Source organism: Streptomyces sp. NPDC002076, from assembly GCF_053593835.1.
In genome coordinates, this window is sequence record NZ_JBSFDI010000012.1 from 1 (window position 1) to 112,251 (window position 112,251).

At 71.1% G+C, this 112,251-nt stretch carries 103 protein-coding genes, 2 tRNA genes and 5 pseudogenes (1 of these 110 only partly in view); 56 read left to right on the forward strand and 54 right to left on the reverse strand.

All coding sequences use genetic code 11. From position 1 onward, the window contains the following. Positions 1-78: 78 nt before the first annotated feature. Complete coding sequence (locus ACWCQS_RS24695; protein WP_451006468.1) at positions 79-342, reverse strand: hypothetical protein; 264 nt, start codon at positions 340-342, stop codon at positions 79-81. A gap of 54 nt (positions 343-396) precedes the next feature. Here ACWCQS_RS24695 and ACWCQS_RS24700 point away from each other — a divergent pair. From ACWCQS_RS24700 to ACWCQS_RS24720, 5 genes and pseudogenes are all read left to right on the forward strand, one after another. Continuing rightward, positions 397-579: pseudogene (locus ACWCQS_RS24700) on the forward strand (tyrosine-type recombinase/integrase); the annotation flags it as partial. A gap of 457 nt (positions 580-1,036) precedes the next feature. Further along, positions 1,037-2,185 carry a PP2C family protein-serine/threonine phosphatase gene (locus ACWCQS_RS24705; RefSeq protein WP_451006469.1) on the forward strand — a complete coding sequence of 383 codons (1,149 nt, stop codon included), beginning with the start codon at positions 1,037-1,039 and terminating at the stop codon, positions 2,183-2,185. 260 nt (positions 2,186-2,445) lie between these two features. Further along, complete coding sequence (locus ACWCQS_RS24710) at positions 2,446-2,928, forward strand: DUF6328 family protein (protein WP_451006673.1); 483 nt, start codon at positions 2,446-2,448, stop codon at positions 2,926-2,928. A gap of 99 nt (positions 2,929-3,027) precedes the next feature. Next, positions 3,028-3,702, forward strand: a complete 675-nt coding sequence (phoU, locus tag ACWCQS_RS24715) for a phosphate signaling complex protein PhoU (protein ID WP_451006470.1) — start codon at positions 3,028-3,030, stop codon at positions 3,700-3,702. Between the two features lie 228 nt (positions 3,703-3,930). After that, positions 3,931-4,525: pseudogene (locus ACWCQS_RS24720) on the forward strand (IS5 family transposase); the annotation flags it as partial. A gap of 15 nt (positions 4,526-4,540) precedes the next feature. Here ACWCQS_RS24720 and ACWCQS_RS24725 read toward each other — a convergent pair. The 8 genes from ACWCQS_RS24725 to ACWCQS_RS24760 all read right to left on the reverse strand — a co-directional run bounded on the left by ACWCQS_RS24725 (position 4,541) and on the right by ACWCQS_RS24760 (position 11,734). Continuing rightward, positions 4,541-5,128: a histidine phosphatase family protein gene (locus ACWCQS_RS24725; RefSeq protein WP_451006471.1), complete on the reverse strand. Its 588-nt coding sequence runs from the start codon at positions 5,126-5,128 to the stop codon at positions 4,541-4,543. Between the two features lie 279 nt (positions 5,129-5,407). Further along, a complete protein-coding gene (locus tag ACWCQS_RS24730; protein WP_451006472.1) occupies positions 5,408-6,451 on the reverse strand; it encodes a serine hydrolase domain-containing protein in 1,044 nt (347 codons plus the stop codon). A 98-nt stretch (positions 6,452-6,549) separates the two neighbouring features. After that, on the reverse strand, positions 6,550-7,665 hold the full coding sequence (locus ACWCQS_RS24735) for a glycosyltransferase family 4 protein (RefSeq protein WP_451006473.1): 1,116 nt from the start codon (positions 7,663-7,665) through the stop codon (positions 6,550-6,552). Then, positions 7,662-8,201 carry a dCTP deaminase gene (locus ACWCQS_RS24740; protein ID WP_451006474.1) on the reverse strand — a complete coding sequence of 180 codons (540 nt, stop codon included), beginning with the start codon at positions 8,199-8,201 and terminating at the stop codon, positions 7,662-7,664. The genes ACWCQS_RS24735 and ACWCQS_RS24740 overlap by 4 nt, the downstream gene beginning before the upstream one ends. Next, positions 8,198-8,737, reverse strand: coding sequence for a dCTP deaminase (gene dcd / locus ACWCQS_RS24745; protein ID WP_451006475.1), 540 nt, complete (start codon positions 8,735-8,737; stop codon positions 8,198-8,200). The genes ACWCQS_RS24740 and dcd overlap by 4 nt, the downstream gene beginning before the upstream one ends. Continuing rightward, on the reverse strand, positions 8,737-9,978 hold the full coding sequence (locus ACWCQS_RS24750) for a metallophosphoesterase (RefSeq protein WP_451006476.1): 1,242 nt from the start codon (positions 9,976-9,978) through the stop codon (positions 8,737-8,739). The genes dcd and ACWCQS_RS24750 overlap by 1 nt, the downstream gene beginning before the upstream one ends. Next, on the reverse strand, positions 9,975-11,294 hold the full coding sequence (locus ACWCQS_RS24755) for a UDP-N-acetylglucosamine 1-carboxyvinyltransferase (RefSeq protein ID WP_451006674.1): 1,320 nt from the start codon (positions 11,292-11,294) through the stop codon (positions 9,975-9,977). Before ACWCQS_RS24755 ends, ACWCQS_RS24750 begins: the two co-directional genes overlap by 4 nt. 2 nt (positions 11,295-11,296) lie before the next feature. After that, the gene (locus ACWCQS_RS24760) at positions 11,297-11,734 is read right to left on the reverse strand and encodes an ATP-binding protein (protein ID WP_451006477.1); all 438 of its coding nucleotides are present in this window, start codon (positions 11,732-11,734) and stop codon (positions 11,297-11,299) included. 175 nt (positions 11,735-11,909) lie between these two features. On the opposite strand from ACWCQS_RS24760, the gene ACWCQS_RS24765 reads away from it, so the two are divergent. Then, the gene (locus tag ACWCQS_RS24765) at positions 11,910-13,181 is read left to right on the forward strand and encodes a helix-turn-helix domain-containing protein (RefSeq protein WP_451006478.1); all 1,272 of its coding nucleotides are present in this window, start codon (positions 11,910-11,912) and stop codon (positions 13,179-13,181) included. Further along, positions 13,178-13,732, forward strand: a complete 555-nt coding sequence (locus ACWCQS_RS24770) for a flavoprotein (protein WP_451006479.1) — start codon at positions 13,178-13,180, stop codon at positions 13,730-13,732. The genes ACWCQS_RS24765 and ACWCQS_RS24770 overlap by 4 nt, the downstream gene beginning before the upstream one ends. A gap of 132 nt (positions 13,733-13,864) precedes the next feature. Here the strand turns inward: ACWCQS_RS24770 and ACWCQS_RS24775 are convergent, their stop codons facing one another. Genes ACWCQS_RS24775 through ACWCQS_RS24790 form a run of 4 tightly spaced genes read right to left on the reverse strand, consistent with a single transcriptional unit; the run spans position 13,865 to position 15,940 of the window. Then, on the reverse strand, positions 13,865-14,338 hold the full coding sequence (locus tag ACWCQS_RS24775; RefSeq protein WP_451006675.1) for an N-acetyltransferase family protein: 474 nt from the start codon (positions 14,336-14,338) through the stop codon (positions 13,865-13,867). Positions 14,339-14,370: 32 nt separating this feature from the next. Beyond that, positions 14,371-14,790, reverse strand: coding sequence for an arsenate reductase ArsC (locus tag ACWCQS_RS24780; RefSeq protein ID WP_451006480.1), 420 nt, complete (start codon positions 14,788-14,790; stop codon positions 14,371-14,373). After that, entirely contained in the window at positions 14,790-15,563 is a 774-nt protein-coding gene (locus ACWCQS_RS24785) for an aquaporin (RefSeq protein ID WP_451006481.1), read from the reverse strand. The genes ACWCQS_RS24780 and ACWCQS_RS24785 overlap by 1 nt, the downstream gene beginning before the upstream one ends. Continuing rightward, positions 15,560-15,940, reverse strand: coding sequence for an ArsR/SmtB family transcription factor (locus ACWCQS_RS24790; RefSeq protein ID WP_451006482.1), 381 nt, complete (start codon positions 15,938-15,940; stop codon positions 15,560-15,562). Before ACWCQS_RS24790 ends, ACWCQS_RS24785 begins: the two co-directional genes overlap by 4 nt. 88 nt (positions 15,941-16,028) lie before the next feature. On the opposite strand from ACWCQS_RS24790, the gene ACWCQS_RS24795 reads away from it, so the two are divergent. Next, positions 16,029-16,535, forward strand: a complete 507-nt coding sequence (locus ACWCQS_RS24795; protein WP_451006483.1) for an ArsI/CadI family heavy metal resistance metalloenzyme — start codon at positions 16,029-16,031, stop codon at positions 16,533-16,535. A 12-nt stretch (positions 16,536-16,547) separates the two neighbouring features. Here the strand turns inward: ACWCQS_RS24795 and ACWCQS_RS24800 are convergent. From ACWCQS_RS24800 to ACWCQS_RS24835, 8 genes and pseudogenes are all read right to left on the reverse strand, one after another. Then, positions 16,548-16,748, reverse strand: a pseudogene (locus ACWCQS_RS24800) (Tn3 family transposase); the annotation flags it as partial. Between the two features lie 562 nt (positions 16,749-17,310). Next, on the reverse strand, positions 17,311-18,255 hold the full coding sequence (locus ACWCQS_RS24805; protein WP_451006676.1) for a PP2C family protein-serine/threonine phosphatase: 945 nt from the start codon (positions 18,253-18,255) through the stop codon (positions 17,311-17,313). Beyond that, positions 18,159-18,605 carry a hypothetical protein gene (locus ACWCQS_RS24810; protein ID WP_451006484.1) on the reverse strand — a complete coding sequence of 149 codons (447 nt, stop codon included), beginning with the start codon at positions 18,603-18,605 and terminating at the stop codon, positions 18,159-18,161. The genes ACWCQS_RS24805 and ACWCQS_RS24810 overlap by 97 nt, the downstream gene beginning before the upstream one ends. Before the next feature lie 349 nt (positions 18,606-18,954). Next, a complete protein-coding gene (locus ACWCQS_RS24815; RefSeq protein WP_451006485.1) occupies positions 18,955-20,664 on the reverse strand; it encodes a relaxase/mobilization nuclease domain-containing protein in 1,710 nt (569 codons plus the stop codon). Beyond that, complete coding sequence (locus ACWCQS_RS24820; RefSeq protein WP_451006486.1) at positions 20,661-21,311, reverse strand: MobC family plasmid mobilization relaxosome protein; 651 nt, start codon at positions 21,309-21,311, stop codon at positions 20,661-20,663. The genes ACWCQS_RS24815 and ACWCQS_RS24820 overlap by 4 nt, the downstream gene beginning before the upstream one ends. Positions 21,312-21,454: 143 nt before the next feature. After that, positions 21,455-22,338 (reverse strand): annotated as a pseudogene (locus ACWCQS_RS24825) (DUF2637 domain-containing protein). A gap of 192 nt (positions 22,339-22,530) precedes the next feature. Then, positions 22,531-23,790, reverse strand: a complete 1,260-nt coding sequence (locus ACWCQS_RS24830; protein WP_451006487.1) for a DUF3631 domain-containing protein — start codon at positions 23,788-23,790, stop codon at positions 22,531-22,533. A gap of 137 nt (positions 23,791-23,927) precedes the next feature. After that, positions 23,928-24,170, reverse strand: coding sequence for a helix-turn-helix transcriptional regulator (locus ACWCQS_RS24835; protein ID WP_451006488.1), 243 nt, complete (start codon positions 24,168-24,170; stop codon positions 23,928-23,930). 467 nt (positions 24,171-24,637) lie between these two features. Between ACWCQS_RS24835 and ACWCQS_RS24840 the strand changes: the two genes are divergently transcribed. Beyond that, positions 24,638-24,919 carry a helix-turn-helix domain-containing protein gene (locus ACWCQS_RS24840; protein WP_451006489.1) on the forward strand — a complete coding sequence of 94 codons (282 nt, stop codon included), beginning with the start codon at positions 24,638-24,640 and terminating at the stop codon, positions 24,917-24,919. Beyond that, positions 24,920-26,158, forward strand: coding sequence for a tyrosine-type recombinase/integrase (locus ACWCQS_RS24845; RefSeq protein WP_451006490.1), 1,239 nt, complete (start codon positions 24,920-24,922; stop codon positions 26,156-26,158). It abuts the gene before it with no gap. Between the two features lie 93 nt (positions 26,159-26,251). Here ACWCQS_RS24845 and ACWCQS_RS24850 read toward each other — a convergent pair whose 3' ends face one another. The 4 genes from ACWCQS_RS24850 to ACWCQS_RS24865 all read right to left on the reverse strand — a co-directional run bounded on the left by ACWCQS_RS24850 (position 26,252) and on the right by ACWCQS_RS24865 (position 29,787). Then, positions 26,252-26,593 carry a hypothetical protein gene (locus ACWCQS_RS24850; RefSeq protein ID WP_451006491.1) on the reverse strand — a complete coding sequence of 114 codons (342 nt, stop codon included), beginning with the start codon at positions 26,591-26,593 and terminating at the stop codon, positions 26,252-26,254. A gap of 113 nt (positions 26,594-26,706) precedes the next feature. Further along, positions 26,707-26,779, reverse strand: a tRNA-Arg gene (locus ACWCQS_RS24855). 90 nt (positions 26,780-26,869) lie between these two features. Next, on the reverse strand, positions 26,870-28,480 hold the full coding sequence (locus ACWCQS_RS24860; RefSeq protein WP_451006492.1) for an IclR family transcriptional regulator domain-containing protein: 1,611 nt from the start codon (positions 28,478-28,480) through the stop codon (positions 26,870-26,872). Between the two features lie 83 nt (positions 28,481-28,563). Then, positions 28,564-29,787, reverse strand: coding sequence for a M6 family metalloprotease domain-containing protein (locus ACWCQS_RS24865; protein ID WP_451006493.1), 1,224 nt, complete (start codon positions 29,785-29,787; stop codon positions 28,564-28,566). Between the two features lie 433 nt (positions 29,788-30,220). Here ACWCQS_RS24865 and ACWCQS_RS24870 point away from each other — a divergent pair, with 433 nt between their 5' ends. Both ACWCQS_RS24870 and ACWCQS_RS24875 read left to right on the forward strand, forming a co-directional pair. Next, on the forward strand, positions 30,221-30,868 hold the full coding sequence (locus tag ACWCQS_RS24870) for a TetR/AcrR family transcriptional regulator (protein ID WP_451006494.1): 648 nt from the start codon (positions 30,221-30,223) through the stop codon (positions 30,866-30,868). Positions 30,869-31,049: 181 nt separating this feature from the next. After that, a complete protein-coding gene (locus ACWCQS_RS24875) occupies positions 31,050-32,606 on the forward strand; it encodes an MFS transporter (RefSeq protein ID WP_451006495.1) in 1,557 nt (518 codons plus the stop codon). A gap of 31 nt (positions 32,607-32,637) precedes the next feature. On the opposite strand, the gene ACWCQS_RS24880 is transcribed toward ACWCQS_RS24875, so the two are convergent. Further along, the gene (locus ACWCQS_RS24880) at positions 32,638-33,147 is read right to left on the reverse strand and encodes a MarR family winged helix-turn-helix transcriptional regulator (RefSeq protein ID WP_451006496.1); all 510 of its coding nucleotides are present in this window, start codon (positions 33,145-33,147) and stop codon (positions 32,638-32,640) included. Positions 33,148-33,254: 107 nt separating this feature from the next. Between ACWCQS_RS24880 and ACWCQS_RS24885 the strand changes: the two genes are divergently transcribed. Then, a complete protein-coding gene (locus ACWCQS_RS24885; protein WP_451006497.1) occupies positions 33,255-34,046 on the forward strand; it encodes a dioxygenase family protein in 792 nt (263 codons plus the stop codon). Between the two features lie 37 nt (positions 34,047-34,083). On the opposite strand, the gene ACWCQS_RS24890 is transcribed toward ACWCQS_RS24885, so the two are convergent. Beyond that, positions 34,084-34,602, reverse strand: a complete 519-nt coding sequence (locus ACWCQS_RS24890; protein WP_451006498.1) for an N-acetyltransferase family protein — start codon at positions 34,600-34,602, stop codon at positions 34,084-34,086. A gap of 192 nt (positions 34,603-34,794) precedes the next feature. On the opposite strand from ACWCQS_RS24890, the gene ACWCQS_RS24895 reads away from it, so the two are divergent. Next, positions 34,795-35,793: a sigma-70 family RNA polymerase sigma factor gene (locus ACWCQS_RS24895; RefSeq protein ID WP_388632299.1), complete on the forward strand. Its 999-nt coding sequence runs from the start codon at positions 34,795-34,797 to the stop codon at positions 35,791-35,793. 478 nt (positions 35,794-36,271) lie between these two features. On the opposite strand, the gene ACWCQS_RS24900 is transcribed toward ACWCQS_RS24895, so the two are convergent. Both ACWCQS_RS24900 and ACWCQS_RS24905 read right to left on the reverse strand, forming a co-directional pair. After that, positions 36,272-37,291, reverse strand: coding sequence for a MerR family transcriptional regulator (locus tag ACWCQS_RS24900; RefSeq protein WP_451006499.1), 1,020 nt, complete (start codon positions 37,289-37,291; stop codon positions 36,272-36,274). Between the two features lie 299 nt (positions 37,292-37,590). Next, positions 37,591-37,740 carry a hypothetical protein gene (locus ACWCQS_RS24905; RefSeq protein WP_451006500.1) on the reverse strand — a complete coding sequence of 50 codons (150 nt, stop codon included), beginning with the start codon at positions 37,738-37,740 and terminating at the stop codon, positions 37,591-37,593. Between ACWCQS_RS24905 and ACWCQS_RS24910 the strand changes: the two are divergent. Then, a pseudogene (locus tag ACWCQS_RS24910) lies at positions 37,697-38,342 on the forward strand (TetR/AcrR family transcriptional regulator). The gene ACWCQS_RS24905 and the pseudogene ACWCQS_RS24910 overlap by 44 nt on opposite strands. A gap of 4 nt (positions 38,343-38,346) precedes the next feature. Here ACWCQS_RS24910 and ACWCQS_RS24915 read toward each other — a convergent pair. Then, the gene (locus tag ACWCQS_RS24915; RefSeq protein WP_451006501.1) at positions 38,347-39,336 is read right to left on the reverse strand and encodes a helix-turn-helix transcriptional regulator; all 990 of its coding nucleotides are present in this window, start codon (positions 39,334-39,336) and stop codon (positions 38,347-38,349) included. Between the two features lie 62 nt (positions 39,337-39,398). On the opposite strand from ACWCQS_RS24915, the gene ACWCQS_RS24920 reads away from it, so the two are divergent. The 5 genes from ACWCQS_RS24920 (at position 39,399) to ACWCQS_RS24940 (ending at position 45,761) form a co-directional block, all read left to right on the forward strand. Continuing rightward, entirely contained in the window at positions 39,399-40,979 is a 1,581-nt protein-coding gene (locus ACWCQS_RS24920; protein WP_451006502.1) for an MFS transporter, read from the forward strand. A 210-nt stretch (positions 40,980-41,189) separates the two neighbouring features. Beyond that, the gene (locus ACWCQS_RS24925; RefSeq protein WP_451006503.1) at positions 41,190-41,951 is read left to right on the forward strand and encodes a DeoR/GlpR family DNA-binding transcription regulator; all 762 of its coding nucleotides are present in this window, start codon (positions 41,190-41,192) and stop codon (positions 41,949-41,951) included. Then, positions 41,948-42,895, forward strand: a complete 948-nt coding sequence (gene pfkB / locus ACWCQS_RS24930) for a 1-phosphofructokinase (RefSeq protein ID WP_451006504.1) — start codon at positions 41,948-41,950, stop codon at positions 42,893-42,895. The genes ACWCQS_RS24925 and pfkB overlap by 4 nt, the downstream gene beginning before the upstream one ends. A 283-nt stretch (positions 42,896-43,178) precedes the next feature. Continuing rightward, on the forward strand, positions 43,179-45,386 hold the full coding sequence (locus tag ACWCQS_RS24935) for a PTS fructose transporter subunit IIABC (protein WP_451006505.1): 2,208 nt from the start codon (positions 43,179-43,181) through the stop codon (positions 45,384-45,386). 120 nt (positions 45,387-45,506) lie between these two features. Next, entirely contained in the window at positions 45,507-45,761 is a 255-nt protein-coding gene (locus tag ACWCQS_RS24940; RefSeq protein WP_451006506.1) for a hypothetical protein, read from the forward strand. A 36-nt stretch (positions 45,762-45,797) separates the two neighbouring features. Here ACWCQS_RS24940 and ACWCQS_RS24945 read toward each other — a convergent pair whose 3' ends face one another. The 4 genes from ACWCQS_RS24945 to ACWCQS_RS24960 form a co-directional block, all read right to left on the reverse strand. Next, entirely contained in the window at positions 45,798-46,544 is a 747-nt protein-coding gene (locus tag ACWCQS_RS24945) for a DUF6227 family protein (RefSeq protein ID WP_451006507.1), read from the reverse strand. Positions 46,545-46,701: 157 nt separating this feature from the next. Next, positions 46,702-47,931, reverse strand: coding sequence for an Ig-like domain-containing protein (locus tag ACWCQS_RS24950; protein WP_451006508.1), 1,230 nt, complete (start codon positions 47,929-47,931; stop codon positions 46,702-46,704). A 183-nt stretch (positions 47,932-48,114) separates the two neighbouring features. Further along, complete coding sequence (locus ACWCQS_RS24955; protein WP_451006509.1) at positions 48,115-49,140, reverse strand: P1 family peptidase; 1,026 nt, start codon at positions 49,138-49,140, stop codon at positions 48,115-48,117. Between the two features lie 37 nt (positions 49,141-49,177). Further along, positions 49,178-50,416: a low temperature requirement protein A gene (locus ACWCQS_RS24960; protein ID WP_451006510.1), complete on the reverse strand. Its 1,239-nt coding sequence runs from the start codon at positions 50,414-50,416 to the stop codon at positions 49,178-49,180. 134 nt (positions 50,417-50,550) lie between these two features. Between ACWCQS_RS24960 and ACWCQS_RS24965 the strand changes: the two genes are divergently transcribed. Then, complete coding sequence (locus ACWCQS_RS24965) at positions 50,551-50,727, forward strand: hypothetical protein (RefSeq protein WP_451006511.1); 177 nt, start codon at positions 50,551-50,553, stop codon at positions 50,725-50,727. Positions 50,728-50,746: 19 nt separating this feature from the next. Here the strand turns inward: ACWCQS_RS24965 and mscL are convergent, their stop codons facing one another. From mscL to ACWCQS_RS24995, 6 genes are all read right to left on the reverse strand, one after another. Continuing rightward, complete coding sequence (gene mscL / locus ACWCQS_RS24970) at positions 50,747-51,223, reverse strand: large conductance mechanosensitive channel protein MscL (RefSeq protein WP_450987461.1); 477 nt, start codon at positions 51,221-51,223, stop codon at positions 50,747-50,749. A gap of 138 nt (positions 51,224-51,361) precedes the next feature. Next, positions 51,362-51,967 (reverse strand): hypothetical protein, encoded by a 606-nt coding sequence (locus ACWCQS_RS24975; protein WP_451006512.1) that lies wholly within the window; start codon positions 51,965-51,967, stop codon positions 51,362-51,364. Between the two features lie 163 nt (positions 51,968-52,130). Beyond that, complete coding sequence (locus ACWCQS_RS24980) at positions 52,131-52,964, reverse strand: S-methyl-5'-thioadenosine phosphorylase (protein WP_450987459.1); 834 nt, start codon at positions 52,962-52,964, stop codon at positions 52,131-52,133. Between the two features lie 99 nt (positions 52,965-53,063). Continuing rightward, positions 53,064-53,363: an FmdB family zinc ribbon protein gene (locus tag ACWCQS_RS24985; RefSeq protein ID WP_450987458.1), complete on the reverse strand. Its 300-nt coding sequence runs from the start codon at positions 53,361-53,363 to the stop codon at positions 53,064-53,066. A gap of 68 nt (positions 53,364-53,431) precedes the next feature. Further along, positions 53,432-54,730 carry an MFS transporter gene (locus ACWCQS_RS24990; RefSeq protein WP_451006513.1) on the reverse strand — a complete coding sequence of 433 codons (1,299 nt, stop codon included), beginning with the start codon at positions 54,728-54,730 and terminating at the stop codon, positions 53,432-53,434. Between the two features lie 284 nt (positions 54,731-55,014). Continuing rightward, entirely contained in the window at positions 55,015-56,571 is a 1,557-nt protein-coding gene (locus tag ACWCQS_RS24995) for a potassium/proton antiporter (RefSeq protein WP_451006514.1), read from the reverse strand. Between the two features lie 217 nt (positions 56,572-56,788). Between ACWCQS_RS24995 and ACWCQS_RS25000 the strand changes: the two genes are divergently transcribed. After that, a complete protein-coding gene (locus ACWCQS_RS25000; RefSeq protein ID WP_451006515.1) occupies positions 56,789-59,623 on the forward strand; it encodes a penicillin acylase family protein in 2,835 nt (944 codons plus the stop codon). A 73-nt stretch (positions 59,624-59,696) separates the two neighbouring features. Here ACWCQS_RS25000 and ACWCQS_RS25005 read toward each other — a convergent pair whose 3' ends face one another. Further along, complete coding sequence (locus ACWCQS_RS25005) at positions 59,697-60,278, reverse strand: 5-formyltetrahydrofolate cyclo-ligase (RefSeq protein WP_451006516.1); 582 nt, start codon at positions 60,276-60,278, stop codon at positions 59,697-59,699. 133 nt (positions 60,279-60,411) lie between these two features. Here ACWCQS_RS25005 and galU point away from each other — a divergent pair, with 133 nt between their 5' ends. The 7 genes from galU to ACWCQS_RS25040 all read left to right on the forward strand — a co-directional run bounded on the left by galU (position 60,412) and on the right by ACWCQS_RS25040 (position 65,991). Next, positions 60,412-61,323, forward strand: coding sequence for a UTP--glucose-1-phosphate uridylyltransferase GalU (gene galU, locus ACWCQS_RS25010; RefSeq protein WP_451006517.1), 912 nt, complete (start codon positions 60,412-60,414; stop codon positions 61,321-61,323). Beyond that, positions 61,320-62,642, forward strand: coding sequence for a molybdotransferase-like divisome protein Glp (gene glp / locus ACWCQS_RS25015; RefSeq protein WP_451006518.1), 1,323 nt, complete (start codon positions 61,320-61,322; stop codon positions 62,640-62,642). Before galU ends, glp begins: the two co-directional genes overlap by 4 nt. 137 nt (positions 62,643-62,779) lie before the next feature. Beyond that, entirely contained in the window at positions 62,780-63,292 is a 513-nt protein-coding gene (gene moaC, locus ACWCQS_RS25020) for a cyclic pyranopterin monophosphate synthase MoaC (protein WP_388632245.1), read from the forward strand. After that, a complete protein-coding gene (locus ACWCQS_RS25025; protein ID WP_451006519.1) occupies positions 63,289-63,789 on the forward strand; it encodes a MogA/MoaB family molybdenum cofactor biosynthesis protein in 501 nt (166 codons plus the stop codon). The genes moaC and ACWCQS_RS25025 overlap by 4 nt, the downstream gene beginning before the upstream one ends. A 20-nt stretch (positions 63,790-63,809) precedes the next feature. Further along, positions 63,810-64,433, forward strand: a complete 624-nt coding sequence (locus ACWCQS_RS25030; RefSeq protein ID WP_451006520.1) for a GNAT family N-acetyltransferase — start codon at positions 63,810-63,812, stop codon at positions 64,431-64,433. A 172-nt stretch (positions 64,434-64,605) separates the two neighbouring features. Then, entirely contained in the window at positions 64,606-65,826 is a 1,221-nt protein-coding gene (gene sepX, locus ACWCQS_RS25035; protein WP_451006521.1) for a divisome protein SepX/GlpR, read from the forward strand. A gap of 91 nt (positions 65,827-65,917) precedes the next feature. Beyond that, a tRNA-Ala gene (locus tag ACWCQS_RS25040) sits at positions 65,918-65,991 on the forward strand. A gap of 49 nt (positions 65,992-66,040) precedes the next feature. Here ACWCQS_RS25040 and ACWCQS_RS25045 read toward each other — a convergent pair. Then, positions 66,041-66,517: a GNAT family N-acetyltransferase gene (locus ACWCQS_RS25045; RefSeq protein ID WP_451006522.1), complete on the reverse strand. Its 477-nt coding sequence runs from the start codon at positions 66,515-66,517 to the stop codon at positions 66,041-66,043. A gap of 78 nt (positions 66,518-66,595) precedes the next feature. Here ACWCQS_RS25045 and ACWCQS_RS25050 point away from each other — a divergent pair, with 78 nt between their 5' ends. The 7 genes from ACWCQS_RS25050 to ACWCQS_RS25080 all read left to right on the forward strand — a co-directional run bounded on the left by ACWCQS_RS25050 (position 66,596) and on the right by ACWCQS_RS25080 (position 76,797). Then, positions 66,596-67,399: an exodeoxyribonuclease III gene (locus ACWCQS_RS25050; RefSeq protein ID WP_451006523.1), complete on the forward strand. Its 804-nt coding sequence runs from the start codon at positions 66,596-66,598 to the stop codon at positions 67,397-67,399. Positions 67,400-67,646: 247 nt separating this feature from the next. Next, positions 67,647-68,522 (forward strand): hypothetical protein, encoded by an 876-nt coding sequence (locus ACWCQS_RS25055; protein WP_451006524.1) that lies wholly within the window; start codon positions 67,647-67,649, stop codon positions 68,520-68,522. Positions 68,523-68,662: 140 nt separating this feature from the next. After that, the gene (locus ACWCQS_RS25060) at positions 68,663-70,792 is read left to right on the forward strand and encodes a hypothetical protein (RefSeq protein ID WP_451006525.1); all 2,130 of its coding nucleotides are present in this window, start codon (positions 68,663-68,665) and stop codon (positions 70,790-70,792) included. Positions 70,793-70,794: 2 nt separating this feature from the next. Next, positions 70,795-72,528, forward strand: a complete 1,734-nt coding sequence (locus ACWCQS_RS25065) for a vWA domain-containing protein (RefSeq protein ID WP_451006526.1) — start codon at positions 70,795-70,797, stop codon at positions 72,526-72,528. A 21-nt stretch (positions 72,529-72,549) separates the two neighbouring features. Continuing rightward, positions 72,550-73,227, forward strand: a complete 678-nt coding sequence (locus tag ACWCQS_RS25070; protein ID WP_451006527.1) for a vWA domain-containing protein — start codon at positions 72,550-72,552, stop codon at positions 73,225-73,227. Positions 73,228-73,993: 766 nt separating this feature from the next. Beyond that, entirely contained in the window at positions 73,994-75,133 is a 1,140-nt protein-coding gene (locus tag ACWCQS_RS25075; RefSeq protein WP_451006528.1) for a protein phosphatase 2C domain-containing protein, read from the forward strand. Then, positions 75,130-76,797, forward strand: coding sequence for a hypothetical protein (locus ACWCQS_RS25080; protein WP_451006529.1), 1,668 nt, complete (start codon positions 75,130-75,132; stop codon positions 76,795-76,797). The genes ACWCQS_RS25075 and ACWCQS_RS25080 overlap by 4 nt, the downstream gene beginning before the upstream one ends. Before the next feature lie 12 nt (positions 76,798-76,809). On the opposite strand, the gene ACWCQS_RS25085 is transcribed toward ACWCQS_RS25080, so the two are convergent. The 3 genes from ACWCQS_RS25085 to ACWCQS_RS25095 all read right to left on the reverse strand — a co-directional run bounded on the left by ACWCQS_RS25085 (position 76,810) and on the right by ACWCQS_RS25095 (position 78,801). After that, entirely contained in the window at positions 76,810-77,541 is a 732-nt protein-coding gene (locus ACWCQS_RS25085) for a Crp/Fnr family transcriptional regulator (RefSeq protein ID WP_451006530.1), read from the reverse strand. A gap of 27 nt (positions 77,542-77,568) precedes the next feature. Continuing rightward, a complete protein-coding gene (locus ACWCQS_RS25090) occupies positions 77,569-78,087 on the reverse strand; it encodes a Pycsar system effector family protein (protein ID WP_451006531.1) in 519 nt (172 codons plus the stop codon). A gap of 87 nt (positions 78,088-78,174) precedes the next feature. Next, positions 78,175-78,801: a MerR family transcriptional regulator gene (locus tag ACWCQS_RS25095; RefSeq protein WP_451006677.1), complete on the reverse strand. Its 627-nt coding sequence runs from the start codon at positions 78,799-78,801 to the stop codon at positions 78,175-78,177. 177 nt (positions 78,802-78,978) lie between these two features. On the opposite strand from ACWCQS_RS25095, the gene ACWCQS_RS25100 reads away from it, so the two are divergent. The 4 genes from ACWCQS_RS25100 (at position 78,979) to ACWCQS_RS25115 (ending at position 82,641) form a co-directional block, all read left to right on the forward strand. Continuing rightward, entirely contained in the window at positions 78,979-80,505 is a 1,527-nt protein-coding gene (locus ACWCQS_RS25100) for a flavin-containing monooxygenase (RefSeq protein WP_451006532.1), read from the forward strand. Beyond that, positions 80,502-81,443 (forward strand): alpha/beta fold hydrolase, encoded by a 942-nt coding sequence (locus tag ACWCQS_RS25105; protein WP_451006533.1) that lies wholly within the window; start codon positions 80,502-80,504, stop codon positions 81,441-81,443. The genes ACWCQS_RS25100 and ACWCQS_RS25105 overlap by 4 nt, the downstream gene beginning before the upstream one ends. After that, on the forward strand, positions 81,440-82,324 hold the full coding sequence (locus ACWCQS_RS25110; protein WP_451006534.1) for an SDR family oxidoreductase: 885 nt from the start codon (positions 81,440-81,442) through the stop codon (positions 82,322-82,324). Before ACWCQS_RS25105 ends, ACWCQS_RS25110 begins: the two co-directional genes overlap by 4 nt. A gap of 92 nt (positions 82,325-82,416) precedes the next feature. Next, on the forward strand, positions 82,417-82,641 hold the full coding sequence (locus ACWCQS_RS25115) for a hypothetical protein (protein WP_388632218.1): 225 nt from the start codon (positions 82,417-82,419) through the stop codon (positions 82,639-82,641). A 156-nt stretch (positions 82,642-82,797) separates the two neighbouring features. Here the strand turns inward: ACWCQS_RS25115 and ACWCQS_RS25120 are convergent, their stop codons facing one another. Further along, positions 82,798-86,232, reverse strand: coding sequence for a S41 family peptidase (locus ACWCQS_RS25120; protein WP_451006678.1), 3,435 nt, complete (start codon positions 86,230-86,232; stop codon positions 82,798-82,800). A 195-nt stretch (positions 86,233-86,427) separates the two neighbouring features. Between ACWCQS_RS25120 and ACWCQS_RS25125 the strand changes: the two genes are divergently transcribed. The 3 genes from ACWCQS_RS25125 to ACWCQS_RS25135 all read left to right on the forward strand — a co-directional run bounded on the left by ACWCQS_RS25125 (position 86,428) and on the right by ACWCQS_RS25135 (position 90,013). Next, positions 86,428-87,033, forward strand: coding sequence for a TetR/AcrR family transcriptional regulator (locus ACWCQS_RS25125; protein ID WP_451006535.1), 606 nt, complete (start codon positions 86,428-86,430; stop codon positions 87,031-87,033). A gap of 109 nt (positions 87,034-87,142) precedes the next feature. After that, the gene (locus tag ACWCQS_RS25130) at positions 87,143-89,368 is read left to right on the forward strand and encodes an MMPL family transporter (RefSeq protein ID WP_451006536.1); all 2,226 of its coding nucleotides are present in this window, start codon (positions 87,143-87,145) and stop codon (positions 89,366-89,368) included. Positions 89,369-89,497: 129 nt separating this feature from the next. Then, positions 89,498-90,013, forward strand: a complete 516-nt coding sequence (locus ACWCQS_RS25135; RefSeq protein ID WP_451006537.1) for a YbaK/EbsC family protein — start codon at positions 89,498-89,500, stop codon at positions 90,011-90,013. Positions 90,014-90,047: 34 nt separating this feature from the next. On the opposite strand, the gene ACWCQS_RS25140 is transcribed toward ACWCQS_RS25135, so the two are convergent. Then, positions 90,048-90,731: a maleylpyruvate isomerase family mycothiol-dependent enzyme gene (locus ACWCQS_RS25140; protein ID WP_451006538.1), complete on the reverse strand. Its 684-nt coding sequence runs from the start codon at positions 90,729-90,731 to the stop codon at positions 90,048-90,050. Between the two features lie 64 nt (positions 90,732-90,795). Continuing rightward, positions 90,796-92,235 (reverse strand): arylsulfotransferase family protein, encoded by a 1,440-nt coding sequence (locus ACWCQS_RS25145; protein WP_451006539.1) that lies wholly within the window; start codon positions 92,233-92,235, stop codon positions 90,796-90,798. A gap of 572 nt (positions 92,236-92,807) precedes the next feature. On the opposite strand from ACWCQS_RS25145, the gene ACWCQS_RS25150 reads away from it, so the two are divergent. Next, positions 92,808-93,737, forward strand: a complete 930-nt coding sequence (locus ACWCQS_RS25150) for an NAD(P)-dependent oxidoreductase (RefSeq protein ID WP_451006540.1) — start codon at positions 92,808-92,810, stop codon at positions 93,735-93,737. 70 nt (positions 93,738-93,807) lie between these two features. After that, entirely contained in the window at positions 93,808-94,083 is a 276-nt protein-coding gene (locus tag ACWCQS_RS25155) for a DUF1876 domain-containing protein (RefSeq protein ID WP_388632194.1), read from the forward strand. Positions 94,084-94,092: 9 nt separating this feature from the next. Here ACWCQS_RS25155 and ACWCQS_RS25160 read toward each other — a convergent pair whose 3' ends face one another. From ACWCQS_RS25160 to ACWCQS_RS25170, 3 genes are all read right to left on the reverse strand, one after another. Continuing rightward, a complete protein-coding gene (locus tag ACWCQS_RS25160) occupies positions 94,093-95,250 on the reverse strand; it encodes a serine hydrolase domain-containing protein (protein ID WP_451006679.1) in 1,158 nt (385 codons plus the stop codon). Positions 95,251-95,333: 83 nt separating this feature from the next. Continuing rightward, positions 95,334-95,798 (reverse strand): organic hydroperoxide resistance protein, encoded by a 465-nt coding sequence (locus tag ACWCQS_RS25165; protein ID WP_451006541.1) that lies wholly within the window; start codon positions 95,796-95,798, stop codon positions 95,334-95,336. Positions 95,799-95,937: 139 nt separating this feature from the next. Continuing rightward, complete coding sequence (locus ACWCQS_RS25170) at positions 95,938-96,402, reverse strand: MarR family winged helix-turn-helix transcriptional regulator (RefSeq protein ID WP_451006542.1); 465 nt, start codon at positions 96,400-96,402, stop codon at positions 95,938-95,940. Positions 96,403-96,580: 178 nt separating this feature from the next. On the opposite strand from ACWCQS_RS25170, the gene ACWCQS_RS25175 reads away from it, so the two are divergent. Continuing rightward, on the forward strand, positions 96,581-96,919 hold the full coding sequence (locus ACWCQS_RS25175; RefSeq protein WP_451006543.1) for an SsgA family sporulation/cell division regulator: 339 nt from the start codon (positions 96,581-96,583) through the stop codon (positions 96,917-96,919). Between the two features lie 24 nt (positions 96,920-96,943). Here ACWCQS_RS25175 and ACWCQS_RS25180 read toward each other — a convergent pair whose 3' ends face one another. Together ACWCQS_RS25180 and ACWCQS_RS25185 are read right to left on the reverse strand one after the other, a co-directional pair. Then, complete coding sequence (locus ACWCQS_RS25180) at positions 96,944-98,611, reverse strand: penicillin-binding transpeptidase domain-containing protein (RefSeq protein ID WP_451006544.1); 1,668 nt, start codon at positions 98,609-98,611, stop codon at positions 96,944-96,946. 403 nt (positions 98,612-99,014) lie between these two features. Continuing rightward, positions 99,015-99,365, reverse strand: a complete 351-nt coding sequence (locus tag ACWCQS_RS25185) for a VOC family protein (RefSeq protein ID WP_451006545.1) — start codon at positions 99,363-99,365, stop codon at positions 99,015-99,017. A 166-nt stretch (positions 99,366-99,531) separates the two neighbouring features. Between ACWCQS_RS25185 and ACWCQS_RS25190 the strand changes: the two genes are divergently transcribed. Beyond that, positions 99,532-100,311 (forward strand): DUF4389 domain-containing protein, encoded by a 780-nt coding sequence (locus tag ACWCQS_RS25190; RefSeq protein ID WP_451006546.1) that lies wholly within the window; start codon positions 99,532-99,534, stop codon positions 100,309-100,311. Positions 100,312-100,390: 79 nt separating this feature from the next. Next, entirely contained in the window at positions 100,391-101,500 is a 1,110-nt protein-coding gene (locus tag ACWCQS_RS25195; protein WP_451006547.1) for a PP2C family protein-serine/threonine phosphatase, read from the forward strand. A gap of 158 nt (positions 101,501-101,658) precedes the next feature. On the opposite strand, the gene ACWCQS_RS25200 is transcribed toward ACWCQS_RS25195, so the two are convergent. Continuing rightward, positions 101,659-103,407, reverse strand: a complete 1,749-nt coding sequence (locus ACWCQS_RS25200; protein ID WP_451006548.1) for a dolichyl-phosphate-mannose--protein mannosyltransferase — start codon at positions 103,405-103,407, stop codon at positions 101,659-101,661. A gap of 125 nt (positions 103,408-103,532) precedes the next feature. Between ACWCQS_RS25200 and rsmI the strand changes: the two genes are divergently transcribed. The 8 genes from rsmI to ACWCQS_RS25240 form a co-directional block, all read left to right on the forward strand. Then, positions 103,533-104,381, forward strand: coding sequence for a 16S rRNA (cytidine(1402)-2'-O)-methyltransferase (gene rsmI, locus ACWCQS_RS25205; protein WP_451006549.1), 849 nt, complete (start codon positions 103,533-103,535; stop codon positions 104,379-104,381). Positions 104,382-104,643: 262 nt separating this feature from the next. Further along, a complete protein-coding gene (locus tag ACWCQS_RS25210) occupies positions 104,644-105,045 on the forward strand; it encodes a hypothetical protein (protein ID WP_451006550.1) in 402 nt (133 codons plus the stop codon). Between the two features lie 47 nt (positions 105,046-105,092). Then, positions 105,093-105,989, forward strand: coding sequence for a TatD family hydrolase (locus ACWCQS_RS25215; RefSeq protein ID WP_451006551.1), 897 nt, complete (start codon positions 105,093-105,095; stop codon positions 105,987-105,989). Between the two features lie 150 nt (positions 105,990-106,139). Further along, complete coding sequence (locus ACWCQS_RS25220) at positions 106,140-107,492, forward strand: ubiquitin-like domain-containing protein (protein WP_451006552.1); 1,353 nt, start codon at positions 106,140-106,142, stop codon at positions 107,490-107,492. A 101-nt stretch (positions 107,493-107,593) separates the two neighbouring features. Next, the gene (gene rsmA / locus ACWCQS_RS25225; protein ID WP_451006553.1) at positions 107,594-108,499 is read left to right on the forward strand and encodes a 16S rRNA (adenine(1518)-N(6)/adenine(1519)-N(6))-dimethyltransferase RsmA; all 906 of its coding nucleotides are present in this window, start codon (positions 107,594-107,596) and stop codon (positions 108,497-108,499) included. After that, complete coding sequence (locus ACWCQS_RS25230; protein ID WP_451006554.1) at positions 108,496-109,389, forward strand: 4-(cytidine 5'-diphospho)-2-C-methyl-D-erythritol kinase; 894 nt, start codon at positions 108,496-108,498, stop codon at positions 109,387-109,389. The genes rsmA and ACWCQS_RS25230 overlap by 4 nt, the downstream gene beginning before the upstream one ends. Before the next feature lie 190 nt (positions 109,390-109,579). Then, entirely contained in the window at positions 109,580-111,388 is a 1,809-nt protein-coding gene (locus ACWCQS_RS25235; RefSeq protein WP_451006555.1) for an ABC-F family ATP-binding cassette domain-containing protein, read from the forward strand. A 311-nt stretch (positions 111,389-111,699) separates the two neighbouring features. Next, a protein-coding gene (locus tag ACWCQS_RS25240; RefSeq protein ID WP_451006556.1) for an outer membrane protein assembly factor BamB family protein crosses the window boundary here: on the forward strand, positions 111,700-112,251 show its start. 1,269 nt of this gene lie beyond the right edge of the window; the window shows 552 of its 1,821 coding nt (coding positions 1-552); the start codon lies at positions 111,700-111,702; its stop codon lies off the right edge, out of view.

The following is a 112,251-nucleotide window of genomic DNA, read 5'->3' on the forward strand; positions in this document are numbered from 1 at the left end:
GCAAGTCCGGCGAACACAACCGCCGGAAGATCGTCTAGGACAGACGTCAAGCATCACCCGACGCCAACCCGTCAACCATCAACTGAGACTCGACAGGCTGGGGCGGGTGGATTGATCAGTTCCTGAGCTTCGAGCCTCTGCGATGTGGCGGCCGTGTTCGGCAGCTCGTAGCAGTGACTGGGCTACCCGTTCGGCGTCGTCGGGGTACAGGTAGATCTCCTGGGTCCACAGCACTGACAGTCGCACGGTGCCGTTCAGCAGGTTCGTTGCTACGTCTACCTCGACGCCGTTGCCGGTGGTGTCGCTGACGTTCAGGTCCAGATCGCTGCTGTAGGCGCTCATGCGATTGAGCATGCATGAGGCCCGGCTTCAGATGCGAGGCCGGGCCTTCGTCATCGCCACGGCACGGCCACGCTCCTCACGGCGGCCGGAGTCGCGCCCCGCGTCGTGATGGAGATCCTTGGCCACTCCCAGATCAGCATCACCATGGACGTCTACACCCACGTCGTCCAGGACACACAGCGCGAGGCCATGAGCCACATGGATCGGCTGCTGCGGAAGCGCCCCGGTCGTCAGTGACCGCCCGCGTTGATGTCAAAACTGGATGTCAAAGGCCCCGGACCAAGATCGGTCCGGGGCCTATCCCTGGTGCCCCCGGCAGGATTCGAACCTGCGACACCCGCTTTAGGAGTTTTATCTAGAGGGGGCTGTGACCTGCGGAAACGTCGACTGCAGCGTGTCTGGCCTGGGAAAACACCCCTCCGTAGTTCTCACGTGTTCACGGGGCTTCCCGGCCTCATGTGTGCTGCATGCGTTCTGCCCCGAGGCCCGCTGAGGCAGTCAGCGGCCCACCCGGTCCGGCCTCTGGCCAAGTCGCGCTTGCGATTCGGGGCGACGGCCGTCACGCAGACGAGGCTGGATCCTCTGATCAGGGAGCTCATGGCACCAGGAGTGCCGTCGCTGCTCCTGTCCCAGTCTTCGTTCGTCAGCTGCCTTGGGCGGTGGCAATCTGGACGGTGTGGAGGCCGGGCATGGCTTGGCTGGTGTGCGGCAGCTGTGGCAGTCGAGTCATGCGCTGCTTGTGATCCCGCTCGTGCTCATCGTGGTGATCACAGCGGTGGACCAGTTGGTCCCGGCGGACATCCATCTCGGCCCGCTCCTGGTCATCGCCCCTGCGATCACCGCCTCCTTCGCCGGCCCATGGCTGACGGGGCTGATCGGGTTCCTGGCTGTGACGGCACAGGCGTACATCGGCTGGCACTTCGGCGTGCTGTCCACTCGTAATGTTCTGGTGCAGATCCTCGCCCTGGCAGTGCTGTCAGCGATGATCGTGTTCTTCTGCGTGGTGCGGGAACGGTCCCGACGCCAGCTGGCCCAGGTGCGGTCGGTCGCTGAGGCCGCGCAGCACGTCCTGTTGTGGCCGCTGCCTGAGCGGATCGGTCCCCTGCGGATCGCCTGCCTGTACCTGGCCGCCGAGGACGAGGCGCAGATCGGAGGTGACCTCTACGCGGCCGCCCGCATCATCGGTGGTGTGCGCATCATGATCGGCGATGTGCGCGGCAAGGGGCTGTCCGCCATCGGCGAGGCCGCCCTCCTGCTCGGGGCCTTCCGCGAAGCCGCCCACCAGCACACCTCCCTGCCCGATCTGGCCGCTTCCCTGGAACGGAGCGTCACTCGCTACCTGGCCGACTTCGAGCCGGCCGAGGAGGCCGGCGAACGCTTCGCCACCGCCTTGCTTCTGGAACTCCCCGACGACGACCCCATCACCCGGATCGTCAGCTGCGGGCACCCCCCGCCCCTGGTGCTCAGCCCTAACAGTTCCCTCATCGTGCCCAGCCTGCACCCCGCGCCACCGCTGGGGATCGGGAAGCTGGGGACGGAGGAATACAAGATCGATGTACTCGCCTTCGAGCCCGGTGACACGCTCCTGCTCTATACCGATGGCGTCATCGAAGCTCGCGACGCCGACGGCGACTTCTACCCCTTCGAGACACGGGCCGCCCAGTGGAGGGAGACCGGCCCGGAATCGCTGTTGCACCACATCCGGCGCGACCTGCTTGCCTACACCCGTGGACGCCTTGACGACGACGTGGCTCTCGTCGCGCTCCGCCGCGAGCCCGACATCGACCGACACCGCCATCACGGGCGCGTCACCCACACGAGCAGGTTCGGCGCAAGCTCCTGAACTGCGCATGCCATCTGAGGCGGGACATCCGGGCGGCCGTTTGTGCGACGCCCGCAAACGGCGCGCTGCACCCCCCGGCAGCGGGCCGTGGGCGTTTCACACTCCCTGGGAAAAGAGCCCGTAGGCAGGAAGGACGGCTACGCGACGGCTGCCATGCAGGCCGGGGACATGTTCCGAGAAGCGGCGCAGGCAGTACCCGGGCCCGACACGTACTCCGCCGGTCGTGGCGTGACCCTGAAGCCGAGCGGACAGTGAAGGCCATGTCGAAAGAGTCAGGACAGCAGCCGCAGACGCCCCGCCACGAAACGCCCGAGGAGCGGGCCGACCGCAACCTTGCCGAGCTCCTTCAGGAACTGCGCGTCGTCCAGACCGGCGTGCAGATCCTCTTCGCCTTCCTCCTGGGACTGGCGTTCACCAGCCGTTTCCCGCAACTCGATGCCTTCCAGCGCGACACCTACGTGATGACACTGCTACTGACCGTTGTCACCTCCGCGGTCCTTGCCACCCCCGTCGCTTTGCACCGCGGCCTGTTCCACCGAGGGGTGAAGCCTCGCATCGTTGCCCTGTCTGCCCGGCACGCGCAGATCGGCCTGGCCCTTCTGGTGCTGGCGCTCAACGGCGCCGTTCTCCTGCTGATGGACGTCGTCCTGGGCGGTACGGCAGCCATCTTCATCACGACCGTGACCACAGCGATCTTCGTCAGCCTGTGGTTCCTGTTGCCCTGGGTCGTCCGACGTATGTGATCCAGCCGGGAACTCCCGGTGGCCGCCGCCTGCGCAACGATGTGTGTAAACCTGACAGACGGTGGAGGCTGACGGACACAACCGGATGGTGAGGACGCGATGCGAGAGGCTTATCACGAAGAGTTGGACGCGATCAGTGAGGGCCTGGTGGAGATGGCACACCTGGTCGGCTCCGCCATCGGCCGGGCCACCACCGCTCTCCTCGACGCTGACCTGAAGGTGGCCGAGGACGTGATCGCAGGGGACGCGAAGGTCGACGACCTCCAGCGTGACCTGGAAGACCGGGCGATCGCCCTGCTGGCCAGGCAGCAGCCGGTCGCGACCGACCTGCGGATCGTGGTCACCTCACTGCGGATGAGCGCCGACCTGGAACGGTCGGGAGACCTGGCCCAGCATGTGGCCAAGCTGGCCCGGCTGCGCTATCCCGAGCAGGCGGTTCCACGTGACCTGCGCCGTACGATCCTGGAGATGGGCCAGCTCGCGCAGCGCCTCATGGCGCAGGCCGCCGAGGTGCTCATCACCCATGACGTTGATGCGGCACTCCAGCTGGAGAAGGACGACGACCGCATGGACGAACTGCACCGCACGATCTTCCAGCACCTCATGGACGACCGTTGGCACCACGGCGTCGAGACGGCCGTGGACGCCACGCTCGTCGGCCGCTACTACGAACGCTTCGCCGACCATGCCGTGGCCGTGGCCCAACGCGTCGTCTACCTCGTCACCGGCGAGCATGCGGAAGACCTGCCCACCGACCCGCCCACGACCGCCTGACCGCACCTGCGGGCGTGACGCTCAGAGAGGAAGATCAGATGTGAGTGCGTGAGGCTTGCCGGATGTCGGAACTCGCCAAGTCCCCGGGAGTGAAGACGGCTGCAGCAATGTGGAGTTGGGGCGGCAGCGCTGACCACAGCTCGTCGAGGAGGTCGCTGTGGGTCTCTGCGGTGGTCCGGATCTCCGTGAAGGGGGCACCGGTGGCGATCTCCTGCCCGTTGCAGCGGTTTCTCCGAGTGGAGCAAGGCCCGGGTGTGGGCGAAGCTCCACCGCCTGGTCCTCGACGAGCTCGGCAGCCGTGGGCAGTTGGACTGGTCACCGTGCGCGATCGACTCGGTGAACATGCGGGCCTTGAAAAGGGGGAGCTGACAGGTCCGAATCCGGTGGACCGGGGTAAGTACGGCTCGAAGATCCACTTGATCACCGAGCGTACCGGTCTGCCCCTGTCGCTGGGCATCTCCGGTGCGAACCTGCACGACAGCCAGGCCCTCCAGCCGCTGGTGAAGGGCATCTCGCCGATCCACTCAAGGCGCGCCCCGCGCCGCAGACGCCCGGCCAAGCTGCACGCCGACAAGGGCTACGACTACGACTACCTGCGCCGCTGGCTGCGCAAGCGCGCATCCCCCACCGCATCGCCCGCAAGGGCATCGAGTCCTCCACCAGGCTGGGCCGCCACCGCTGGACCGTAGAGCGCACGGTGTCGTGGCTCGCCGGATGCCGTCGACTGCACCGTCGCTACGAGCGCAAAGCGGAGTACTTCCTGGGCTTCGCCGGCATCGCCGCTGCCCTCATCTGCTATCGGCGCCTCTCGCGGCAGACGTGAGACGGCGGGCTGCCGTTACGGGGCGTTCCAGGCGGAGATGACGGGCTCCCCATCTTCGGTGGCCAGGACGCTGAGAGTGCCTGGATGCGGGTGGCCGAGCAGTCGGCTGGCGGACGCGCCGAGGCCAACCCAGCGCACGGTGAGCACCCGCGCCAAATGGCCGTGAGCGACGACGGCGACGTCCCCGTCGCTCAACAGCGGCCGGATCCGCTCCAGCACCGCGTCCGTGCGCGCGGCGACCTGCTGGAGCCGCTCGCCAGGATGGTCGGCGTCGCCGGGAATGACGCCGTCTCGCCACAGATCCCAGCCTGGCCGAGTCTTACGGATCTGCGCGGCCGTCAGCCCCTCATAGCCGCCGTAGTCCCACTCCACCAGGTCGGGATCGGGCTTGACGCCGGTCAGGCCGGCCAGCTCGGCCGTCCGCATAGCGCGGCACAGCGGGCTGCTGAACACGGCGACCAGCCGGCGTGGGGCCAGCCTCGGAGCGAGCGCCTTGGCTGCGGCCTCACCCGCCTCGGTCAGCGGAATGTCGGTGCGTCCAGCATGCTGGCCCGACAGGCTCCACTCGGTCTGGCCGTGCCTGATCAATATCAGCTCACCCATGGCCATGCACGCTATCTGTACATGCGACACGGCGGGACAGATTCTCGCCTTCACCGCCATCGTGTGTCCCTCATCTGCTACCGCAGACCTACCAAACGAGATGACGTCTTACTCGTATGCCCAGGCCCGGCCTGTCTGCCGGTGGCTCTGTCCGCGAGACCGGTGAACAAAGCCACCGGCGCCGTGCTGGACGACGCCGAGGTCTCGCATGCGCTGGCTGGGCTGCCGGTCATTCACCTGAACTCCCTGGGGTGTGAGGATGCAGCGCCCCAGGCTTCCTTATCTGAAGGCGAGTTCTCGGAAGGCGTTGCGGACGTCGGTCAGTGGCGCGCGGTCGCGGGTGTAGTAGAGCTTGTTGGTCAGGAGTACCGCCCAGCGGCCTTTTGCGGGCGAGACCCACATGCCTGTGCCGGTGAACCCGTAGTGAACCCAGACGTCCTGTTCGGTGGTGGTGCCCGGAGCGGGATGCCAGAAGAGGCCACGCGAAGGCTGGAGTTCACCGGTCTGGATCGTCAGCGAGCAGGTGGTCCACTCTGAGCCGAAACCAGCGCGGAAGCGGGGTGTGGCAGCGGCGAGCATGTAGCGCAGGAGGGTGGCGAGGTCGTCGAGGACGGTGAAGACGCCGGCGATGCCGCAGACGCCGCCCAGGAGGCGGGCCGAGAAGTCGTGCGCGACTCCCTTGAGGTGGGTGTCGGTGTCCTGGTCGAGTTCGGTCGGTGCGCAACGGGCCGCGATGTCGGCGGGCAGTGGGCCGAAGCGGGTGAACTTCATGCCCAGTGGGTGCCAGGTGCGGACCGTGGCCAGTTGGTCCAAGGGCTGGCCGGAGAGATGTTCGGCAAGGTAGCCGAGGATGAGGGCGGCCCGGTCGGTGTACTCGACCGCTTCGCCGGGTGGCCGGTGGAGTTGCTCGTGCAGTACGCCGCGGCGGATGTCGGCCGGATCGGTGCCGTAGAGGTTCTTCAGCTGGGCTCGCAGTGGGACGCCGGCCGTGTGGGTCAGCAACTGTCGGGCGGTCACGGCGCCGAGCGGATGGCCGGTGACCTCGGGCCAGAAGGCGCCGAGCGGCTGGTCGAGGTCGAGGGCGCAGTCCTCCCACAGGGCGCCGATGGATGACCACACGGCGAGGATCTTGGTGAGGCTGGCGGCATCGAAGACGGTGTCGGAGCGCATTGGCACGTCCGGCTCGTCGGGATCGAGGACGCCGGTGGCGCCTTGGGAGTGGATGCCGGTGGCGTCGCCGACGGCCCACACGGCGCCGGGGTACACCTTGTCGCGGACGCCTTCGTCCAGCAGTGCTTCGATGCGGTCGCTGTCGTACGTCATGGTCTCCCTCTTCGCCGGGGCATCCCGCCGGTCAGCGTAGTGAGATTCGCGGGCCTGGCCGGGTAGTGACGTGTCGGACTGGTCGGACGGAATGCGGTTCAGGTGAGCTGGCGGCCGAGATCGGTGAGGGCTCGTGCGGTCGCCGAGAGGGGATAGCGCGCCGCGTTGGCGTACCCCGCCTGTTGTAAGGCGGCCAGGATGCTGGGGGAGGTGCGCAGACGGTCGAGGTCGCGGGCCAGAGCGGCGGAGCGAGTGAAGTCGGTGGCCATACCCGAGGCGGCGAGGGCTTCGCTGAGGCCGGGTACCGGTTGGTAGAGGACGGGCAGTCCGCAGGCTTGGGCCTCCAGGGCGACCAGGCCCATTGCCTCCAGGGTGGTGGACGGTACGACCAGCACGTCGTGCTCGGCGAAGGCTTTCCACAGCTGTGGGCGGCGGAGCCAGCCAAGGTATCGGACGCGCACGCCGGCTCGTTGCAGTAGTGGGGCCAGCGCCAGGAACTGGGAGCAGGGCGCGGCGATGCTCAGCTCGACGCCCTGCACGGGGGCGAGGCTCTTGATCAGTGCTTCGCCGCCTTTCTCAACGGTCAGGCGTCCTGCGTAGAGCAGACGCAGATGACTGGGCGCAGTGCGGCTCGGCCGTCGTGGTGGCGCGGTGAGCAGGTGGTCGGGAACGCCCCAGGGGATATGAGTGATCTTGCGGCGCTCGACCTGGGGGGCGAGTTTGATGAGGCGGTCGGCCATCGCGCCGGTGGGCACCACGATGGCGTCCGCTGTCCTGGCGGTTTCGCGCAGCACCTGGAGCTGGTCCCGGTGGGATTCGGCGAAGAGCAGGTCGGTGCCGTGAACCAGCGCGATGCGGGGAGGTAGGGGCAGTGCTCGAATCAGCGCTGGGGTGGCACCGAAGGTGAGGTGCTGTAGATGCAGGACGCCGACTTGCGCCGGGTCGACAGCGGCGGCGAGGGCCTTGCGCAGCGCTTGGACGTAGCGAGCGAATGCGATGCCTTCCAGGCACTTGCCGGCGACGGGCAGCAGACTGAGTCCGGCCGGGAGCCGGGGCCGGGTGCCAGGTGATGTCAGCATGAAGGCGCGGGCCGGGATGAGGGGTTGGTCTCCGGTGTAGAGATCGAGGAAGAGTTCGACGCTGCCGCCAGGGCTTCCCGCAGGGAGATCCAGGAAGGTGACAGCCAGAGGGCCGCCGGCCGAAGGGGAGTTCACCGGACTCCTCCACGGATCTCTTCGTAAAGGCGGGAGATGTCGATGCCATCTGTGGCCGCGTACTTGGCGGACTGCTGCTGGTAGCTGGCTGGGGCGCCGAATGGGGTGAGGAAGAGGAGCTTGCCGAAGGTCATGCCCGGATACACGCGCACCGGTCGGGCGGCGCGCATCTCCAGCGTCCAGCGGATCGCGTGACCTTGGTGACCGAGCGGGGCCGACACGTGGACCCAGACGCCCAGGGAGCCGGTGGTGCGGTCGCCGTTCAGCATTTGCGCGTACGTCTCCGAGCCGGTCCGCTCCAGCGTGATGCCCAGGTACAACAGGCCAGGGCGCAGCACCAGACCGGCGTCGGGGATGGGCTGCTCGGTGTACGCGGTGGGCGCTGCGGCGTCGAGGACGTCGCTGTCGCAGATGCGGATCGTGTCGCCGAGCCGCCAGTCGTAGGCGTTGGGAGAGAGACGGCTGGGCTCGTACGGGTCGATGGTGATCTCGCCGGCCTGGACCGCGGCGGCGATGGCGGGCCCGGTGAGGATCACGATGCCACCGCCCGAAGTCGGGCGATGTCACGCCAGTAGGCGGAGGGCTGTGGGCCCGTTGCGGCCTGGTACTTGCCCCGGTAGAGGTCGATGGCGCCGGTGGCGACGAAGAACATGATCTGCCCGATCTTCATGCCCGGGTACACCCGCAGTGGTCGGATCGGGTTGAGCATGAGCGTCCACTGACCGTGGAATCCGATGTCGCCGATGGGCGCGGTGATCTCGACGAACAGTCCGAGCCGGCCGACGGAGGAGCGGCCGAACAGCAGCGGGACGAAGGTGTCGGAGCCGACCTCCTCGAGGGTGTGGCCGAGGTAGAGCTCCTCAGGCTGGAGAACCTGCCCATCCGGCCCGAGGGCGATTTCGCGGGTCGGGTTGGGACGGTGGGCGTCCAGGACCATGCCGGTGTAGGTGATCAGGGTCGGCCCCAGACGCACGTTGTAGCTGTTGGGGTTGACCTGGTCGGCGGCGAACGGGGTGATGCGGAGGCGACCGTCGTGAGCGGCAGCGGTGATCTCGGGACCGGTGAGGATCATTAGTTGCCTCCATCCGCAGTGTCAGGGAACCGAGCGGTGAGGACGTGCTGGACGGCCTGGTCCAGACGCAGACCGGCCTCGTGCGTGCGCTCGCCGAGGTAGGTGTCGGCGAGGTAGTCCGTGGTCAGCACGGTGGTGATGGCGTCCGGCAGGGGATCGGGGGCCGTGACGAGCGGGCCGGTCTGGGCGGTCAGACGCGACAGGAGGCCACGGAGGTCGCTGCGGTCCGGCGCTGGCAGGTGGGCGTGCACCAGTTGGTTGGCGAACGGCTCGATGGAGAGCAGGTCGCCCTGGGTGAGGGTCTCGCCCAGTGGGGCGGAGCGCAACGCAGTCTCGTTGAGGATGACCGCGTCCGCGCCGAGCGCTGTGTGCAGGCGGGCGGTGAGGTCCAGGAGCAAGCCGCGCCGGTCGAGGGTCTGGTGACGGTAGCCCGGTCTGATCGTGCCGAGGACGCTGGTCAGCTGCTGCTTGATGTCCTCGATGTGGGAGTGAAGGCGCACAAGTTCTGTGGGAACGGCGCTCGGGGCCCGATCCGGGAAGCATGTGGTGCCCGCGCCCCATCCCGTGCCCACGGGCGTGGCGATCGCATAGCCGTGGGCGAGTTCGCGGCCCTTGACGACGAGGGTGTCGCCGACGCGGACCGGCCCGTACTGCTCGCTGTGGCAGTGCCCGGCGAAGATCACGTCGAGGAAGGGGCAGGCCGCCGCGAGTTTGCGGTCCTCCTCGAAGGAGGAGTGGCTGAGCAGGACCCAGCTGTCCACCTCGTGGTGGTGGGCGAGCCTCAGCTCGCGCAGGGCCTGGACGGGATCGGTGACGCAGTGGCCGGCTCGCTGGGCGACGGGGATCGAGTGGAAGGCTTGCCGGCCGATCACGGCGGTTACACCGACGCGCCGGTCACTGATGTCGGCGATGTAGAGGCGGCGGAAGAGCGCGTCGCCGGTGTCGGCATCGACGGCGTTGGCGCAGACAGTGCGTCGATGGAGGTCGGGTTCGAAGTGGTGGGACCAGCCGTGGTTTCCGGGAGCCAGTACGTCGTAGAGCTTGAGCAGGATCTCCCGCTCGATCGTGCCGTGAGCGAGTCGGTAGTAGCCGCTGCCTTCGAAGAAGTCGCCGCAGTCCACGATGAGCGAGGTGGGCCGGAGAGCGTGGAGGTGGGTCAGGAACGGTGCGGCGTCGTCGAAGGCGGAGTGGACGTCGGTCGTGGCAACGATCTGGCTCAGAAGTCGAACGCCGGCGCTCATGGCGTGACCTCACAGATGTCGGCGCCCAGGGTGCGCAGCTTGCCGGAAAGGTCGGCGTGGCCGCGGCGCAGCTGGTCGAGGCCGCCGATGGTGGTGATGCCTCGGGCGGTGAGGCCGGCGACCATGAGGGCGGAGCCTGTGCGGATGTCGGTGGCTTCCACACCAGCGCCCGTCAGCTGCTGGGGGCCGGTCAGGCGGCATTCGGTCGGGGAGATCTCGTCGATCTCGGCGCCCAGGCGGGCCAGCTGGGGCAGCAGGTTGCCGTGGCGGCCGGGGTTGATGGCGTCGGCGAACAGGTGGGTGCCAGGGAGCCCGAGGGCGAGCGCCATGAGCGGTGGTTCGAAGTCGGCGTCCAGGCCGGTTGGGCTGAGGGAGGCGATGGCCCTGAGAGGGTGACCGGTGGGGTGTGCCTCCTGGGCGTTCACGCAAAAAAAGTCCGGCTCCGCGTCGGCGGGGATACCGAGCCAGTGAAGGGCCGCCACGAACGGGCCTACGTCCTTGCCCTGCACGTCGGCGATGCGGGCGGTACCGCGTGTCGCGGCGATCGCGCAGGCCAGTGTGGCCGCCTCGATCTTGTCGCCGGGCACCGCCCAGACAGCGGCGTCAGTCGGCGGCAAGGACGGCGGCGAAAGGGTGAGTAGATGCTCGCTGGCGCGGGTCTCCCAGCCCACGGAGCTGAGGGCGTCGAGCACGCTCAGGACTTCCGGCGAAAGGTTGGGCTGGCCCAGCTGCAGGGGCCGGTTGGTTGTGAGGGCGCGCAGCGTCGCGGCCACGGTCGCACCGCGCGAGCGGAAGGGCAGCACGAGTGAGACGGTGCCGGTGTGAGGCGTGACGGCCTCCACGCGGTATCCGGAGCTGTCCTGCTCGCTCCGGTCGCCGAACGCCTCGTACACCTTGAAGTGCAGCTCCATTCCGCGGGCGCCGATACGGCAGCCGCCCGGCCAGGGCAGCCGCGCTTGGCCGTAACGCGCGAGCAGCGCGGGGACGAGGTAGTAGGAGGCGCGGATGCGGGCGGCCTGCGCCAGGTCGGGTAGTCCCCGGCGTACCTCCGTGGGCAGGATCACCGCGGTGGTGGGCTCGCCCAGAGGCTGCGCGACATGCCAGCCCCCCTGTTGCAGCAGAGCGAGCATGATCCGGACGTCCGTGCTGTCCGGGACGTTGCTCAGCCGAACAGAGCGGCCGAGAGCCGACGCGGCGGCCAGAAGCGGTAGAGCGGCGTTCTTGGAGCCGTCGACGCGTACGGTGCCGGCGAGCGGCGGTCCGGGGCGTACGGCGATCACCTCGGCGGCCACGCCAGGGGCGCGGGTGGTCGTCATCATCAACTCCTCTGCAGGGGAAAGGCGAAGGCGATTTCCTGGTTCGGTCTGGTGGTCAGGTCGATCTCGACCCAGCAGCGCTTGCCGCCCTCCGCAGGTTCGGCGCCGTACCGGTCGGCGAGAGCGGCGACGAGGAACAGACCCCGGCCGCCTTCGCTGTCCGCATCGGGCAGGCCGGGCTGCGGCAGCACCGGGCTCGCGTCGCAGACCTCGATCCGCAGGACGTCCTCGTCGAGACACACCGCGAGCGAGACCGATCCGGTGTCGGCGTACTGGACCGCGTTGGTGACGAGCTCGCTGATCACGAGTTCGGCCGTGTGCATCACCTCGGTGCCCAGCCCCGCGTCCCAGCCCGCTATGGCGTCCACGGCCTGGTGCCGGAGGGCGGTCGCTGCGGCGGGCATTGCGGGTACGGCGAGAGTGAGCTGGTGCACTTCCATGAGCGGCCTCCCGGAGTAGGTGCGGCCACTTCAAGCAACCAGTCCATCGCGGTGAGTGGTTAGCCCGGGTGCGGGCGCTGCATGAGTTATGCAGGAGCTGCATTACCGCCAACTACGGCTGATCTATGCTCGATTGAGCAGGCAGGATCAGCGACGGCGGAGGGAGCCGTGGCAGATGGCCGATGCGTATGGGGAAGCGAGACGGATCGGAGAACGGATCCGTCGGGCACGGGTGTTACAGCGGCGTTCACAGCACGACGTGGCCGCAGCGCTCGGGTATCACCAGTCCAAGGTGAGCCGTCTGGAGAGCGGTCGCGGCACGGAGGACATCCGCGTACTACGTGCCGTCGCGCAGGAACTGAACATCCCGCCAGATGAGTTGGGCCTAGCCTTCACTCAGGACGCCTCCGTCGCCGATCCAGAAGCTGATGACATGCACCGCCGCTCCTTCCTCGCCGCGAGCATCGCGGCGCTCGCGACCCCGGCCGGCTCTGCGGCCTCGCACACCGCCCTCGTTCAGGCCCTCCTGCCCGGTCCCGGCCCTGCAGGCGCTGGTGGCCCACAGGACACCACCGTGTTGTACGAACGAGTCGGGGCAGCGCTCAGGCTCTTCCACACCTGTCACTACACGGAGCTGGAGCGCACCCTCCCGGGCCTGATCACCGATCTGCGAATGGCCGCCGGTGATGCGACGGACAGGGATACCGCGTCCGGGCTGCTGGCCACGGCGTACCAGACCGCGACCAGCCTGCTCCTCAAGCAGCACGATCAGGGCAACGCGTGGCTCGCCGTCGGACGGGCGATGGCCGAAGCCGAACGCTCGGGGAATCCGGTGGTCCTCGCCTCCAGCGTTCGTGTCCAGGCCCATGTCCTGGTCCGCGAGAAGCACGCCACCGAAGCTGTCACCCTGGTCCGGCACACCGCCGACCAGCTCACCGGTTCCTACGACCGGCGTTCCCCGAAGTACCTCGCTGCCGTAGGACTGCTGCTCCTGCGCGGCGTGACCGCGGCCAGCAGCCGCGGTGATCGCGCCGCCACCAAGGAATTCCTCACCGAGGCGAAGGAAGTCTCCCGGTACGTCACTCTGGACAAGCCCGACGCCTGGGCCACCTTCAGTCCGACCAATGTCGCCCTGCACGAACTCAGTGCCCTGGTGGCCTTCGGCGATGCCGGCCTCGCGCTCCAGGCGGCCCGGCCCCTCATGCGCCGGCACATCCCGGTCCCCGAGCGCCGCGCCGCCCTGTGGGTGGAGGCGGCCCGCGCCTACAGCCAGCAAGGCCGCCTCGCCGACGGCTACCAGGCCCTGCGGATCGCCGAGACCTGCGCCGCCCAGGACATCCGCCGCCCCGACGTCCGCAACCTGGTAGCCGACATGGCCGCCCGGGACCGTCGACGTACCCTGCCGGAACTGCACCACTTCAGCCGCCAACTGGGAGTCCCCGCGTGACCGAGCCGACCGCCCCGGACAAGAAGCCCTTCCTGTACGTCGTCGTGTGCGCGGCAGGTGTTGCCCGTGACGTCGGCAAGCTCATCACCGCGGCCCAGGAGGCGAACTGGAACGTCGGCGTCATCGCCACACCACAGGGACTCGGCTTCATCGACGCCAAGGCGATCGAGGCACAGACCGGGTACCCGATCCGCTCCGCTTGGCGCTCGCCGGGGGACCCTCGCCCTCTGCCGCCCGCGGACGCCATCGCGGTCGCCCCGGCCACCTTCAACACGATCAATAAGTGGGCCGCCGGGATATCCGACACCCTGGCGCTGGGCATCCTGTGCGAGGCGTACGGCATGGGCCTCCCGACGGCGGCCCTGCCGTACCTGAACTCCGCCCAGGCCGCTCACCCCGCCTATCAGCAGAGCCTTGACCGGCTGCGTGGGATGGGTGTCCTGATCGGCTCGTGCGAGCCGCACCGGCCGAGGGCCGGCGGTGCGGCGGAGCGCTTCCGCTGGGAGGAAGCGCTGGAGTTGCTGGAGCCTCTGGTCAGCACGGTGCGGTGACACGGTCCTTCACCGGGGACGGGCCGCTGTGATCACCTCGCGACCTGGGGAAACGTGATCGGCTCCGGGCTTCTCGCAGAACTCTCGCAACCGGTCATTTATGAGAATCACCGTCCGCGATACCCGTGACGTTCAGTTCACGGTGGGGCTTCGACGTTCGACGAGGACGACGTCGCGCCATGTGCCGTGGTGGCGGCCGATGCGCTCGCGGGTGCCGATGACGCGGAACCCAGCCCGCTCGTGGAGGGCGAGGCTGGCGGTGTTCTCGGGGAAGATGCCGGACTGCACCGTCCAGATCCCGGCGGCGTCGGTGGAGGCGAGCAGGGCGGTCAGCAGGGCCAGGCCCACCCCGCGGCCGCGGGCGTCGGGGTGGACGTAGACGGAGTGCTCGGTGACGCCGGCGTACGCGCACCTGTCGGAGACCGGCACGACGGCGGCCCACCCCAGAACCTGGTCACCCTCGTCCAGGGCGACCAGGCGGTGGTCGGGCAGCTTGGCACCGTCGAACGCCTCCCAGGTCGGGGCGGTGGTCTCGAAGGTGGCGTCGCCCTCGTCGATGCCCAGCTGGTAGATCGCCAGGACCTGTGCGGCGTGCTCGGGCTGCATCGGCGTGATCCGCACACCGGTGGCGGGGGCTCTCACGCCGCCGCCTCGATGCCGAGTTCGGCGAGCAGACCGCGGATGCGCCGCTCGATCTCGTCGCGGATGGGGCGGACCGCCGCGACGCCCTGCCCGGCAGGGTCGTCCAGCTTCCAGTCCAGGTACCGCTTGCCGGGGAAGTACGGGCAGGCGTCGCCGCAGCCCATGGTGATCACCACGTCGGAGGACTGGACCGCTTCCACGGTGAGGACCTTGGGCGTCTCGGCGGAGATGTCGATACCGACCTCCTGCATGGCGTCCACCACGGCCGGGTTCACCGTGTCCGCCGGGGCGGACCCGGCCGAACGGACCTGCACGCGGTCGCCGCCGAGGTGGGTGAGGAAGGCGGCGCCCATCTGGGAACGGCCGGCGTTGTGCACGCAGACGAACAGCACGGAGGGAACGGCGGAGGTGCTCATCAGGTCAGGGCGCTTTCTTCGGTGGGACGGGGCAGACCAGCGGGCTGCTGCTCGCCATGGGGAACGGCGATGTCGTCCTCGTTCACGGTGGCCGGGCGGCCGAAGCAGATGGCGGCCAGGCCCAGACCGGCGGCGGCGCCGGCCAGCTGGGCGGCGAGGAACGGCACCACGGACGCGGGGGCGATACCGGCGAAGGTGTCGGTGAACGCCCGGCCGATCGTGACGGCCGGATTGGCGAAGGAGGTGGAGGAGGTGAACCAGTACGCCGCGCCGATGTAGGAGGCGACCGCGACCGGCGCCAAGTGCGCGCGGCCTGCGCGGGCCAGGCCGAAGATGAGCCAGACCAGCCCGGCGGTGGCCACCACCTCGCCCAGCCACAGGTGGCCGGCGGACCGGTCGTGGGTGGAGAAGTGCACCAGTGGCTTGCCGAACATGGCGTCGGCGAGCGCCGCTCCCGCAACCGCCCCCGCGATCTGGGCGGGCACATACGCTGCGACGTCCCGCAGGGCGGGAGCCTCGCCCGTCCGGCGACCGGTGAACCAGGCGGCGAGGGTGACCGCCGGGTTGAAGTGCGCCCCCGACACCGGGCCGAGCAGGGCGATCAGCACGCCGAGACCGAAGACGGTGGCCAGGGAGTTGGCCAGCAGCTGCACACCGACGTCGCGGGTCAGTTCGGTGGACTGGATGCCGGACCCGACGACCACCGCGACCAGAGCGGCCGTGCCGATCCCCTCGGCGGCCGCCCGCCTGGCCAGCGGCGCCGCCGCGCTCACGCCGACACCTTCGCGGACACGGCAGGGGTCTGGAGCAGAGCGGACAGCTTCGCCAGAGCCTCGGGCAGCACCCAGTAGTACACCCAGGTCGCGCGCCGCTCCGAGCCCACCAGCCCGGCTTCCCTCAGCACCTTCAGATGGTGGGAAATGGTGGGCTGGGAGACGTCGAACGGGCCGGTGAGGTCGCACACGCACGCCTCGCCACCCTCGTGCGAGGCGATCAGCGACAGCAGCCGCAGCCGGATGGGGTCCGACAGCGCCTTGAACATCCGCGACAACTCGGCCGCGGCTTCCTCACCCAACGGCTCGCGGACCATCGGCGCGCAGCACACCGCCTCGTCCTGGCCGAGCGCCGGCAGATCAGCGTGTTTCGACATTCTTCTATGTTGACAGGCATCTAATCCGATGGCAAGGTCAGCTGTATCGACAGACGTCGAAACAGCCGTTCTCGGATGGGAGACCGCCATGTCCCGCGTTCAGCTCGCCCTGCGCGTCGCCGACCTCGAAGGCTCGATCGCCTTCTACTCCAAGCTGTTCAACACCGAGCCCGCCAAGCGCCGCGAGGGCTACGCCAACTTCGCCATCACCGAGCCCCCGCTCAAGCTTGTCCTCATCGAAGGCGAGACCGGTGAGGACACCCGCCTGGACCACCTCGGCGTCGAGGTCGCCTCCACCGAGGACGTCAACGCCGCCACGACCCGGCTGAAGGAAGCAGGTCTGGCCACCTTCGAGGAGAACGACACCTCCTGCTGCTACGCGCTGCAGGACAAGGTGTGGGTGACCGGGCCGGGCAAGGAGCCGTGGGAGGTGTACGTGGTCAAGGCCGACGCCGACACCCTTCAGAAGGCCGACACCTCCCCGGACGCCTGCTGCGGCACCACCGCCTGCTGCACCCCCGACGAGCAGGCCGTCGACCCGGCACAGACCCCGGCCCAGGCCAAGGCCGCCGCCGGATGCGCCTGCGGCAGCTGACCGGCGCCCGGGTCAGCTCTCCATACCGTCCTCGTCCTCGTCGAACCCTGGCGCGTCCGGGTCGCGCAGCGGGCGCAGGCCCCCGCCGGCGGGGACGGAGGCGGTGAAGCTGTAACGGCCCAGCACGTTGAGGTTCTTGTGCTTGAGCGGGGACAGCCGCGCGACGTCCTCGTCCCGGATGTCGTGGCCCTCGGCTCGCAACTGGGCGACGGCGCCCGGAGCCTGGGCCCGCCGCACCGGCCGCCAGGCCCCCGCCGAACGCCGCGACGTCGCCCACGGCTACGTGACGCCCGAAGCTGCCTGACCTGGCGTCAACTCGCAGCGCAGGGAAAGCATCCGGCACCGCCATGGGCAGGTTCAGCACAATCCGCATCGGTGCCGGCCAAGCAGCCCAGAGCACTGCGGGCTTCCGCAGCCCTCCGGCGGTGATCGTCGGCGATCTGCACTGCCTGGGCCTCCGCCACGATGCCGCTGTCCAGGCCGCAGGCGCACTGCACCACTGCGCGCCCGGTCGGCTCGTGCTCGACCCACCCTCCCCGATGCGTTCTGTCCCGGGTGATGCCGTGCACGACTGTCGTGTGTTCCACCATGCGCCCATGCTGGCCACCGGGGACCGGCCTGCCAACGCCACGCCCGCCGAATGGCCGAACCGCCGTCGCACGGCAGCACGCCCTCGTGCAGGGTCGCGCTGACCTCGTCCGACTTCACATCGGCGGGCAGGAGGGTCTGGTACTCGAAACGACCAGTGCGGCACCTGGCCCGCGCGTCGGCCGGATCAGGTGCTGGCCAGCGGGGTGGGGCGCAGGGCAAGCAGGGCGATGTCGTCGGTGCTGTCGGCGCCAAGCCCCCTCAGCAGTTCGTCGCAGAAGACGTCCAGGGGTTCGCGGGCGAGGGCGGCGGTGTGCTGGCGCAGCCGGGTCAGCCCGTGGGAGAGGGATTCGCCGCGGCGTTCGATCAGTCCGTCGGTGTACAGCAGCACGGTGGAGTGGGCGGGCAGCTCGTCGATGGCGGTCGGCCGCCGGTGGTCGGGATCCATGCCGATCAGCAGTCCCGCGCCCGTCTCCAGATAGCGGGTGTCGCCCGCGGCGGTGGTCAGCAACGGCGGCAGGTGCCCGGCACAGGAATGGTGCAGGACCCAGGGGCCGCCCTCCTTGGAAGGGCCTTTGACCAGGCCGTAGATGCACGTCGCGGTCGTCTCCTGGATCAGCGTGTGGCTGGCGATGTCCAGGCGGCGCAGGACCTCACCGGGGGGCTCTTGGCGGTCCACGGCGATACCGCGCAGCATGTTGCGCAGGGCACTCATGGCGATGGCCGCCTGCAGGTCGTGGCCGGTGACGTCGCCGATGGCCAGGACCGTGTCGCCCTGTGGGAGGACGAAGGCGTCGTACCAGTCACCGCCGACCTGGGCGATGGCCCGCGCGGGGGTGTAGCGGGCGGTGATCTGAAGGGGTTCGACCTGCGGCAGCTCGGGCAGCAGGGCACGTTGGAAGCGCTCGGCGATGTGCCGGGTCTGCTGGTACAGCCGCGCGTTGTCGACCTGCAGCGCCAGACCGCGCACCAGGTCCTCGATCGGCGGGAGATCGTCTTCGGTGAAGGGATGGTCGGCATCGGTGCGGGCCACGGTCAGGGCGCCGAGGACCTCGCGGCGGGACCGCAGCGGGACGATGACAGCACTGCGCGCACCCAACTGCTCGAACAACTCCAGCTGCCGGGCGTGCAGCGGGTTCTCCGCCCGGCTGGGCGGAAGGATGTCGGCGAGCAGCAGGGGCCCCGCCCCCGCAGTACCTGCGGCAGCGGTCCACCGTCGCCCTCCGGTACCGGCGGCAGCGGCCCCTCGTAGCCGCCCGGACCCAGCGCCTCGGGGGTGCGGTGGACCACGACGGCCCGCTCCAGCCGGCCGCCCTCGTCCAGCAGGTCAACCGTGCACCAATCCCACAGCCGCCCGGTCAGCACCCGGCACGCCCGCCGCAGCCCCTCCAGCACGTCCAGCGTGCTGGCCAGCGCCGCCTGGGCATCCGCCAGCAGTGTCAGACGGTCCAGCAGCGCCTTGTCGCCTCGATCAACGCCCATGCCCTCCACCTTCCTCCCCACTGGCCTGCGACGACAGCACCGCCTCGCGCAGCTCGTGCGGCGGCCCGTACGCCAAGCCGTGGGGCCGCTGCACCAGCTGGCCACGGCCCGGCCGGTCAGTCCTCGGTGTCCTCGTCGTCGACGTCGGCCGACGTCCGGGTCGCGCGGGGGCCGCAGGCCCTGGGCGGGGCCGCTGGCGGCCGAAGCACTCCGCACGCGCGACGCGCCCGTCCTGGACCGGCCAGTGCCCGTTATGTGGTGTCAGCGGTGTGGGAAACCCGGGGGTGAACGGGACAGGTGCCTTCCTCCCGCTGACGGCCTCGCGCGAGCGAGGCCGTCAGTGCCGGAATTACCGGTGTCGAGAAGGTGCCGCAGGCCCAGGCTGCGAAGGGCTCGGTGGGGTCTGGCCACGCTGTGCCGTTCGTGCTGCAACGCTCGTGCGGGCTTGGGCGGCTCGTGCTCGGGCGCTGGGGGCCTGCCGGGCGGCGAGGCGTTGGATGCGCCAGGTGAGGGTCCCGGCGGTGGAGCGGGCGTCGTCCAGGGTGCGCTGGCGGGCAGCATGCTGGAGGAGCAGCTCGGGATCGTGGCCGGCGGTCTCCGCTTCGGTCAGGGCTGCGGCCAGTGCCGGCCAGCCGGGGTCGTCAAGGACCTGCTGAGCGTGTTCGGGCACGATCACGAGGATCCGCTGGGCGTGCCGTTCCATGGTGCGGGCCGGTGGTTGGCGCTGGGCCAGGGCGGCCAGCGGCTCGGCAGCAGCCTGTTGGTAGACGGCCTGCAGGTGGACCAGGGTCTGGTGGGCGGCGGCGACCTGCTGGTCGTGCTGGCGGGCCTGGTGCCAGCGGGCTGTGGCGACGATGACGAGCACGGCGATGTCGAGGAACATCGCCAGCCCGGACCCGTCACCGGTGACCGGCGCGGTGCGCAGCGCGCGGACGGCGCCCCGGAGGGCGCGTGCCTGGTCCTGCTGGGCGCGGATGCGGGAGCGGGTGGCGCGTTCGAACGCTGTGGCGGCCTGTTGCAGCTGTGGCCGCAGGTGGCTGGGGGCGAGCAGCGGCAGGACGTCGATGGCTTCGCCGAAGGCCGCGATGTGGGCCTGGGCTGCCGCGTCGTCACCGTGGTCGAGATGGTGGGGGATGCGCTCGGCCGCGGCGGTGGCCTGGTACCAGGGGTTGGGCCTGCGCCGGCTTCCCGGCTCCGCTGCGGGCGGAGCCTCGATGGCGGTGAGGCGTTCGCGGATCTTGGGGAAGGACAGGTCGGGGGCGAGTTTGGCGCCGGAGAACCAGATCGGCTCGCCAGCGGCGTTGGTGTCGCCTTCCACGGCGACCTTGTACCCGCGCACGTCGCCGGAGGGGAAGTACTGGACGTCGACGAGCACACCCTCGACGCCGTCGAGGAGGTTGAGGAACTCCTCGGTAGTGGTGGCGATGGACACCAGTTGGCGGACGGTGGTGCGCAGGCGCTCGCGCGAGGTCTTGGTCTTGCCAGCACGGCGAGCCTTCTCCGTCTCGGCGCGGGTGGGGCGCTTGGCGGCGGTGCGGTCGCCGCGCACGACCTGCTGGAGGCCGTATTCCTTTTCGATGGCGGCGAGTTCTTTGTCGGCGGTCAGGTAGTCGTTCCAGTGGCGGGCGGTGCGCAGGTCACCGCGGACCTTGGTGGCGGCGATGTGGATGTGGTCGTCGGCGTGGCGTACGGCGACCCACCGGCACCCGTCGGGGTCATCTTGTGGCGCGATGCCGGTGGCCGCCACAATGCGGCGCGCGATGTCGGCCCACTCGGCGTCGGTGAGGTGCCGGTCGCCGGGGGCGGCACGTACCGAGCAGTGCCACACGTGCCGCTCGGGCGCCCGGCCCAGTCGGCGGGCCTGTTTGACCCGCAGGTCGATGTCGGCCACGAGGCGCTTCTTTGTGGCGTCGAAGTCGTCGGCGCGGCCGGGGTCGGGTGCGAAGCCGTCCCAGGAGGCGATCAGGTGCGGGTCGGTGTGGTCCTTGGCTTTCTTCGTGTCGAACAGGTACCGGATCAGGCCGGCGGTGTCCTTGCCGCTGCTGATCTTGGCGATCACCGGGCCGCCTTCGCGGAGACGGCGTGGTTCATGGTCTGCGCGATGTCGCTGATGGCGGCGCGGACGGTGTCCAGGGTGCGCTCGCTCTGGGCGAGGACGGCGGTGTCCACAGGGTGTGGGTCGCCTCCGGCGTTGAGACGGTGGGCGATCTGGTTGACGTTGTTGCCGATGCGGGCGACCTCGGCCCGCAGGGCGTCGAGCTTGTCGAGGCAGTCGTCGAGTTGGGTGCGCTGTCCGGTCAGGCCCACGGTGAGGTCGCCGTCGAGGTAGGCCATGATTACGGCGCCGACGAGGTGGGCGCCGGCGATGCCCATTTCACGGGCGCAGGTAAGGATCCGGATCTTCTCGTCGACGCTGTAGCGGACGTCGACACGCTTTTTGCGCTGGACGTCCTCGCGGGCACGGCGGCGAGCGATGCGACGCAGGGTGACTTCGTCGCCGGAGGCGGCGGGCGACGCCTCGGCCGCCTCGGCGGGCGTCTCCGGCTCGGGCACCCCCTGGTGCCCGAGGTCCTCCGCCACCCCCGGGGCGGAGGTGTTCGCGTCGGACCGGCCCTTGGACGGTCCAACGTCATACCTTGCTGTGCTGCTGGCGGTGTTGGTCATCTGCTCCTGGCTGGTGGGTAGTTCGTTGTGCGGGTGGTCCATTGAGTAGTTCTCCGTGGGTGTTGGCGGGCGGTGATGCCGAACTGACTCGTGGTGCTTCGTGTCGGTCACTCGTCCTCGCGCCGGTCGGCACGGGGACGAGTGCGACGAGTCGAGTGCGAGAGGTGGTGGACGCTGCTGCGGGTTCAGGAGGCGCCAGCAGGTTCCTTGCCGGGCTCGGTCTGCCGCTGACTGACGGCCTGGTCGAGTTCGGCCTGCGCCCGGTCCTTGAGCTGGGTCAGGCGGTCCTTGCCGATGCGATACCCAGCGGCTCGAATGGCCGCCTCAATGTTGCGGCGTGAAGCGCGGCCTCCACGCCCCAGGGGAGCGGTGCGGGCGATGGTGAGGAGCTCGTACAAGGTGGGGTCGTTCTCGTGGCCCTTCAGCTTGGCGAGCGGCTCTTGGGCCTGAGGCACCTTGGCGGCTTCCCTCGCCACGTCTGGGCGCTCGGCCACATCGAGCACGCTCTGCGCCTGCTTCGACAGCGAGGTGTCGTCTTCGACAGAGGCGTGCTGCTGGGTGTTGACGGTGCCGTTGTGGCTGTGGCGGGGGACGTTGTGGCTCTTTGTGCCCGAGCTCTCCTGGGCGTGGGTGTGGGGTGGCGGCGGATGACGAGGTCGAGGTGGACGGCGCCGGCCAGGGCGAGTGGGGCGATGGCTGACAGTGCGCCGACGGTGACGTCGTCCAAGTGGAACCCGGCCGTGTGAGCCTGCTGGTTGAGACGGACGGCGTGCAGGGCGTTCGCCCAGATGCTGGTGATCGTGGCGAGGCCGACGAGTGCCCAGACGTACAGCCGAGACCGCCAAGGGGCGGTGCGCAGGATGAGCAGGGCGGCGACGCCGATGGCGATGAAACCGTCGATCACCAGGGGGAAGGCGTACGTGAGGATTCCGCGGACGTGGATGGCGACGGCCATCTGCCGCAGAGCGTCGTAGGAGAGGGCGAAGCCGATCGTGCCGACCAGGGCGACCCCAAGGCGGATCGTTGCGGTCAGTACCGGCACGGGGGCTTGGGCGGTGCGTGAAGGCAAGCGGGGTACTCCAGGCGGGGAGCGGGTGCCATGGGCACAGGGTGAGGCTGGTGGGAGGTGGTGCGGTCTCGTCGCACTCGTCGCGTGCCTGGTCAGAGCAGGTACGGAAGGTCGGCGTGATACGAGTGGACTCGTCACGGCGACGACACTCGTCGCGGGGATGACCTGCGACGCGACGAGTGCGACGAGTCTTTACGGGTGCAGGCCCGGACCGGGAGCGGTGCTCTCGTCGCCGCTGTCGGGCGTCGGCTCCTGGGGGCAGTAGCGGGCCCAAGCGTCGGCGAAGCGGAGGCGGGCGAAGCCCTTGGCCTGCCGACCACCTTCGAAGCGGTGGGTGGCGGCCTTGATGTCGAAGTCCTTGAGGAGGATGCCCAGGTGGCGTGGGCTCAGACCGGCGGTGCCGTACTCGGCCCACGGCGCCTCCTGATCCTTGAGGAGTTCGTCCAGCAGGTCCCGGGTGCGCATGATGTCGGGATCACCGCAGCGTGCGAAGGCGCGCTGAATGTCCTGCAGCAGGCGGGTCTTCAGGTTCGACTCGTCGTCCTTGCCTGCCTCGGCCGCGCACATGGCTGCACACGCGGCGCGGGCCTGCTCGGGCCAGGTGCCGCCTGCCAGCTCCGCGACGATGACGAGCGGTTCCCAGGTGTCTGCCGCCCGGTCCTGCACCGGCATCGGCGGTACCAGGTCCGCTGCGGTGTCCATCAGGGGGCGCAGCCAGGCGGTCAGCCGGTCGCGCAAGCCGTGCAGGGCTGGGATGTCGCGGCGGGAGCGGAACTGCTCCACCCGCTCACCGTCCTTGCGGCGCTGCATGCGGATCACCACCGCCCGGTCCATGACCGTGTCCGGTAGATCCCCGATGCCGGCGAGCACTGCCATGGCGAAGGTGGGGAACGCCTGCGGCTTGTGCTCCGGGCCGGAGATGCGCAGGGCGGGCCGGTTGCGCTGGTGGCCAGCGTTGAGCAGGCCGCGCAGCTCCTCGTTCTTCTCGGCGGCCTTGATGCTGCCGAAGATGGTGTCGGCCTCGTCCACCAGCAGGGTGGGCGGGTCATCGCCGATGGCGCGGAAGACGACCGCCGGGCTGGTGTTGACCGTGATCAGCGGCTCGCGCACGGTCTCCGTGATCACATCCAGCAGGCGGGACTTGCCACACCGTTTCGCCGGTCCGACCACCGCGAGGCGGGGCGCGTGCTGGAGGGCGGGCTGGATGTGCGTGGCCGCGACCCACAGCGTGACGGCGGTCAGTGCCTCGCTGCTGGGCAGGATCACGTACCGGGCGATGGCTTCCCGCAGCTCGTCCAGCAGGGCGGCGCCCTCTGGGACCTGGGGCGGCTCCTCATCCTCGGTGGGCGAGGGTTCGGGCAATGCGGGGGCTGCCTGGCCGGGGACGGTGACGGGCGGCCAGGTGGGCTTCGGGGATGCGGTGGGGGTGGTGGAGGACGTAGGTTCGTCCACAGGCGTTCCTCCCTGGTGGGCCGGACGGGCAAAGCCCGGCCCATCGGATCGGTCATTCAGGGGCGATGGGGCAGGGACTGTGCGGCTCTCGGCGGTGGCTCGCCGAGAGCCGTTTCGCTGTCCCTGAAAGGGTGGCGTCAGACCGCGAGGTCGTACGTGGCCTGGGTGTTCAGCCAGGCGTCCACCTCGTGCCAGCGGTAGCGCAGATGACGGCCGACCTTGTGCACGTTGGGGCCGATGCCCCGGTACTTCCACTGGTAGAGGGTCTTCACCGGCACCCCGAGGTAGGCGGCGACCTCCGCAGGGGTGGCCAGCGGGCCGCGCTGGGCAGCCGCGGCGGTGGCAGGGGCGTTGGTGTTACGGGGAGAGGTCTTCGGCACAGGGCTCCTTTTCGGTCTTGCACAACGGGCTTGGACAACACAGCCACACCGCCCAGGGAAAAGTCCAGAGTTAGTTCTGAAACTCTGTACTACTTCTCTCGGCGTGGCCGGGGAGACCAAACAGTAAGGGTGGATCCCCGGTTGCCGAAATCGCTCCCGCAGAGCCTGCAATTTTTCTGTGGCGCAACGGCTGGCAGAGGGGTCGGAATCCGGCACATCCGCAGCTCAGAGATGGCGCCCAGCAGTCATCAGTGGCGCGGTCAGCCCATCGGATAATGCGGCTGATAGGCGCTCAAATCACCCATCGCCGTGACGCAAAGGGAAGATAGCATGGCCTCCCCCATGAAATTGCTTGTGAGGTACCGGAATTCGACGAGACGAACACCACTTCGCCCCCGGGTGACCTTTGTAGAGTTTAAGAACCAACTCTTGCCATGGGGGCCGGATGCAAGTTACAGCTACCTGTCATGGCAACCCGACCTGTCGAAATAGGCCCCGCCGGCCTCCACACCGCCCGCGCCATCGAGCACCTACGCCTCGTGCGCGGCCTGACCCAGCACCAACTCGCCGCCCGCTGCACCGCGCTGGGCCGACCGATGTCCAACACCGCCCTCAGCCGCACCGAACGCGCCCACCGACGATGCGATATCGACGACCTCGTCGCCATCGCCACCGCGCTCGGTGTTCCTCCCACGACCCTGCTCCTGCCGCTCCCGTCGGTGTCCAGTGATGACCGGAGGGGGTGCTAGTTGGCGCGGGTCTGGATTGAGGACCGCATAGGGCACGCGGCGTACGCACGTGCCGTAGCTGATGCCAAGAGGGCGGGCCGTACGCCACCCGGGCGCTACCGAGTCCGCTGGTACGACCCCGACGGCAAGCCGAAGATGAAGACCTTCGCCCGCAAGGTCGACGCCGAGGCGGAGCGGACAAGGATGGAGTCCCGTCTCAACGACGGCTCCTATCGTGATCCGGCAGCCGCACGCGTGAAGTTCGCAGAGGTGGCGGAGTCCTGGCTGGCCGCGCAGATCCATCTCAAGCGTTCGACCCAGGGCCGCTATCGCGGCGTTCTAGACGTCCACGTGATCCCCAGGTGGGGCACCACTCCGCTGGACCGCATCCAGTTCGAGGACATCGCCGTGTGGCTCGCGGACCTGTTGTCCGGCGAGGCAACCGGCGGCAGGAAGCTCAGCCCTCGTTCGGTCCGCAAGGCGTACGTCGTCCTCAGCCGCGTTCTCGGCTACGCGGTCAAGGCCCGTCGTCTGGCGGTCAACCCGGCTGTCGGCGTGCCTCTGCCGAAGGCGGCGCCGGCCGACCATGTGTACCTCGACGACATGCAGGTCGACGCGCTGGCCAACGCGTCGGGCACCTACCGGGTTTTCATCCTGCTGCTGGCCTACACCGGCCTGCGCTGGGGCGAGGCGTCCGCGCTGAAGGTGGGCCGCGTGGACCTGGACGCCTGCCGAGCGCACATCGTCGAGGCGTACGCCGAGGACAACGGCAAGCTCTACCTCGACACCCCCAAGAACCACGAGCGCCGGTCGGTACCGATCCCGCGGTTCCTGGCAGAGGAGTTGAAGCCCCACGTCCAGGGCCGGGCAGATGAGGAGTTGCTCTTCACCGCCCCTCAGGGCGGCCCGCTGCGGGCCCGGAACTTCCGTCAGCGCTTCTTCGCGCCGGCGGTCGTGAAGGCTGGGCTGGGGCACCCCAAGGTCACCCCGCACAAGCTGCGGCACACGGCGGCCTCGCTCGCCATCGCAAGCGGCGCGGACGTCAACGTCGTACAGACGATGCTGGGCCACAAGTCCGCGACCCTGACGTTGGACACGTATGGCCACCTCTTCCCGGACCGCCTGGACGAGGTCTCGAAGAAGATGCACAAGCGCCGTGCCAAGCAGCTGGCCAAGGCGAAGGCCAAGCTGGAGAAGGCAGAGCGGAAGGCTCGCGAGGCAGCCCAGGCGGTGGCCGCCCTGGAGGACGATGCCGCGTGATGTGTGCCTGATCCGTGCCGGGGAGCCGTAACCGAAGAGGCCGCCCCACCACGCTGATGCGGTGGGGCGGCCCCTCTCGTCTCCCGGATCAGGTCAGCGCGGTCGCTGGCCCTCCTGCCGAGCTCGGTCGATCGCAGCGGCGGCCTCATCGCCGGCCAGCCGCTCGATCTCCTCAGGTACCTCCCGCTCGTCCAGCACGAAGAGCCGGTCACCGACGAGACGGGTGGTCGTCTTCCAGTCGAGACGACGCCCCGCTTCCCGAGCGGCACGCCGGACGTCCTTGAGGTCGCCCAGCTCCGCAAGATCGTCGCCGCTCAGGATCAGCTGCCCGTGGTAGCCCTTGAACTGCGGCTTCAGGGCCGCCCGCATCATTGATTCAAGCCGGTCGATCAGCTTCTCGTGCCGGCGCCGGGCCAGCTCATCCTTGACGGGCATCCTGCACAGCTCCCCACCATCCGCGCGCACGGCATGTGTGCCATATGTGTGCTGCAAGCGCAGGAGCCCTCCCGTCCGCTGGACGGAAGGGCTCCTGACCTGGTGTTTCTCTGTGCCCCCGGCAGGATTCGAACCTGCGACACCCGCTTTAGGAGAGCGGTGCTCTATCCCCTGAGCTACGAAGGCAAGAAGGCGTTGCTCGAGCGGTGGCGACGAGCCACCGAGCGACAGTGTAGCGGGTGGGTCGTCGCCGTACGGCGGGCCGGGGGCGTGGGGTCAGGATGCGGGGATGTGGGTGAAGCGGGAGGCGGTGTGGAGGTCCGACTCGATCTGGGCCGCGGTGGTGCGGAGGGCGGGGAGGATCTCCTGGACGCAGTCGTCCAGGGTGCGGCGGGCCGCGTGGGTGGCGACGTTCAGGGCGGCGACCGCCCGGCCGGCCCGGTCCCGCAGCGGTACCGCGATGGAGCGCAGGCCCGACTCCAGTTCCTCGTCGACCAGGGCGTAGCCCTGGGCGCGGACCTCGGCGAGGGGCGGGGGGAGGGGGGTTGTGGTGTCCGCCAGGAGGACGCGGCCGAGAGAGGTCTGCGCGGCGGGGAGGCGCGCGCCGACGGTGATGTGGACCGTGAGGACGCGGCTCGCGCCTGCTCCGGCCGTGTACTGGATCTCCGTGCCGTCGGGCGTCAGCACCGCCAGCGCCGTCGGCTCGTGCAGCCGCTCCGCGAGAAGGCGCAGGTGGGGCTCGGCCAGGCGGGGGAGCGTGGTGCGGGACAGGGGCGGGAAGCCGAGGTCGAGGACGCGGGGGGTCAGGGCGAAGGTGCGGTCGGGGTGCGCGCACACCAGGCCCAGCTGTTCGTGGGTGAGCAGCGCGCGGCGGGCCGTGGCCCGGGCCAGGCCGGTCGCCCGTGCCACCTCGCTCAGGGACAGCGCCGAGCGGCCCTCGCCGAAGGCGGCCGGCACGGTCAGCCCGCGCGCCAGGGACTCCACGAAGTCCCGGCCCAGCTGGTGCTTGGACGCCGTCGTCCAGGTCGCGAGGCCCGCGGGGGGCGGCCCCGGCTCGGGCGGCGGTGCCGTGCGCAGGGCGGACTCCATCGCCGTCACCGCCGTACGAAGGCGGGGGAGGAGAGTGGTGCGCAGGTCGGTCGCCGAGTGGCGGCTGGTGTGGCTGACCACGCTCGCCACGCAGGCCAGGCGGCCGGTGTCCGGGTGCCGTACGGGCACGGAGACCGCGACCAGGCCCGGTTCGATCAGCTGGTCGTCCACCGCCCAGCCGTCCCGGCGCGCCCGCTCCACCCGTGCCGGGAAGGTTGAATCGTCGGCGGGCGGTTGCCTCGGCGGTACGGCGGGGAACGTCGCGTCCGTCGGGTCCGCCGCGCGGCGGGCGCGCCAGCGGGTCCAGTCCGGCTCGGTCCACTCGGTCGCGAACAGCGGGCCCGGCGCGGTGCGTTCGGCCGGGAGCAGGTCGCCGATGCGGAAGCTCACGGACATCGCGCGGCGGCGGGTGGCCTGGTGGATGAAGCGGATGCCGTCGAGGTCGGCGACCGCGAGCGAGACGGACTCGTCCAGCTCGTCGGCGAGGGCGTCGGCGTGGGCGCCGAGCAGTGCGGGCAGGCGGAGGGCGGCCAGGTAGGCGTTGCCCAGTTCCATCGCGCGGGGGGCCAGGATCACGTCCCGGCCGTCCAGGCGGACGTAGTCCATGCGGGAGAGGGTCGCGGTGATGCGGTCGACCGTGGAGCGGGCGAGGCCGGTGGCCCGCTCCAGTGCGCTGGGACTCAGCGTGCCGCCCGCCTCGGTCAGCCGCCGCAACACCCCGACCCCGCGCAGCAACGGCCCGACGGCTTCCCCCGCTTCGACACGGGCGTCGGCATCCAGTGCGGTCTTCGCGGGCATCGGCTCTCCGGTACGGCGTTCGGGCACGCCTACGGTAAACCGCCGCTCGGCGCGCCGTTGCCCGAAGCGGGCCCCGAGCGCCCCTACTGACGTGTCACCCGCAGCCGGTACTCGCCGTCCTCGTCCCTGCTGATCACCTGGACGGTGATGCCATGGCGGCGGTCCTTGAAGGTCTCGCCGGGGGAGAAGGGGGCGTCGGAGAGTTCTGCCTGGACGTTGGGGCTGCGGGTGCAGCCGCCGCTGCCGGGGTGGCTGTCCTGGACCGTGACCGGTCCGCGTCCGGTGTCGATCGTGCCGTCGACCTTGTAGATCAGGACACCCGGACGGCACACCACCTCGTCGTTGCCGCCCTGCTCCCGTACCTCCAGGGCGTACGCACTCCGCGTGTCGAGGGGGACGAGGACCAGCTTTCCGCCGCCCGGCTTGTACAGCGGTGTCAGGTCGTACTCGACGGTGCCCCGTGCCGCCACGCAGCCCACCTGGGAGCCGTCCAGCCAGCCCAGCTTCCACTTGTGCCAGCCGAGCAGATCGTTGGAGGCACCCCAGTCCTCGCTCATGATGTCCCAGTGCCCGACCGCGCCTCCGCCCTCCTGTGTGTACAGGTCGGGCAGGCCGAAGGTGTGGCTGTTCTCGTGCGGCAGCACCCGGTAGCCGGTGCGGGAGTAGGAGCCGGAGCCGTCGTCCTGCCGGGAGTAGATGAAGGACGCGTTGGCGACGGGGACGCCGTCGGCGACCGGGGCGTCGCCGTTGCCGGCGAAGGTCACGGACAGGACCGTGTCCAGGGCGGTGGGGCCGGCGTTGGGGGTGATCAGGACGTTGAGGATGTCGTACGCGCGGAAGTCCACCTTGGGGTCGGCCGCGGCCACGAGGTCCTGCACCAGCTGCCGGTAGCCGGGGTCGAAGGGCGCGCCGCGCTCTATGCCGTACCCCTTGAAGGGCCTGGGCATCCGCAGCCAGGTGGTGATCGGTGTCTCCGGCCGGTAGTCGAGGCGGCCGTACGACGCGGTGCGGAACCACTCCTGGGTCTGCGGGAAGAACTCGTGGAAGCGGTCCATGGCCTTGCCCTGCCCGGGCGCGTCGGAGAAGTCGACCATCAGGGTCAGGGCGTGGAGCGTGCCCGTGGAGTGGGCGTAGCCGTGCGGGGTGGGCATGCCCTCGGTCATCTCCACGTCGGCCCCGCCCTGGACCGTGCAGGTGGAACGGGCCGTGCCGATGGGCCCGGCGGTGGTGGGCGCCATCAGGTGTCCGGTCCCGGCCGAGGTGCTGACGGTCAGGGTCAGCGCGGTCACCACGGCGAGAGCAGCCACCCGGCGCGGGCGTATGCGCCGGCGGACGCGCGGGCGCACTTCGCGGTCAAAGCCACCCCGGTGGGCCTCTGCGCCACCCCGGCTTGTCCCTGCGCCGGCCCGGGGGGCTCCCGCGGGGGCAAGGGATATGTGGCGGGGCGGCTGCGGCTGCATGCATGGACCCTTCGCTCCACGGCAGCCACCGGTCTCCGGCTGCACCCTTGCGCTCACCCTGTGTCGGTGGGGTGCGGGGGCGCGCGCTGGAGGAGACCGATCGTGGGAATGCCGGGCCGCACGAGGGTGAATCCCGGCGAGAGGTGAGTGTGTCTCAGGTCACAGCGGTTCTTTTCGTGCTCGGGAAATAACCGGGGAACGTCTCCCCGTTTAGTCCTGTGTCCGAGCGAAAACGGGGACTGCTTCCCCGGATCGCCTCCAACGCCCCGAGGAGTACGCCGTGCCGACCGCGACCACCCCCGAAGTGCGCAAGGTGCCCCGGCCCCGCGCCGACGCCGTGCGCAACCGGGAGCGGATCGTCACCGCGGCCCGGGAGATGTTCGTCGAGCACGGTCCGGACGTGCCGCTCGACGAGATCGCCCGCCGGGCCGGCGTCGGCAACGCCACGGTGTACCGCAACTTCCCCGACCGCGAGGCACTCGTCCGCGAGGTCGTCTGCTCCGTGATGGACCGTACGGCCGAGGCGGCCGAGGTGGCCCTCGCCGAGACCGGGGACGCCTTCGCCGCCCTGGAGCACTTCGTGCACGTCTCCGCCGACGAGCGGATCAGCGCGCTGTGCCCGATGATCGCCAGCAGCTTCGACAAGCACCACCCCGACCTGGAGGCCTCCCGCGAGCGCGTCGAGCGGCTCATCGAGGAGGTCATGGGCCGGGCCAAGGCGGCCGGACAGCTCCGGGCCGACGTCGGCGTCGGCGACCTGATGATCGTGGTGGCCCAGCTGAGCCGGCCCCCGGCCGGCACGGACTGCCTGCACGGCGACCGCTTCATCCACCGCCACCTCCAGCTGTTCCTCGACGGCCTGCGGGCGCCCGCCCGCTCCGCCCTGCCGGGCACGGCCGTGACCATCAAGGAGCTGCGCGCGTCCTGACCGATTAGTTCGGCTCCCGATCCCAGTCCACCCGTAGGCCGGCACACACCCGGCGCCCCGGCCGTCACCGTCGACGACCACACTCCGAGCTTCCGTTTTTTCGTCCTACCACCTCTTTTCTCGATCTTTCTCGCACGTTTTCCGTCACGTTCCGTCACGAAGTCCCGAAGTGGGTACCTCCATGTCCGAAACAGCCCGAAAGGCTCCCGGCGCCGCCGCGCCGACCGGCGTCGCCGCACGCGGCGGCGACGCCAACCGCTGGAAGGCGCTCGTCTTCATCGCGCTCGCCCAGCTGATGGTCGTCCTCGACGCCACCATCGTGAACATCGCCCTCCCCTCCGCCCAGAGCGACCTCGGCATATCCGACGGCAACCGGCAGTGGGTCGTCACGGCCTACGCCCTCGCCTTCGGCGGTCTGCTGCTCTTCGGCGGCCGGATCGCCGACAAGTGGGGCCGCAAGCGCGCCTTCGTCACCGGCCTGGCCGGCTTCGCCCTCGCCTCCGCGCTGGGCGGTGCCGCCACCACCGGCCCGATGATGTTCGGCGCCCGCGCCCTCCAGGGCGTCTTCGGCGCGCTGCTCGCCCCGGCCGCGCTGTCGCTGCTCGCCGTGATGTTCACCGACGCCCGCGAGCGCGCCAAGGCGTTCGGCATCTACGGCGCCATCGCGGGCGGCGGCGGTGCCGTCGGCCTGATCCTCGGCGGTTTCCTCACCGAGTACCTGAACTGGCGCTGGACCTTCTTCGTGAACGTCCCGTTCGCCATCGTCGCCGCGGCCGGCGCCTACTTCGTCATCCGTGAGCCCGAGGGCGGCCGCAACCGCTCCCCGCTCGACATCCCCGGCGTGATCCTGTCCACCCTGGGCCTGGTCGCGCTCGTGTACGGCTTCACGCGCGCCGAGTCCGACGGCTGGGGCGACTCCCTGACCGTCTCGATGTTCGTCGCCTCCGCGGTGCTGCTGCTCGCCTTCGTGGTCGTCGAGTCCCGGGTCAAGGCTCCGCTGCTGCCGCTGCGCGTGGTCAGCAACCGCAACCGCGGCGGCATCTACCTCTCCCTCGGTCTCGCCATCATCGGTATGTTCGGCCTGTTCCTCTTCCTGACCTACTACCTGCAGGTCGTGAAGGGCTACTCGCCGGTCAAGACCGGCTTCGCCTTCCTGCCGATGATCGCGGGCATGATCACGGGGTCCACCCAGATCGGCACCCGCCTGATGACCCGGGTCGCGCCCCGGCTGCTGATGGGCCCCGGCTTCCTGGTCGCCGGCGTCGGCATGCTGCTGCTGACCCAGCTGAAGATCGACTCCTCGTACGGCATGCTGCTGCTGCCCGCGATGCTGCTGCTCGGCCTCGGCATGGGTACGGCGTTCATGCCGGCGATGTCCCTGGCCACCCAGGGCGTCGAGCCCCGGGACGCCGGTGTCGCCTCCGCGATGGTCAACACCTCGCAGCAGGTGGGCGGCGCGATCGGCACCGCCCTGCTGAACACCATCGCCGCGTCGGCGAAGACGTCGTACATCAAGGACCACATCGCCGGTGCGGCCACCAAGCCGCAGCAGCAGCTGGTCGGCCTCCAGGGCATGGTGCACGGCTACACCTCGGCGATCTGGTTCGCCGTCGGCATCCTGGGGCTCGCCGCCCTGATCGCCTTCACCTTCGTCAACGCCGGACGGCCGGGCACCACCGAGGTGATCTCCGGCGAGGGCGTGGAGGACGAGGTGCCGGTGCCGGTGGTGGCCCACTGACCGGCCGTACGGCGCGTGGCCGTGCGCTGATCTAGCGGAGCCAGGGCAGGTCCGCACCCGCTTCATCGGGCTGGAGGCCCTCGGCGATGATCTCCATGATCTCGCCGAGGGCCTTCTGCTGTTCCGGGCTGAGCCGCTCGAACATCGCCTGCCGTACGGCGGCCACATGCCCCGGCGCGGTGCGCTTCAGCACCTCCGCGCCCTCGTCCGTGAGCACCGCGAACTGGCCGCGCTTGTCGGAGGGGCAGTCCTCACGGCGCACCCAGCCGTTCTTCTCCAGCCGTGCGATCGCGTGCGACAGCCGGGAACGGGTGATCTTCGCCTGCATGGCCAGCTCGGTCATCCGCAGCCGGCGGCGCGGTGCCTCGGCGAGGCCCACGAGCAGGCCGTAGTAGATGTGCGGCATGCCCGCGTCGCGCTGCAGCTGCCGGTCGAGGTGGTCCTCCAGCAGGGTGGTGGCGTGCAGATAGGCGCGCCAGACGCGCTGTTCCCCGTCGCTGAGCCAGCGGGGCTGTGCGGCCGAGTCGGATGCCGTGTTCATGCAGTCCACTGTACGAGGCATCTCCTTGAATCTTGAACAAGTCGGGCGTACGGTTGGGCTGGAACTTGAGACTTAAAGCAAACTGGTAGTCCCTGGGAGTCGCCGCCATGTCCACCAGCAGCCCGGAGCGCATGCCCGCCCTGTACCTCAGCCATGGCGCCCCGCCGCTCGCCGACGACCCCGTCTGGCCCGGCCAGCTCGCCGCCTGGTCCGCGGACCTGCCCCGCCCCAAGGCGATCCTCATGGTCTCCGCCCACTGGGAGGAGGCCCCGCTCGCGCTGGGCGCCGTGGAGACCGTCCCGCTCGTCTACGACTTCTGGGGCTTCCCCGAGCACTACTACCGGGTCCAGTACGCCGCCCCCGGCGCCCCCGAGCTCGCCGAGTCCGTCCGCAAGCTGCTGCGCGCCCCCGGCACCCCCGTCCAGGACATCCCCGACCGCGGCCTCGACCACGGCGCCTACGTCCCCCTCGTCGAGATGTTCCCGGCCGCCGACATCCCCGTCCTGCAGATCTCCATGCCCACACTCGACCCGGTGCGCCTGATGGACATCGGCCGCAGGCTCGCCCCGCTGCGTGACGAGGGGGTGCTGATCGTCGGCTCCGGCTTCTTCACCCACAACCTCGCCGCCCTGCGCTACGCGGGCAGCGGCGTGCCCAGTTGGTCCTCCGAGTTCGACGACTGGGGCCGCCGCGCCCTTCAGGCCCGTGACTGGGACGCCCTGCTGGACTTCCTGGACAAGGCCCCGGCCGGCCGGTACGCCCACCCGCGCACCGAACACTTCGCCCCGCTCTTCGTCACCATGGGCGCGGCGGAGGCGGGCGGCGAGCTGGACGCGCAGAAGTCGGTGATCGACGGGTTCTGGATGGGAATGGCGAAGCGGTCGGTGCAGTTCGGGTAAGGTGCCGGCCCTTGCCGGGGCGCGGGTGCCCGCCGGGCTACAGCTCCTTCTCGTACCAGGCCACGTCCCAGTAGCGGCCGAACTTGCGGCCGACCTCGCGGTACGTGCCGACATGGCGGAAGCCGAAGCGGGCGTGGAGCCGCTCGGAGGCCTGGTTGGGCTGGGCGATCCCGGCGTAGGCGCGGTGCACGTCCTCGTCGGCCAGCGCCTTGAACAGGGCCTCGTAGAGCAGCGTGCCGATGCCGCGCCGGCCGGTGCCCGGGGCGACGTACACCGAGGTCTCCACCGACGTGACGTACGCGGGTTTCGGCCGGTAAGGGCTGGATGTGGCGTACCCCAGAATCTCCTGAGAGTCCGGATTCGTGGCAACCATCAGCCGGTGCGGGCCGTCTTCCGGGTGGGAGAGCAGCCAAGGGCGGCGCTCTTCCGGAGTGAAGATCGCGGTATCGAAAGTGATGGCCGTCTCACGTACATAGTGGTTGTAGATCGCCGTGAGAGCGTCGAGATCTCCCTCGACTCCCGGCCTGACCTGCACCTCTGTGCGTTCCGTCGGCATCTCGCCTCCCTGAGTGGCGGACAGGGTACTGCATGATCAGAAAAATTGGGGGGCGGGTTGGGAATTCTGTCCGGATTCCAGTCGTTGTTTCCCACGGATGCAGGGCACTCGGAGAGAGTCGCCAAAGACACTCCCCCGATGCCGAGCGTTCAGCAGGACCACCCGCCAGCCCACCATCGCAAGGGAGCACGCATGGCAACCCGTGCCGTCGCCCGTCGTCAGTCCGCCACCGGCGAGACGGTCGACTCGGCAAGCAGTGTTCGCGCCCATGGCGGCGAGATCGCGGACCGCGACCTGGTCGGCATGTACCTCGACGAGATCGCGCGTACGCCGCTGCTCGACGCCGCCAAGGAGGTCGAGCTGTCCCAGACCATCGAGGCGGGGGTCTTCGCTCAGCAGGTCCTCGACGGTGAGGAGGAGTCCAGGACGGACGCCTCCCGCGAGGAACTGGAAGCGCTGGTCGCCGCCGGCGAGCGGGCCAAGGACGTCTTCATCCGCTCCAACCTCCGCCTGGTCGTGGCGGTCGCCCGGCGCTACCCGCGCAGTGGCCTGCCCCTGCTCGACCTGATCCAGGAGGGCAACGCCGGTCTGGTGCGCGCGGTGGAGAAGTTCGACTACCGCAAGGGCTTCAAGTTCTCGACGTACGCCACCTGGTGGATCCGTCAGGCCATCACCCGCTCCATCGCCGACCAGTCCCGCACCATCCGGCTCCCCGTCCACCTGGTGGAGGAACTGGGCCGCATCCGCCGTGTGCAGCGAGAGTTCAACCGTGAGCACGGCCGCGACCCGGAGCCCGCGGAGATCGCGACGGAGCTGGGCGCGACGCCCGAGCGCGTCATCGACGTCCTCGACTGGGCCCGCGACCCGGTGTCGCTGAACATGTCGGTGGACGACGAGGGCGAGACCCAGTTCGGCGACCTGCTGGAGGACACCTCGGCCGTCTCCCCCGAGCAGTCCGTCATGACCCTGCTGCGCAGTGAGGAACTGGACGATCTGATCGGCCGCCTGGACCAGCGCACGGCCTCCATCATCAAGATGCGGTACGGCATCGAGGACGGCCGCGAGCGCACCCTGACCGAGGTCGGCAAGGAGCACGGCCTGACCCGCGAGCGCATCCGCCAGATCGAGAAGCACGCTCTGCTCGAACTGAAGAAGCTGGCCCGCCAGACCGGCTTCGACGCGGCGGCGTAACGGGGTTACGACGTGCCGGTGCTGTGAGAGGGGTGCCCGTGGGGTGAGGCGAGGGCGCGGTGCCGGGGCCGTGGCGGTCGGCGACGCGTGGTGCCTGTGCGCGTACGGTGCCTGAGGGGGCGCACGCCGGTGGCGGAAGACGGCGCAAACATGGCGTGCTCCCATCGCTTCAACTCCCGGGCCCACGGGAACAACCCTTCCGGGCCCTACAGCAGCCAGGCCCGGGACCGCACTCCCGACGCACCAACCGCACCCATGGGCCGACCCCACGCGCCCACCGCACGACCCGACCCACACAGCCAGGTCCCGACGCACATCCCCCCCGGCGCCGGGACCTCCCCAGCCGGGCTTCGGCACCTATCCCCCCCGGGTGCCGAGGCCCGGCTTCTTCTTGTGCCCCTCATGCCGGCCAAGGGAGCCGTCCGGCAACTCGTCACTGTTGTCCGGACGTTCCCATGCTGCTGTCCGGACGTTCCCATCAAGCCACCGCTCGTGCGCGCAGTGCTGCGGCCGCCCAGTCGATCACCGCGGTCAACGGCTCCGGGGCCGGCCAGCCGTTGACGAGGGCCAGCAGGCGGAGATACGTGTCCCAGCGGGGTTCGCGCGCCGCTTCCAGACACTGGAGCAGCCACTGGTGCGGCGAGCTGTGGCCCGGGTGCCCGGAGAGGGGCGAGCACCGGGCGACGAGGGCCGCGACCACCGGATCCGCTTCCGGCGCTTCGGGCCTGGTGCCGGACGCCAGGGCGGTGGATACGACATCCCGCGCGACGGCGACGACGTCGGGCAGGGGCGGGGCGCCGACGCCGCCCGGCCGCCCGGGCCGGTTCACGGCATGCTCCTGGACCAGACGCCGTACGGCCGCACGGAACTCGTCGTCGAGCGACAACTCGGCCAGCTCCACCCACGCCGTCACCTGCTCCTCGGTCGGGTGGCCGGGCAACTCGGGGGTGAGGGAACGCCGGAGCCCGGCCTCGGCGGGGAGGGGCGGGTCGGCCGGGGGAGGGTGGGGTGCGTCGGTCAGGGCGGGCCGGGGTGCGTCGGTCGGGGAGGGCTGTGGTGGTGCCTCGAAGACGGCGTCCAGGAAACCGTCGATCAGGCGTCTCCGTTCCGCTTCGGACAGGGTCGCCAACCGGTGCATGAGTTCCATCTCCTCGAAGGTCGGCTCACGTCTGGCCGCCACGGCGGACAGCACCGCCCGGCGCAGACGCAGCACACTGATCTGCACGTCCAGCGCGGCAGCCTGCTCGGCCGCGACCCGGCCGAGGGAGAGCGGCCGGTCCACGATCCGCCGGATCACCTCCAGGCCGAGGCCGAGTTCGCGCAGCGTCCGCACCAGCGCCAGTCGGGCGACCGCCTCGGGACCGTAGCGGCGGTAACCGGCCGGGGTACGGCTCGCCGGCACCACGAGGCCCTGGTCCGAATAGAAGCGGATCGTCTTGACCGACAGCCCGGTACGCCGGGCCAGCTCACCGATCGAGTACAAGATGCCGGAGTGCATGAGCCCACCTTCCGGTCTCCCCTTGCGGGAGACTCAAGTCTGCACGGGCGGCGGGGTGGTGGGCGGCGTGGGGCGGTGGGCAGCGTGTGGGGTGGTGAGCATCATGGGACGACGGTCCACCCCGTACCTGAACCCCGGGGTGGACCGTCGGATGGCAGATTCTGCCACATGGGCATGAGCCTGCCCGGATGAGCGCCACCCCCGGCACCAACCCTGGCACCACCCCTGGCACCACCACCTGGCACCACCCCCGGCGCCAACCCTCGTACCGCCCCCGGCACCACCTCCAGCGCTGCCCATCAGCCGCTTTCCGCCTCCACCCCGGTCTCGCTGACCGAACGCCGGAAGGCCGAGACCCGGGCGGAGATCGCCCGGGCTGCGGCCGCCCCGTTCGTCCGCCAGGGACTGCGGGCGACCCGCGCCGAGGACATCGCACAGGCCGCGGGCATCGCAGCACGCACCTTCTACCGCTACTTCGCCACCAAGGAGGAAGCGGTCGCCCCCCTACGCGGCAGGCGCCCAGCGCTGGGCGGAAGCGGTCCGCTCGGCCCCGGCCCACCTCGGTGTCCCCGAGGCGCTGGAGCACGCCGTACAACACACCCTCACCCCCGGCGTCCGGGTGTCGGCCGCGTCCTGGGAATGGGTCCGCACCCTGATCCGTCTGGCCGACGCCAGCCCCGCCCTGCGCAAGGTCTGGGCGGAGGTGTGCCAGGCGTCGGAGCGGCCCCTGGCCGAGATCTTCGCGGACCGGATCTCAGCAACTGGCCGTGAACACAGTGGAGTTGGCGGTCACGGAACCGGTGAGGCCGACGCAACCGCAGGACGGCGCGACAATCGGCGCGACAACGTTGCCCCGGGGTCCGCACTCCCCGCGCCGGTCACCCCCGACCTCCGCCTCGCCGCGGCCGTCGCAGGCGTCGCCGTCCGGGTCGCCGTGGAGTCCTGGGCCGCCACCTCCTCCCCGCCCACCGGCCCGGAAGGTCCCGCGGCCCCGGCCCTGCGCAACCTCCGATCCCTGCGGGACTTCGAGTGGGGCGCCGGGGAGGTCTAGGCCGTCACCGACGGGACTCCGCCTCTTGGGTGTTCGCCCCTGCCCGACTCAGCCGCCCAGCCAACTCCCTTACGCGTTCCACCAGTTCACTCGGACCTCGCACGGTGAACTCGTACCCCGTCATCGCCAGCCGCACCGCCAGCCACTCCAGCGGCGCACCGAAGGTGCCCCGCAGCACACAACCGCCCTCGCCGTCGTCCTCCGGCACTCCGAGCCCCGCCGGCAAGCGCGCCGAGACCTGCTCCGCCGTCGCGGCGAACCGCACCGCGAACTCGTAGGTCTCCTGCCGTCGGTGGATGGACTGCCGCAGGTACTCCGCCGCGCTCCCGGTCGGCAACTCCCGTGGCGCGAAACGGACTCCGGTCGCGAACGGCTCGCTCACCCGGTCCACCCGGAAGGTCCGCCAGTCGGCGCGGTCGAGGTCGTAGGCCACGAGGTACCACCGGCGCCCGGTCGACACCAGCCGGTGCGGTTCGGTCAGCCGCCGTGACTCGCTGCCGTCCTTGTCGCGGTAGGCGAACCGCAGCCGCTCGTGCCCCGCCACCGTCGAGGCCATCACGGTCAGCGTCTCCGGCGCGATCGTCGGCCCGTCCCCGCTGGTCAGCGGTGTCGTCGCGACCTGGAGGGTGGACACCCGGTGGCGCAGCCGGGCCGGCAGCACCTGCTCCAGCTTGGCCAGGGCCCGTACGGATGCCTCGTCCACGCCCTCCACCGCATGTCCGGCACCGGCCCGCAGCCCCACCGCGATCGCCACCGCCTCCTCGTCGTCCAGCACCAGCGGCGGCAGCGCCTTGCCGGCGACCAGCCGGTATCCGCCGTCGGCCCCCTTGCTGGCCTGCACCGGATACCCCAGCTCGCGCAACCGGTCGATGTCCCGCCGCACGGTACGCCGGGACACCCCGAGCCGCTCGGCGAGCTCACCACCGGGCCACTCGCGCGGGGTCTGGAGCAGGGAGAGGAGCTGCAGCAGCCGGGCCGGTGTGTCCGTAGTCATACCGAAGAGAATGCCGCACAACTAGGACGGGATCTGACCTATTGCCGCCCTACCTTCACCTCATGACCCCGAACGACAGCAACACCGGCGAGGGGCGCGGGGAACTGCGCGACCAGCCCAGGACGACGGACGGCCGGCACACGACGGCAACTGCCACGGCACTCCCCGAACCCTCACCCGACCGAACCCGCTGGCTGGCCCTGGCCATCGTGATGACCGCGGCCTTCATGGACCTGGTGGACGTGACGATCGTCAACATCGCCATCCCGTCCATCCAGCGCAGCGCCCACGCCTCGGTCAGCCAGATCCAGTGGATCACCGCGGGCTACGCGCTCGCCTTCGCCGCAGCCCTCATCACCGGCGGACGTCTCGGTGACATCCATGGCCGCAAGCGGCTGTTCCTGACCGGTATCGGCGGCTTCACCCTCGCCTCCGCCCTGTGCGGCTTCGCCGCGAACCCGGAGATGCTGGTCGCCTCCCGCATCCTGCAGGGCGGTATGGCGGCGATGATGGTGCCGCAGGTGCTGTCGATCGTGCACGCCACGTTCCCGGCCCGGGAACGCGGCAAGGTGTTCGGTCTGTTCGGCGCGATCGTCGGCCTGGGCGCGGTCTCCGGACCGCTGCTCGGCGCGCTGCTGACGGAGTGGAACCTGTTCGGCCTCGAATGGCGGCCCATCTTCCTCATCAACCTCCCCGTCGGCGTCCTGGCCTGGATACTCGGACGCCGCTTCATCACCGAATCGAAGGCCCCCAAGGCGCTGAAACTGGACCTGGTCGGTGTCGCCCTGGTCTCGCTGGGCCTGCTGATGCTGCTCTACCCGCTCACCCGCGGCCGCGAGCTGGGCTGGCCGCTGTGGGGGTACCTCTGCATGGCCGGCGCGCTCGTCGTCTTCGCGGCGCTGGTGTCGTACGAGAAACGGAAGGCGGCCAGGGACGGTTCCCCGCTCATCGAACTGTCCCTCTTCCGAGTGAAGAGCTTTGCCGCGGGCATCGCCGTACAGACCGTCTTCGGGATCGCGCTCGGCATCTTCTTCCTGGTCTGGACGCTGTACATGCAGATCGGCCTGGGCTGGAGCCCGCTGCGGGCCGGGCTGACCGGCGTGCCGTTCTCCCTCGCGGTGTCGACGGCGGCCGGGATGTCGGTGCAGAAGCTGGTCCCGAGGTTCGGGCGGAAGGTGCTCCAGGCGGGCGCGCTGGTCATGGGCGCGGGCGTACTGCTCTATCTGTGGGAGGCGCACCGGTACGGCCTCGCCATCGCCTCCTGGCAGATGGCCCTCCCGCTGATCGTGATGGGCGCCGGGATGGGGCTGATCGTGGCCCCGCTGACCGACGCGGTGCTCTCCGAGGTGCCGCGTGAGCACGCGGGGTCCGCGTCCGGGCTGATCAACACGGTGCAGCAGATGGGCAACGCGCTCGGCCTCGGGCTCGTGTCGGTGGTGTTCTTCGGCGAGATCGGCGACCGGCTGGCCCCCGCCCAGGTCGGCCCGGCCTTCGTGCACGCCTTCCAGTACGCGCTGTGGTGGGTCGCCGGGATCATGTGCGCGATCTTCCTGCTGATGTCCGCCCTGCCGAAGCGGCCGGCCCAGCAGGCGGAGGCAGCCGAGGAGGAGGCACCGGCGCGGGAGCCGGAGCTGGTGCACTGAGCCGCGCCTGACAAGGGCCCGGCACCTGCGGGTGCCGGGCCCTTGTCAGGCTCCTCTGCAGCTCCGCTGCCCGAGGCGGAAGCCCGATCATGTCCGGTTGAAGCCCGAACCTGTTTACTTTCCGGAAATCCCGGCGTAGCCTCCCGACTGAAACCACACGTTCGGGCATCGGTCAGAAGTGAACGGACATCGAGTCGGAGGCGAGCGGACATGTACGCACCGGAACGGCAGCAGGAGATCCTCCGGCTCGCACGTGACGGCGGCCGGGTGGACGTGTTGTCGCTCGCGGAGGAGTTCCAGGTCACCGCGGAGACGATCCGCCGCGATCTGAAGGCCCTCGACCGCGCGGGCCTCGTCCGCCGCGTGCACGGCGGTGCCATCCCTGTCGGCCGCCTCGACTTCGAACCGGACCTCGCCGAGCGCGAGTCCACCGCCGCAGACGAGAAGGACCGCATCGCCAAGGCCGCCCTCGCCGAACTGCCGACCGAGGGCACGATGATCCTCGACGCCGGTACGACGGTCGCCCGGGTCGCCGCCGCGATCCCGCTGGAGGCCTCCCTGACCGTCGTCACGCACAGCCTGCCGATCGCCGCCCGCCTGGCCGACCACCCGGGCATCCAGCTCCACCTGGTCGGGGGGCGCGTACGGCACCGCACGCGCGCCGCCGTGGACGCCTGGGCGCTGCGCGCGTACGGCGAGATCCGCGCCGACGTGCTGTTCGTGGCGGCCAACGGCTTCTCCGTCGAGCACGGCCTGACCACCCCCGATCTTGCCGAGGCCGCCGTCAAGCGGGCCGCGGTCGCCGCCTCCCGGCGCGTCGTGCTGCTGGCCGACTCCTCCAAGCACGGCCAGGAGCACTTCGCCCGCTTCGGCGACCTGGGCGATGTGGACCTGCTGATCACGGACAACGGGCTGAGCCCCGAAGACGCCGCCGCCATCGAACGCGGCGGCACGGAAGTAGTGCGCGCATGATCCTCACCGTCACCCCCAACCCCTCCCTCGACCGCACCTACGAGATCCCCGCCCTGGAGCGCGGCGAGGTCGTCCGCGCCACCGGCGAGCGCATGGATCCGGGCGGCAAGGGCGTGAACGTCTCGCGCGCCGTCGCGGCCGCCGGCCGGCGCACGGTTGCCGTTCTGCCCCTGGGTGGTGCGCCGGGAGCGCTCATCGCCGATCTGCTCGACGCGCAGGGCATCGAGGTCGCGCCGGTGCTGATCGCCGGAGCCACCCGCTCGAACATCGCGCTCGCGGAGTCCGACGGGGTGCTCACGAAGATCAACGCGCCGGGACCGGAGCTGTCGGAGGCCGAACAGGAACGCCTCCTGGACACCGTGCGCGAACAGTCCCACGACGCCGACTGGATCGCGTGCTGCGGCAGCCTGCCCCGGGGCCTCGCCCCCTCGTGGTACGCCGACGCCGTCACGCGGGCGCACGCCGGGGGTGCACGCATCGCGCTCGACACCTCGGGACGCGCGCTGCTGGAGGCGCTGCGTGCGCGGCCCGACGTGGTGAAGCCCAACGCCGAGGAGCTCGCGGAAGCCGTCGGACGCCCCCTGGCGACCGTGGGCGACGCGCTGAAGGCGGCCGAGGAGGTGCGCGGCATGGGCGCGCGCGCCGTGCTCGCGAGCCTGGGCGCCGATGGGCAGCTCCTCGTCGAGGACACGGGCGCCTGGTTCGCCACCGCGCGCGTGGACACCGTCCGGAGCAACGTCGGCGCCGGCGACTCCTCCCTCGCCGGCTTCCTGATCGCCGGCGGCAGCGGCCCCGAGGCCCTCGCCTCCGCCGTCGCCCACGGCGCCGCCGCCGTCCAGCTCCCCGGCAGCGTCATGCCGACCCCCGCCGACCTGGACCCGTCGGCCGTGACCGTCACCGCCGAGATCCCGCTCGACCGCGAACTGACGGAGCCGGTGTCATGAACGCCCTCCTACTCCACCGCACCCGCCCCGGCACCCGCCGGCTGGGCGCTCGCCCCGCGTCCGCACCCCAGGACGCTCCCACCCGGCCCGGCTCGAAGCGGCGAGGTTCCCCGTTACTCGCCGCTGCCCCCGAGCGGCACGGCCGGCCCAGCCGCTGTGCCGCCCAGGGAATGCCGGGTCTCCCAGGCCCCGTCTCCCGAACGGCCTCATCCCCCCACCGCACCCCCGTCCCCCTTTCCGCCCACGCCTCCCCCCGGGCGATACGCGTGCATAGGAGCCCGCGATGAGCGACATGATCACCGCGGACCTGGTCGACCTCGACCTGTCCGCCGACAGCAAGGAAGCGGCGGCGCGCGCCCTCGCCGAGCGCATGGTGGCCCAGGGCCGGGTGACCGACCTGGAGGGCTTCCTCGCCGATGTGGCCGCCCGCGAGGCCCAGATGCCGACCGGCCTCGACGGCGGGATCGGCATCCCGCACTGCCGCAGCGCCCACGTCACCGAGCCGAGCCTCGCCTTCGGCCGCAGCGCCGCCGGCATCGACTTCGGCGCCCCGGACGGCCCGGCCGACCTGATCTTCCTGATCGCCGCCCCGGCCGGCGCCGACGACGCCCACCTCACGATCCTCTCCTCACTGGCCCGCCAGCTGATGAACACCGAGTTCACCTCGGCACTGCGCGCGGTGACCGACGCGGAGACGGCGGCGGCGCTGATCCGCGGCGACGCGACGCCTAGCACTGCGCAGGCGCCGGCGGAGCCTTCCGAGGAGGGCACGGGCGCGAGCGCCGGCGCGAAGGCCGCGGCGAGCGCAGCTCAGGGCGCCGCGGGCGCCGCGGGCGCAGGCGGCGCCTCTGAAGACTCCGCTGCGGCGTCGGTGGCGGCCTCCGCCGACGCCGCAGCGGGCACCACCGCGCAGGCGCCGGGCGCATCCACCCCGGCGCAGGCGACCCCGGCGGGCGTCGGCTCCGCCGCGGACTCCGGCGAGCGCCCCTTCCGTGTCGTCGCCGTCACCTCCTGCCCGACCGGCATCGCGCACACCTACATGGCGGCCGAGTCCCTGGAGAACGCGGGACGCGAGGCGGGCGTCGAACTCGTCGTCGAGACACAGGGCTCGGCCGGCTTCACCCGGCTGGACCCGGCGGTCATCGCGGCGGCGGACGCCGTGATCTTCGCGCACGACGTCCCCGTACGCGAGAAGGATCGTTTCGCCGGTAAGCCGACCGTCGACGTCGGAGTGAAGGCGGGCATCAACCGCCCCGCCGAACTCATCACGGAGGTGCGCGCGAAGGCGGCGCGCGGCGAGACGAGCGCGGCGGCGCCCGCGTCGGGCGGCACACCGGTCGAGCGCGCGGGCGACTCCACCGAGGGCTACGGCAGCAAGCTCCGCAAGTGGCTGATGAGCGGTGTGAGCTACATGGTTCCGTTCGTCGCGGCGGGCGGCCTCCTCATCGCCCTGGGCTTCGCGATCGGCGGCTACAAGATCAACAAGGCGCCGTCGGTGATGGACCACTTCGTGTGGACCCAGGCCGACAGCTGGGGTGCGCTGTCCTTCCAGATCGGCGTCGTCGCCTTCGGCTTCCTCGTCCCGGTCCTGGCCGGCTACATCGCCTACGGCATGGCCGACCGGCCCGGCCTGGTCCCCGGCTTCGTGGGCGGCGCGATCTCACTGACCATCAACGCGGGCTTCCTCGGCGGACTCGCGGCCGGTCTGATCGCCGGTGGCGTGGTGATGGCCGTCCAGAAGGTGCGGATCCCCCCGGCTCTGCGCGGCATCATGCCGGTGGTGGTGATCCCGCTGATCTCCTCGGCGATCGTCGGGTTCCTGATGTTCGTCGTGATCGGCAAGCCCATCGCAAGCGCCCAGAAGGGCCTGACCGACTGGCTGAACGGCCTCACCGGCACCAACGCGATCCTGCTCGGCGCCCTGCTAGGCCTGATGATGTGCTTCGACCTGGGCGGCCCGGTCAACAAGGTGGCCTACACCTTCGCCACCGCCGGCATCGCGGTCTCCAACCCCAGCGACTCCGCGATGAAGATCATGGCCGCGGTGATGGCGGCCGGCATGGTCCCGCCGCTGGCGATGGCCCTGGCCACCACCGTGCGCGGCAGGCTGTTCACCCAGACCGAGCGCGAGAACGGCAAGGCCGCCTGGGTCCTGGGCGCCTCCTTCATCTCCGAGGGCGCGATCCCGTTCGCGGCGGCCGACCCGCTGCGCGTGATCCCCTCGTCGATGGTCGGCGGCGCACTCACCGGCGCCCTGTCGATGGTCTTCGGCGCCACCCTGCGCGCCCCGCACGGCGGCATCTTCGTGATCCCGCTGATCGGCAACCCGTTCCTGTACCTCATCGCCATCGCGGCCGGCGTCTGCGCCACCACGGCCCTGGTCGTGCTCCTTAAGGGCATGCGCAAGCAGACCCCGGAGACCACGGCCACCGACCCCGCCGCGAACGCGGCCCGCACGACGAAGGAGCCCAAGCAGCCCGTGGCGGCCTGACCACCGCACCGCCCCCTGCCACGCCTTGTCCCTTTAGTTCGCTGTGAGTTGTTCACGGCACCTGCGAGATACGTCACGGTCCGGGGCCAAAGTCCCGGACCGTGGTGTGTACTGGCGTGTATGCCCGAGCATCTCTCGACTCTCCAGTTGGCCGGCGCGGCCGTCCTCACCCTGGCCGGCGTGGCCTGGGCGATCGGCGTCGTACGCCTGCTGCGCCGCTTCCGCGCGGCGGCCCTGAGAGAGCTTCCGGCTCCTCGTCTCCCGTTCCTCCCGCCCCAGCCGCAAGCCGGCCCCGCGTGGGAGAAGGTGGAGCTGACGCCCGCGGAACAGGACGCCTTCGCCGGACTGATACGGCGACTCGGCAGCGATCACTGACGGACAAGCGCCGTCATCCGCTCCGCGGCACGCGCGCTAACCCTGCCGCGCCGCGCGTCGCTCCATGGCGTCCCGCGCCGCGTCCTCCGACATGTACACCTCGCACATGTGCCGCCCGTCCGGCGTCGCCGTGTGCTCCACCTCCCACAGGGAGACCTCGCTGCCGTCCGGCAGCAGGAACGCGTGCTCGTACAGCGCGTAGCTCAGTCCCGCGCGCCCGGCGCGCCCCGGGCGCCCGAACGCCTGCGTGATCTCGTGCGCCGTCGCCGTCGCCAGCAGCGCCGCCGTCTGAGCACCGGGCCGGTCCGGATTCTCCGCACGGCGCAGAAGCCTGCGCGCGTGGTCCGCCGAGTCGTCGGCGGCGAACACGTGCCGGGGCTCCGGAACCGCCCACAGCCGCATCAGCGCGGGCAACTCGAACTCCGGTGCCTCCGGCGGCATCCCGAGCCGCGCCGTGGCCGCCTGCAGCTCCTCCTCGTCGACGTACACCTCGCTCTCCGGAGCGCCGCCCGGGGTGGGGTTGTGCGCGAGCTCCCACAGCGTGACCGCGGAGCCGTCGGCGAGCAGCCAGGTGTGCCGGTAGGTCTCCCGGTGCAGTCCCGCGCTGTGGTAAGCGGAGTGCAGCGAACTGTCGTGCGCCAGCGCGCAGTCGAGCTGCCGTATCACCTCGTCGGGCAGCTCGAAGGAGTTCAGGGCACGGCCGAGGAGCCGCTCGAGATGCTCCTCAGGAGACTCGGGCGACTCGGCTGGTTCGTACGCTGCCGTCTCGTACGGAACGCTCAAGACATCTCCCGGCGTTGCTGCATGTCACCTTGTGGGTGCATACCGTAGCCCCTCGGTCGGACATCATGTCCGGGAACCGAGAAAACGTACGCCGGGAAAACGCGCGGGCCGCGCGAGAAGTTCACGCGCGACCCGACATGACGTCAAAAACCGCCGATCAGACGGCACTTCCGGCGGTCCAGGCGCTCCACGACATGTTCCAGCCGTTGAGTCCGTTGTCCGGGGTGACGGTCTTGTCGGGAGAGTTCTTCACGATCACCACGTCACCGGTGATCGAGTTGTCGAAGAACCACTTGGCCGACGTGGCGCCCTCCCCGCCCTGTACGTCCGCGAGCCCGACGCAGCCGTGGCTGGTGCCCTGGTGACCGAAGGGCGGATTGGCCTTGTTGTACCAGTAGTTGCCGTGGATGAAGGTGCCGGAGTCCGTCAGGCGCATGGCGTGCGGCACGTCCGGGATGTTGTACGCGTTGCCGAGGCCGACCGTCCGGCTGTCCATGGGGGTCTGCTGGAACTTCTCGGAAATCACCATCTGCCCGTTGTACGTGGTGTGCTGCGGGTCGCCGGTGGAGATCGGAACCGTCTTGATCGTCTTGCCGTCCCGCACCACGGTCATGGTCTGGGTGTCGGCGTCGACCGTGGAGACCTGCGACCGCCCGACGGTGAAGGTGACGGTCTTCTTCTGCACGCCGTAGACGCCCTGCGCCCCCTGGACCCCGTCCAGGTCGATCTTCACCGTGACCCTGGAGCCGGCCTTCCAGTACTCCTGCGGCCGGAAGTCCAGCCGCTGGTCCCCGAACCAGTGCCCGACCACCTGCTGGCCGCTGCTGGAGTCGACGGTGATGTGCGACTGCACGGCCTTCTTGTCGCTGATCGACTTGTCGAACTTGAACGACACCGGCATGCCCACCCCGACCGTGGTGCCGTTGTCCGGCGTGTAGGTGCCGATGAAGCTGTTCGCCGTCGTGACGGTGGTGAAGACGGACTTGGTCGTGGTGGTACGCCCGCCGGAGTCCTTCGCGCTCGCGTCGATCTCGTACTTCGTCCCGCGCTCCAGCCGCTCCTTCGGCTTCCAGCTGCCGCCGTCCGCGGATACCGCGCCCGCCACGGTCCGCCCCGACTCGGCGACGGTCATCTTCACCTCGGTCAGCCTGCCGCCGCTGACCTTCACGCCGGTCGCGTTGATGGACGCGCCGGTCGAACCGTCCTTGGCCGAGATCAGGATCTGCGCCGTCGATGCCTTGGGGGAGTTCTTGCCGCCGTTGCCGTTGCCGTTGCCGTTGTCGGTGGCGTCGGCGTTGCCACCGCACGCGGTCAGGGCGAGGCCGCCGACCACCAGGGCGGCACAGGCCCCCAGTACGCGCCGCGCTGCAATGTCCGGCGTTGTCACGGGCTGCTCCAGGTTCATGTGATGTGCGTGATCCGTTCCAGTGCGTGAAGAAGGAGGGCACTGGCGGCCGGGAAGGTTCCCGCCGTCCTCCCGTGAACGCCATCACGTGACAGAACCGCGACAATGCAACGCGGGCGGCGGTTCTGTCCCGTCCTCAGCCCGCCGCCCCCGCCGCGCACCCCCCTACCGCGCCCCGTACAACTCCCCGTACGACGGCCACACTCCACCGGGCCCGTCGACCGGCTCCGCGGCGCGCACCCCCCGCACGATCGCGCGCGTCACGACATCCGCACCGGCGGCCAGGATGTCGTTGAGCTCCAGCGGGCGCTCGGAAAGAGAGCGAGTACCGGTCGCCAGCGCGAAGACCGTGTCACCGTCGTTCATGAGGTGCACCGGCCGTACGGCGCGCGCGATCCCGTCGTGCGCCGTGCCCGCCAGCTTCTGTGCCTGCGCCTTGGAGAGGTTCGCGTCGGTCGCGACCACCGCCAGCGTCGTGTTGAGCGGGGGCGGCGCGTTCTCGGCGGCGGTTTCGTCGAGGCGCCGGCGCGCGGCCTCGTGCACGCGCTCCTCGGGATACTCCACCCGCCCCAGGCACAACTCCCCGTACAGCGCCCCCGTCTCCGGCTCGATCACCGAACCCGCGGCGTTCACGACCACCAGCGCGGCCACGGTGATCCCCGAGCCGAGCACCGTGCTCGCGGTGCCCACCCCGCCCTTGATCCGCCCCGCCACGGCGCCCGTCCCGGCCCCGACACACCCTTCCCACACCCGCGCGCCCGGCGCACTCACCGCCGCGGCCTCCACCGCCGCACGCCCGGTCGCCGCGTCCGGCCGCGCGCTGAAGTTCCCTCCGCGCCCCAGGTCGAAGACGCACGCGGCGGGCACCACGGGCACGACGTGCGCCGGGCCCGGCCCCACCCGCACTCCGCGCCACTGCTCCTCCAGCCAGGCCATCACACCGGATGCCGCGTCGAGCCCGTACGCGCTGCCACCGGTCAGCACGACCGCATCGACCCGCTGCACCACGTTGCGCGGGTCGAGCGCGTCGGTCTCCTTCGTGCCGGGGCCGCCGCCGCGCACGTCCACGGCGGCGACCGCGCCGCCTTCCGGGGCGAGGACGACCGTGGTGCCGGTGAGCCAGCCGTCCCCGGTGCGGGTGGCGTGCCCCACCCGCACCCCGGCGATGTCCGTGATTGCGTCAACTGTCATGCGGGCCAGTCTCGTCCGTCCAGGCGCCCGAGCGGACTCAGCCGGCCAAAGCGGCGGCGTTCGCCGTACGCTTCCGGCCGACCATGCGCGCCGTGAGCGCCACCCCGACCGCGACCGCGGCCGAGCACACCAGCCCCGCCGCGAGCACCGCCCAGTGGCCCAGGAAGGTGCAGCAGATCACCAGCAGCGCCGTGGCCGGCAGCACCAGTTGCTGGGCGATGCCGACCTTGAAGTGCCGGGAGTGCAGTGCCCAGACGGTGAGCAGGTACAGCGCCGTGGGCAGCGTCACGGCCGCCGACGCGGAGAGGGTGGAGATGTGGGTCCTGCCGACCGTGTGTTCCACGGACACCTCCAGGCCCGCGCCGATTGCCGCGGCGGAGGAGAAGATCAGGTAGTGGCCGTAACCCCACAGGAACGCCTGACCGTTGGCGCGGAGGTGGCCGTGGATGGGCACCACGAAGTAGATCCACCACGCGGAGAAGACGATCAGGAGCCCGCCCGCCGCGATCGGCAGCAGCTCGCCCAGCGCGTTGTGCTCGTCGAAGGCCCCCTTCACGGCGACGGTCGCCGAGGCGATCGTCTCGCCGAGGACGATGATGGTGAACAGGCCGTACCGCTCGGCGATGTGGTGCGGATGCCAGGAGGTCTCGTAGTCCTTCTCCGCGAACAGTGGCACGCACATCTCCGCGATCGCCATCACCAGGAACACCCAGGGCCGCGCGGGTTCGGGCAGCAGCAACAGGCCGAGCCAGCCGACTTGGCACAGGAGCACGCCGCCCGCGTACCGCAACGCCAGGGTTCTCTCGGCGCCCTCGGCCGATCTCGCGGCTCTCAGCCACTGCGTGGCCATCGCCAGCCGCATGATCACATAGCCGATCCAGACCACCAGGTAGTCGTGCTGCTGGAAGGCCCGGGAGATACCGGCGGCCAGCACCAGGACGCCGGCGATCTGCACCAGGGTGACGATCCGGTAGAGCGCGTCGTCGTTGTCGTACGCCGAGGCGAACCAGGTGAAGTTCATCCAGGCCCACCAGATGGCGAAGAACTGCATGGCGTAGTTGAGGATTCCGTCGCCCGCGTGCCCCGCGGCGACGGCGTGCACCAGTTGCACTCCCGCCTGGGCGATCGCCACCACGAAGCACAGGTCGAAGAAGAGCTCCAGCGGTGAGGAGACCCGGTGCGCCTCGTCGCGCCCGCGCGCGACGAGCCGTCGCAGCGGCCCGGAGGACTGGGGTACGCCCGAGGGAGCGGGCGCAGGAGCGGAACTCGACGTCATGCCTCTCAGCACAGCAGAAGAGCGTCCAGAAGGCCTTGTGAAGGCATCAGCAGACAATGAACGCATTCACGAGCGCCCCCGCCGGGGGTGCCGGACGCGCACGGGCGCGTGGACCGGGGCCGTACCCTGGTGGCATGAGCACCGCCCCCGCATCCGAGCCCCGCGTCCCGAAGCCCGCCCTGGTCTTCGACGACCCGCTGGACCAGCAGTCCTCGGACGACACCGATCGCGGGTGGGGCGAGCGCACGGACGGCGAGAGCGCCGCCGACCTGAAGCGCTTCCTCGACGAGAAGCCGCCCCACCACCTCTGAGCCCTCCGCAGCAGCGCCGCTAGCGCTCGTCGTGTCCCGATCCACGCTGCGCGACCAGCGCGTCGCGGATCTCCTTGAGCACCTCCAGCTCGGTCACCTCGATGACCTCCTTGGTGCCCTCCCGCGCCGCCTTCCGGGCCGACTGCCGCGCCAGGAACTTCGACATCGGCAGGACCATCAGGAAGTACACGACCGCTGCGGTGATCACGAACGTCAGCGTCGCACCGAGGACCGAGCCCCACAGGATCGGCACACCGCTCTTGACCGTGCCGTCCGCGCCCACCTGGCACGGGGGCTTCAGACACGAGCTGTAGTGGTCCAGGTTCTGCGTCCCGATCGCTCCGACCAGCGGGCTGATGACCCCCTTGACCACCGAGTTCACGATGTTCGTGAAGGCCGCGCCGATAACCACCGCGACTGCCAGATCGACGACGTTGCCGCGCATCAGGAAGGCCTTGAAGCCCTGCCAGACGCTCGGTTCCTTCTTCTCGCTCACCTCGGGGACTCTCCTCGCATGCACAGGGTGTGGAACGAAACGCTCCGCAACCTACGGCACGGTGCCGCCACGGTGTCCAGCCCCGTGGCACCATCGAGCGATTTGACAGTAAACCGCCGAGAAAGCGTCCGAGCCGGTTCAGCACAGCGTCACCGCCAGACGCGTCGTGGCACTCGCCCCGACGAGCCGCGCCGCCGTGCCACGCGGCACCGACAGCACGACCAGCGCCCCGCTCTCGGCCCCGTCCCCCAGCGGCTCGGGCACCTCGGTCACCCGCACGCCGCGCGCGAGCACACGCGCGACGACCCCGGACGCCGGGTCCCCGGCGGCGATGACGTCGACACGGTCGCCGGGCCGCAGGAGCCGGACGGTGGCCGCGTCGGCGATCCGCACCGGTGCCGTCACCACGTCCACCGCCGTGTGCCGGCGTACGGGCACCGGGACCGGGCGGCTCCGGGCCTGTTCCGCACGATGCGGTGCGGCCCCCGTGTGCGGGCCCGCGGCGACGAGCGCGGCCGCGGTCACCGCGAGGCCGGCCGCGATGGCCCGGCCGCGGCGCCGTACGAGCCGCTGCAGCCGATACCGCCCGCCGCGCACCCGCACCGGCGGGAACTGCGGGACTTCGCAGGTCGCCGGGGCGTCCGTGCCCAGCGGACGCGGGAGCCGGAGCGGAGGCGGAGAAACCGGAGAGGACGAGGACGGAACGGGAGACGGATTCGGGGACGGATTTGGAGAATGATTCAAGGACGAGGACCGAGGCACGGAAATCACCGCCTGCGACGAGGAATTCGGCTTGCGATGCCACGATGAGGCCTCGCGCCGAATTCCGCCCGAGCCGGTGGATCACGGGCCGATTGTGGATAACTCGGCCACCCGAACGGGGAATTCCGGGTTTTCCCCGAAGGCGCTACGGCAGCTCGAAGCCCGGATCCATTCCGCCGAGCGCGTTCACGCACAGACAGTCCCGCGCCCCGGTCTCCGGCAGTGCCGCCACCGCGTCGAACAGCACGCCGCGCAGCCGGTCCACATTGGCCGCGAACACCCGCAGCACCTCCTCGTGCGAGACGCCCTCACCGGTCTCGGCGCCGGCGTCGAGGTCGGTGACCAGGGTCAGCGACGTGTAGCACAGCTCCAGTTCCCGTGCGAGCGCCGCTTCCGGGTGACCGGTCATGCCCACGACCGACCAGCCCTGCGCCCGGTGCCACAACGATTCGGCACGCGTCGAGAAGCGCGGCCCCTCGACGACGACCAGCGTGCCGCCGTCCACCGGCTCCCAGTCCCGGCCCCGGGCGGCCTTCAGGGCGACAGCCCGTCCGGTGGGGCAGTAGGGGTCGGCCATGGAGACGTGCACGACGTTCGGCACGGTGCCGTCGGGCAGCGGCAGCCCGTCGAAGTACGACTGCACCCGGGACTTCGTCCGGTCCACGAACTGGTCCGGCACGAGCAGGGTGCCGGGGCCGTACTCGGGCTGCAGTCCGCCCACCGCGCAGGGGCCGAGCACCTGCCGGGCGCCGACGGAGCGCAGCGCCCACAGGTTGGCCCGGTAGTTGATGCGATGCGGTGGCAGGTGGTGGCCGCGGCCGTGCCGGGGCAGGAAGGCGACCCGCCGGCCGGCGATCTCGCCGAGGAAGAGGGAGTCGCTGGGCGGCCCGTAGGGGGTTTCCACCTGGACCTCGGTCACGTCGTCGAGGAACGAGTAGAAGCCCGAGCCACCGATCACGCCGATCTCTGCGTTCGCCATGACCAGCACCCTAGCGGGCGGTGAAACCGTGGGGGAGCGGCGCCGGGAAGCGCCGAAGACCCTGCCGTCGTACGACAGCAGGGTCCGGGAAGGAAAAGGTCAGGCCGCGGAGCTGCCGGCGGAGCTCGACGAGGACGGCTTCGAGTCGGACGAGGACGAGCTCGGCGTGCTCGACGACGAGGTGCTCGACGTCTTCGACGCCGGGCTGCTGCTCGACGTGGAACCGCGCGAGTCGTTGCGGTAGAAGCCGGAGCCCTTGAAGACGATGCCGACCGCGGAGAACACCTTCTTCAGGCGGCCACCGCAGTTGGGGCACTCGGTCAGGGCGTCGTCGGTGAACTTCTGCACCGCCTCAAGGCCCTCGCCGCACTCGGTGCACTGGTACTGGTAGGTCGGCACTTGTCTTCCTCCTGGCACTCTCACTCAATGAGTGCTAACGACAGTCCATAGTGACGTATTCCCGGGGATCAGTCCACCGTCACCGGCACGCGGTGACCGACGCCACGTGCGACGGTACGGTTCTGGGGCCGCGCGGCCAGCCGCGACCGCAGCGTCAGCAGCGTCGCCAGCGCGAGCACCGTGCCGGCCATCGGCACCAGGAATCCCGCGCCGTTCCACAGCCGGTCCTCCAGCTGTCCGGCGACCGTGACGGCGGCCGCCTGCCCGAGCGCGACCGCGCCGGTCAGCCAGGTGAAGGCCTCCGTGCGGGCGCCGGCCGGGACCAGGCCCTCGACCAGCGTGTAGCCGGTGATCAGCGCCGGTGCGATGCACATGCCCACCAGCAGGCCGAGCCCGGCGAGCAGCAGCACCGAGTGGGCCGTCCACAGGGCGGACGCGACGACCGCGAGCGCCGTGTAGCCGACCACCAGGCGGTGCTGAGGGGCGGTCTTCCAGGCGATCGCGCCGCAGACGATGCCGGACAGCATGTTGCCGGCGGCGAAGACGCCGTACAGGACACCGTTCAGGCCGGGCTCGCCGATCGACTCGGTGAACGCCGCCAGCCCCACCTGCATGCCGCCGAAGACGGACCCGATGCCCAGGAAGGTCACGACCAGCACGCGCACGCCCGGTACGCGCAGCGCGGAGGCGTGCTTCACGCGCGCGTGCCCGCTCTCTGCGCTCACCGGCGGCTGCGTGCCCTTCTGCGCGGCGAACAGCAGACCGCCGACGAGTGTCAGCCCGCCCTCCGTGACCAGGCCGGCCGCCGGCGTCACGGTGGTGCACAGCGCGGTCGCCAGCAGCGGGCCGAAGACGAAGGTCAGCTCGTCCGTGACCGACTCGAACGCCGCCGCGGTGGTCATCAGGGGCGAACCCTGCAGCTTCACGCCCCAGCGGGCACGCACCATGGGACCGACCTGCGGTACCGAGGCGCCGGTCGGGACGGCCGCCAGGAACAGCGCCCACAGGGGGGCGTGCGCCAGCGCGAGCGCCGTCAGCGACAGGCCGGACAGGGTGTGCAGCACAACGCCGGGGGTGAGCACGGCGCGCTGGCCGTAGCGGTCGGTGAGGCGCCCGCTGTACGGCGCGAACAGCGCCATGGAGACACCGGTGGCGGCCGCGGTGGCGCCCGCGGCGCCGTACGAGCCGGTGGTGTGCTGCACGAGCAGCACGATGGAGATGGTGAGCATCGCGAACGGCTGGCGCGCCGCGAAACCGGGGAGCAGGAAGGTCCAGGCGCCGCGGGTGCGCAGCAGCTGTCCGTATCCCGGGCGGGACGGGGCCGGGGAGGTCTTCTCCGGCTTGTTGGTGGTGACCGTGGATCCCACGGCCCGTGCCTTTCTGCCGCCTGGTAGCGCGGGCCTCGTGTGGCCCGGGCGCCGAGAGCTGTCCTCTTGCGCAAACTGCGGTAGATACCGGCGCCCACTGCGAGTGGGAGGCGACCCGGCCGCCATACGGTCGCGCCAGCTCTGCGTCAGGCAGAGTTGGTTCGATCAGGGTGCGCCTTCATGGTACAGGGGCTCTTGCCTCCCTCATCTGTGAAAACGAGCACCACGCGGCGGGCCGCCTGGGATTTCACGGGACGGGAGCGTGAACGGCAGGGATTGGTCCCTCAACGCGAGCTGCTCGCCCCGTTGGTGCCGAGCCAGCCCGCCAGTTTGCCGCCGTGGGCGACCGCGCGCAGGCGGCGTTCCGCCGCGTCGCGGACCGGGTCGGTGGCGACGACGAGCAGTTCGTCGCCCCGCCGCAACACCGTCGAGGGCAGCGGAACGAACGATTTTCCTTCGCGGACGACGAGGGTGACGGCGGCCCCGGCAGGCAGGCGCAGCTCGCTGACCTCGACCCCGTGCATCCGGGAGCCCTCGGGGATCGAGACGGACAGCAGATGTCCGCGCAGCCGCTCCAGAGGCGCCGACTCGATGCCGAGGTCGGAGGCCTCGCCCTCCTCGCCCAGCCGCAGGGTGCGGGCCAGCCAGGGCAGCGTCGGACCCTGGACGAGGGTGTAGACCACGACCAGCACGAAGACGATGTTGAAGATGGTGCGGCTGCCGGTGACACCGTTCACCATCGGGATGGTCGCCAGGATGATGGGCACGGCGCCGCGCAGTCCCGCCCACGACATCAGCGTCTGCTCCTGCCATGGCACCCGGAACGGCGCCAGGCTGAGCACCACGCTCAGCGGGCGGGCCACCATGGTGAGGACCAGCCCGATGATCAGGGCCGGTACGACGTCGTCGCCCAGCTCGTGCGGCGTGACCAGCAGGCCGAGTACGACGAACATGCCGATCTGGGCGATCCAGCCGAGCCCCTCGGCGAAGCCGCGCGTGGCCGGCCAGTGCGGGAGCTTGGCGTTGCCGAGCATCATCGAGGCCAGATAGACGGCCAGGAAGCCGCTGCCGTGCCCCAGAGCGCCGGCGGCGTACGCCGTCACGGCGATCGCCATGACCGCGATCGGGTAGAGGCCGGACGCGGGCAGGGCCACATGCTTGAGCCCCCAGGAGCCGAACCAGCCCACCGCGAGCCCTATGGCCGCGCCGATGGCCAGCTCCAGGGCTATCTCGCCGAGCAGGACGTACCAGTGCTCGACCGGGCCGGCCGTGGAGAAGGCGACGACCAGGATGACCACCGGGGCGTCGTTGAAGCCGGACTCCGCCTCCAGCGTGCCCGTCACGCGCGCGGGGAGGGGAACCCTGCGCAGCACCGAGAAGACCGCCGCCGCGTCCGTCGAGGACACCACCGCGCCGATGATGAGCGCCTGCCGCCACTCCAGCCCGACCAGATAGTGCGCGCCCGCCGCGGTGACGCCCACGCTGATCGCGACGCCGGCGGTCGCCAGGACGGAGGCGGACGACAGGACCGGCCTGATCTCCTTCCACTTCGTGCCGAGACCGCCCTCGGCGAGGATCACGACCAGGGCCGCGTACCCCATGACCTGGGTCACGGCGGCGCTGTTGAAGTGGATCTCGCCGATGCCGTCCTGGCCCATGAGGACGCCGATCCCCAGGTACACGAGCAGGCTGGGGAGCCCGCTGCGGGAGGAGATCCGGACGGCCGCGACGGCGACGAGCAGGACCACGGAGCAGACGAGCAGGAGCTGGTTGAGGTGGTGAACAGTCAGCGGCGGTTCCCTTCCTTGGCCCGCGCGCCAGGGGCGCGAGCTCGCGTACACAAGACCCGAGGCTGCGGCGCACCGCAGCCAAGTACTTCGTTACCTTACCTAAGTCTTGACGCTTTCTTGACGCTCGCCGAGGCAAGATCGAACGCTCGTGCGCGCTGGTTCCCGACTCCGCGTCAAGCGGGACGGGACCCTGCGCCTATGGTTGCTCCAGCGCTCATTCAAAGTCACAGCCCGACCTGCCGCTCGCGTTAGGACAGCAAGGACAGCGATGCCCCCCAACACCACCGCCACAACGGGTGACACCGCCACCACCGGTGCCGCGCCCGCCAAGTCCGGCAGGAAGAAGGGGCGCAAAGCCCGACTGATCGTGCTCGTGCTGGTACTGGCCATCATCGGAGGCATCGCCTACGGCGCCTACTGGTCGGTCAGTACCGTCCGCGCCTCCTTCCCGCAGACCAAGGGCACGATCACGCTCCAGGGCCTGTCGGGGCCGGTCGACGTCAAGCGGGACGGCAACGGCATCCCGCAGATCTACGCGTCCTCCGACGAGGACCTGTTCATGGCGCAGGGCTACGTCCAGGCGCAGGACCGGTTCTGGGAGATGGACGTGCGCCGGCACATGACCTCCGGGCGCCTGTCGGAGATGTTCGGAAAGGGCCAGGTCAAGAACGACGAGTTCCTGCGCACCCTCGGCTGGGACCGGATCGCCGGCCAGGAGTACGACACGAAGTTGTCGGCTGCCACGAAGAAGTACCTCCAGGCCTACGCCGCGGGCGTCAACGCCTACCTGCAGGGCAAGGACGGCAAGGACATCTCCCTGGAGTACGCCGCCCTGGGCTTCACCAACGACTACAAGCCCGGGAAGTGGACCCCGGTCGACTCGATCTCGTGGCTGAAGGCGATGGCGTGGGACCTGCGCGGCAACATGCAGGACGAGATCGACCGCGCCCTGATGACCAGCCGGCTCGGTCCGCAGCAGATCCAGGACCTGTACCCCGAGTACCCGTACAGCCGTAACAAGCCGATCGTGCAGGAAGGCCAGTACAGCGCGCTGACCAGGTCTTTCCAGCAGAGCGGCGGCACCGGAACCTCGCAGGGCACCGGCACGACGGGCACGTCCGGCACGGCCGGCGGCGCCACAGGCGGCTCTGCGGGCTCGACGGGCACGACCGGCTCCTCCACCTCGACGGCCTCCGGATCGTCGCTCACAAGCCAGCTGGCGGGCCTCTACAACGTCCTGGGCGACGTCCCCACTGCCGTCGGAGTGAACGGCCAGGGCATCGGCTCCAACTCGTGGGTCGTGGCCGGGAAGTACACCATCACCGGCAAGCCGCTGCTCGCCAACGACCCGCACCTGTCGGCGTCGCTGCCGTCGGTCTGGTACCAGATGGGCCTGCACTGCCGCACCGTCTCCAGCAAGTGCCAGTACGACGTGACCGGCTACACCTTTGCCGGCATGCCCGGTGTGATCATCGGCCACAACGCGGACATCGCCTGGGGCATGACCAACTCCGGAGTCGACGTCACCGACCTCTACCTGGAGAAGGTCAGCGCTAACGGCTACCTGTACGACGGCAAGGTCCGGCCGTTCAGGACCCGCGAGGAGACCATCAAGGTCGCCGGCGGCTCGTCCAAGACGATCGTCGTGCGCCAGACCCAGGACGGGATGCCGCTGCTGTCCGACCGCGACGACGAACTCGTCCAGGTCGGTAAGCGGGCCACGGTCAACACCGCCGCCCCCGACCGCGGCGACGGCTACGGCATCGCCCTGAGGTGGACCGCGCTCGACCCGGGCACCTCCATGGACGCCGTGTTCGCCCTCGACAAGGCGGCGAACTGGAGCGACTTCCGCCAGGCGGCGGCCCTGTTCGACGTGCCCTCGCAGAACCTGGTCTACGCCGACACCGACAACCACATCGGCTACACGCTGCCCGGCAGGATCCCCACGCGCTCCTCGGTGGACGACGGCGCCATCCCGGCGCCCGGCTGGGACTCGAAGTACCGCTGGACCGGCTTCATCAAGCAGAACGAGCTGCCCTACGAGTACAACCCCAAGCGCGGCTACATCGTCACCGCCAACCAGGCCGTGGTCGACAAGGACAAGTACCCGTACACCCTCACCACCGACTGGGGCTACGGCACCCGCAGCCAGCGCATCACCGACCTGATCGAGTCCAAGATCAAAGACGGCGGCAAGATCTCCACCGACGACATGCGGCAGATGCAGCTGGACAACAGCAGCGAGATCGCCAAGCTGCTCGTGCCGAAGCTGCTGAAGATCAACCTCGACGACAAGAACGTCCGCGACGCGCAGAAGCTGCTGGAGGGCTGGGACTACACCCAGGAGTCCGACTCCGCGGCGGCCGCCTACTTCAACGCGGTCTGGCGCAACATCCTCAAGCTCGCCTTCGGGAACAAACTGCCCAAGGAACTGCGCGTCCAGGGGCAGTGCCTGTGGGTCGACAAGATCGACAGCACCGGCCCGGTCGACGACGACTCCAAGGTGCGCGAGTGCGGCGACCGCGACACCGACCAGGCGCAGCCGGACGGCGGCGACCGCTGGTTCGAGGTCGTGCGCACCCTGATGGACAAGCCGGACAGCGACTGGTGGAAGACCCCCAAGTCGGGCACCCGCCCCGCGGCGAACAACATGGACCAGCTCTTCGCCCGGGCCATGATCGACGCACGCTGGGAGCTGACCGCCAAGCTCGGCAAGGACATCGACACCTGGAGCTGGGGCCGGCTGCACCGCCTGTTCCTGAAGAACCAGACCCTCGGCACCGACGGTCCCAAGGCGCTGCAGTACATCCTCAACCGCGGCCCCTGGAGGCTCAGCGGCGGCGAGGCCACGGTGAACGCGACCGGCTGGAACGCCGCCGGCGGCTACGGCGTCGTCTGGGTGCCGTCCATGCGGATGGTCGTCAACCTCGCCGACTTCGACAAGTCCAGGTGGATCAACCTGACCGGCGCCTCCGGGCACGCCTTCAGCGCGCACTACACGGACCAGACGAGCCTGTGGGCCAAGGGCGAACTGCTGCCCTGGTCGTTCTCGGCCAAGGCGGTCGACAACAGCACGAGCGACACACTCGCCCTCAAGCCGTGACCCTCTGACGCCGGCATGGAAAACGGCCCTCCACGCGCGCGTGGAGGGCCGTTTTCCATGCCGGCGAGTCCCGTCAGGGGCTCGGGAAGCGGCGCACGCCGGAGGGCGTCACCACGGCGTGCACGGGCCTGTCGTGCGCCTCTGCCGGGACCTGCGCGACGACCTCCGTGTCGTACAGCAGCACCACGAGCCGAGAGCGTGCGCCCGCGCGCTCCAGACGGGCCAGTACGCGGTCGTACGACCCTCCGCCGCGCCCCAGGCGCATCCCGCGCGCGTCGACCGCGAGCCCGGGCAGCAGCACGACGTCCGCGGCCGTGACGGCGTCCGGACCGAGACGCGCGCCGGACGGTTCGAAAAGCGCCATTTTCCCGCCGTGTTGGACCCGCGCGAGGGAATCCGGGCCGGCGTACTCGCCCCAGTCGAGGTCGTTGTCGGGCAGGAGCGCGGGGAGCAGCACCCGCACGCCTCGCGCCCGCAGCGCGTCCAGCAGCGCCCCCGTGCCGGGCTCGCTCCCCACGGAGACGTACGCCGCCACCGTGCGCGCATGGGCGAGCTCGGGCAGCTCCAGGGCACGCTCCGCCAGCGCGCGGCCCGTCTCGTCGACGTCATCGTCCGGCAACCTTTTCCTCACCGAGAGGAGCTCCCGCCGCAACATTCGCTTGTCAGGCTCGCTCGCGCGTCCGTCGTGTTCCACGGGTCGTTCTCGCACCCTTCTTGAATGCCGTCATAAAGGGTCAACCAACCGGAGCCACAGATTCCTGACAAAGGCACCGGATAAGGTTGCGGGCATGACTCAGTCGCACCCCAGGATCAGTAAGGCTGTCATTCCCGCAGCAGGTCTCGGTACCCGGTTCCTGCCGGCCACGAAGGCCACTCCCAAGGAAATGCTGCCGGTCGTCGACAAGCCCGCGATCCAGTACGTGGTCGAGGAGGCCGTGTCGGCGGGGCTCGATGACGTCCTCATGATCACCGGACGCAACAAGCGTCCTCTCGAGGACCACTTCGACCGCAACTACGAGCTGGAATCGGCGCTCGAGAAGAAGGGCGACGCCGAACGGCTCGCGAAGGTGCAGGAGTCCAGCGACCTGGCGACCATGCACTATGTGCGCCAGGGCGACCCCCGGGGTCTCGGCCACGCCGTGCTGTGCGCCGCCCCGCACGTCGGCCACGAGCCCTTCGCGGTGCTCCTCGGCGACGACCTGATCGACCCGCGCGACCCGCTCCTGCAGCGGATGATCGAGGTCCAGGAGCAGCACGGCGGCAGCGTGATCGCCCTCATGGAGGTCGCGCCCGAGCAGATCCACCTCTACGGCTGCGCGGCCGTGGAGGCGACGGCCGACGGTGACGTCGTACGGGTCACCGGCCTCGTCGAGAAGCCCGAGCCGGCGGACGCCCCCTCGAACTACGCGGTCATCGGCCGGTACGTCCTCGACCCGCACATCTTCGACATACTCCGCAAGACCGAGCCGGGCCGCGGCGGCGAGATCCAGCTCACCGACGCCCTCCAGCAGCTCGCGACGGACGAGAAGGTCGGCGGACCGGTGCACGGCGTCGTCTTCAAGGGCCGCCGCTATGACACCGGCGACCGTGGCGACTACCTGCGTGCCATTGTCAGACTCGCGTGCGAACGTGAAGACCTGGGTCCGGACTTCCGGACCTGGCTTCGCAGTTACGTAGCCGAGGAGATGCAGCAATCTTGAGCAGCGCCGCGACCCGCCCCACCGGCCCGGACGACCTGTGGTCGGTGGACGAGCACCTGGAGGACATCCTCTCGACCGTCCGTCCCCTCGAACCCATCGAGCTGCAACTGCTCGACGCCCAGGGCTGCGTCCTGGTCGACGACGTCACGGTGCCGGTGTCCCTGCCGCCGTTCGACAACAGCTCCATGGACGGGTACGCGGTGCGGGTCGCGGACGTGGCGGGCGCCAGCGAGGAGTTCCCGGCCGCCCTGGAGGTCGTCGGTGACGTCGCCGCGGGCGCGGCCCATCCGGTCCGGGTCGGCCCCGGCCAGGCCGCCCGGATCATGACCGGCGCCCCGCTGCCGCCGGGCGCCGAGGCAGTCGTCCCGGTGGAGTGGACCGACGGCGGACTCGGCGAAGGCCCGGCGAGCGGGATGCGGGCGCGCAGCCTGGCCCCCGAGGGCGCCGAGGGGCAGGTACGCGTGCACCGCCCCGTCGAGGCACGCGCACACGTGCGCGCCAGGGGCAGCGACGTGAAGGCCGGCGACCGCGCCCTGGAGGCCGGCACGGTCCTCGGCCCGCCGCAGATCGCACTGCTGGCCGCGATCGGCCGCGGCACGGTACGCGTGCGCCCGCGCCCGCGCGTGGTCGTGCTGTCCACCGGCAGCGAACTCGTGCAGCCCGGCGAGGAACTGGCCGGCGGCCAGATCTACGACTCCAACAGCTTCGCCCTCACCGCCGCCGCGCGGGACGCCGGCGCCATCGCCTACCGGGTGGGCGCCGTCGCCGACGACGCCGAGACCCTCCGCTCCACCATCGAGGATCAGCTCGTCCGCGCCGACCTGATGGTCACCACGGGCGGGGTGAGCGTCGGGGCGTACGACGTCGTCAAGGAGGCGCTGTCGTACGCCGGCGACGAGGACGAGGCGGGCAGCGGCGTGGAGTTCCGCAAGCTCGCCATGCAGCCCGGCAAGCCCCAGGGCTTCGGCTCCATCGGCCCCGACCACACACCGCTGCTCGCCCTGCCGGGCAACCCCGTGTCGTCGTACGTCTCCTTCGAGCTGTTCGTGCGTCCGGCCATCCGCACCCTGATGGGCCTGACGGACGTGCACCGGCCCCGTGCCCGGGCCACCCTGAAGACCGATCAGGCGCTGCGCTCGCCCAAGGGGCGCCGGCAGTTCCTGCGCGGTGCCTACGGCGACGGCGAGGTCATCCCCGTGGGCGGCGCCGGCTCCCACCTGATCGCGGCGCTGGCGCACGCCGACGCGCTGATCGTCGTCCCCGAGGACGTGGAGTCCGTCGAGCCAGGCACCGAGGTGGAGGTCGTCCTGCTCGGCTGAGGCACGCGCGCGTGCGCGTGCGGAAAGGCCGACGGGGGTCCTGGGCCGGTGCCTGCGCGGACAGGGCGGTACCGTGTCGCGCACAACAGGCCCGCGCACCGCACTGCGCCGGGCCCGGACCGGGAGCGGCACACAGCATGACTGAGTCATTCCGGGGGGAGACCTCCGGACCCCCTGCGCAGGACGGACTGACGCACATCGACGAGGCGGGCGCGGCCCGCATGGTCGACGTGTCCGGGAAGGACGTGACCGCGCGCACCGCCCGCGCCAGCGGCCGCGTCCTCGTCTCGCCCCGCGTGGTCGAGCTGCTGCGCGGCGAGGGGATGCCCAAGGGCGATGCCCTCGCCACCGCGCGGATCGCCGGGATCATGGGCGCCAAGCGCACCCCGGACCTGATTCCGCTGTGCCACCCGTTGTCGGTGTCGGGTGTGAAACTGGACCTGTCGGTCGCGGACGACGCGGTGGAGATCCAGGCCACCGTGAAGACGACGGACCGTACGGGTGTCGAGATGGAGGCCCTCACCGCCGTGACGGTCGCCGCGCTCACCGTGATCGACATGGTCAAGGCGGTCGACAAGGGAGCGGTCATCACGGACGTGCGGGTGGAAGAGAAAACGGGCGGCAAGTCGGGCGACTGGAGCCGGGCATGACCTACCGGGCTCTGGTGGTCACCGCCTCCAACAGGGCTGCCGCGGGCGTCTACGAGGACAAGGGCGGCCCCTTGGTCGCCGACGGCCTGAAGAGCCTCGGTTTCGCCGTCGACGGTCCCCGGGTCGTCCCGGACGGGGAGCCCGTGGAGGCGGCCCTGCGCGCGGGAGTCGACGCCGGGTACGACGCCATCGTCACCACCGGCGGCACCGGGATCTCGCCCACCGACCGCACACCCGAGGCGACCCGGGCGGTGATCGACCACGAGGTGCCGGGCATCGCGGAAGCCATCCGGGCGTTCGGGCGCGAGAAGGTTCCGACCGCGGCGCTCTCCCGGGGCCTGGCCGGGGTCGCGGGCCGGACCCTGATCGTCAACCTGCCGGGCTCCACGGGCGGCGTGAAGGACGGCCTCGCCGTGCTGGAGCCCCTGCTGGTCCACGCCGTCGACCAGATCCGCGGCGGCGACCACCTCAGACCCAGCAGCGGGGGTGCGAGCTGAACAGCCCTTCCTGGCCCGTCGTGCTGGCGGACGGCGATGTCGTCCTCCGGCCCATAAGGCTGCGCGACCAGCGGGCCTGGCGGGAGGTGAACCGGCGCAACCGGGACTGGCTGCGCCCCTGGGAGGCGACCATTCCACCGCCCACGCCGAGCGGGCCGATCGCGCACCGGCCGACCTACCGCCAGATGGTCCGGCACCTGCGTTCCGAGGCCAACGCGGGCCGGATGCTGCCGTTCGTCATCGAGTACCAGGGGCGGCTCGTCGGCCAGCTCACGGTCGCCGGGATCACCTGGGGATCGATGTGCTCGGGGCACGTCGGCTACTGGGTGGACGAGGCGGTGGCCGGGCGCGGGGTGATGCCGACGGCCGTCGCGCTTGTCGTGGACCACTGTTTCCGCACCGTCGGACTGCACCGCATCGAGGTCTGCATTCGGCCCGAGAACCGGCCCAGTCGCCGAGTCGTGGAGAAACTCGGATTCCGCGAGGAGGGCCTCCGGCCGCGCTATCTGCACATCGACGGGGCCTGGCGCGACCATCTGGTGTTCGCGCTCACCGCGGAAGAGGTGCCCGACGGTTTGCTCGCGCGGTGGCAGCGGGCACGCTCCCAGCAGGTGCGGCAGAAACCCCAGAGCACCGGAAATTGAATATGTGTTCGAAATTGATCGGTTGTTGACCGTCTCAGGGGCAATGAATTCCCGCCCGAGACGGTGCGCTGATCGCATCGGTCGCAAAAATGCTGGAAATATCAGCCAGATCGTGCGACACACCGGCCCAATTGGCGGATGGCCTCATGCAAACCCCTCTACGGTGTGAGATGTGAGCAGCAGCGGCCTCATCTACGCAGTCATTGTCGGGGCCTGGGCCGCCTACTTGGTGCCGATGTGGCTCCGTAGGCAGGACGAGCTGAACGAGGCCCGTCCGACGGAACGCTTCAGCACCGCCATCCGGCTGCTGTCCGGACGGGCGGGAATGGAGCGCCGGTACGCCAAGGACCTGCGGGCGCGCTCCGCCCAGGAGGGGGAGCCGGACGCCCGCGACCCGGACGCCGCCACCGACTCGGTGGACGTCCGGGCTTTCGCCATGCCTCCAACCCGCCGTCAGGTGCACGCCGACGCCGAGCCCGAGGCGTCCGGGAGGGTGGAACCGGAGCGAGAACGCGACGCCGCGCCGGCGCGCAACTCCGGCTCTGCGCCGGCGCGCAACTCCGCTTCCGTGCCCGCGCAGAAGCGAGTGCCGTCCGCGCGCCAGGCGTCCTCCGCGCAGTCGCCCTCCGCGCAGGCGGCCGCAGCACGGGCCCGGCGCTCGAAGGTCCTCGCGCGCCGCAGGCGCACCACCGTGGTTCTCTTCCTCGCCTTCACGCTGGGCGCGATCGTCGCCGCCGTCGGCGGGCTCGCCTTCCTGTGGGCGCCCGCCGCGCCGGCCGTGCTGCTCAGCGCGTACATCGCCTACCTGCGTTCCCAGGAGCGCCGCCGCTTCGCCTACCAGATGGACCGCCGGCGTGCCGAGGTGGCCGCCCAGCGGCTGCGGGAGCGCCAGCCGCGCCGCCGCGCGCCCCTCGACGCGGGCCTGGGCGCCGACGAACCGGAGGAAGCCCCTCAGGTCCAGACGGACACCGGGCTCGCCGCACTCGCCGCGGACCGGCGCGCCCTGGTCGAGCAGACGGACCACGCCGAGTGGGTCGACCAGCAGCGCGAGCGGCAGCGGCGGCCCGGCGGGGACAGCTGGGACCCGGTGCCGGTGCCCCTGCCGACGTATGTGACCGCGCCGGTCGCGCCGCGTGCCACGTCCGACGTGGATCTGGGGGCGCCCGACACCTGGAGTTCTGCGCGTTCCAGCTCGGTGGCGCCGGAGCACGAGGCGAGCCGCACGCCGGAGGCCGAGGCGGACGAGCAGGCGCCCGAGTCCGGGGACAAGCCGGCGGACGGCCGCAGCGACGCGCGTCGCACGGCCTCCGCACGCCGGTCGCGCGAGCGCGGGCGCACCCCCCTCTTCGATCAGTACGAGGACGGCGACCGCCCGCGCGCGGCCAACGAGTGACGCCCGCCACACCTCCGGAAGGCACGCTGACCAGTCAGGGAACGGATTTCCAAGCACCCCGATCGGGATGCTAAAGTTTCACTCGTTGCAAGGGCCTGTGGCGCAGTCCGGTAGCGCACCTCGTTCGCATCGAGGGGGCCAGGGGTTCAAATCCCCTCAGGTCCACGCAGCATGAAGCCCCGGTCGGCGAGAGCCGACCGGGGCTTCATCGTGTCTACAGCTTCTTCGCGAAGCAGCGGCTCTCCTCGTGGTGGCGGTAGTAGCCGAACTTGGTGCACGGCTCGTAGCCGCTCGCGGTGTACAGGGCGATGGCCTCCGGCTGCTTGGTCCCGGTCTCCAGGACCATCCGGACACGGCCGGCCGTGCGGGCGTCCTCCTCCAGGGTGGTGAGCATCCGGCGGGCCAGGCCGCGGCCGCGCATCTCCGCTATGACGAACATGCGCTTCAGCTCGGCATCGCCGTCCTCGTTGCCCTCCTCGTTGCGGTCCTGGCTGCGCCAGCCGCCGGTGGCCACGGGGCGGTCGAACTCGTCGTACGCGATCAGATAGACACCGTGGGGCGGATCGAAGTCCGTCGTGTCGAGGACGGTGGCGTCGCCGTCGTCGCCGTAACGCTCGGCGTACTCGGCCTGGACCTCGTTGTTGAGCTTCACGGCGTCGGGATGATCGAAACGAACGCGACGTATATACATGCTGAGTATCGTACTTCTATGCAGACGTGGGGCCTCGGGCTTTGAGGGCTCCGACCAGTGTGCCGGTATCGTGCCCGGGTGCTGACTGTGACCTCGGTTAACGTGAACGGGCTGCGAGCCGCCGCCAAGAAGGGCTTCGTGGAGTGGCTCGCGCAGACGGAAGCGGACGTCGTCTGCCTGCAGGAGGTGCGCGCCGAGCCGCACCAGCTGCCCGAGGAGGTGCGGCAGCCCGACGGCTGGCACGTCGTGCACGCCCCGGCCGCCGCCAAGGGCCGTGCGGGCGTCTCCCTCTACACCCGGCGCGAGCCCGATCGCGTCCGGGTCGGCTTCGACTCGGCCGAGTTCGACGGCAGCGGCCGCTATGTCGAGGCCGACCTGCCCGGCGTCACCGTTGCCTCCCTCTACCTGCCCTCCGGCGAGGTCGGCACCGAGCGGCAGGACGAGAAGGTCCGCTTCATGGACGAGTTCCTCGCCCACCTCAAGACGCTGCGCGAGCGGGCCGCCGCCGACGGGCGCGAGGTGGTCGTCTGCGGCGACTGGAACATCGCCCACCAGCAGGCCGACCTCAAGAACTGGCGCGGCAACACCAAGAACTCCGGCTTCCTGCCCGAGGAGCGCGAGTGGCTCGGCCGGGTGTTCGCGGCGGAGGACGGCGGCTACGTCGACGTCGTACGGGCCCTGCACCCGGACGTCGAGGGGCCGTACACCTGGTGGTCGTACCGGGGGCGGGCTTTCGACAACGATTCAGGGTGGAGGATCGATCTTGCGGTGGCGACGCCCGGTCTCGCCCAGCGCGCGGTCAAGGGCCTGGTGGAGCGCGCGGCCACGCACGCCGAGCGCTGGTCCGACCACGCGCCCGTGACCGTCGTCTACGACCTCTAGCCGTCACAACTTCCAGCCGTACGCCCGCCCCTGCCAGGCTCTCGAAGGCGTGTGCCGCGTTTTCGAACGTCTGTCACGGATCGTTTTCGGCCATTCCCGCGAGTGCGCCAAATGGCGTGGACCGTCCCCCTCCGTATGCCGTCTACTGGTGGAGCCGATCGATCAACGGCACGCCCGCGGAGAGCACCGGGAGCACCGGAAGGCCCGCGGAGCACGGGGAGTACGGGCAGTACGGGGAGGCACGAGCATGGCGGGAGAGGCCACGCACCACTGGATCATGGTGCTGGACGTCGAGAACTTCAGTTCGCGCCGCGACCCCGTGCAGCGGCGGGTGCGGGCCGCGATGTACCGGGCGCTGGCCGGCGCGATGGAGCGTGCCGGGCTCGCCGTGGCGGACACCGCGGCGGAGGACCGCGGCGACGGAGTGCTGATGCTGGTCAAGCCGTCCGTGTCCCCCGTGCTCATCGCCGGGCCGTTCGTACGCGAACTGGACGTCGAGCTCGGCGAGTACGCGGAGCAGTCGAACGCGGAACACGCGCTGCGGCTGCGCCTGGCCCTGCACCAGGGACTGGCGGCACGCGACGAGCACGGCTGGTCGGGCGACGCCGTCAACACGGCATGCCGGCTGGTGGACGCCCAGCCGCTGCGGGACGTGCTGACCGCCGCCCCGTCGGCGCGGATGGTGTTCGCCGTCTCCGACGAGGTCCACCGCGGTGTGATCGGCCACGGCCACCGTGGCATCGACCCGGCGGCCTACCTGCCCTGCGCCTTCACCACCAAGCACGGCGAGACGATCAGCAGCTGGATCACCGTGCCCGGATATCCGGCCCCTCCGGGGCTGCGGCAGCCGTCCGCCCCCCAGGGGCCGGCCCCCGCGGCCGCCACCCCGGCATCCGACGACCGGCCGGCCGCTTCGGCCCCCACCGTCCCCGGCGAGCGGACACCTGCCCCCGAGACGCCCGGCGACTGCGCCCGACCGCCTGCCTCCGCCACGACCGCACCGGACCCGGACGCCGCCGATGACCGGCCCACTGTCTCGCAGTACGCCCAGACCGTCCAGGGCGACCAGATCGCCCACGACAAACACGTGACCATCCACACCACCGGGAGCGTCCGGCCGTGACGGCCGGCACTCCCGCAGGAGCCCCGGCCGCCGGTTCAGCAGGGGGGAGCCGGCCGGCGGCCGGGCCGGGGGGATCCGCGGCGGGCGGGGCGGGCAACGCGGCCCAACCGCCCGCCCCGGGTCCGGGCCGGGAACCCGCCGTGGACACCCCCGACGGCCCGCCCGCGGGGCAGCCGGCGGCGGGCGCGGACGACAGCGCGGCGCCGCCACCGCAGTCCGGCCCGGGTGCGGAGTCGTACGAGGCGACCGGCCAGCTCGGGCAGGGCTCGCAGCGGCGCGGGCATCTGCAGCACGCCGTCGCCAACGTCGAGGGCGACATGGTCGGCGGCGACAAGTACGTGGTCCTGCTCGGCGGCGGCAGACGCAGGCTGCGCGTGCTGTCCCCGCTCATCGCCGAACGCGTCCGGTTCGCCTACTGCGCGCCCGCCGACCTGCCCGACGCCCGTGACGCCCTCGCCCGGCAGCGGGTGCTGATCCTGCGCGGAGCGGCGGGGTGCGGCAAGTCCGCGATGGCCGTACGGCTGCTCCTCGGGGCCTGCCGGGGCACGCTCTACCACCTGGACAGCGGCGTTGACCTCGCCCACCTCGCCGAGCAGCTGGAGAACGACAGCGGAGTCATCGAGCCCGGCGCCGGGTTCCTGCTGGAGCGCCCCGACGACATCGCCCACCTCGGGCGCGCCACGTACGAGAAGGTCCAGGGCGCACTCGCGCAGGCGGACGCCTGGATGGTCGTCACGGTGACGGTCGGCGAACTCGCCGACGGTGAACTCCTCGCCGCCGTCCGGGACCTCACGGACGCTCCGCGCCCCCTCGACGTGGTGCGCGCGCACCTGCGGTGGCGGCTCACCGAACACGACGCCGACCGGCTGCTGGCCCGCGACGACGTGCGTGCGGTGATCACCGAGTTGCTGGGCGATGTCCCGGCCTGCCGGCAGGCCGGGGACCTTGCCGCGGCGCTGAGCGAGCAGTACGACCTGACCGGCGGCGTCGATCTGGACCGGTTGCGCGAGCACCGGGCCAGGCTGGAGGTGGAGGACTTCGAGATCTGGGCCGAGGGCCTGCCGGACGCCGCCGCCCGCAGCTTCGCGCTGGCCCTCGCCGTGCTCAACGGCCTGCCGCAGGAGGACGTCGCCGAGGCCGCCCGGTCGCTGCGCGAACGGCTGGAGGACGACACCCCGTACGTCAGGGCCGTCGGACCCGACGGGCGGGTGCCCCGCGTCCGGGACCCCTTCGAGACGTCCCGGCGGCGGCAGCTGCTGCGGCTGCGCGCCCACGAACTGGACAAGCCGGACGGCGAGCCGGGCAAGGTACTGGAGTACAAGGACCCCGGCTATGCGCGCCGGGTCATCGTGCACGCCTGGACCCAGTACGAGATCCAGGGTGAACTGCTCGACTGGATCGCCGAGTTGGTGGTTCACCCCGCGGAGCAGGTGCGCGTCTACGCGGCGGCTTCCGGGCTCGGAGTGCTCGCCGCCGAGGCCTACCGGCACATCGAGCGCCGTATCCTCGGCCCCTGGGCGCGCAGCGACAACGCGCTGCGCCGCACCGCCGTCGCCTACGCCCTGTCCGTGGCCTGCCAGCACCCCTGGGTGCGGGAGCAGGCGGCCGCCCTGGTCGACGGCTGGTACGCGGACGAGCGTCCCGCGCCGCGGGCCACCGCGGCCCGCGTGCACGGCCTGGGAGCGGTGTCCGGTCGCCCCGTGGAGGAGCTTGCCCGGCTGCTCGCGGTCGACAGCGTGACGGTGGCCGTGGCCGTCGGCCTGGCGCTGGCCGACCTGGTGGCCGGCGACCCGGACGTGACCGGATCCGTGCTGTCCATGCTGCGGGCCAGGGCCGAGGAGCATCGCTCGGGCCGTGCGGCGACACTCGCCTTCCTGATCGTCGCCGCCCAGGTGGTCGTGGAGACCAAGGACATCGAGCCGGGTGCGCCGGGCGGCGGGACGCCCGAGTGGCCGACCCTGCTCTACCTGGCCCACCACAGGCCCGAACTGCGCGACCCCTTCGTGCGGTTATGGCGCGGCGCGCTGAACGAGTCCTTCTTCCACGACGAGGCGGAGCAGGTCATCGGCGGCTGGGCCGCGCTGGCCGAGCGGGACCCGGAACTGCGCGAGATGCTCCGGCTGCTCGTCGGCGCCATCGCGCACGGGGACGTGCGCTCGGGCCGGATCCTGCGTGGTTGCGCCGACGCCTGGATCCACCCGGAGCGGATCGCACGGCTGCCGCTGACGGCCGCCATGGTGCATGCGCAGCTCGACCTGGAAAGGGTGTGACGATGACCGTTTCGCTGATCCTCAACGACCGTGCGATCGCCCGCAGCCGGGTGGGCGAGCTGCCGAACCTTCCGCCCGCCGTGGCGATCGTCTACCCGGTCGAGGGCGGCCCCTTCGAGGTCGAGCGGGTCCGTACGTTCGGACAGCGCTGGTTCGGCAAGAACCGCGCCTGCTACGTCGTCGACCTCAGCGATCACCGGCGCCAGGCCGCCGTCACCAAGACGCCGCTGACCTGCAAGGACGGCGGGCACCGGTTTCAGGCGACGATCGATGTCGGCTTCCGGGTGCACGATCCGGCGCTGGTGGTGACCAGGAACGTGCGGGACGCGTTGGGCGTGGTGTACGGGTATCTGACCGACCGGATCCGGTTGTGCGCCGCCCGCTTCGCGATCACCGAGGCCATGTCGGCACAGCTGGCGGTCAACCACGAGCTGGACCGGGAGATCCGCCTGCCCGAGGGCATCACCATCTACCACTGCAAGGTCCAGATGGAGCCCGACGACGCGGCCGCCCGGCACATCAAGGAGCTGGAGGAGGCCCGGCGGCGCGCCCGCCTGGGGGTGCACACCCATGAGGCGCGGGTCGGCGAGGCCCGCTCCGACGAGCTGATCGAGGACATCCATGCCGAGGGCCGCAGACGCCGGCAGGCGGCGGAGCGCGCCACGCTGGACGGCACCCCGCTCGACTTCGAGAGCCTCGTGCGGGAGCACCTGGTCCGCCACCCGGAGGAGACCGCGCACGCCCTTGAGCTGCTGGCCCGGGTCCGGGAGGCCGAGGCCGCCCAGCACGAGATCCGCGACCAGCGGCACGCCGAGATGGTCAAGTACCTCGTCGAGCGCGGCGTGATCCGCGAGGTCGACCTGCCCGGGCTGCGGCAGGGCGTGCTCGGTCCGAGCGTCCCCGGCACGGGAGTGGCCGGTGTCCTCGAACGACCGGACGCCGGCATCGCCCCCTCGTTCACCACGGGATCCGTACCCCAGGGCCCGGACTACTCGGCGTCCGCGCCCGCGGCCGTACCGAGTGGCGGGCCCGTGCAGTGGGGCGGCAGCACCCCGGCCCCCGCTTCCGCGCCGCCGAGCGGACTGATCCCGGTGTACGTCGTCCTGGACATCTCGGCGGCAGCGGCCGGCTGCATCACCGACCTGGGGAACGCGCTGCGCTCGATACAGACGCTCCTCGCCAACAGCCCCGACGTGGCCGGTGCGATCCGCCTGTCGGTGATCACGTACGCCGACGGCGCCGATGTGGTGCTGCCGCTCACCGAGGTCTCCTGGCGCACCGGCGTCCCGGGACTGACCACCGCGCCCGGCTGCCGCTACCGGCCGGTGCTGCGGCGGCTGCTGGACCTGGTGCCGCTGGAGACGGAGCGGCTCAAGGAGCAGGTGCCGCGCGTGCTGCGGCCCGTCGTCATCTTCCTCGCCGTCGGCCAGGCCGAGGACGACGTCGAATGGCCCGCCGTGCACGCCGAGTTGATGGCACACAAGTACTTTCCGCACCTTGTGGCCTGCGGGATCGGACCGGGCCGCGTCCGTGCGGTGCAACGGCTCGCCTCGCGGCCCGAGCTGGGCGTCGTCGCCGTCGAGGGGGCGGATCCGGCGCAGTCGGCGGTGCAGTTCTCGGTCCTGTTGCAGCGGACGCTGCTGCACCTGGGCCGGAGCGCGCTCGCCGGGCAGATGGAGCTGCGGCTGGAGTGCCCACAGGGGCTCAGGCCGGTCGTGGCCGAGCACGAGAGCTGAACGGTCGAGGGGAGAACTGGGATGGCCGAGACACTGGGGCAACTGCTGCCCGTGTACGTCCTCGCGGACGAGTCGGGGTCGATGACGGACTACGTCGGCGACCTCAACGAGGGGATGAAGTCGCTGCACGTCGCGCTGCTGGGCGAGCCGATGGCGGCCGCCAAGGTGCGCTTTTCGGTGCTGGGCTTCGCAGGCGGCGTGACGGAACGGCTGATCCTGGCCGACCTGAGAAGCGAGGCTGAGTTGCCACGGCTGTCGGCGGGCGGCGGCACGAACTACGACGCGGCGTTCGGGGCGCTGCTGAAGCGCATCCCGCAGGATGTGCGGACCCTGAAGTCCCAGGGCTACCGGGTGCACCGGCCCGCTGTCTTCTTCCTCAGCGACGGGCAGCCCACCTGTGGCGAGGAGTGGCGCGAGACGCACCGCCGGCTCACCGACCGGTCCGTCACCGGCGCGGCGCCGAACGTCATCGCGTTCGGGATCGGTGAGGCCCGTGCCGAGACCATTCTGTCGGTGGCGACACAGCAGGAGTTCGCGTTCGTGTCCATCCCGGGAGCCCAACTCGGGGACTCCATCGCCAAGTTCTTCACCGCGCTCACCAAGAGCGTGGTCGAGTCCGGCAACGCGATGGCGTCGGGGCAGCCCGAGCTGGTGGTGGAGAAGCCGGAGGGCTTCAGGCTCGCGATCGACGAGGTCTGACGTGGAGAAACGGGCGCGGTTTCGGTGGGGGAAGGGCCGGCCGGCCGAGGGAGGGGACGCCCCGGATCCGACGGACCCCGCGCCGCCCCCCGACCAGCGGCACGATGCGACGCGGCAGCCCTCGGCACCGCCCGTGCCGCCGGTGCCACCGGCACCCGAGTACCGGGTTTCCGACTACGCGGTCTCCGAGTACACGGTGCCGGCATACGACGTTCCCGACTACTCCGTCCCGGAGTACGACGGCCCGGACCTCGCCGCACCGCGGCAGCCCGGCAGCCCGCCCCGGCCCGGGCAGCCGGGCGCAAGCCGGCCGTACGACACCCGGCAGCAGACCACCCCGCAGGGCGGGCCCGCCGCACAGCCACAGGAGGGCACGGCACGGCCGGACACACGGCATCGGCACGGGCCGGACGGGCCGCCGTACCAGGATGGGTCGGGTCGGTCGTCGGCTTACGAGGGTGAGTCGGGCCGGTTGTCCACCGACGAGCGCCGGTCGGATCGTTCGTCGTCGTATGAGGGTGGGCTGGATCGTTCGTCCTCGTACGGGGGTGGGTCGGGTCGGTCGTCCTCGTACGAGGGTGGGTCGGGTCGGTTGTCCGACGAGCGCGGGTCGGATCGTTCGTCGTCGTATGAGGGTGGGCTGGATCGTTCGTCGTCGTACGGGGGTGGGCCGGATCGGTCGTCGTCCTACGAGGGTGGGCCGGGCGAGTCCCCGTCGTACGGTGGCGCGGGGTGGCGGCAGGCTTCCGGTGCGGGGCGCTCGGACGTGCCGGCGTCGGGCACGCGGCCGGCGGCGCACGGCGCCGCGGCGTGGTGGGAGGCGCCCGGTGCGGGGCGCTCGAGCGCGGGTGCGCGGGCCGGTGACGGTGTACCGCCTCAGGCGCGGCAGGCCCGCGGCGGTGCGCCGGGCGAGGCGGGAGCGCTTGCCGCCCCGGGGCCCCGGCACGCGGCGCCGAGCGCCCAGGAGCCCGCGCCACAGCGGGGACACGGCACGCCGGGGCCCGGCTCCGGCCAGGAGGCGGGCCGATGGCGGCGCATCGTGCTCGGCACCCCGGCGGCGCACGTGGAGCCAAAGCCGCCGCCCGCCGACCCCTACCGCCCCGACACAGTCTTCGACGGGTGGTCGACCCCGCACCTGACCGTCCGGCTGGCCTCCGTGCGGGGGGACGCGCACCGTTTCGGCGGCCGGCCCCGGCAGGACGACGTGGTGGTCGCCTGGCACGAGCCGACCGGCACGGTCGTCTTCGCCGTGGCCGACGGAGTCTCCTCGGCCCGCCTCTCGCACGTGGGGGCCGCGCTGGCCTGCCGTACGGCCGTGAACGACCTGCTGGTCCAGCTGGGCGAGGACCGGCCGGGCCCGGACTGGTCCCGGGTCCTGAAAGCCGCCGCGTACCAACTGCTCATGCGGGTCGCGCACGGCCGGGAGCCGTCCGAGGCCGACCGGGCGGAGGCGGTCGGCACGCTGGCCACGACCCTCGTGACCGGCACGGTCACACCGCTCGAGGGCGGCGCCATGCGGGTGACGGTGATCCGCGCCGGGGACTCCTCGGCCTGGTGTCTGCAAGGGGGCCGGTACGCGCCGTTGCTGCACGACGAGGACACGGGCTCCGACGAGATCTCCAGTACGGCGGTGGTCGCCCTGCCCCGGCTGTCGGCGCGCTCGCGGCCGCTGACGTACACGCTCCCGGCGGACGGGGTCCTCCTGGTGGGCACCGACGGTTTCGGTGTCCCGCTCGGCGATGGAACGGGCCTGGTCGGAGAGCTGTTCGCCGAGGGGCTGACGGTGCCGCCGCCGGAACCGAGGACCCTGGCCCACCTGCTGGACTTCTCGCGGGAGACGTTCGACGACGACCGCACCTTGCTCGCCATCTGGCCCCGCCACCGCCTGCCCGGTGGGACACGGTGACCGGCTCCGGAGCCGTGCGGATCCCCAAGGCGCGGCTGGTGTTGGGCCGGACCCTGGGGGACGGCGGCCAGGGCACCGTGTGGGAAGTCGAGAAGCGGCTGATCAACAAGACCTGGCCGGTGGCCTACAAGGAGTACAAGCCGAAGGCGCTTGGCGAGCTGCAGGTCGAGGTACTGGACCGCATGGTCGCGTTCCTGCCCGGCAGGCCGGCCGAGGTGGGCGAGTGGATGGCCCGGCACACGGCCTGGCCCGCGGCGCTGGTGACCGAGGGGCCGGACGTCCGCGGCTTCCTGATGCGGCAGATCCCGGACGAGTTCTTCATCACCGTGCCCTCGGGCGCCCGGAAGACACTCGGTTTCGAGTTCCTGCTCAATCCCCTCGATTTCGTGGAAAAGATGGTGGGGGAGGTGTCGCCCCGTCAGACGTTCGGCCTGCTGCTCGCCCTCGCCGACACCCTGCAGCGGCTGCACGAACTCGGCGTGGTCGCCGGTGACTTGTCCCCGAAGAACCTGCTGTTCTCGCTGTCGGGGCCGCGGCCCGGCTGCTTCCTGATCGACTGCGACGCCATGGGCGTGGCCGGCGCATGGGCGCTCAAACCCGTGCAGACGCCCGGCTGGGAACTGCCCGCCGGTGAGGCACCCGAGACGACGCGGGGGGACGGCTACAAGTTCGCGCTCCTCGCGACGCGTCTGTTCCTGCACGAACAGCACGGGCATGACACGCATGCCCTGCGGCAGGTCGACCAGGCCGTGGGCGACCTGGCCGAGCGCGGCCTGAGCAGCACACCGTCCGACCGGCCCGAACTCTCCGAGTGGCTCGATCCACTGCGCCGGGCGTTCGACACCGCGCCCGTCACCTGGCCCGGCCCCGGGCGGCGTCCGGCCGGCGGGCCGTCGGCCGCTGCGGCCTCCGCGGGCACGCGACCGGCCGGTGCGGGCCCCGGGGTGCCGGGCGGCCCCCGCCCGCAGGGCGTTCCCGCTCCCGCTGCGGGTGCACCGGCCGGCGGGCCCGTGCCCTCGTTCGTCCCGCCCCCGTACCGCCCTGCGGCGAGCGGTCCGCCGCGCTCGCGGGCGGGCGCAGTGGCCGCGGCGGTGATCGGGATCATCGTGCTCCTCGTCGTCCTGGGCGTCTGGTGGAACGGGCACGGCGGCGGCTCCGCAAGCGGCAGCGACGCCATCGGCGGCGCCACCACCCGGCAGAGCGAGGCCCCGACCACGTCGGCCCGCGCGGCCCAGGCACGCGCGCTGAACGGACTGCTGGCCGAGAACACCGGCCGGCGCGGCGGGGTCGCCGACGCGGTGACGTCGCTGGGGCGCTGCAGCGACCTGTCGGACGACCGGCAGGTGTTCGCCGATGCGGCCGACGCGCGGGCCGGACTGGTGGACAAGCTGGACGCGCTCGATCTCGACCGGCTCCCGGACGGCCTCGCCGCCGACCTGCGCACCGCCTGGCGCAGTTCGGAGAAGGCGGACCGAGCCTATGTGCGCGTGGTGGACGCCGTGTCGGGCGACTGCACCTCCGGCAGCGCCGCCGCGACGAGCGCCTGGCACGACGCGGCCGCCGCGAACGCCGACGCCACGAAGGCGAAGCAGGACTTCGTCGCGGCGTGGAACCCCCTCGCGGACGAGTACGGCCTCGACCGGCTGGCCTGGACGGACCTGTGAGCCGCGGGCCGGTCACCCGCTGCCCGCCGCCGGCCCGCCCTCCCGCACCCGCTTCAGGGCGTCGGGGTTCTCGATGGTCAGATGGGTGCGGCCGGTGGTCACCCAGCCGTCGGCGCGCCACTGTTCGAGGACGCGGCTGACGGTTCTGCGGGAGCCGAGGACCAGACCTGCGAAGTCGTCCTGGGACAGCGGCAGTCCGATCTCCACGGTGCCGGAGGCGCGCCGCCGGCCGTGGGTGGCGGCGAGGTCCAGCAGCAGTCCGGCGAGCCGGGAGGCGACCGGGTCCGCGCCCGCCGAGGTGCGGTGCCGGTCGGCGTCCCGGAGCCGGGCGGACAGCACCCGGTGGACGGCGCCGGTGATGACCGGATGGTCACGGGCCGCCGACCGGAACGCCGCGGCGGGTATCACCAGGGCCGCCACGGGGGTGACGGCGGTCAGCGTCGCCGACCGGGGGCCGCCGTCGAGCCCCGCTTGTTCGCCGAGCAGGTCACCGGGGTTGCGCAGCGCGAGCACCGCCTGGTAGCCGGCGGCGGAGACGGAGGTCACCTTCACGCATCCGCGGCCCACGACGAGGAGGTGATCGGTGAGGTCGTTCTGGCGCAGCAGCTCTTCGCGGGCCGCGTACGCCGCCATCCGTCCGGCGCGGCGCAGCGCGGCGCGGGCGGGGTCGTCCAGCAGGTCCCAGAACGGGGTCCGGCCGGGCCCGCGTCCGACGGGGCCGCCACCCGGGACATCAGCGGCCATCGCCGTCCTCCCTTCCTCGGTCAGCGGTCAGCCGGTGAGGGCGGCGACCGCGATCAGCAGACAGCCGGCGACCGCGGTCAGCAGCGACTGCCGCACCAGCCGCTGCTTGACCCAGAGGATGCGGCTCATGGTGACCAGCTGGCGGGCCAGCGCGGGCAGCGGTTCGTGCCGGGAGAGGCTGTCGGCGAGTTCGTCGGGAGTCCAGTGGCGTATGTGCCCGTAGAAGACGAAGTCGTCGGCGTAGGCGGATCTCACCCGGCCGTCCCGGTCGTGGCGGGGCAGTACCGCGAGGACCGCGAGCACGGCGGACAGCGCGAGCAGCGCCAGCCCCGTCCACAGGAGCGTCTCGGGGAACGGGCCGCAGACGCGGCCCAGCCGCTGTCCCGAGCCGGACATCGCCACCACGGCGGCGACGGCGGCGGACTCCATGGCCAGGGCGAAGGAGGCCTTGGCGTCGGCGGTGCGGGTCCACTCCGCGAGTACGGCGTGCACCCGCCAGGCACGCTCCGTCGCCTCCTCGCGCGTGGTCCGTTCCTCTTCGGACACTGTCTGGCTCCCCCCTGCCACCGATGGCCGCCGCCCGGCGGCCATGGGAGCCGAGGGGGGCCGGATGGACGTGTGACGCTGGGGACGTTACCCGTCCCCCTGCTTTTGCAACCTCCGGTCCAGCGCCAGCGACAGTTCCGCCTCCACCACGCTGCGGGCCAGCGGGCGCAGGCGCTGGAGGTCCTCCTCGGGGCCGTGGCGCAGGATCAGGTCGGTGAAGAGTTCGGCCAGGGCGTCGGCGTGTTCGCGGACGCGGGCGGCGGCCGTGAGGACCTCGGCGAGCGGGATGCCCTCGCGGACCAGGGCGGAGGAGACGTCCAGCAGGCGGCGGCTGATGTGGACGATCTCGTCGCCGTCCGTGCCCAGGTAGCCCAGTTCCATGGCGGCGGCGAGGTTCTCGGGGGTGACCTCGCCCTCGAAGCGGGCGGCCAGTTCCTCCGGGGTGAGGCGGACCGGTTCCTCCTCGGTGGGGGTGCCGACGCCGAGCAGGTCGGCGACGCCTCGGCCCTGGTCGAGGGCTTCGGCGAGCTCCGCGATGCCGTTCAGGGTGTGGCCGCGCTCCAGCAGGGCGGCGATGGTGCGCAGACGGGCCAGGTGGTGGTCGTCGTACCAGGCGATACGGCCCTCGCGGCGGGGCGGCGGGATCAGCTTGCGCTCGCGGTAGAAGCGCAGCGTGCGCACGGTGATGCCGGCCAGCCGCGCCAGCTCCTCCATGCGGTACTCGCGCCCGCCTTCCTTGCGTTCTGCGTCCTCTGCCACGCCCGCAGCCTATGTTGTACCGCCGGTAACTTTCCCGCTCCCGACCCCTACCGCTCGGTACGGGGCTGCTCTACAGTCCCATTGCGCCAGTGTTCACTGGCAGAATCCAAGGCGATGCGTGGAGGCTTCGGGATGGCCGAGCACGAGCATGTACGGGTGGCGGTGATCGGGTCCGGGTTCGGCGGCTTGGGGGCCGCCGTGCGGCTGCGCCGCGAAGGGATCACCGACTTCGTCGTCCTGGAGCGGGCGGACAGCGTCGGCGGCACCTGGCGGGACAACAGTTACCCCGGGTGCGCCTGTGACGTGCCCTCCCACCTGTACTCCTTCTCCTTCGCGCCCAACCCCGAGTGGCCGCGCACCTTCTCCGGGCAGGAGCACATCCGCGCCTACCTGGAGCACGTCACCGACCTCTTCGGACTGCGCCCGCACATCCGCTTCGACTCCGAGGTAAAGCTGATGAGCTGGGACAACGACAACCTGCGGTGGAACATCGAGACCACGCGCGGGTCACTCTCCGCCGACGTGGTCGTCTCCGCGACCGGGCCGCTGTCCGACCCGAAGGTCCCGGAGGTCCCTGGCCTGGAATCCTTCCCGGGCAAGGTGTTCCACTCCGCCCGCTGGGACCACGACCACGACCTGTGCGGCAAGCGTGTCGCCGTGATCGGCACCGGCGCGTCCGCCATCCAGATCGTGCCCGCGATCCAGCCGCAGGTCGGCCGGCTCACCCTCTTCCAGCGCACCCCGCCGTGGGTGATGCCCCGCATGGACCGCGCCATCAGCGGCGCCGAGCGCCGGCTGCACCGGGCCGTGCCCTTCACCACCCAGCTGAGGCGCGGCCTGCTGTGGGGCATCCGGGAACTGCAGGTCCAGGCGTTCACCAAGCACCCGGACGAGCTCGGCCTGGTCGAGCAGCTCGCCAAGCGCAACATGGCCCGCGCCATCAAGGACCCGGCCCTGCGCGCCAAGCTCACCCCCGACTACCGCATCGGCTGCAAGCGGATCCTGCTGTCCAGCACCTACTACCCGGCGCTGGCCAGGCCGAACGTGGACGTCGTCGGCAGCGGGCTCAGCGAGATCCGCGGATCGACCCTGGTCGCGGCCGACGGCACCGAGGCCGAGGCCGACGTGATCATCTTCGGTACGGGCTTCCACGTCACGGACATGCCGATCGCCGAGCGGGTGGTCGGGGCGGAGGGCGTCACCCTCGCCGAGTCCTGGAAGAACGGCATGCAGGCGCTGCGCGGCGCCGCGGCCGCCGGGTTCCCGAACTGGATGACGATCATCGGGCCCAACACCGGGCTCGGGAACTCCTCCATGATCCTCATGATCGAGTCCCAGCTGAACTACATGGCCGACTATCTGCGGCAACTGGACGTCCTCGGCCGCCGTACGGCCCTCGATGCCCGGCCCGCGGCCGTCGAGGACTGGAACCGCAAGGTCCAGGAGCGCATGAAGCGCACCGTGTGGAACACCGGCGGCTGCACCAGCTGGTACCTGGACGCGAGCGGCCGCAACACCACCATCTGGCCCGGTACGACATCGGAGTTCCGGCGCGCGACCCGGCGGGTGGACCTGGGGGAGTACGAGGTCATCCGGAAGGCCGGTACGGCCATGGAGAAGACGGTCGCCGCCGTTGCGCAGAGCGAGGGCGCCGCATGAGCCGGCTCGCTCCCGTGACCTCCGGGCCGTACGCCCCGCCCACCCCAACCCGCGAACTCACCGTCGTCTCCGCCGATGGCGCGCGGCTGCACGTCGAGGTGCACGGCCCCGAGAACGCGCCCCCCGTCGTCCTCTCGCACGGCTGGACCTGCTCGACCGCCTTCTGGGCGGCGCAGATCCGGGACCTGGCGACCGACCACCGCGTGATCGCGTACGACCAGAGGGGGCACGGGCGCAGTCCCGCGAGCCCCGCGTGCACCACCCACGCGCTGGCGGACGACCTGGAAGCGGTGCTCGCGCAGACCCTCGCGCCCGGGGAGAAGGCGCTGATCGTCGGCCACTCCATGGGCGGGATGACCGTCATGGCCGCGGCCGCGCGCCCCCGCTTCCGTGACCACGCCGCAGCCGTCCTGCTGTGCAGCACCGGGAGCTCGCGGTTGGTCGCGGAGGCGCGTGTGGTGCCGCTCGGCGCCGGGCGTGTGCGCACCTGGATCACCGCGCGCATTCTCGGTTCGCGCGCCCCGCTCGGCCCGGTCACGCCGGTCGCCAAGCGCATCCTCAAGTACGCCACCATGGGCGCCGGTTCCGCCCCGCACATGGTGGAGGCGTGTGCGCGGATCGTGCACGCCTGCCCGCGCGCCGTGCGCCATGCCTGGGCGGCCGTACTCGAGGCGCTCGATCTCGACCACGGCGTACGGGAGTTGCACGCGCCCACCGCGATCGTGCACGGCGCGTCCGACCGGCTCACGCCCCCCGTGCACGCCCGCGCGCTGGTAGCCGCGCTGCCGCACTGCGTCGGCCTGACCGAGCTGACCGGCGTCGGCCACATGACCCCGATCGAGGCCCCGGAGCTGGTGACCGGCCGGATCCGGGAACTCGTCACCACCTACGTCACCCCCACGAAGGCCACAGGCGTGCAGATCAAGGAGGGCGCATGAGCAGGGTCAGCCTCGAAGGGCAGGTCGCGGTCGTCACCGGGGCGGCGCGCGGTGTCGGTGAGCTGCTGGCGCGCAAGCTCTCCGCGCGCGGCGCGAAGGTGGCGCTGGTCGGGCTGGAGGAGGAGGCGCTCAAGGACGTCTCCTCGCGCCTGCACAGCGACAGCGCCCACTGGTACGCCGATGTCACCGACCACGAGACGATGAGCCGGGTCGCGCAGGAGGTGAAGGCGCGGTTCGGGAAGGTCGACATCGTGGTGGCCAACGCCGGTGTGGCGACGGGCGGTCCGTTCGCCGACTCCGATCCGCAGGCCTGGCGGCGGGTGATCGAGGTGAACCTGATCGGTTCGGCGGTGACGGCCCGGGCGTTCCTGCCGGTGCTGGTGGAGAGCCGGGGCTATCTCCTCCAGATCGCCTCGCTCGCCGCGATCACGCCGGCGCCGATGATGACGGCGTACTGCGCGTCCAAGTCGGGTGTGGAGGCGTACGCGCACAGTCTGCGAGCCGAGGTCGGCTACCAGGGCGTGCGCGTCGGCGTCGGGTACCTGTCCTGGACCGACACCGACATGGTGCGCGGCGCCGACCAGGACGACGTCATGCGCGAACTGCGGCAGCGGCTGCCCTGGCCGTCCAACAAGACCTACCCGCTGGGGCCCGCGGTGGACCGGCTCGTCGCCGGGATCGAGCGGCGCTCGGCGCATGTGTACGGGCAGTGGTGGCTGCGTGGCATGCAGGGCGTGCGCGGGTATCTGCCGGCGCTCATCGGGACGGTCGGGCAGCGCGAGATGAAGCGGTTCGCGCCCCGTCTGCAAGGAATGCGCTCGGGGCTCGTCGGTGCAGGCGGGGCGGCCGACGAGGCGGCGCGCGCTACGCACCGTGACTGATCCACATGCGCTGCGTGGTCGCCCGTGTGAATCTGGGTGAGGCCCCACCGAGGGGCCGACCCCCAACTCACCCACCACGGGAGTGAACCCACATGGGTATGAAGGACAAGGCCAACGAGTGGCAGGAACAGGGCAAGCAGAAGATCGGTGAGGCCCGCGAGCGGGCCGGCCAGCGCGGTCAGCAGCAGCCCCAGCGCGGTCAGCAGCAGCCGCAGCGTGGCCAGCAGCAGCCGCAGCGCGGCCGCGAGAATCTGCGCGACATCGAGGACACGGAAGCGGAGATGGAAGACCGCTTCGACCGGGACTACGACGCCTAGTCGCTGCGCTCGGCTTTGGCCGGTGTGCGTGGGGCGCCCTTCTTCGTGGAGGGTGCCCTGCGCTGGTTTTTCGGGTGGTGGGGGTATGTGGTCGTGCGCGGGTGCGTTGTGGCTTGTCGCGCAGTTCCCCGCGCCCCTTCACCACGCACCCCCTCGTCAGTTGGCCCGCGGTGGCAGTTTCGGGCGGGCTCGGTTGGGGACGTCGGTGTAGTCCGGGGGGATGGCGGCGGGGTTCGACTCCAGGAGTTCCAGGGCGAGTTCGACCGCGTCGGTCAGCTGGGCGTGGCGGCCTTCCGCCCAGTCCAGGGGGGTGCGCAGGATCTCCAGGTCGGGGGCGACGCCGTGGTTCTCGACGGACCAGCCGTAGGCGTCGAACCAGGCCGCGTTCATCGGGACCGTGATCACCGTGCCGTCGCCCAGGCGGTGCCGGCCGGTCATGCCGACCACGCCGCCCCAGGTGCGCTGGCCGACCACCGGGCCGAGTTTCAGCAGCTTGAAGGCGGCCGTGATCATGTCGCCGTCCGAGGAGGTCGCCTCGTCGGCGAGGGCCACCACCGGGCCCCTCGGCGCGTTCGAGGTGTACGACACCGGTTGCGCGTCCCGCGTCAGGTCCCAGCCGAGGATCGTCCGGGTCAGCTTCTCGATGACGAGTTCGCTGATGTGTCCGCCCGCGTTGCCGCGCACGTCCACGATCAGGGCGGGCCGGGACACCTCCATGCGCAGATCGCGGTTGAACTGGGCCCAGCCGGAGCCGCCCATGTCGGGGATGTGCAGATAGCCGCACTTGCCGCCGCTCAACTCCCGTACGACCGCGCGGCGTTTGGCGACCCAGTCCTGGTAGCGCAGCGGCCGTTCGTCGATGAGCGGGACGACGGCGACCCGGCGCGCCCGGCCCGGCTCGCCCTGTGCCGGGAGGAACGTCAGCTCCACGGTCGTACCCCCGGAGCCGGCGAGCAGCGGATACGGACCGGTCACCGGATCGACCGGGCGGCCGTCGACGTGGGTGAGGATCGCGCCCTCCCGGATGCCGGTGCCGGCCAGCGGCGAGCGGGCCTTGGAGTCCGAGGAGTCGCCGGGCAGAATGCGTTTGACAATCCAACCCTCGTCCCGGTGGACGAAGTTGGTGCCGAGGAGGCCCTGCCAGCGCTGGTAGTGGGGCGGGCCCTCGTTGCGGCGGGCGGCGGTGACGTAGGCGTGCGAGGTGCCCAGTTCGCCGAGGACCTCCCGCAGGAGATCGGCGAACTCGTCGGGGGAGGCCACCCGTTCGACGAGGGGACGGTACTGGTCGAGCACCGCGTCCCAGTCGATGCCGGACATGCCCGGGTCCCAGAAGTAGGCGCGGATGAGCCGGCCGGCCTCGTCGTAGGCCTGGCGCCACTCGGCGGGCGGGTCGACCACGTGCAGGATGCGGCGCAGGTCGATCCAGACGGTGGTGTCGCTGTCGCCCATCTCCGTGGAGGGCACCGCGCGCAGCTCGCCCTCGTCCACGACGACCAGCCGGGTGCCGTCGCCGCTGACCGCGAACCAGTCCAGGTGGTCGACCAGTTCGGACTTTTTCGCCTTGGCGAGGTTGAAGTACTCCAGGGTCGGGCGGCCGCTGATGTCGGCCGGGTTGGCGAAGGTCTCGCCGAGCGCGCCGGAGATCGGCCAGCGCAGCCAGACCAGTCCGCCGCCGGCGACCGGGGACAGCCCGGAGTACTTGGAGGCGACCACCGGGAACGGCGTGACCCGCATCGCCAGGCCCTCGACCTCCACGGTCACCGTGCCGGCCTCGCCGGTCTCCTCCTCCTCGGCCGGGTCGAGGCCGCCGGCCGCCGGACGGCCCTCGGGGTTCAGGGCGAAGGGGGAGGGGGTCGCCGAGTTCAGCGGGACGAGGTAGGGGCGGCAGCCGAGCGGGAAGGACAGGTCGCCGGTGTGGACGTCGTACACCGGGTCGAAGCCGCGCCAGGAGAGGAAGGCGAGATAGCGGCCGTCGCGGGTGAAGACGGGGTTCTCGTCCTCGAAGCGGCCGTTGGTCACGTCCACGATCAGCCGGTCCTTGATGCGGGCCAGCTTGATCTGGCGCAGGGAGCGGCCGATGCCCGGGTGGGACCAGGTGAGCCAGGCGCCGTCCGGGGAGAAGGCGAGGTCGCGCACGGGGCCGTTGACGGACCGGATCAGCTCGGTCACGTGCTCGCCGACGTCGGCGGCATTTGAGCCACCTGAGCCACCTGAGCCGCCGTCACCGGGATCACGCGAGTCACCAGAGTCACCGGAATCGCCGGAGTCCCCAGAGCCACTTGAGTCACCGGAGTCGCCCGAGTCGCTCCCAGCGCCCGCCGCCTCTTCGGTGACCTGATCCTCCGTGCCTTCCATCTCCTCCGCCACATCGATCAGCAGCAACCTCCCGTCGTGCGAGGCGACCGCCAGACGTTCGCCCTCCGGGTCGCAGGCCATCTCCAGGACGCGGCCCAGCCGGCCGGAGGCCAGCCGGCGGGGCGCGCGGTCGCCGCTCGCGCGGGGCAGCTGGGCGATCTCCACGGCGTCCTCGCCCTCGGCGTCCGTCACATACGCCACCTGGCCGGTCGTCCCCAGCATCTCCGGCAGCCGTACCCGTACGCCGGGTGTGTCGGTGATCGTGCGGGCGGGGCCGTCGCGGTGGGTGAGCCAGTACAGGCTGCCGCGTACGACGACGGCGCTGGCCCGGCCGGTCTCGTCCACGGAGATGCCGTCGACGTGCTGCGCGGCCGGCACCTGGTAGCGGCGGCGCCCGGTGGCCGGCCCGGCCAGGCGGATGTCCAGCTTGCGCGGTACGGCGGCCGGGGAGAAGTCGTCCACCAGCCACAGGTCGCCCGCGCACTGGTAGACCACCCGCGTGCCGTCGCTGGAGGCGTGCCGGGCGTAGAAGGCGTCGTGGTCGGTGTGGCGGCGCAGGTCGGTGCCGTCGTACGCGCAGGAGTAGAGGTTGCCGACGCCCTCGTGGTCGGAGAGGAAGGCGATGCGGCCCGCCACGAACATGGGGCAGGCCAGATGCCCCTCGATGCCGGGCAGCAGGCGTTCCCCGTGCAGCCAGAGGCGGCCCATGGCGCCACCCCGGTACCGCTTCCAGGAGGCCGGCTCGTGCGGCGGGGTGCCGGTGAGCAGCAGGGTCTTGTGCCCGCCGGCGACGTCGGCGACCTGGATGTCGGCGACCGGGCCCCAGGGCAGTTTGCGCCCGGGGTCGCCGTCGGGGGACACCTTGTAGGCCCAGGTGAAGTACGAGAAGGGCTCGCCGTGGGAGGCGACGGCGAGGATGTGGCACGTCCCGTCCTCGTCCGGGGGCGTCCAGCCGCATACCTGGGTGTCGGTGCTGCCCCAGTACGTCAACTGCCGGGCGGGACCGCCCTCGACGCCGACGAGGTGGATCTCGGGGACGAAGCTGCGCCAGCTGGTGAACGCGATCTGGCGGCCGTCGGGCGAGAAGCGCGGGTGCCCGTCCTTCGTGCGGTCCGCGGTGAGCCGCCAGGCCCGGCCCGGGGCGTCGAGGGGGGCCAGCCAGACGTCGTCCTCGGCCACGAAGCACACCAGGTCGCCGCTGAGGTGGGGGAAGCGCAGATAGCTCACCCTCCCCATGCTTTTCCGCCCGCTGGGGGCCAGCAACTCGTGCGCCCGCGCCGCCGCACCTTGTGCGGTCCTCACGGCCGCGAACTTATGCGCCCCTCACGTTCGTGACCCAGCACACGTACGAAACGGTTTCGTTTCGCATGGTCTCAGGGTATCTTCATGGTGGTACGAAGCAGGAAGCTCCGGAGTGGGAAGGCGAGTGGGATGACCGAGGTTGTCGCAACGTCGCGTCGCAGCCGGATCACGCCCGAGCGCGAGGCCGAGTTGTACGAGGCCGTGCTCGACCTGCTCCGGGAGGTCGGCTACGACGCCCTCACCATGGACGCCGTCGCCGCCCGCACCCGGTCCAGCAAGGCCACGCTCTACCGCCAGTGGGGCGGCAAGGCCGAGCTGGTGGCGAAGGCGGTGCGGCACAGCAAGCCGGGCAGCTCCGCCGACGGGGTCGACACCGGGTCGCTCCGAGGCGATCTGCACGCCCTCACCCTGCGCTCCGACGACTGCGAGATGGAGCAGAACTCCGCGCTGATGCGGGGTCTGGCGATGGCCGTCCACGGCAACCCGGACCTCCTGAAGGCGTTCAAGGAGCATCTCATCGAGCCGGAGCTGGCGGAGTTCCGTCGCGTGCTGCAGCGGGCGATCGACCGGGGCGAGGTCCGTGCGGACAACCCCGCGATCGACTACGTGATGCACATGATGATCGGCGGGTTCGCCGCCCGCTCGCTCATCGACGAGCAGCCGCCGACGCAGGCCTTCCTCCTGTCGTACATCGACGCCGTGGTCCTCCCCGCCCTCGGCGCAGCCACCAGCTGATCATCCTCCGATCCCCGAGCAAGCCCACCGTCTGACGTCACCGCTCACGTCGTCGGGCTGATCACCCCTGCCCTGATGAACCCCACGACCTGACCGGGAGTACGCCTCCGTGGCCACGTTTCTGTACAAAGTAGGCCGTCTCGCCTTCCGGCGACGGCACTTCGTCGCCCTCATATGGGTCGCGCTGCTCACCCTGGCCGGGGTCGGCGCCGCCTCCGCGCCGCCCGCCGGCAGCACGTCCTTCTCCATCCCCGGCACCGAGGCCCAGAAGGCCTTCGACCTGCTGGAACAGCGCTTCCCCGGGATGAGCGCCGACGGCGCCACCGCGCGTGTGGTCTTCAAGGCCCCGAGCGGCGAGAAGATGACCGACCACGACAACAAGGCGGCCGTCGAGAAGACCGTCAAGGAGCTGCAGAGCGGCTCCGAGGTCGTCTCCGTCGCCGACCCCTACGCCGGGCACGCCGTCAGCAGGAACGGCACCGTCGCCTACGCCTCGGTGAAGTACAAGGTCTCCGGCATGGCGCTGAAGGACTCCTCCAAGGACGCCCTGAAGGAGGCCGCCCAGCACGCGCGTGACGCCGGGCTGACCGTCGAGGTCGGCGGTGACGCGCTCACCGCGACCCCCGAGACCGGATCCAGCGAGGTCATCGGCATCGGGATCGCCGCCGTGGTCCTAGTCATCACCTTCGGCTCGCTGCTCGCGGCCGGATTCCCGCTGCTCACCGCCATCATCGGGGTCGGCATCGGCGTGTCCACGATCACCGCGCTCGCCAGCGCCCTGGACCTCGGCTCCACGACCTCCACCCTGGCCTCGATGATCGGCCTGGCCGTCGGCATCGACTACGCCCTCTTCATCGTCTCCCGCTACCGCGCCGAACTCGCCGAGGGCCGCGAGCGCGAGGACGCGGCCGGGCGCGCCGTCGGCACGGCGGGCTCGGCGGTGGTCTTCGCCGGCCTCACCGTCGTCATCGCCCTGGTCGGCCTGTCGGTCGTCAACATCCCGATGCTGACCAAGATGGGCATCGCCGCGGCGGGCACGGTCGCCATCGCCGTGCTGATCGCGCTGACGATGATCCCGGCGCTGCTCGGCTACGCGGGCCGCAGGGTCAAGCCGGCCGGCCAGAAGAGCAAGCTGCTGGGCGGCGGCCGTACGCCGAAGAAGCCCGGCCGCCCCAACATGGGCACCCGCTGGGCGAGCTTCGTCGTACGGCGCCCGGTCGCCGTCCTGCTGCTCGGCGTGCTCGGCCTCGGCGCGGCGGCGGTCCCGGCCGCGTCCCTGCAACTGGGCCTGCCCGACGACGGCTCCCAGCCCACCTCCACCACCCAGCGCCGCGCCTACGACCTGCTGTCCGAGGGCTTCGGACCGGGCTTCAACGGTCCCCTGATGGTCGTGGTCGACGCCAAGGACAGCGCCCACCCCAAGAAGGCGTTCACCGAGGTCGGCGACGAGATCAAGGGCCTGAAGGACGTCGTCACGGTCACCCCGGCCGTGCCCAACAAGGCCGGCGACACCGCGACGATCACCGTCGTACCCAAGTCCAAGCCGTCCTCGAAGACGACCGAGGACCTGGTGCACGCCATCCGTGACAAGGGCGCGGGCATCACCGCGAAAACCGACTCCAAGGTCCTGGTCACCGGTACGACGGCGATGAACATCGACGTCTCGCAGAGGCTCAACGACGCCCTTCTGCCCTACTTGGCGCTGGTGGTGGGTCTCGCGTTCCTGCTGCTGATCGTGGTCTTCCGCTCGGTCCTCGTCCCGCTGAAGGCGGCCCTCGGCTTCCTGCTCAGCGTGATGGCGGCCCTGGGTGCCGTGGTCGCGGTCTTCCAGTGGGGCTGGCTGTCCGGCCTGATGAACGTCGAGCAGACCGGCCCGGTCATGTCGATGATGCCGATCTTCATGGTGGGTGTCGTCTTCGGTCTCGCGATGGACTACGAGGTCTTCCTCGTGACCCGGATGCGGGAGGCGTTCGTCCACGGCGAGAAGCCCAGCCAGGCCGTGGTGACCGGCTTCAAGCACGGGGCGAGGGTGGTGACCGCCGCGGCCGTGATCATGATCGCCGTCTTCTCCGGCTTCATCGGCTCCAGCGAGGCGATGATCAAGATGATCGGCTTCGGCCTCGCGATCGCCGTCTTCTTCGACGCCTTCATCGTCCGCATGGCCATCGTCCCGGCGGTCCTCGCCCTGCTCGGCAAGCGGGCCTGGTGGCTGCCGAAGTGGCTCGACCGCGCGCTGCCCAACGTGGACGTCGAGGGCGAGGGACTGCGCACCGAGCCCGCCGCGGCCGGCAAGGACGCCGACCCCGACGAGGAGAGGGAGCTGGTACGGGCCTGACGTACCGCTCCTGAGTCAGAGCGGCCGGTGAGGGTGCCCGTGGGGACGGGGCTGCACCCTCACCGGCTTTTCCGTTCCCCCTCGAAAACCTCGCGAGCGGGCCTCGGGCGATGGCGTAGCGTGCCCGGCATGACGACGACAGCCGCCACTGACGCCGGCGAGTCCGGAGCCCACCCCCGGTTCGCCGAAGCCCTCCGGGCGCTCGGCCTGGACGACGTGCTCGCACGGACCAGGAGGTTCCCGGAGGCCACCAGGACCGCCGCCGAGGCCGCCGCGGCCATCGGGTGCGAGCTCAGCCAGATCTGCAAGTCGCTGATCTTCGCCGCCGACGGGGTGCCGGTGCTGGTCCTCATGGACGGAGCCTCGCGCGTGGATGTGGACCGGGTGCGGGAGGAGTTGGGCGCCGGCCGGGTCACCCGTGCCGACGCCGGCGTCGTACGCGAGACCACCGGGTACGCCATCGGCGGTGTGCCGCCCTTCGGGCACCGTACCCGCACGCGTGTCCTCGCCGACCGCTCGCTGCTCGCCCATGACGTGGTGTGGGCGGCCGCCGGAACACCGCACACCGTCTTCCCGATCGAGCCCAAGGCACTGGTGGCCCACGCCGGTGCCGACCTGGTGGACGTGCGCGAGCAGCCCGCTTGACGGCTGTGCCCGCCGGCGTCTGGTGGCGACGTTCTCACCCCAGCGTGAGCCATCGGATGCCCAGGCGGCTGACGTCCGATGCCTCCTCCCTCGTGATCGGCTCGCGCCCCGTCGCCTTGCGCAGGAAGCGAAGCTGACCCCAGCCCAGTTTCTCCAGCGCGGCTGCCCCGTCTGGGCCGAGCAGAAGATCCTGCACCAAATCTGCGGCCTGGGACGTCAGCCACGGCTCGCGCCCCAGGGCGTCGGCCAGGTCCAGGCCGTGCACGGCGACCTCGACCACGCGCGTCAGCAGGAACTCCGACAGGAGCATCGGATCGCCGTGCCGGGTGCGCACCACACGCCCGTCGGGCTCGGCCCGGCACAGTCGGTCCACCTGTTGCCAGGTGGTGTTGAAGTCGTCGGCGAGCGCGGCACCGCTGAGCTGTTCGGCCGCGTGCACTTGGGCCAGAGCGATCCGAGCCGCGTTGGTGTCCGGAGCGAAACGGTCGTCGGGCCGGTAGTACTCGACCGCCGAGACCTCGGCACGGGTCGGCGCCGGTGCCGCCAGCATGCCCGGCAGCCAGGCAATCACCACCCGGACATGAGCCAGCAAGTCGCGCACTCTCCACGGCGCACACCGCGTCGGCAGAAGCCATTCGGCCATCGAGACGCCGGTCATCGCCCGCGCGAGTCGATCCGCCTCAAGACGAAACGCTTCGACCACCCACCCCTGATCCACGCAGATCAAGCTACCGGGCCTGGGCAACCGGCTGTTCAGGGGGCTTGGTGAGTCCCTGTTTCCTTCATGGTCTCCCTCGTCGGCCGTTGTCCGGGAGCGTGACGACGCGTGAGGTCCCAAGCACCTTGCCCTGCGCGTTGAGTGCCTTCACCTGGAAATACGGTCCGGGGGCGCGCGTGGTGACGGCTGTCTCGAATCCGGAGCGTGGGGCGTGTCTGACGACGACCGACAGGGAGTGGGGGTCGGACCCGGCCAGTACACGCCATGCTCTGGTCCGCGTCGAACCGTTCCAGGAGGCGTAGACGACGTTTCCCTCGGCGCCGGAGCGTGCGGCGACACTCGGGGGGTAGTACGGAGTGCCGATCCATTCGTTCCGGAACGCCCGGTACGAGATGTCGGAGCCCGGCAGTTTCGCGTCGTAGAGCAGGTTTCGCAAGCCGTTGCCCTGGGTGTTTCCCTCACCCGCGTACTCGGAGTAGTACGGGCTCTGGCCCCATCCGATGAACTCGTTGCCGTTGGAAAGGGCCTGTGTATTTCCCTGGGTCGGTGACTCGAGCGGCGGCTGGTGGTAGTAGGTCCTGTCCACGGTCGCCTTGCGGCTGCGGAAGTCGAGGTCGAGGATCAGGCCGTGCGACACCTGTTCGGGGGCGCCGTCGGGCAGGTCGCAGCAGCCGTCGTCGAACATGCTGATCCGGTGTCCCGGCCGGTACCGGGCATCGTGCTGCCAGTAGAAGTCCGCGTTGGGGCCGAAGTCGAAGTCGCTCTTCTTTCCGCCGATCTGATAGCGGATTCTCCCGGATCTCCTGGTGACGTCGTAGATCGCCCACATGTTCCGGGCCGAGATGAGCAGTCGGCCGTCGGGACCCTCGTCGACGGAGTTGATGTGGAAGGCGTCCCACACGCCGTCGGACGACGACGCGCTGGACACCGGCTCCTCGGAATCCGCGGGGTCCAGGTGGTCCAGCGCGTTCCACGAGAAGAGCAGTCTGCCCGTGGCGAGGTCGACCTCCTGGATCTCGCTGTTCTCGATGGAGCCGTTCTTCGGCCCACCGTAGGGCGTGAGGTCCATGGGCACCGGCTTGGACGCGATGAACAGCGCGGTACCCCTGCGGGTCAGGGTGAACTCGTGCTCGTCCGGGTAGTAGCCGTGATGCGCGAAGACCGTCTTGAGCAGGCGGTAGTGGGTGTCGTAGATGTAGTAGCACCCGCCCGGTTCCGGGGCACCCGCCGGCAGGTTCGTGTACGACGGCGGCAGGGCGAGGGTTCCCTGCCACCAGGTCAGCACCGGCTTTCCCCGGCTCCTGCGGGCGTCGTAATAGGTCTGGACCCTGATGTCGGCGTTCTGGAGGTTCACGGAGGGGAGCGGGCGGAACCAGACCGGATCACCGGAGTTGTCGTTGATCAACGCCCCGGTCTGGCCGATCATCCTGTCCGCGCTGAACGGGCCCACGAGGATGTCTCCGCGGGCCGTTCCCGGTTTGTTCGCGGTCACGGTCACCCGCATGGGGTGAAGGCCCGGCTCGGAGGCGAAGCTCCACACATCGCTGCCCGAGAGGATCGGGGGCGGAGAACTTTGCGTCGGGGGGAAGGGCTCCGTCGCGCACAGGTGGTCGCCCGCTTGCGGCCTCGCCGCCGCAGGGGGCAGGCAGATCGCGACGACGCACCCGGCCGCGAGCATGCAGGCCCCGACAGGGCGCCAGGTCCGCCTTCGTGTCCGGCGAATCCGCAGCTGTCGCGTCGCCATGGCCGGCCTCCTGGGCTCCCGGCACCCTTCCCCCCTGGCGGTGCCACTGGTCTTCGAACGCTTCGTCCGGTTCACCCCTTTGACCCAGAAGGATCAAGACGGGGGCATTCCTCGGGCGACGGTAAGCGACAAGGGCTGTCCGCACCTGCTGAAAGCCACGCAGGTGGGCCGTTCGGCAGACGCGGCCTCACCCGGACAGGCGGCGCTCACTGTCGGGCCGCGATCGGCGCGGACTTCTTCAAGGAGCGCTTCGGGGGTGATGACGCATACCGGGTAGTCGGGTACCGGTGGTGAGAACCACCGGGCAGCAACCGGACGACAGGGAGCCGTCAATGACCGACAAGCCGACCGTGAGCGTTCTGGGCACCGGCATCATGGGGGCCGCGATGGCCCGGAACCTGTGCCGCGCCGGGCTGGAGGTCCGTGCGTGGAACCGTACGCGCGAGAAGGCCGAGCCGCTCGCCGCCGACGGCGCACGGATCGCCGGCACACCCGCGGAGGCCGTCGAGGGCGCCGACGTCGTCCTGACGATGCTGTACGACGGCAACACCGTCCTGGACGTCATGCGCGAGGCCGCACCGGCCCTGCGCCCCGGCACGGTGTGGGCGCAGTGCACCACCGCCGGGATCGACCTGGTCACCGACCTGGCCGCCTTCGCGGGGGAGCACGGACTCGTCTTCTACGACGCACCCGTCCTCGGCACCAGGCAGCCCGCCGAGGCCGGTCAGCTGACCGTGCTGGCCGCCGGGCCGCAGGAGGGTCGGCAGACGGTCGCGCCCGTGTTCGAAGCGGTCGGCGCGAAGACCATGTGGACCGGGTCCGACGGCGGCGCGGGCAGCGCCAGCCGGCTGAAGCTGGTGGCCAACAGCTGGGTGCTCTCGGTCACCGCGGCGGCCGGGGAGGTGCTCGCCCTCGCCCGGGCCCTCGGCGTGGATCCGCAGGGGTTCTTCGAGCTCATCGAGGGCGGTCCGCTCGACATGGGATACCTGCGGGCGAAGTCCGCGCTGGTGCTCGACGGAAAGCTGACCCCGCCGTCGTTCGCGGTGGCCACCGCCGAGAAGGACGCCCGGCTCATCGTCCAGGCGGGCGAGCGCGGCGGGGTACGGCTGGACGTCGCCGCCGCGACCGCGCAGCGGTTCGCCCGCGCCGCCGCCCAGGGCCACGCGGACGAGGACATGGCCGCCGCGTACTTCGCCAGCTTCGACCAGGGCGGGCAGCACGAGGGGGAGAAGGGCGAGCAGAGCCGGACTCCGCGCGGGTGACGAGGCGTCGACATGACGGGGCGGGGTACCGGGGGCACCCTGGAAGCAGCGGTTTTCGGAGGTGATCGTCATGACGCACACCGCTGTCGGATGGCATGTCGAGCTGGAATTCAAGGAGGACGATCAGCACACGGATGCGGCGGCCCTGCTGCGCTTGCCCGACGGTACGGAGGTGCGGGCGCACGGGCACGCCACCCGGCACCGCGTCGACGCCAATCAGCCACGGGTCGGCGAGGAGGTGGCCGGCGCACGCGCCCTGAACGAGCTGGCCATGGAACTGCTGAGCAAGGCCCATGGCGAGATCGACGAGGCGTCCGGACGGACCTCGCACCCGATCAACGTGTGACGACGCAACCTACGCGAGCGCCGCGCGTACCGCCCGTACCAGCGCCTGTGCCCTCGGGTCCGCCGTCACGCTCTTCCGGAAGCCGTTGGTGACATAGCCGAAGGCGATGCCGGTCTCCGGGTCGGCGAACGCGAGGGCGCCGCCCCGGCCCGGGTGGCCGAAGGAGCCGGGGGAGAGCAGCGGGGACGCCGCGCCGTGCAGCATGTGGCCGAGGCCGAACCGGGTGCCGACCACCAGGACCCGGTCCGGTCCGGCGGACTGCTCGGCGCGGGCCAGTTCCCTCGTCTCCGGGGTGAACAGCCGCCTGCCGCCGTCGACCTCGCCGATGAGCGAGGCGTAGAAGCGGGCCAGGCCCTCGGCCGTGGCGATGCCGTTGGAGGCGGGCAGGGCGGCCGCGCGGTAGGCGGGGTCGTTCTCGTCGGGGAGCGGGGTGATCGCGGCGAACGCGCGCCGGGTCAGCGAGTCCGGGTCGGCGTAGGCCTCGGCCACCGCGCGCTTGGGGCGGGTCTTCAGGCCCACGGCCTCGGCCGCCTCGACCGGGCCGACACGGCCCACGCGCGCGTGCTCCGACTCCGGCAGACCGAGCCACAGGTCCGCGCCGACCGGGCCGGCGATCTCGTCCGCGATCCAGTCGCCGACCGGGCGTCCGGTGATCCGCCGGATCAGCTCGCCGGTGAGCCAGCTGTAGGTCTGGGCGTGGTAGCCGTGGTCCGTGCCCGGTTCCCACACCGGCGCCTGCGCGGCGACGGCCGCGGCGCCGAGATCGGGGTCGGCGGCCTCGGCGGGGGTCAGCGGTCGGTCCAGCACGGGCACACCCGCGCGGTGGGCGAGCAGGTGCCGGACGAGGGTGTGCTCCTTGCCGGCCGCCTTGTACTCGGGCCAGTACGCGCCGACCGGGGCGTCCAGGTCCAGTTCGCCGCGCTGGTGCAGGAGCAGCAGCGCGGCGGCGGCGACACCTTTGGTCGCGGAACGCACGATCTGCGCGGTCCCGGACTCCCAGGGCGCCGTGCCGTCCACATCCCTGGTGCCGGCCCACAGGTCGACGACCTTGTGTCCGTCGCGGTACACGGCGACGGCCGCGCCGCGCTCCCCGAGCAGCGCGAAGTTCGCTGCGAACGCCTCCCTGACCGGCTCGAAGCCCTCGGCCACTGTGCCGTTCACATCCACGTCCGCCGTCCCTTCGGTCACTGTCCCATCGCCTGCGACTGTGGGTGCAACGCGGGCTGTGCGCCTGTGATTCCTCGGTGGGGTCAGCCCAGCAGGATCGTTACGTCGATGTTGTCGCGCGTGGCGTTGGAGTAGGGGCAGACCTCGTGCGCCGCGTCCACCAGCCGGGCCGCGACGTCCGCGTCCAGCACCGGCAGGGAGACGCTGAGGGCGACCGCGAGGCCGTAGCCGCGGTGCCTGTTCGGGCCGATGCCGACCTTGGCCGCCACCGTGGAGCCGGTCAGGTCGTAGCCCTCCCGGTTGCCGACGAGGATCAGCGCGTTGTGGAAACAGGAGCTGTAGCCGGCCGCGAACAGCTGTTCCGGGTTGGTGCCGTTGCCGTCGCCGCCCAGCTCCGGAGGCATCGCGACCTTCAGCTCGATCTGGCCGTCCTGGCTGGTGACATAGCCGTCGCGGCCGCCGTGCGCGGTGGCCTCGGCGACGTACATGATCTTCGTCGGACGGGTGTCGACAGTCGGACGGGTGTCGACAGCGGTGTCCTCGGTCATGGCCGGCCTCCCCCGGAACAAGTGGCGCACAAGTACATCGTGCACAAGGTACTGGCCGGTACGTCAGTGGGCGGCACCAGGGGGTGGCAACCGTGGGTAACGCGAGACCGGAGCGGGATCGGTGGACCGGAGCGGGATATCAGCGCCGGTCGGCCGCCGCGGCGGCGCGCTCGGTGAGGTTCCGCAACGTCTCGCGCAGGTACGCGACCTCCTGTGCGCCGAGGCCCGTCGTGGTGAGAAGGGTGCCGGGTATGCACGCCGCGCGCTCCCGGAGTTCCTCTCCGCGCCCCGTGCACGCGACCAGCACCGAGCGCTCGTCACCGGCCGCGCGCTCCCTGCGCACCAGGCCCGCCCCCTCCAGTCGCTTCAGTAGCGGCGAGACGGTCCCGTAGTCCAGGCGCAGGGCGCGCGCCAGTTCCTTCACGCTGGTCTCGCCGCGCTCCCACAGCACCAGCAGCACGAGGTACTGCGGGTAGGTGAGTCCGAGGTCGTCCAGAAGTGGACGGTATGCGGCGGTCACGGCCCGCTGTGCGGCGTACAGCGCGAAGCACAGCTGGTCGTCCAGCAGCAGCGACCCCTCGGCGGCGCGGTCCTGGTTCGTCACGCACCCATTGTCATGGACTCCGGATCGAAGCCGAGCGGCGAGGCGAGGAATCCATCCCGGGTAGACGGATTGCGAGGTCTCGCATCCCGGTGAGGCGTAAATCGGAAAATATGGGACATTGGAGACAAAACGGAAGCGCAGCTTTCGTATAGGTCACCCAGGGTGAAAGGGCGATTCGATGTCTGTGGTCGAGCAGTACGCGCGCGCCCATATCGTCACGGACGAGGAGGACCCGGGGGCTGTACCGGTGGTGCTGCGGTACGACCCCGACTCCGATCCACGGTCGGTCCGGGTCGGCCTGCCGGGCCCGCACGAGTGGACCTTCTCGCGCGCGCTGCTCGAACGGGGCCTGCGCGCACCGGCGGAGAGCGGCGCGGTACGGGTGTGGCCGTGCGGGCGTGTCCAGGCCGTCGTCGAGTTCCACTCCGACAACGGTGTCGAGGTGGTCCAGTTCGAGTCGAAGGCGCTGGTGAGATTTCTGCGCCGGACGTACACCGCGGAGCCGGTACGGGCTTGACGCCGGTTTGATCAGCTCGTCTGATCAGCCCATCTTCAGCAGGGTCGCCACGATCGGCCCCGCCGTGTCACCGCCGTGGCCGCCCGCCTGGACCACGCCCGCGGCGGCCAGGTCGCCCTTGAACGCGGTGAACCAGCCGTTCGGCTTCTTCTGGCCGTCGACCTCGGCGGAGCCCGTCTTGGCGCCGTAGTCCCCGCTCATGCCCGCCATCGCCTTGGCCGCCGTGCCGTAGTCCGCCGTGAAGCGCATGACCTGCTTCAGCTGGGACTGCGTCTTCGCGGACATGGTGCGCGACGCCTTCGCCAGCGTGCGGTGGTCCACGTCGGGGGAGACCAGGTACGGCTGGTGGAAGACGCCCGACTCCACCGTGGCCGCCACCGACGCCATGTTCAGCGGGTTCATGCGCACCCCGCCCTGCCCGATCAGCGAGGCGCCCATCTGCGCGCCGCTCTGCACCGGGACGGAGCCGTCGAAGGACGGGACGCCGATGGCCCAGTTGTTCATGGAGAGGCCGTAGACCTCCTGGGCCTCCTTCGTCAGATCGCTGTTGGACAGCTTCGGCGCGAAGTCGATGAAGGCGTTGTTGCAGGAGGCCCCGAAGCTCTGCTCGAAGGTGCCCTTCTTGATCTCGGAGTCGCCGTCGTTGTGGAACGTCCAGCCGGCCAGCTTGTACGTCTTGGGGCAGGGGTGCGAGGCGTCCGGGGTGATGAGCTTCTTCTCGAACAGCATGGTCGACGTCACGATCTTCATCGTGGAGCCGGGGGCGAGGGAGCCCTGGAAGCCGACGTTGAAGCCGTGCTCGCTGTTGGCGACCGCGAGGATCTCGCCGGTCGAGGGCCGTACGACGACCACGGAGGCCTGCGAGCGCTTGCCGACCTGCTGCTCGGCCGCCGCCTGGAAGGTGGGGCTCAGCGTCGTCTTCACCGTGCCCGGCGTGCCCTTGGTCAGCTCCACCAGCGTCTTGTCGGACAGCCCGGCCTTCTGCGAGGCCTTGCCGCGCACCACACGCAGCTCCACGCCCGCCTTGCCGCCCGCCGTCTTGCCGTACTTCTCCCGCAGCCCGTCCAACACCGGCCCCAGGGACGGGTACTTGGCGGCCGTCACCTCGCCGCCGTCACGGTCCAGCGCCTTGACGGGCGGGGTGCCGGACTCGCCGGTGACGAGCGTGTCGCCGTCCTTCAGATCCGGGTGGACGACCGAGGAGTGCCAGTCGACCAGCGGCTTGCCGTCGCTCGCCCGCCGTACCACGGTGAACGAACTGCCGTACGCCAGCGGCTTGCTGAGGTTCCGGTACGACACCGTCGCCTTGACGGAGAACGGCACCTTGGCGCCCGTGGGCGTGCCGGCGGTGAGGGTGACGTCCTTCAGATGGGCGTCCTTGGTGTAGCCGGTCAGCAGCCCCGTGGCGGCGGAGGCGTCGTCGGTCGCGGCGGCCGCCTCGCCGATCCTGCCCTGCTGCCACGCGGTGAGGAAGCGGGTGGAGGCGGTGCGGATCTCGGCGGCGCTGAGCGGGCCGGTCTTGACGGCCTTGTGGTCGGCCGAGGCGGACGTCCGCTCGTCGGCGGCGGCACCGCCGTCGGTCAGCACGTAGCCGGCGAACCCGGCACCGCCGACGGCGAGGACGATCACCCCGCCGACCAGGGCGGGACCGGGACTCCTCCGTCGCTCGGCGACGCGCCTTCTCTTGCCCACAGCCTCAGATCCTCCGTGCCTTCCCCAGGGTCCCCGTAGCCCTCACACTCCCCAACGACGGCACTCACCATAAGGTCCCCGCCTCGGCGGGTGATGTCTGGGGCAAATCCGTAGCACGCTTGCGACAATTCACGGCCGCTCCCGGTTCGCGCGGATTCGGGCGTGGTGGGCGCGGTGGTGCGCGTCCTGATCGTGGTGACGTGGCTGGTGCTGTGTGTGGGGTCGGTCCGGACGATCAACGCTTTGAACCGGCGGGAGGAAGCGGCGCGGCGTGAGGTCCTCGGCGACGACTTCCGCGGCTGGACATCACGCGTACAGCGGCCCCGCACCGGATCGTCGGGGCGGGGCCGTCGTCATGTGGTGGACTCGGACGCCGTCCCGGTCCGGCCGATGCGTTTGAGCCTCACTGACGCCGGCCGAGGACACAGAACTCGTTGCCTTCGGGGTCTGCCAGGACAACCCAGGATTGCTCACCCTGGCCGATGTCGACACGCTGTGCGCCATGAGCCACCAGACGAGCCACCTCGGCGTCCTGGTCATCGGGCCTGAAGTCGAGGTGCAGCCGGCTCTTGGCCTTCTTGCTCTCGTCCAGCCGGACGAAGTCCAACCCCGGCAGGCGATCCGGCGCCGGGCGGATCTCGAACTCCTCATCGGAGGAGTGGACCACGACCCAACCAAGAGCCTCGGCCCACCACTGCCCCAGAGCTACCGGGTCCTCCGAGTGGACGATTACCTGTTCCCATTCCAAGGTCATTCGCCGACCTTAGCCCGCCAGGACGTCGAGCAATAGCCGCTCAGTCCCCCTCGACCGCGAGCAAGCCGGTCACCCAGTTGGTCCTCACCACGCGTGCACGGGGCCGACCGGCGTGATCCTGAAGCTCTGAGCCGAGCGACAGTCGCGGACCTGACAGGAGCTGGCTATGGCAGACCATACGTGGGCGCCGCACCCCGCTCCCCCGCCGGAGGTGCTCCCGGAGCTGGATCTCCCCGAGCCCGGCCGGCAGCGCCGCTGGACCGTGCTGCTGCGCTGGCTCCTGCTGATCCCCCAATACATCGCCCTGCTCTTCCTGTGGATCGCCGCGTCCGTCGTCATGGTCGTCGGCTGGTTCGCCGCCCTGATCACCGGACGGCTGCCCGAACCGATCGCCTCGTTCCTGACCGGCTACCTCGTCTACTCGACCCGCGTCACCGCCTACGCGATGCTGTTGGTCGACGCCTACCCGCCGTTCGCCTTCCTGGCGCCCGACCATCCCGTCCAGGTCGAGGTCCATCCCGGGAGGCTCAACCGCCTCGCCGTCTTGTTCCGCATCATTCTGCTCATCCCCGCCGCCGTCGTGGTGGAACTGCTCATCCTCGGCTGGTACGTGATCTGCCCCATCTTCTGGGTCGTGGTGCTGATCCGCGGCCGGATGCCGCGCCCGCTGTTCGAGGCGACCGCCGCCACCGCCCGCTACGACATGCGTCTGTACGCCTACCTGATGATGCTCACCGCGGCCTACCCCAAGCGGCTGTTCGGCGACGCGCCCGCCCCTGGCGAGCAACCCCGCTCAGCTACCCGCCCGCTGCCGCTCAGCGGCGCGGGCAAAACCCTGGTCGTGGTGTTCCTCGTCCTTGGGGCCGTGCTCTTGATCTTCGACGAATTCGTCAGCGCCACCTACAACACCAGCACCACCTCACAGGCCTTCAGCCGCCTCCGGTGAAGGAGTGGTGACAGGCGAGCCGCGACTCCCCGCTCGTATCGTGAAAAGAGGCAGAGCTGCTGGGCAAGGCAGGGAAGTGATGAAGGTACCGGCGGTCGACTACGCGGCGGTGTTCCAGGCCCTTCCCGGGGCGGTGGCGCTGGTGACTCCGGAGCTGGTCTACGCGGACGCCAACCCGGAGTTCTTGCGGCTCCGGGGCCTTGCCCGCGAGCAGGTGGTCGGTCACTTCGTGCCCGAGGACCACCCCGAAAAGGCCCCCGCCGAGCCTCTCCTGCTCAGAGTTCTGGCGTCACTGCGCCAGGCGGCGGGCACCGGTGAGCGCAGCATCGTGGCGTTGCAGCGCTACGACGTGCAGGACCCCGACCAGCCCGGAGTGTGGCACGAGCGGTACTTCAACATGACCAACATCCCCGTGTTCGGATCGGATGGGCGGGTGGCGCTGCTGCTGCACCGGGTGGAGGACGTCACCGAACTCATCCGCGCCCGTGAAGTCGCGCTGACCTTGCAGGAATCCATGCTGCCGGCTTTGCGCCCGGCCGGCCGGCATCAGGCGGCCGTACGCTACCGGCCCGCCGCCGAAGCGCTGAATGTGGCCGGGGACTGGTACGACCTGGTCGACCTGCCCGGCGACCGCATCGCCGTCACCGTCGGCGACGTCGTCGGCCATGGCCTGCCCGCGGCCTGCGTCATGGGACAACTGCGCAGCGCCCTCACCGCCGCCTGCCTCGTCGCCGAAGGCCCCGCCCGCGCCCTGGAAGTCCTCGGGTTGTACGCCCGCACCCTCGACGGCGCCGAGAACACCACCGTGGCCACGGCATTCATCGACTGGGAGACCGGCACCATCACCTACAGCAGCGCCGGCCACCCCCCACCTGCGCTCCTGCAGGGGGACGGGACCGTCGAGTTCCTCGACCAGGCCACCGACCCGCCACTGGCCGCCAGCCCTCAGCACGCCACCCGGATCCAGGCTGCCACGGCCTTCCGCGAGGGCGCCGTTCTCGCGCTCTACACCGACGGCCTGATCGAACGCCGAGGCGAGGACATCGACTCCGGCCTCGCCCGGCTCGCCGACTCCCTGGCCCGTCACCGGACAGACGACCCCGAAGCCCTCGCCGACGCCGTGCTCAACGACCTGCTCCCACCCGGTGGCGCCACCGACGACACCGCCCTGGTCATCGTGCGGCTGTGAATCCGGCCCGCTGCGTTCGCCAGGCGGCCCCGCGGTCCGTAACCCTGCAGGCCGGGCCGTCTCCGGGCCGTCTGAGGGAGGCCGATGACGCCTCGGACAACCGACAACGGCCAGGACGGCCCGGCGTCCTGCCTGGCCGTCCTAACGCGTCTGCCCGGCTAGACCCAGGTGTCCAGCCACATCCGCGACCGCCACGAGTCGATCGGGATCGCCGTGCCCGTGTACAGGGGCCAGAAATAGATGAAGTTCCAGGCGATCAGCAGTACCAGGACGCCCGCCGCCGACGCGCCGATCACTCGGCGGGTGTCGGAGGAGCCCGGTGGGCCGACGATCGCGCCGATCAGCATCGCCACCGCCAGGCACAGGAACGGCACGAAGACGACCGCGTAGAAGAGGAAGATCGTCCGCTCCTGGTACAGGAACCAGGGCAGATACCCCGCCGCGATGCCGCACGCGATGGCACCGGCGCGCCAGTCGCGGCGGAACCCCCACCGCCACAGCACGTACAGGATCGCGAAGCAGGCCGCCCACCACAGCAGCGGTGTGCCGATCGCCAGCACCTCACGGGCGCACTTCTGGCCCGCGTTCGCCGGGCACCCGTCCGCCCCGGGATTCGGTGACTCGTAGAAGTACGACACCGGGCGACCCAGCACGATCCAGCTCCACGGGTTGGACTGGTAGGTGTGCGGGGAGGTCAGGCCGACGTGGAACTTGTACACCTCGTGCTCGTAGTGCCACAGGCTGCGCAGCCAGTCCGGCAGGAAGGTCCAGCTGCCACCCCTGCCGTCGGTGGCCGCCCAGTTGCGGAAGTAGCCGCCGGTGCCGTCCGCCGGGGAGAGGATCCAGCCGAGCCAGGAGAGCACATAGACCGCGATCGCCACCGGCACCGTCGCCAGGAAGGCGATGCCCGTGTCGTACTTCAGGGCCGCCGTGTACGGGTGCCGGGCGCCGGCCGTCTTGCGCGCCCCCACGTCCCACAGCACCGCCATCACACAGAAGGCGGCCAGGATGTACAGGCCGTTCCACTTGGTGCCGATGGCCAGGCCCAGCATCAGCCCGGCCACCCAGCGCCAGGGGCGCAGGCCGAAACGGAACCTGTCGGCGACGTGCCAGTCCGGGCGGACCCGGCCGTCGGTGTCCATGGGCAGCGCCGCGGCCAGCCTCTCCCGCGACCGGTCCCGGTCGATGACCAGACAGCCGAACGCGGCCACCACGAAGAACATCAGCACGCCGTCGAGCAGCGAGGTCCGGCTCATCACGAAGTGCAGGCCGTCCACCGCCATCAGCGCGCCCGCCAGGCAGCCGAGGAACGTCGAGCGGAACAGCCGGCGCCCGATCCGGCACAGCAGCAGCACGCTCAGCGTCCCGAGCAGCGCCGTCATGAACCGCCAGCCGAACGGGTCGAACCCGAACATCAGCTCGCCGAGCCCGATGACGTACTTGCCGACCGGCGGATGCACGACGTACGCCGCGTCCGTCGGGATGGTGAGATGGCCGTGCGTCTGCAGCACCAGGTCGTTGGCGTTCTTGTCCCAGTTGACCTCGAAACCACGGTGGACGAGCGCCCAGGCGTCCTTGGCGTAGTACGTCTCGTCGAATATCACCGCGCGCGGGCTGCCCAGGTTCCAGAACCGCATCAGGCCCGCCATCAGCGTCACCAGCAGCGGACCGCCCCAGCCCGACCAGCGGGTGATCCGCTCGGCGAGGACCGGCGGCACGCCGAGCACCTGCCACAGCCGGGGGCCCGGCGCGGCGTACGGGGGCACCAGCCGGCCGCGTACGTCGCCCGAGGGCGCGTCCTTGGCCGGTACGTACCCGAATCGGCGCAGCCGCTGCTGCCACGACGGCCGCTGGTCGTGCGGCGCCTGGCCCTGCCGGAGGTCCATGGAGGACGCGGTACTGGTCACTCGCGCCATGGTAGGGAACCGTTCTGTGCGAGTCCCGTGCATGTGGGGTACCGGTCGGGATGTGGTCGTTCTCCGCGGGTGCGGGGGCGGCCCGCGCGAGGGACGGGGGCTGGGAGGATGGGGGTGTGACTGGAACCCTTGTCCTGGCAGGTACCCCCATCGGCGACATCGCGGACGCGCCGCCCCGGCTGGCCGAGGAGCTCGCCGGCGCCGACGTGGTCGCCGCCGAGGACACCCGGCGGCTGCGCCGGCTCACCCAGGCCCTCGGCGTCACGCCCAAGGGCCGCGTCGTGTCGTACTTCGAGGGCAACGAGTCCGCCCGTACGCCGGAACTCGTCGAGGAACTGCTCGGCGGCGCGCGCGTGCTGCTCGTGACCGACGCCGGGATGCCGTCCGTCTCCGACCCGGGCTACCGGCTGGTCGCGGCCGCGGTGGAGAAGGACATCCGGGTCACCGCCGTACCGGGGCCGTCCGCCGTGCTCACCGCGCTCGCGCTGTCCGGGCTGCCCGTCGACCGCTTCTGCTTCGAGGGCTTCCTGCCGCGCAAGGCCGGCGAGCGCCTGGCCCGGCTACGGGAGGTCGCGGCAGAGCGGCGCACGCTCGTCTACTTCGAGGCCCCGCACCGGCTCGACGACACCCTCGCCGCCATGGCCGAGGTCTTCGGCGCGGACCGGCGGGCCGCCGTGTGCCGGGAGCTGACCAAGACGTACGAGGAGGTACGGCGCGGCCCGCTGGCCGAGCTGGCGGAGTGGGCCGCGCAGGGGGTCCGCGGGGAGATCACCGTGGTGGTCGAGGGGGCGCCGGAGCGTGCTCCCGAGGAACTGGACGCCGAGGAGCTCGTACGGCGGGTACGCGCGCGTGAGGAGGCGGGGGAGCGGCGCAAGGAGGCGATCGCGGCGGTGGCTGTGGAGGCGGGGGTGCCGAAGCGGGTTGTTTTCGACGCGGTAGTTGCAGCGAAGCGTTCCGGTGAGTGACGGGGGTTCGTCCGCCCCCTGCGGGGCGCGCAGAACCCCTCTGAGCAGGGCTCTTCTCTTGTGAGCGGGCGGGCCATGGGACGGCAAAGGGCTGTCGCCGATGGCAAAGGGAAACGCCGCCGATCGGGGCCTTTTCTGCAAGGAAGACTCAAATCGATTCCAACACTCGACAGCCCTGGTGCGTTCGCGCTGGTGAAGGCGTCCACTGGTTGAAGAGACGCCCCGTTGCGGGGCGTTTGTCCAGCGGACAAGAGGAGCTGGCATGAGCGAGATCGCAGGGCAGACCGGCCTCCGTGGTACGCCCACCGCCGTCGTTCACGAGTCGTACTCGTTCGCCTGTATGCGATGCGGGCACGGCTGGGAGCAGTCGTACGAGATAGAGCACCACACGGACGCCGACGGGCATCAGTTCGTGCTGTACGTGGTCGACGGCCGGGTCGTGCCGTCGCCGCTGAGCCGGCCCGGCTGCCACAACTGCGACGGTCATGTCGTGCGGATCATGCGCGCGGGGCAGGTCTCCTCGGTGCGCGGGGTCGCCGAGCGGCACCACGCCGTGCCGCAGGCGGGCCCGGTCGAGGCCCCCCAGGTGCCCGCGGAGCCCCGCGAACCGAACCACTGGCACCTGTCCGATCTTCTGCACCCGTTCCAGCACAAGGCCGGCTGAGCGGATCACCGGGCGGTGCGGGCATGACCCTTTCGTAGGATCGGGGCATGCCTTCGAACGCCGGCCAGACCTCCAAGGGCGACAAGAACGCCGCACCGCCGCTTCCGGCGCCGCTGCGGGTTCCGGTCGCCGACTCGCACACCCACCTCGACATGCAGTCCGGCACGGTCGAGGAGGGCCTCGCGAAGGCCGCGTCCGTGGGGGTGACGACCGTCGTCCAGGTCGGCTGCGACATCAAGGGCTCGCGGTGGGCCGCCGAGATCGCCGCCGCCCACGACAGCGTCCACGCCACCGTCGCCCTCCACCCCAACGAGGCCCCGCGCATCGTCCACGGCGACCCCGACGGCTGGTCGCGGCAGGGCGCCCGGGAGCCGGGCGGCGAGACGGCGCTCGACGAGGCCCTCGCCGAGATCGACCGGCTCGCCGCGCTGCCCCAGGTGAAGGGCGTCGGCGAGACGGGGCTGGACCACTTCCGCACCGGCCCGGAGGGCAAGGCGGCGCAGGAGCGGTCCTTCCGCGCCCACATCGAGATCGCCAAGCGGCACGGCAAGGCGCTCGTCATCCACGACCGGGAGGCGCACGCCGACGTCCTGCGCGTCCTGAAGGAGGAGGGCGCCCCCGAGCGCACCGTCTTCCACTGCTACTCCGGCGACGCGGAGATGGCGGAGATCTGCGCCCGCGAGGGCTACTTCATGTCCTTCGCCGGCAACGTCACCTTCAAGAACGCCCAGAACCTGCGGGACGCCCTCGCCGTCGCCCCGCTGGAGCTGGTCCTCGTGGAGACCGACGCGCCCTTCCTGACCCCCGCGCCGTACCGCGGGCGCCCGAACGCGCCGTATCTGATCCCGGTGACCGTGCGCGCGATGGCCGCCGTGCGCGGCATCGACGAGGACGCGCTGGCCACGGCCCTCGCCGCCAACACCGCCCGCGCCTTCGGCTACTGAGTTCCGCGGTCCGCCGAGTCGGCGTTCGAATGCTGGGCGCACGCTCGACGGGCAACAGTGCGTAGTCGCGTCGCTTTGGAGAGTGACGACCGCTCCGCTAGGTTCTGGGGGCCCGATCGGACCCCTCTGGCTTCTCTGGAGCGTGTCGGCGTGAGCAAGTCGCAGTACGAGACGTACGAGCCGTACGGCCATGACGCCTCCGTGCACAACGCGGAGACACTGCCCTCTGGGCTGTACCGGGACACCTACCGGCCCGCTTACGAGGCGCAGGCGTACTTCGTCACCGAGCCGGTGCCGTCCCGCCAGGTGATGAGCGTGCCCGAGCCGGTGTACGCGGAGGATCCCGGACCACCCGAGGGCATGGACGGGCATACCGGACGCCGGCGCAGGGCCCGTTGCGCCGAGCGCCCGGAGTCCGCCGTGCGCCGTCTGCTGCCGCAGGCGCTGGTCGTGGCCTTCCTCGCCGGCGGCACCACCGCGTTCGTCGCCCAGGACAAGGCGATCGAGCTGACCGTCGACGGCCGGCCGCGCACCCTGCACACCTTCGCCGACGACGTGCACGAGCTGCTCGCCGAGCAGGGCGTGCGGGTGGGGGCGCACGACATGGTCGCGCCCGCCCCCGGCACGGCGCTCGCCAGCGGAGATGCCGTCGCCGTGCGCCACGGGCGCCCCGTCCGGCTCACTCTGGACGGCACGCGGCGCGAGGTGTGGACGACGGCGCACACCGTGGAAGGGGCGCTGGACGAGCTGGGGGTGCGTGCGGAGGGCGCGTACCTGTCCGCCTCGCGCTCCCAGCCCATCGGACGCGCCGGGCTCGCGCTCGACGTGCGCACCGAGCGCGCCGTCACGATCATGGCCGACGGCCGGACCCGGTCCATCCGCACCAACGCGGCCACCGTCCGCGAGGCCGTCGAGGAGGCCGGGATCGGCCTGAACGGCCAGGACACCACCTCCGTCCCGCCCGACAGCTTCCCCCGGGACGGGCAGACGGTGACCGTGCTCCGGATCAGCGGCATGCGGGAGGTCCGCGAGGAGCAGATCCCGTTCGAGACCGAGCGGACCGAGGACCCCACCCTCTTCAAGGGCACCGAGGTCGTCGCACAGCCCGGGCAGCCCGGACTGCGCCGCGACACCTACCTCCTGCGCACCGTCAACGGGGTCCGTGACAGACCGCGCCGGGAGACCTCCGAGCTGGTGCGCAAGCCGCGCAAACAGATCGTGAAGGTGGGCACCAAGCCCCTGCCGGCCTCGGCGGACGGCGGCGACGACCTCGACTGGCACCGTCTGGCCGCCTGCGAGTCCGGCGGGCGCCCGGACGCCGTCGACCCTTCCGGGACCTACGGGGGCCTCTACCAGTTCGACACCCACACCTGGCACAGCCTCGGCGGCTCCGGCCGCCCCCAGGACGCCTCGGCGGCGGAACAGACCTTCCGCGCGAAGAAGCTGTACAGGCGGCGGGGGTCGGCGCCTTGGCCGCACTGCGGGAGACGGCTGCACGGTTAGCCCCGCTGCGGCGCGCGGTTGCATGGTCAGCCCGCCTTCGGGGCGCTCGCGGCGCCGGGCGCCTGGCAAACCGGTCGGGCAGACCCCCGTACCCTTGTCCCGTGAGCAGCCCCACCCCCGACGCCCTCCTCGGCCCCGCCGACATCCGTGAGCTGGCGGCAGCGCTCGGTGTCCGACCCACCAAGCAGCGCGGCCAGAACTTCGTGATCGACGCCAACACGGTCCGGCGTATCGTCCGCACCGCCGAGGTCCGCCCCGACGACGTGGTCGTCGAGGTCGGCCCGGGGCTCGGCTCCCTCACGCTCGCGCTGCTGGAGGTCGCCGACCGGGTCACCGCGGTCGAGATCGACGACGTGCTCGCCGCGGCCCTGCCCACGACCATCGGGGCGCGCATGCCGGCGCGCGCCGACCGGTTCGCGCTCGTCCACTCCGACGCGATGCACGTCACCGAACTGCCCGGCCCCCCGCCGACGGCGCTGGTGGCGAACCTGCCCTACAACGTCGCCGTACCCGTGCTGCTGCACATGCTCGACACCTTCCCGAGCATCGAGCGCACCCTCGTCATGGTGCAGTCCGAGGTCGCCGACCGCCTCGCCGCCGCACCCGGCTCGAAGGTGTACGGCGTGCCGTCGGTGAAGGCCAACTGGTACGCCGAGGTGAAGCGGGCCGGGGCGATCGGCCGTAACGTCTTCTGGCCCGCGCCGAACGTCGACAGCGGCCTGGTCTCGCTGGTCCGCCGGGCCGAGCCGATCAAGACGACGGCCTCCAGGAGGGAGGTCTTCGCGGTCGTCGACGCGGCCTTCGCGCAGCGCCGCAAGACCCTGCGGGCGGCGCTCGCCGGCTGGGCCGGGTCCGCCGCCGCGGCCGAGGCAGCGCTGGTCGCGGCCGGGGTCTCGCCGCAGGTGCGCGGGGAGTCGCTGACGGTGGAGGAGTTCGCGCGGATCGCGGAGGCTGCGTCCTTGCGGGGGGCGACCCCCGCGCCCCCGAACGAGGAGTCCGGCAAGTGAGCGTCACGGTACGGGTCCCGGCCAAGGTCAACGTCCAGCTCGCGGTCGGTGCCGCGCGCCCCGACGGCTTCCACGACCTCGCCAACGTCTTCCTCGCGGTCGGCCTGTACGACGAGGTGACGGTGACCCCCGCGGAGGAACTCCGGATCACCTGCGCGGGCCCGGACGCCGCCGAGGTCCCCCTGGACCGCACGAACCTCGCCGCACGCGCCGCGATCGCGCTGGCCGCGCGCCGGGGCATCGAACCGAACGTCCACATCCACATCGCCAAGGACATCCCGGTCGCCGGCGGCATGGCGGGCGGCAGCGCGGACGGCGCGGGCGCGCTGCTCGCCTGCAACACGCTGTGGGGCACGGGGGCTTCGCGGGCCGAACTGCTCGCCATCTGCGCCGAGTTGGGGAGCGACGTCCCGTTCAGCCTGGTCGGCGGCGCCGCACTCGGCGTCGGCCGGGGCGAGCGACTGACCGCCCTGGAGGTCGGCGGCACCTTCCACTGGGTGTTCGCGATGGCCGAGCGCGGGCTGTCCACCCCGGCCGTCTTCCGCGAGTTCGACCGGCTGGCACAGGGGCGGGAGATCCCCGAGCCGGTGGCCTCGGCGGACCTGCTGGAGGCGCTGGCGAAGGGCGACGTGGAGGCGCTGGCGGCTTCCGTCTGCAACGACCTTCAGCCCGCGGCCCTGTCCCTGTTCCCGGAGCTGGCGGACACCCTGGAGGCGGGGCGCGGGGCGGGTGCGCCGGCCGCGCTGGTCTCCGGGTCCGGGCCTACGACGGCGTTCCTCGCGCGTGATGCCGGGTCGGCGGAGAAGGTGGCGGCGGTCCTGCGGGCGTCCGGCACGTGCAGATCGGTGCGGAAGGCCGCGGGGCCGGTGGCGGGGGCGACGGTTCTCTGACGGCGGGGCTCGGAGGGTGTGCCGATGTTCACCGCGACGCAGTGGTGAACGGTCCGCGGACGAGGGATCCCATCACCACTAAGGGTGACCATCCCCTCGCAGTCCGTCCCCACCTCCCGAGGCCCTACGCTAGAAGGCTGACCCACGCGGCGGAGCCGCATGCCGACACAGCCCCGCGCACAGGAGTGAAATGGCCGTCAACCTCGTCAATGTCGAGAACGTCAGCAAGGTGTACGGCACCCGTGCCCTGCTGGACGGCGTCTCGCTCGGCGTGTCGGAAGGGGACCGGATCGGGGTCGTCGGACGCAACGGCGACGGCAAGACCACCCTCATCCGGATGCTCGCCAAGGTGGAGGAGACCGACACCGGGCGCGTCACGCACTCCGGCGGGCTGCGGCTCGGCGTGCTCACGCAGCACGACTCCCTCGACCCCGCCGCCACCGTCCGCCACGAGGTCATCGGCGACATGGCCGACCACGAGTGGGCCGGGAACGCCAAGGTCAGGGACGTGCTGGCCGGGCTGTTCGGCGGGCTCGACCTGCCCGGCTTCCCCAAGGGGCTCGACACGGTCATCGGACCGCTGTCCGGTGGCGAGCGGCGCCGGATCGCGCTCGCCAAGCTGCTCATCGAGGAGCAGGACCTCCTCGTCCTCGACGAGCCCACCAACCACCTCGACGTCGAGGGCATCGCCTGGCTCGCGAAGCACCTGCAGAACCGCCGCTCGGCGCTGGTGTGCGTGACCCACGACCGCTGGTTCCTGGACCAGGTCTGCACCCGGATGTGGGACGTGCAGCGCGGCGATGTGTACGAGTACGAGGGCGGCTACTCCGACTACGTCTTCGCACGCGCCGAGCGCGAGCGGATCGCGGCCACCGAGGAGGCCAAGCGGCAGAACCTGATCCGCAAGGAGCTGGCCTGGCTGCGGCGCGGCGCCCCCGCCCGTACGTCCAAGCCGCGCTTCCGCGTGGAGGCCGCCAACGAGCTGATCGCGGACGTGCCGCCGCCCCGGGACAGCAGCGAGCTGATGAAGTTCGCCTCCTCGCGGCTCGGCAAGACCGTCTTCGACCTCGAGGACGTCACCGTGCAGGCCGGGCCGAAGGTGCTGCTCAAGCACGTCACCTGGCAGCTCGGACCGGGCGACCGGATCGGTCTGGTCGGCGTGAACGGCGCCGGCAAGACCTCGCTGCTGCGTGCCATGGCCGACGCCGCCCGCACCGAGGGCGAGGAACAGCCGGCGGGCGGCCGGATCGCCGTCGGCAGGACCGTCAAGCTCGCCTACCTTTCCCAGGAGGTCGCCGAACTCGACCCCACCTGGCGGGTCCTGGAGGCCGTGCAGCGGGTCCGCGAGCGCGTCGACCTCGGCAAGGGGCGCGAGATGACCGCCGGGCAGCTGTGCGAGACGTTCGGCTTCGGCAAGGAGAAGCAGTGGACGCCGGTGGGGGACCTGTCGGGCGGTGAGCGCCGGCGGCTCCAGCTGCTGCGGCTCCTCATGGACGAGCCCAACGTCCTCTTCCTGGACGAGCCCACCAACGACCTCGACATCGAGACCCTCACACAGCTGGAGGACGTCCTCGACGGCTGGCCCGGCTCGATGATCGTCATCTCCCACGACCGCTTCTTCGTCGAGCGCACCACGGACCGGGTCTTCGCCCTGCTCGGCGACGGCACCCTGCGGATGCTGCCGCGCGGCATCGACGAGTACCTGGAGCGGCGACAGCGCATGGAAGAGGCGGTCGCCGCGCAGGCCGCCGCCGCGGCGCCCAAGCCGGCCACGGCCGAGAAGAGCGCCGCCGACCAGCGCGCCGCCAAGAAGGAACTCCAGAAGATCGAGCGCCAGTTGGACAAGATCTCCGAGAAGGAGTCCAGGCTGCACGCCCAGATCGCCGACAACGCCACCGACTTCGCCAAGGTCGCCGACCTGGACGCCCAACTGCGCGACCTCCACGGCGAACGCGAGGAACTGGAACTCCGCTGGCTGGAGTTGGCGGAGGACGCGTAGCGCGAGGGGTGCGCCCCGGCGTGAACCAGCCACCGCGCACCCCCACTTCACCATCCCACCCCCCGACAGCCCCGCCGCCCGCCCCCGGCGCGCGGGGCTGTTGCGTGCGCCGCGTGAAGGGGGCGTGAAGGCGCGTAACGGCGGCATCACGGGCCGGTCGTCCCTTGGGAACAGCGGCGGATCCGGGCCCGTGTGCTGTCGGTACCGGGTGATAGAAAGGGCCGTCTGAGAACCGTCTGAGTAACGACCCAGGGTCCGTCAAGAACCTCAGGGCGTGGCGAAAAATCAGTGAACGAGGGGGAAGAGCGCTGATGACCCAGCCGCCCAACCAGCCGCCGCAGGGTGGATTCGGAGCGCCGCAGGACCAGCCGCCGCAGGGCGGCGGATTCGGCGCCCCGCAGACGCCACCGGCCCCGGGCGGTTTCGGCGCCCCGAGCGCCCCGTACACCCCGGGCGCCCCCCAGGGCGTACCCGGTACGCCCGGCGCACCGGGTGTACCTCCCACGCCCCCGCCGCCCGCCGTACCGCCGCAGCCGCCCCAGCCGGGTTACGGCTACCCCCAGCAGCCGGGACCGTACGGCGCCCCCACCCCACCCGGCACCCCGGGCCCCTACGGCTATCCGCAGCAACCGGGGCCCTACGGGGCGGCGCCCCAGCCCGGGTTCGGGCAGCCGCAGCAGCCGCCGTACCCGGGTGTGCCCGGTGCCGCGCCCGCAGGGCGGCCCGGGGCGAAGACCGCGCTGATCATCGGTGCCGCGGTGGCCGCGCTGCTCCTCATAGGCGGCACGGTGTACGCGGTCACGAGCGGCGGGGACGAGGGCGGCAAGAAGAAGCCGGTCGCGCAGCAGAGCGACGACCCCAAG

Excerpts from the sequence above, each read along its gene's own strand:
- ACWCQS_RS24755 (WP_451006674.1), bottom strand. The coding sequence starts at position 11,294 with ATGACGACCACCCGCGCCCCTGGCGTGGCCGCCGAGGTGATCGCCGTA.
- ACWCQS_RS25110 (WP_451006534.1), top strand. The coding sequence starts at position 81,440 with ATGAGCAGGGTCAGCCTCGAAGGGCAGGTCGCGGTCGTCACCGGGGCG.
- ACWCQS_RS25195 (WP_451006547.1), top strand. The coding sequence starts at position 100,391 with ATGAAGGTACCGGCGGTCGACTACGCGGCGGTGTTCCAGGCCCTTCCC.
- ACWCQS_RS24850 (WP_451006491.1), bottom strand. The coding sequence starts at position 26,593 with ATGCCCGTCAAGGATGAGCTGGCCCGGCGCCGGCACGAGAAGCTGATC.
- ACWCQS_RS24710 (WP_451006673.1), top strand. The coding sequence starts at position 2,446 with ATGTCGAAAGAGTCAGGACAGCAGCCGCAGACGCCCCGCCACGAAACG.
- ACWCQS_RS24885 (WP_451006497.1), top strand. The coding sequence starts at position 33,255 with ATGTCCACCAGCAGCCCGGAGCGCATGCCCGCCCTGTACCTCAGCCAT.
- ACWCQS_RS24810 (WP_451006484.1), bottom strand. The coding sequence starts at position 18,605 with ATGGGCGTTGATCGAGGCGACAAGGCGCTGCTGGACCGTCTGACACTG.
- ACWCQS_RS24935 (WP_451006505.1), top strand. The coding sequence starts at position 43,179 with ATGAGCGACATGATCACCGCGGACCTGGTCGACCTCGACCTGTCCGCC.
- ACWCQS_RS24880 (WP_451006496.1), bottom strand. The coding sequence starts at position 33,147 with ATGAACACGGCATCCGACTCGGCCGCACAGCCCCGCTGGCTCAGCGAC.
- ACWCQS_RS25190 (WP_451006546.1), top strand. The coding sequence starts at position 99,532 with ATGGCAGACCATACGTGGGCGCCGCACCCCGCTCCCCCGCCGGAGGTG.
- ACWCQS_RS25155 (WP_388632194.1), top strand. The coding sequence starts at position 93,808 with ATGACGCACACCGCTGTCGGATGGCATGTCGAGCTGGAATTCAAGGAG.
- ACWCQS_RS25055 (WP_451006524.1), top strand. The coding sequence starts at position 67,647 with ATGGCGGGAGAGGCCACGCACCACTGGATCATGGTGCTGGACGTCGAG.
- ACWCQS_RS24840 (WP_451006489.1), top strand. The coding sequence starts at position 24,638 with ATGGCAACCCGACCTGTCGAAATAGGCCCCGCCGGCCTCCACACCGCC.
- ACWCQS_RS25210 (WP_451006550.1), top strand. The coding sequence starts at position 104,644 with ATGAGCGAGATCGCAGGGCAGACCGGCCTCCGTGGTACGCCCACCGCC.
- ACWCQS_RS25135 (WP_451006537.1), top strand. The coding sequence starts at position 89,498 with ATGACGACGACAGCCGCCACTGACGCCGGCGAGTCCGGAGCCCACCCC.
- ACWCQS_RS24905 (WP_451006500.1), bottom strand. The coding sequence starts at position 37,740 with ATGCCCGCGGCCTGTGCGATGTCCTCGGCGCGGGTCGCCCGCAGTCCC.
- ACWCQS_RS25095 (WP_451006677.1), bottom strand. The coding sequence starts at position 78,801 with ATGGAGGAGCTGGCGCGGCTGGCCGGCATCACCGTGCGCACGCTGCGC.
- pfkB (WP_451006504.1), top strand. The coding sequence starts at position 41,948 with ATGATCCTCACCGTCACCCCCAACCCCTCCCTCGACCGCACCTACGAG.
- ACWCQS_RS25100 (WP_451006532.1), top strand. The coding sequence starts at position 78,979 with ATGGCCGAGCACGAGCATGTACGGGTGGCGGTGATCGGGTCCGGGTTC.
- ACWCQS_RS24875 (WP_451006495.1), top strand. The coding sequence starts at position 31,050 with ATGTCCGAAACAGCCCGAAAGGCTCCCGGCGCCGCCGCGCCGACCGGC.
- ACWCQS_RS25165 (WP_451006541.1), bottom strand. The coding sequence starts at position 95,798 with ATGACCGAGGACACCGCTGTCGACACCCGTCCGACTGTCGACACCCGT.
- ACWCQS_RS24980 (WP_450987459.1), bottom strand. The coding sequence starts at position 52,964 with ATGGCGAACGCAGAGATCGGCGTGATCGGTGGCTCGGGCTTCTACTCG.
- ACWCQS_RS25215 (WP_451006551.1), top strand. The coding sequence starts at position 105,093 with ATGCCTTCGAACGCCGGCCAGACCTCCAAGGGCGACAAGAACGCCGCA.
- ACWCQS_RS24890 (WP_451006498.1), bottom strand. The coding sequence starts at position 34,602 with ATGCCGACGGAACGCACAGAGGTGCAGGTCAGGCCGGGAGTCGAGGGA.
- ACWCQS_RS24925 (WP_451006503.1), top strand. The coding sequence starts at position 41,190 with ATGTACGCACCGGAACGGCAGCAGGAGATCCTCCGGCTCGCACGTGAC.
- ACWCQS_RS25105 (WP_451006533.1), top strand. The coding sequence starts at position 80,502 with ATGAGCCGGCTCGCTCCCGTGACCTCCGGGCCGTACGCCCCGCCCACC.
- ACWCQS_RS24955 (WP_451006509.1), bottom strand. The coding sequence starts at position 49,140 with ATGACAGTTGACGCAATCACGGACATCGCCGGGGTGCGGGTGGGGCAC.
- ACWCQS_RS25235 (WP_451006555.1), top strand. The coding sequence starts at position 109,580 with ATGGCCGTCAACCTCGTCAATGTCGAGAACGTCAGCAAGGTGTACGGC.
- ACWCQS_RS25005 (WP_451006516.1), bottom strand. The coding sequence starts at position 60,278 with ATGTTGCGGCGGGAGCTCCTCTCGGTGAGGAAAAGGTTGCCGGACGAT.
- ACWCQS_RS24780 (WP_451006480.1), bottom strand. The coding sequence starts at position 14,790 with ATGAGCACCTCCGCCGTTCCCTCCGTGCTGTTCGTCTGCGTGCACAAC.
- phoU (WP_451006470.1), top strand. The coding sequence starts at position 3,028 with ATGCGAGAGGCTTATCACGAAGAGTTGGACGCGATCAGTGAGGGCCTG.
- ACWCQS_RS24960 (WP_451006510.1), bottom strand. The coding sequence starts at position 50,416 with ATGACGTCGAGTTCCGCTCCTGCGCCCGCTCCCTCGGGCGTACCCCAG.
- ACWCQS_RS24820 (WP_451006486.1), bottom strand. The coding sequence starts at position 21,311 with ATGGACCACCCGCACAACGAACTACCCACCAGCCAGGAGCAGATGACC.
- ACWCQS_RS24725 (WP_451006471.1), bottom strand. The coding sequence starts at position 5,128 with ATGGGTGAGCTGATATTGATCAGGCACGGCCAGACCGAGTGGAGCCTG.
- ACWCQS_RS24895 (WP_388632299.1), top strand. The coding sequence starts at position 34,795 with ATGGCAACCCGTGCCGTCGCCCGTCGTCAGTCCGCCACCGGCGAGACG.
- ACWCQS_RS25065 (WP_451006526.1), top strand. The coding sequence starts at position 70,795 with ATGACCGTTTCGCTGATCCTCAACGACCGTGCGATCGCCCGCAGCCGG.
- ACWCQS_RS24920 (WP_451006502.1), top strand. The coding sequence starts at position 39,399 with ATGACCCCGAACGACAGCAACACCGGCGAGGGGCGCGGGGAACTGCGC.
- ACWCQS_RS25025 (WP_451006519.1), top strand. The coding sequence starts at position 63,289 with ATGACCTACCGGGCTCTGGTGGTCACCGCCTCCAACAGGGCTGCCGCG.
- dcd (WP_451006475.1), bottom strand. The coding sequence starts at position 8,737 with ATGATCCTCACCGGTCCCGAGATCACCGCTGCCGCTCACGACGGTCGC.
- ACWCQS_RS24750 (WP_451006476.1), bottom strand. The coding sequence starts at position 9,978 with ATGAGCGCCGGCGTTCGACTTCTGAGCCAGATCGTTGCCACGACCGAC.
- ACWCQS_RS25150 (WP_451006540.1), top strand. The coding sequence starts at position 92,808 with ATGACCGACAAGCCGACCGTGAGCGTTCTGGGCACCGGCATCATGGGG.
- galU (WP_451006517.1), top strand. The coding sequence starts at position 60,412 with ATGACTCAGTCGCACCCCAGGATCAGTAAGGCTGTCATTCCCGCAGCA.
- ACWCQS_RS25175 (WP_451006543.1), top strand. The coding sequence starts at position 96,581 with ATGTCTGTGGTCGAGCAGTACGCGCGCGCCCATATCGTCACGGACGAG.
- ACWCQS_RS25125 (WP_451006535.1), top strand. The coding sequence starts at position 86,428 with ATGACCGAGGTTGTCGCAACGTCGCGTCGCAGCCGGATCACGCCCGAG.
- ACWCQS_RS24915 (WP_451006501.1), bottom strand. The coding sequence starts at position 39,336 with ATGACTACGGACACACCGGCCCGGCTGCTGCAGCTCCTCTCCCTGCTC.
- ACWCQS_RS24775 (WP_451006675.1), bottom strand. The coding sequence starts at position 14,338 with ATGCAGCCCGAGCACGCCGCACAGGTCCTGGCGATCTACCAGCTGGGC.
- ACWCQS_RS24730 (WP_451006472.1), bottom strand. The coding sequence starts at position 6,451 with ATGACGTACGACAGCGACCGCATCGAAGCACTGCTGGACGAAGGCGTC.
- ACWCQS_RS25115 (WP_388632218.1), top strand. The coding sequence starts at position 82,417 with ATGGGTATGAAGGACAAGGCCAACGAGTGGCAGGAACAGGGCAAGCAG.
- ACWCQS_RS24695 (WP_451006468.1), bottom strand. The coding sequence starts at position 342 with ATGAGCGCCTACAGCAGCGATCTGGACCTGAACGTCAGCGACACCACC.
- ACWCQS_RS25000 (WP_451006515.1), top strand. The coding sequence starts at position 56,789 with ATGCCCCCCAACACCACCGCCACAACGGGTGACACCGCCACCACCGGT.
- moaC (WP_388632245.1), top strand. The coding sequence starts at position 62,780 with ATGACTGAGTCATTCCGGGGGGAGACCTCCGGACCCCCTGCGCAGGAC.
- ACWCQS_RS25120 (WP_451006678.1), bottom strand. The coding sequence starts at position 86,232 with ATGGGGAGGGTGAGCTATCTGCGCTTCCCCCACCTCAGCGGCGACCTG.
- ACWCQS_RS25145 (WP_451006539.1), bottom strand. The coding sequence starts at position 92,235 with ATGCGGGTGACCGTGACCGCGAACAAACCGGGAACGGCCCGCGGAGAC.
- ACWCQS_RS25185 (WP_451006545.1), bottom strand. The coding sequence starts at position 99,365 with ATGACCTTGGAATGGGAACAGGTAATCGTCCACTCGGAGGACCCGGTA.
- ACWCQS_RS25085 (WP_451006530.1), bottom strand. The coding sequence starts at position 77,541 with ATGGCCGCTGATGTCCCGGGTGGCGGCCCCGTCGGACGCGGGCCCGGC.
- ACWCQS_RS24860 (WP_451006492.1), bottom strand. The coding sequence starts at position 28,480 with ATGCCCGCGAAGACCGCACTGGATGCCGACGCCCGTGTCGAAGCGGGG.
- ACWCQS_RS24760 (WP_451006477.1), bottom strand. The coding sequence starts at position 11,734 with ATGGAAGTGCACCAGCTCACTCTCGCCGTACCCGCAATGCCCGCCGCA.
- ACWCQS_RS24940 (WP_451006506.1), top strand. The coding sequence starts at position 45,507 with ATGCCCGAGCATCTCTCGACTCTCCAGTTGGCCGGCGCGGCCGTCCTC.
- ACWCQS_RS24790 (WP_451006482.1), bottom strand. The coding sequence starts at position 15,940 with ATGTCGAAACACGCTGATCTGCCGGCGCTCGGCCAGGACGAGGCGGTG.
- ACWCQS_RS24900 (WP_451006499.1), bottom strand. The coding sequence starts at position 37,291 with ATGCACTCCGGCATCTTGTACTCGATCGGTGAGCTGGCCCGGCGTACC.
- ACWCQS_RS24965 (WP_451006511.1), top strand. The coding sequence starts at position 50,551 with ATGAGCACCGCCCCCGCATCCGAGCCCCGCGTCCCGAAGCCCGCCCTG.
- ACWCQS_RS25070 (WP_451006527.1), top strand. The coding sequence starts at position 72,550 with ATGGCCGAGACACTGGGGCAACTGCTGCCCGTGTACGTCCTCGCGGAC.
- ACWCQS_RS24795 (WP_451006483.1), top strand. The coding sequence starts at position 16,029 with ATGTCCCGCGTTCAGCTCGCCCTGCGCGTCGCCGACCTCGAAGGCTCG.
- ACWCQS_RS25045 (WP_451006522.1), bottom strand. The coding sequence starts at position 66,517 with ATGTATATACGTCGCGTTCGTTTCGATCATCCCGACGCCGTGAAGCTC.
- ACWCQS_RS24765 (WP_451006478.1), top strand. The coding sequence starts at position 11,910 with ATGGCCGATGCGTATGGGGAAGCGAGACGGATCGGAGAACGGATCCGT.